This window comes from Caulobacter sp. 05T431, from assembly GCF_056665975.1.
The window spans coordinates 1-110,025 of sequence record NZ_JBFTKU010000003.1 but is presented as its reverse complement, the minus strand read 5'-3'; the positions used below and the strand labels follow the sequence as shown (position 1 = coordinate 110,025).

118 protein-coding genes and 3 pseudogenes are annotated in these 110,025 nt (G+C 69.2%); 68 read left to right on the top strand and 53 right to left on the bottom strand.

What is annotated here, in order from left to right:
• Positions 1 to 46: 46 nt before the first annotated feature.
• Together AC1U89_RS04360 and AC1U89_RS04355 are read right to left on the bottom strand one after the other, a co-directional pair.
• Complete coding sequence (locus AC1U89_RS04360; RefSeq protein WP_479898505.1) at positions 47 to 481, bottom strand: carboxymuconolactone decarboxylase family protein; 435 nt, start codon at positions 479 to 481, stop codon at positions 47 to 49.
• 154 nt (positions 482 to 635) lie between these two features.
• Positions 636 to 1,598, bottom strand: a complete 963-nt coding sequence (locus tag AC1U89_RS04355; RefSeq protein ID WP_479898504.1) for an acetyl-CoA carboxylase carboxyltransferase subunit alpha — start codon at positions 1,596 to 1,598, stop codon at positions 636 to 638.
• 395 nt (positions 1,599 to 1,993) lie between these two features.
• Here AC1U89_RS04355 and AC1U89_RS04350 point away from each other — a divergent pair, with 395 nt between their 5' ends.
• Both AC1U89_RS04350 and AC1U89_RS04345 read left to right on the top strand, forming a co-directional pair.
• The gene (locus tag AC1U89_RS04350; RefSeq protein WP_479898503.1) at positions 1,994 to 2,194 is read left to right on the top strand and encodes a hypothetical protein; all 201 of its coding nucleotides are present in this window, start codon (positions 1,994 to 1,996) and stop codon (positions 2,192 to 2,194) included.
• A gap of 73 nt (positions 2,195 to 2,267) precedes the next feature.
• Positions 2,268 to 2,684, top strand: a complete 417-nt coding sequence (locus tag AC1U89_RS04345; RefSeq protein WP_479898502.1) for an OsmC family protein — start codon at positions 2,268 to 2,270, stop codon at positions 2,682 to 2,684.
• 17 nt (positions 2,685 to 2,701) lie between these two features.
• Here AC1U89_RS04345 and AC1U89_RS04340 read toward each other — a convergent pair whose 3' ends face one another.
• The 6 genes from AC1U89_RS04340 to AC1U89_RS04315 all read right to left on the bottom strand — a co-directional run bounded on the left by AC1U89_RS04340 (position 2,702) and on the right by AC1U89_RS04315 (position 8,519).
• The gene (locus tag AC1U89_RS04340) at positions 2,702 to 3,034 is read right to left on the bottom strand and encodes a hypothetical protein (RefSeq protein WP_479898501.1); all 333 of its coding nucleotides are present in this window, start codon (positions 3,032 to 3,034) and stop codon (positions 2,702 to 2,704) included.
• A gap of 25 nt (positions 3,035 to 3,059) precedes the next feature.
• Positions 3,060 to 4,109 (bottom strand): HpcH/HpaI aldolase/citrate lyase family protein, encoded by a 1,050-nt coding sequence (locus AC1U89_RS04335; protein WP_479898500.1) that lies wholly within the window; start codon positions 4,107 to 4,109, stop codon positions 3,060 to 3,062.
• A gap of 318 nt (positions 4,110 to 4,427) precedes the next feature.
• Positions 4,428 to 5,447, bottom strand: a complete 1,020-nt coding sequence (locus tag AC1U89_RS04330) for a mechanosensitive ion channel family protein (protein ID WP_479898499.1) — start codon at positions 5,445 to 5,447, stop codon at positions 4,428 to 4,430.
• A 173-nt stretch (positions 5,448 to 5,620) separates the two neighbouring features.
• Positions 5,621 to 6,625, bottom strand: coding sequence for an aldo/keto reductase (locus tag AC1U89_RS04325; RefSeq protein ID WP_479898498.1), 1,005 nt, complete (start codon positions 6,623 to 6,625; stop codon positions 5,621 to 5,623).
• A gap of 136 nt (positions 6,626 to 6,761) precedes the next feature.
• Positions 6,762 to 7,364, bottom strand: coding sequence for a glutathione S-transferase family protein (locus tag AC1U89_RS04320; protein ID WP_479898497.1), 603 nt, complete (start codon positions 7,362 to 7,364; stop codon positions 6,762 to 6,764).
• A gap of 15 nt (positions 7,365 to 7,379) precedes the next feature.
• Complete coding sequence (locus AC1U89_RS04315) at positions 7,380 to 8,519, bottom strand: aminotransferase class I/II-fold pyridoxal phosphate-dependent enzyme (RefSeq protein WP_479898496.1); 1,140 nt, start codon at positions 8,517 to 8,519, stop codon at positions 7,380 to 7,382.
• A 100-nt stretch (positions 8,520 to 8,619) separates the two neighbouring features.
• Between AC1U89_RS04315 and AC1U89_RS04310 the strand changes: the two genes are divergently transcribed.
• The 3 genes from AC1U89_RS04310 to AC1U89_RS04300 all read left to right on the top strand — a co-directional run bounded on the left by AC1U89_RS04310 (position 8,620) and on the right by AC1U89_RS04300 (position 10,743).
• Positions 8,620 to 9,291 carry a DUF4328 domain-containing protein gene (locus AC1U89_RS04310; RefSeq protein WP_479898495.1) on the top strand — a complete coding sequence of 224 codons (672 nt, stop codon included), beginning with the start codon at positions 8,620 to 8,622 and terminating at the stop codon, positions 9,289 to 9,291.
• 262 nt (positions 9,292 to 9,553) lie between these two features.
• Positions 9,554 to 10,048, top strand: coding sequence for a VOC family protein (locus AC1U89_RS04305; RefSeq protein WP_479898494.1), 495 nt, complete (start codon positions 9,554 to 9,556; stop codon positions 10,046 to 10,048).
• Between the two features lie 41 nt (positions 10,049 to 10,089).
• A complete protein-coding gene (locus AC1U89_RS04300; protein WP_479898493.1) occupies positions 10,090 to 10,743 on the top strand; it encodes a dihydrofolate reductase family protein in 654 nt (217 codons plus the stop codon).
• Here AC1U89_RS04300 and AC1U89_RS04295 read toward each other — a convergent pair.
• The 3 genes from AC1U89_RS04295 to AC1U89_RS04285 all read right to left on the bottom strand — a co-directional run bounded on the left by AC1U89_RS04295 (position 10,740) and on the right by AC1U89_RS04285 (position 13,476).
• Positions 10,740 to 10,961: an alkylphosphonate utilization protein gene (locus AC1U89_RS04295; protein ID WP_479898492.1), complete on the bottom strand. Its 222-nt coding sequence runs from the start codon at positions 10,959 to 10,961 to the stop codon at positions 10,740 to 10,742. The genes AC1U89_RS04300 and AC1U89_RS04295 overlap by 4 nt on opposite strands.
• 149 nt (positions 10,962 to 11,110) lie before the next feature.
• Entirely contained in the window at positions 11,111 to 12,025 is a 915-nt protein-coding gene (locus AC1U89_RS04290; RefSeq protein ID WP_479898490.1) for a site-specific tyrosine recombinase XerD, read from the bottom strand.
• Complete coding sequence (locus tag AC1U89_RS04285) at positions 12,022 to 13,476, bottom strand: hypothetical protein (protein ID WP_479898488.1); 1,455 nt, start codon at positions 13,474 to 13,476, stop codon at positions 12,022 to 12,024. The genes AC1U89_RS04290 and AC1U89_RS04285 overlap by 4 nt, the downstream gene beginning before the upstream one ends.
• Before the next feature lie 122 nt (positions 13,477 to 13,598).
• Here AC1U89_RS04285 and AC1U89_RS04280 point away from each other — a divergent pair, with 122 nt between their 5' ends.
• A complete protein-coding gene (locus AC1U89_RS04280) occupies positions 13,599 to 14,210 on the top strand; it encodes a shikimate kinase (RefSeq protein WP_479898486.1) in 612 nt (203 codons plus the stop codon).
• A complete protein-coding gene (aroB, locus tag AC1U89_RS04275) occupies positions 14,207 to 15,316 on the top strand; it encodes a 3-dehydroquinate synthase (protein ID WP_479898485.1) in 1,110 nt (369 codons plus the stop codon). The genes AC1U89_RS04280 and aroB overlap by 4 nt, the downstream gene beginning before the upstream one ends.
• Before the next feature lie 69 nt (positions 15,317 to 15,385).
• Here aroB and AC1U89_RS04270 read toward each other — a convergent pair whose 3' ends face one another.
• Positions 15,386 to 16,456 carry a sterol desaturase family protein gene (locus tag AC1U89_RS04270; protein WP_479898483.1) on the bottom strand — a complete coding sequence of 357 codons (1,071 nt, stop codon included), beginning with the start codon at positions 16,454 to 16,456 and terminating at the stop codon, positions 15,386 to 15,388.
• A gap of 282 nt (positions 16,457 to 16,738) precedes the next feature.
• Positions 16,739 to 19,666, bottom strand: coding sequence for a TonB-dependent receptor (locus AC1U89_RS04265; RefSeq protein ID WP_479898481.1), 2,928 nt, complete (start codon positions 19,664 to 19,666; stop codon positions 16,739 to 16,741).
• A 511-nt stretch (positions 19,667 to 20,177) separates the two neighbouring features.
• Between AC1U89_RS04265 and AC1U89_RS04260 the strand changes: the two genes are divergently transcribed.
• Complete coding sequence (locus AC1U89_RS04260; protein WP_479898479.1) at positions 20,178 to 21,158, top strand: VOC family protein; 981 nt, start codon at positions 20,178 to 20,180, stop codon at positions 21,156 to 21,158.
• 336 nt (positions 21,159 to 21,494) lie between these two features.
• On the top strand, positions 21,495 to 22,010 hold the full coding sequence (locus AC1U89_RS04255) for a cupin domain-containing protein (RefSeq protein ID WP_479898477.1): 516 nt from the start codon (positions 21,495 to 21,497) through the stop codon (positions 22,008 to 22,010).
• Between the two features lie 13 nt (positions 22,011 to 22,023).
• Here the strand turns inward: AC1U89_RS04255 and AC1U89_RS04250 are convergent, their stop codons facing one another.
• Entirely contained in the window at positions 22,024 to 22,857 is an 834-nt protein-coding gene (locus AC1U89_RS04250; RefSeq protein ID WP_479898475.1) for a helix-turn-helix domain-containing protein, read from the bottom strand.
• Positions 22,858 to 23,019: 162 nt separating this feature from the next.
• Between AC1U89_RS04250 and AC1U89_RS04245 the strand changes: the two genes are divergently transcribed.
• The 4 genes from AC1U89_RS04245 to AC1U89_RS04230 all read left to right on the top strand — a co-directional run bounded on the left by AC1U89_RS04245 (position 23,020) and on the right by AC1U89_RS04230 (position 27,445).
• The gene (locus tag AC1U89_RS04245) at positions 23,020 to 23,967 is read left to right on the top strand and encodes an alpha/beta fold hydrolase (protein WP_479898473.1); all 948 of its coding nucleotides are present in this window, start codon (positions 23,020 to 23,022) and stop codon (positions 23,965 to 23,967) included.
• A 47-nt stretch (positions 23,968 to 24,014) separates the two neighbouring features.
• Positions 24,015 to 25,298 (top strand): HlyC/CorC family transporter, encoded by a 1,284-nt coding sequence (locus AC1U89_RS04240; RefSeq protein ID WP_479898653.1) that lies wholly within the window; start codon positions 24,015 to 24,017, stop codon positions 25,296 to 25,298.
• A gap of 164 nt (positions 25,299 to 25,462) precedes the next feature.
• Positions 25,463 to 27,073, top strand: coding sequence for a sensor histidine kinase (locus AC1U89_RS04235; RefSeq protein ID WP_479898471.1), 1,611 nt, complete (start codon positions 25,463 to 25,465; stop codon positions 27,071 to 27,073).
• 3 nt (positions 27,074 to 27,076) lie between these two features.
• Positions 27,077 to 27,445, top strand: a complete 369-nt coding sequence (locus tag AC1U89_RS04230) for a response regulator (RefSeq protein ID WP_479898469.1) — start codon at positions 27,077 to 27,079, stop codon at positions 27,443 to 27,445.
• 134 nt (positions 27,446 to 27,579) lie between these two features.
• On the opposite strand, the gene AC1U89_RS04225 is transcribed toward AC1U89_RS04230, so the two are convergent.
• Complete coding sequence (locus tag AC1U89_RS04225; protein WP_479898467.1) at positions 27,580 to 30,450, bottom strand: TonB-dependent receptor domain-containing protein; 2,871 nt, start codon at positions 30,448 to 30,450, stop codon at positions 27,580 to 27,582.
• A 390-nt stretch (positions 30,451 to 30,840) separates the two neighbouring features.
• Between AC1U89_RS04225 and AC1U89_RS04220 the strand changes: the two genes are divergently transcribed.
• On the top strand, positions 30,841 to 32,871 hold the full coding sequence (locus AC1U89_RS04220; protein WP_479898465.1) for an alpha/beta hydrolase family protein: 2,031 nt from the start codon (positions 30,841 to 30,843) through the stop codon (positions 32,869 to 32,871).
• A 72-nt stretch (positions 32,872 to 32,943) separates the two neighbouring features.
• Here the strand turns inward: AC1U89_RS04220 and cdd are convergent, their stop codons facing one another.
• Complete coding sequence (gene cdd, locus AC1U89_RS04215) at positions 32,944 to 33,387, bottom strand: cytidine deaminase (RefSeq protein WP_479898464.1); 444 nt, start codon at positions 33,385 to 33,387, stop codon at positions 32,944 to 32,946.
• Between the two features lie 104 nt (positions 33,388 to 33,491).
• On the bottom strand, positions 33,492 to 33,764 hold the full coding sequence (locus AC1U89_RS04210; protein ID WP_479898463.1) for a BolA family protein: 273 nt from the start codon (positions 33,762 to 33,764) through the stop codon (positions 33,492 to 33,494).
• 59 nt (positions 33,765 to 33,823) lie between these two features.
• Here AC1U89_RS04210 and AC1U89_RS04205 point away from each other — a divergent pair, with 59 nt between their 5' ends.
• The gene (locus tag AC1U89_RS04205; protein WP_479898461.1) at positions 33,824 to 34,480 is read left to right on the top strand and encodes a J domain-containing protein; all 657 of its coding nucleotides are present in this window, start codon (positions 33,824 to 33,826) and stop codon (positions 34,478 to 34,480) included.
• A gap of 1 nt (position 34,481) precedes the next feature.
• Here the strand turns inward: AC1U89_RS04205 and AC1U89_RS04200 are convergent, their stop codons facing one another.
• Positions 34,482 to 35,384 (bottom strand): hypothetical protein, encoded by a 903-nt coding sequence (locus AC1U89_RS04200; RefSeq protein ID WP_479898460.1) that lies wholly within the window; start codon positions 35,382 to 35,384, stop codon positions 34,482 to 34,484.
• Between the two features lie 26 nt (positions 35,385 to 35,410).
• Positions 35,411 to 36,121: a phosphatase PAP2 family protein gene (locus AC1U89_RS04195; protein WP_479898458.1), complete on the bottom strand. Its 711-nt coding sequence runs from the start codon at positions 36,119 to 36,121 to the stop codon at positions 35,411 to 35,413.
• Between the two features lie 233 nt (positions 36,122 to 36,354).
• Between AC1U89_RS04195 and AC1U89_RS04190 the strand changes: the two genes are divergently transcribed.
• The 3 genes from AC1U89_RS04190 (at position 36,355) to AC1U89_RS04180 (ending at position 38,385) form a co-directional block, all read left to right on the top strand.
• Entirely contained in the window at positions 36,355 to 36,732 is a 378-nt protein-coding gene (locus AC1U89_RS04190; protein WP_479898456.1) for an RcnB family protein, read from the top strand.
• A gap of 147 nt (positions 36,733 to 36,879) precedes the next feature.
• Positions 36,880 to 37,887, top strand: coding sequence for a cobaltochelatase subunit CobS (gene cobS, locus AC1U89_RS04185; RefSeq protein ID WP_479898454.1), 1,008 nt, complete (start codon positions 36,880 to 36,882; stop codon positions 37,885 to 37,887).
• A 249-nt stretch (positions 37,888 to 38,136) separates the two neighbouring features.
• Positions 38,137 to 38,385 (top strand): DUF2188 domain-containing protein, encoded by a 249-nt coding sequence (locus tag AC1U89_RS04180; RefSeq protein WP_479898452.1) that lies wholly within the window; start codon positions 38,137 to 38,139, stop codon positions 38,383 to 38,385.
• A gap of 32 nt (positions 38,386 to 38,417) precedes the next feature.
• On the opposite strand, the gene AC1U89_RS04175 is transcribed toward AC1U89_RS04180, so the two are convergent.
• The gene (locus tag AC1U89_RS04175) at positions 38,418 to 38,612 is read right to left on the bottom strand and encodes a hypothetical protein (protein WP_029907117.1); all 195 of its coding nucleotides are present in this window, start codon (positions 38,610 to 38,612) and stop codon (positions 38,418 to 38,420) included.
• Positions 38,613 to 39,628: 1,016 nt separating this feature from the next.
• On the opposite strand from AC1U89_RS04175, the gene ychF reads away from it, so the two are divergent.
• The 6 genes from ychF (at position 39,629) to AC1U89_RS04145 (ending at position 44,203) form a co-directional block, all read left to right on the top strand.
• On the top strand, positions 39,629 to 40,729 hold the full coding sequence (gene ychF / locus AC1U89_RS04170; RefSeq protein ID WP_479898451.1) for a redox-regulated ATPase YchF: 1,101 nt from the start codon (positions 39,629 to 39,631) through the stop codon (positions 40,727 to 40,729).
• Positions 40,730 to 40,794: 65 nt separating this feature from the next.
• Positions 40,795 to 41,475, top strand: a complete 681-nt coding sequence (locus AC1U89_RS04165; protein WP_479898449.1) for a dienelactone hydrolase family protein — start codon at positions 40,795 to 40,797, stop codon at positions 41,473 to 41,475.
• Positions 41,476 to 41,546: 71 nt separating this feature from the next.
• Complete coding sequence (locus tag AC1U89_RS04160) at positions 41,547 to 42,239, top strand: hypothetical protein (RefSeq protein WP_479898448.1); 693 nt, start codon at positions 41,547 to 41,549, stop codon at positions 42,237 to 42,239.
• Positions 42,240 to 42,926, top strand: coding sequence for a dienelactone hydrolase family protein (locus AC1U89_RS04155; RefSeq protein ID WP_479898446.1), 687 nt, complete (start codon positions 42,240 to 42,242; stop codon positions 42,924 to 42,926).
• On the top strand, positions 42,923 to 43,372 hold the full coding sequence (locus AC1U89_RS04150) for a hypothetical protein (RefSeq protein WP_479898444.1): 450 nt from the start codon (positions 42,923 to 42,925) through the stop codon (positions 43,370 to 43,372). Before AC1U89_RS04155 ends, AC1U89_RS04150 begins: the two co-directional genes overlap by 4 nt.
• 54 nt (positions 43,373 to 43,426) lie before the next feature.
• Complete coding sequence (locus tag AC1U89_RS04145; RefSeq protein WP_479898443.1) at positions 43,427 to 44,203, top strand: pepsin/retropepsin-like aspartic protease family protein; 777 nt, start codon at positions 43,427 to 43,429, stop codon at positions 44,201 to 44,203.
• A 66-nt stretch (positions 44,204 to 44,269) separates the two neighbouring features.
• Here AC1U89_RS04145 and AC1U89_RS04140 read toward each other — a convergent pair whose 3' ends face one another.
• Genes AC1U89_RS04140 through petA form a run of 3 tightly spaced genes read right to left on the bottom strand, consistent with a single transcriptional unit; the run spans position 44,270 to position 47,006 of the window.
• The gene (locus AC1U89_RS04140) at positions 44,270 to 45,124 is read right to left on the bottom strand and encodes a cytochrome c1 (RefSeq protein ID WP_479898442.1); all 855 of its coding nucleotides are present in this window, start codon (positions 45,122 to 45,124) and stop codon (positions 44,270 to 44,272) included.
• 5 nt (positions 45,125 to 45,129) lie between these two features.
• Positions 45,130 to 46,449 carry a cytochrome b gene (locus AC1U89_RS04135; RefSeq protein WP_479898441.1) on the bottom strand — a complete coding sequence of 440 codons (1,320 nt, stop codon included), beginning with the start codon at positions 46,447 to 46,449 and terminating at the stop codon, positions 45,130 to 45,132.
• A 5-nt stretch (positions 46,450 to 46,454) separates the two neighbouring features.
• Positions 46,455 to 47,006: a ubiquinol-cytochrome c reductase iron-sulfur subunit gene (petA, locus tag AC1U89_RS04130; protein ID WP_479898440.1), complete on the bottom strand. Its 552-nt coding sequence runs from the start codon at positions 47,004 to 47,006 to the stop codon at positions 46,455 to 46,457.
• 206 nt (positions 47,007 to 47,212) lie between these two features.
• Between petA and AC1U89_RS04125 the strand changes: the two genes are divergently transcribed.
• The 5 genes from AC1U89_RS04125 (at position 47,213) to AC1U89_RS04105 (ending at position 49,679) form a co-directional block, all read left to right on the top strand.
• Positions 47,213 to 47,686, top strand: coding sequence for a tRNA (cytidine(34)-2'-O)-methyltransferase (locus AC1U89_RS04125; protein ID WP_479898439.1), 474 nt, complete (start codon positions 47,213 to 47,215; stop codon positions 47,684 to 47,686).
• Positions 47,683 to 48,069, top strand: coding sequence for a hypothetical protein (locus tag AC1U89_RS04120; RefSeq protein WP_479898438.1), 387 nt, complete (start codon positions 47,683 to 47,685; stop codon positions 48,067 to 48,069). The genes AC1U89_RS04125 and AC1U89_RS04120 overlap by 4 nt, the downstream gene beginning before the upstream one ends.
• A gap of 60 nt (positions 48,070 to 48,129) precedes the next feature.
• Complete coding sequence (gene hemF, locus AC1U89_RS04115; RefSeq protein ID WP_479898437.1) at positions 48,130 to 49,011, top strand: oxygen-dependent coproporphyrinogen oxidase; 882 nt, start codon at positions 48,130 to 48,132, stop codon at positions 49,009 to 49,011.
• 73 nt (positions 49,012 to 49,084) lie between these two features.
• Complete coding sequence (locus tag AC1U89_RS04110; protein WP_479898436.1) at positions 49,085 to 49,288, top strand: AbrB/MazE/SpoVT family DNA-binding domain-containing protein; 204 nt, start codon at positions 49,085 to 49,087, stop codon at positions 49,286 to 49,288.
• The gene (locus AC1U89_RS04105; RefSeq protein WP_479898435.1) at positions 49,281 to 49,679 is read left to right on the top strand and encodes a PIN domain-containing protein; all 399 of its coding nucleotides are present in this window, start codon (positions 49,281 to 49,283) and stop codon (positions 49,677 to 49,679) included. The genes AC1U89_RS04110 and AC1U89_RS04105 overlap by 8 nt, the downstream gene beginning before the upstream one ends.
• A gap of 3 nt (positions 49,680 to 49,682) precedes the next feature.
• Here the strand turns inward: AC1U89_RS04105 and AC1U89_RS04100 are convergent, their stop codons facing one another.
• Both AC1U89_RS04100 and AC1U89_RS04095 read right to left on the bottom strand, forming a co-directional pair.
• Positions 49,683 to 50,330 (bottom strand): Isoquinoline 1-oxidoreductase subunit, encoded by a 648-nt coding sequence (locus AC1U89_RS04100; protein WP_479898434.1) that lies wholly within the window; start codon positions 50,328 to 50,330, stop codon positions 49,683 to 49,685.
• A 59-nt stretch (positions 50,331 to 50,389) separates the two neighbouring features.
• The gene (locus tag AC1U89_RS04095) at positions 50,390 to 51,100 is read right to left on the bottom strand and encodes a glutamine amidotransferase-related protein (RefSeq protein ID WP_479898433.1); all 711 of its coding nucleotides are present in this window, start codon (positions 51,098 to 51,100) and stop codon (positions 50,390 to 50,392) included.
• A 14-nt stretch (positions 51,101 to 51,114) separates the two neighbouring features.
• On the opposite strand from AC1U89_RS04095, the pseudogene AC1U89_RS04090 reads away from it, so the two are divergent.
• Positions 51,115 to 51,258: pseudogene (locus AC1U89_RS04090) on the top strand (hypothetical protein); the annotation flags it as partial.
• A 4-nt stretch (positions 51,259 to 51,262) separates the two neighbouring features.
• On the opposite strand, the gene AC1U89_RS04085 reads toward AC1U89_RS04090, so the two are convergent.
• The 4 genes from AC1U89_RS04085 to AC1U89_RS04070 form a co-directional block, all read right to left on the bottom strand.
• Positions 51,263 to 52,516 carry a CCA tRNA nucleotidyltransferase gene (locus AC1U89_RS04085; protein WP_479898432.1) on the bottom strand — a complete coding sequence of 418 codons (1,254 nt, stop codon included), beginning with the start codon at positions 52,514 to 52,516 and terminating at the stop codon, positions 51,263 to 51,265.
• A gap of 136 nt (positions 52,517 to 52,652) precedes the next feature.
• Positions 52,653 to 53,300, bottom strand: a complete 648-nt coding sequence (locus tag AC1U89_RS04080) for a CoA pyrophosphatase (protein WP_479898652.1) — start codon at positions 53,298 to 53,300, stop codon at positions 52,653 to 52,655.
• 2 nt (positions 53,301 to 53,302) lie between these two features.
• A complete protein-coding gene (locus AC1U89_RS04075) occupies positions 53,303 to 53,878 on the bottom strand; it encodes a DUF1285 domain-containing protein (protein WP_479898651.1) in 576 nt (191 codons plus the stop codon).
• 49 nt (positions 53,879 to 53,927) lie between these two features.
• Positions 53,928 to 54,446, bottom strand: a complete 519-nt coding sequence (locus AC1U89_RS04070; RefSeq protein ID WP_479898430.1) for a GNAT family N-acetyltransferase — start codon at positions 54,444 to 54,446, stop codon at positions 53,928 to 53,930.
• A 257-nt stretch (positions 54,447 to 54,703) separates the two neighbouring features.
• Here AC1U89_RS04070 and AC1U89_RS04065 point away from each other — a divergent pair, with 257 nt between their 5' ends.
• Entirely contained in the window at positions 54,704 to 55,990 is a 1,287-nt protein-coding gene (locus AC1U89_RS04065; protein ID WP_479898429.1) for an MFS transporter, read from the top strand.
• A gap of 151 nt (positions 55,991 to 56,141) precedes the next feature.
• Here the strand turns inward: AC1U89_RS04065 and AC1U89_RS04060 are convergent, their stop codons facing one another.
• The gene (locus AC1U89_RS04060; RefSeq protein WP_479898428.1) at positions 56,142 to 56,621 is read right to left on the bottom strand and encodes an N-acetyltransferase family protein; all 480 of its coding nucleotides are present in this window, start codon (positions 56,619 to 56,621) and stop codon (positions 56,142 to 56,144) included.
• Between AC1U89_RS04060 and AC1U89_RS04055 the strand changes: the two genes are divergently transcribed.
• On the top strand, positions 56,622 to 56,957 hold the full coding sequence (locus tag AC1U89_RS04055; RefSeq protein WP_479898427.1) for a TfoX/Sxy family protein: 336 nt from the start codon (positions 56,622 to 56,624) through the stop codon (positions 56,955 to 56,957).
• Here AC1U89_RS04055 and AC1U89_RS04050 read toward each other — a convergent pair whose 3' ends face one another.
• Genes AC1U89_RS04050 through AC1U89_RS04025 form a run of 6 tightly spaced genes read right to left on the bottom strand, consistent with a single transcriptional unit; the run spans position 56,958 to position 60,961 of the window.
• On the bottom strand, positions 56,958 to 57,818 hold the full coding sequence (locus AC1U89_RS04050) for an SDR family oxidoreductase (protein WP_479898426.1): 861 nt from the start codon (positions 57,816 to 57,818) through the stop codon (positions 56,958 to 56,960).
• Positions 57,815 to 58,333 carry a hypothetical protein gene (locus AC1U89_RS04045; protein WP_479898425.1) on the bottom strand — a complete coding sequence of 173 codons (519 nt, stop codon included), beginning with the start codon at positions 58,331 to 58,333 and terminating at the stop codon, positions 57,815 to 57,817. Before AC1U89_RS04045 ends, AC1U89_RS04050 begins: the two co-directional genes overlap by 4 nt.
• Positions 58,333 to 59,298 (bottom strand): SDR family NAD(P)-dependent oxidoreductase, encoded by a 966-nt coding sequence (locus tag AC1U89_RS04040; RefSeq protein WP_479898424.1) that lies wholly within the window; start codon positions 59,296 to 59,298, stop codon positions 58,333 to 58,335. Before AC1U89_RS04040 ends, AC1U89_RS04045 begins: the two co-directional genes overlap by 1 nt.
• 37 nt (positions 59,299 to 59,335) lie before the next feature.
• Positions 59,336 to 59,749, bottom strand: a complete 414-nt coding sequence (locus AC1U89_RS04035; protein WP_479898423.1) for a DUF3995 domain-containing protein — start codon at positions 59,747 to 59,749, stop codon at positions 59,336 to 59,338.
• A 1-nt stretch (position 59,750) separates the two neighbouring features.
• Positions 59,751 to 60,521 carry an enoyl-CoA hydratase gene (locus AC1U89_RS04030; protein ID WP_479898422.1) on the bottom strand — a complete coding sequence of 257 codons (771 nt, stop codon included), beginning with the start codon at positions 60,519 to 60,521 and terminating at the stop codon, positions 59,751 to 59,753.
• Complete coding sequence (locus AC1U89_RS04025) at positions 60,518 to 60,961, bottom strand: MarR family winged helix-turn-helix transcriptional regulator (RefSeq protein WP_479898421.1); 444 nt, start codon at positions 60,959 to 60,961, stop codon at positions 60,518 to 60,520. The genes AC1U89_RS04030 and AC1U89_RS04025 overlap by 4 nt, the downstream gene beginning before the upstream one ends.
• A 112-nt stretch (positions 60,962 to 61,073) precedes the next feature.
• On the opposite strand from AC1U89_RS04025, the gene AC1U89_RS04020 reads away from it, so the two are divergent.
• The 4 genes from AC1U89_RS04020 to AC1U89_RS04005 all read left to right on the top strand — a co-directional run bounded on the left by AC1U89_RS04020 (position 61,074) and on the right by AC1U89_RS04005 (position 63,062).
• Entirely contained in the window at positions 61,074 to 61,454 is a 381-nt protein-coding gene (locus AC1U89_RS04020; RefSeq protein WP_479898420.1) for an ArsR/SmtB family transcription factor, read from the top strand.
• Positions 61,451 to 61,987 (top strand): SRPBCC family protein, encoded by a 537-nt coding sequence (locus AC1U89_RS04015; protein WP_479898419.1) that lies wholly within the window; start codon positions 61,451 to 61,453, stop codon positions 61,985 to 61,987. The genes AC1U89_RS04020 and AC1U89_RS04015 overlap by 4 nt, the downstream gene beginning before the upstream one ends.
• A gap of 74 nt (positions 61,988 to 62,061) precedes the next feature.
• Positions 62,062 to 62,829: a DUF899 domain-containing protein gene (locus tag AC1U89_RS04010; RefSeq protein ID WP_479898417.1), complete on the top strand. Its 768-nt coding sequence runs from the start codon at positions 62,062 to 62,064 to the stop codon at positions 62,827 to 62,829.
• The gene (locus AC1U89_RS04005) at positions 62,826 to 63,062 is read left to right on the top strand and encodes a hypothetical protein (protein ID WP_479898416.1); all 237 of its coding nucleotides are present in this window, start codon (positions 62,826 to 62,828) and stop codon (positions 63,060 to 63,062) included. The genes AC1U89_RS04010 and AC1U89_RS04005 overlap by 4 nt, the downstream gene beginning before the upstream one ends.
• Positions 63,063 to 63,073: 11 nt before the next feature.
• On the opposite strand, the gene AC1U89_RS04000 is transcribed toward AC1U89_RS04005, so the two are convergent.
• On the bottom strand, positions 63,074 to 64,153 hold the full coding sequence (locus tag AC1U89_RS04000) for an MBL fold metallo-hydrolase (RefSeq protein WP_479898414.1): 1,080 nt from the start codon (positions 64,151 to 64,153) through the stop codon (positions 63,074 to 63,076).
• A gap of 118 nt (positions 64,154 to 64,271) precedes the next feature.
• Here AC1U89_RS04000 and AC1U89_RS03995 point away from each other — a divergent pair, with 118 nt between their 5' ends.
• Complete coding sequence (locus tag AC1U89_RS03995; protein ID WP_479898413.1) at positions 64,272 to 65,612, top strand: hypothetical protein; 1,341 nt, start codon at positions 64,272 to 64,274, stop codon at positions 65,610 to 65,612.
• Positions 65,613 to 65,732: 120 nt separating this feature from the next.
• Here the strand turns inward: AC1U89_RS03995 and AC1U89_RS03990 are convergent, their stop codons facing one another.
• The 4 genes from AC1U89_RS03990 to AC1U89_RS03975 form a co-directional block, all read right to left on the bottom strand.
• Positions 65,733 to 66,275 carry a TetR family transcriptional regulator gene (locus tag AC1U89_RS03990; protein ID WP_479898650.1) on the bottom strand — a complete coding sequence of 181 codons (543 nt, stop codon included), beginning with the start codon at positions 66,273 to 66,275 and terminating at the stop codon, positions 65,733 to 65,735.
• 62 nt (positions 66,276 to 66,337) lie between these two features.
• Complete coding sequence (proC, locus tag AC1U89_RS03985) at positions 66,338 to 67,120, bottom strand: pyrroline-5-carboxylate reductase (protein ID WP_479898412.1); 783 nt, start codon at positions 67,118 to 67,120, stop codon at positions 66,338 to 66,340.
• Positions 67,121 to 67,293: 173 nt separating this feature from the next.
• Positions 67,294 to 67,800: a type III secretion system chaperone family protein gene (locus AC1U89_RS03980; protein ID WP_479898411.1), complete on the bottom strand. Its 507-nt coding sequence runs from the start codon at positions 67,798 to 67,800 to the stop codon at positions 67,294 to 67,296.
• A 126-nt stretch (positions 67,801 to 67,926) separates the two neighbouring features.
• Positions 67,927 to 68,181: an accessory factor UbiK family protein gene (locus tag AC1U89_RS03975; RefSeq protein ID WP_479898409.1), complete on the bottom strand. Its 255-nt coding sequence runs from the start codon at positions 68,179 to 68,181 to the stop codon at positions 67,927 to 67,929.
• 139 nt (positions 68,182 to 68,320) lie between these two features.
• Here AC1U89_RS03975 and lgt point away from each other — a divergent pair, with 139 nt between their 5' ends.
• The 8 genes from lgt to AC1U89_RS03935 all read left to right on the top strand — a co-directional run bounded on the left by lgt (position 68,321) and on the right by AC1U89_RS03935 (position 75,717).
• Complete coding sequence (gene lgt / locus AC1U89_RS03970; protein ID WP_479898407.1) at positions 68,321 to 69,229, top strand: prolipoprotein diacylglyceryl transferase; 909 nt, start codon at positions 68,321 to 68,323, stop codon at positions 69,227 to 69,229.
• Complete coding sequence (locus tag AC1U89_RS03965) at positions 69,216 to 70,325, top strand: class I SAM-dependent methyltransferase (protein WP_479898405.1); 1,110 nt, start codon at positions 69,216 to 69,218, stop codon at positions 70,323 to 70,325. The genes lgt and AC1U89_RS03965 overlap by 14 nt, the downstream gene beginning before the upstream one ends.
• Positions 70,325 to 71,110 (top strand): peptidoglycan editing factor PgeF, encoded by a 786-nt coding sequence (gene pgeF, locus AC1U89_RS03960; protein WP_479898403.1) that lies wholly within the window; start codon positions 70,325 to 70,327, stop codon positions 71,108 to 71,110. Before AC1U89_RS03965 ends, pgeF begins: the two co-directional genes overlap by 1 nt.
• 101 nt (positions 71,111 to 71,211) lie before the next feature.
• Entirely contained in the window at positions 71,212 to 72,150 is a 939-nt protein-coding gene (locus AC1U89_RS03955; protein ID WP_029912072.1) for a ribose-phosphate pyrophosphokinase, read from the top strand.
• A gap of 171 nt (positions 72,151 to 72,321) precedes the next feature.
• Positions 72,322 to 73,428 carry a hypothetical protein gene (locus AC1U89_RS03950; protein WP_479898401.1) on the top strand — a complete coding sequence of 369 codons (1,107 nt, stop codon included), beginning with the start codon at positions 72,322 to 72,324 and terminating at the stop codon, positions 73,426 to 73,428.
• Positions 73,429 to 73,596: 168 nt separating this feature from the next.
• Complete coding sequence (locus AC1U89_RS03945; RefSeq protein WP_479898399.1) at positions 73,597 to 74,199, top strand: 50S ribosomal protein L25/general stress protein Ctc; 603 nt, start codon at positions 73,597 to 73,599, stop codon at positions 74,197 to 74,199.
• A 96-nt stretch (positions 74,200 to 74,295) separates the two neighbouring features.
• Positions 74,296 to 74,916 carry an aminoacyl-tRNA hydrolase gene (gene pth, locus AC1U89_RS03940; RefSeq protein ID WP_479898397.1) on the top strand — a complete coding sequence of 207 codons (621 nt, stop codon included), beginning with the start codon at positions 74,296 to 74,298 and terminating at the stop codon, positions 74,914 to 74,916.
• Between the two features lie 63 nt (positions 74,917 to 74,979).
• Entirely contained in the window at positions 74,980 to 75,717 is a 738-nt protein-coding gene (locus tag AC1U89_RS03935; protein WP_479898396.1) for a tetratricopeptide repeat protein, read from the top strand.
• Here the strand turns inward: AC1U89_RS03935 and AC1U89_RS03930 are convergent, their stop codons facing one another.
• Positions 75,718 to 76,077, bottom strand: coding sequence for a phage holin family protein (locus AC1U89_RS03930; RefSeq protein ID WP_479898395.1), 360 nt, complete (start codon positions 76,075 to 76,077; stop codon positions 75,718 to 75,720).
• Positions 76,078 to 76,236: 159 nt separating this feature from the next.
• On the opposite strand from AC1U89_RS03930, the gene AC1U89_RS03925 reads away from it, so the two are divergent.
• The 4 genes from AC1U89_RS03925 to AC1U89_RS03910 all read left to right on the top strand — a co-directional run bounded on the left by AC1U89_RS03925 (position 76,237) and on the right by AC1U89_RS03910 (position 80,826).
• Positions 76,237 to 76,785, top strand: coding sequence for a biliverdin-producing heme oxygenase (locus AC1U89_RS03925; RefSeq protein ID WP_479898393.1), 549 nt, complete (start codon positions 76,237 to 76,239; stop codon positions 76,783 to 76,785).
• Positions 76,782 to 78,917 (top strand): histidine kinase dimerization/phosphoacceptor domain -containing protein, encoded by a 2,136-nt coding sequence (locus tag AC1U89_RS03920; protein WP_479898392.1) that lies wholly within the window; start codon positions 76,782 to 76,784, stop codon positions 78,915 to 78,917. Before AC1U89_RS03925 ends, AC1U89_RS03920 begins: the two co-directional genes overlap by 4 nt.
• 238 nt (positions 78,918 to 79,155) lie before the next feature.
• Complete coding sequence (gene rpoH / locus AC1U89_RS03915) at positions 79,156 to 80,043, top strand: RNA polymerase sigma factor RpoH (RefSeq protein ID WP_029912055.1); 888 nt, start codon at positions 79,156 to 79,158, stop codon at positions 80,041 to 80,043.
• Between the two features lie 60 nt (positions 80,044 to 80,103).
• On the top strand, positions 80,104 to 80,826 hold the full coding sequence (locus AC1U89_RS03910) for an alpha/beta fold hydrolase (RefSeq protein WP_479898391.1): 723 nt from the start codon (positions 80,104 to 80,106) through the stop codon (positions 80,824 to 80,826).
• Between the two features lie 58 nt (positions 80,827 to 80,884).
• Here the strand turns inward: AC1U89_RS03910 and AC1U89_RS03905 are convergent, their stop codons facing one another.
• From AC1U89_RS03905 to AC1U89_RS03885, 5 genes are all read right to left on the bottom strand, one after another.
• On the bottom strand, positions 80,885 to 83,638 hold the full coding sequence (locus AC1U89_RS03905; RefSeq protein WP_479898390.1) for a TonB-dependent receptor: 2,754 nt from the start codon (positions 83,636 to 83,638) through the stop codon (positions 80,885 to 80,887).
• 146 nt (positions 83,639 to 83,784) lie between these two features.
• Positions 83,785 to 84,582 carry a response regulator transcription factor gene (locus AC1U89_RS03900; RefSeq protein WP_479898389.1) on the bottom strand — a complete coding sequence of 266 codons (798 nt, stop codon included), beginning with the start codon at positions 84,580 to 84,582 and terminating at the stop codon, positions 83,785 to 83,787.
• 97 nt (positions 84,583 to 84,679) lie between these two features.
• Positions 84,680 to 85,804, bottom strand: coding sequence for a hypothetical protein (locus tag AC1U89_RS03895; protein WP_479898388.1), 1,125 nt, complete (start codon positions 85,802 to 85,804; stop codon positions 84,680 to 84,682).
• A gap of 119 nt (positions 85,805 to 85,923) precedes the next feature.
• Complete coding sequence (locus AC1U89_RS03890) at positions 85,924 to 87,210, bottom strand: adenylosuccinate synthase (protein WP_479898387.1); 1,287 nt, start codon at positions 87,208 to 87,210, stop codon at positions 85,924 to 85,926.
• Positions 87,211 to 87,330: 120 nt separating this feature from the next.
• Positions 87,331 to 87,939, bottom strand: coding sequence for an acyloxyacyl hydrolase (locus AC1U89_RS03885; RefSeq protein ID WP_479898386.1), 609 nt, complete (start codon positions 87,937 to 87,939; stop codon positions 87,331 to 87,333).
• 98 nt (positions 87,940 to 88,037) lie between these two features.
• On the opposite strand from AC1U89_RS03885, the gene AC1U89_RS03880 reads away from it, so the two are divergent.
• The 5 genes and pseudogenes from AC1U89_RS03880 to AC1U89_RS03860 all read left to right on the top strand — a co-directional run.
• Positions 88,038 to 89,081: a threonine ammonia-lyase gene (locus AC1U89_RS03880; protein ID WP_479898385.1), complete on the top strand. Its 1,044-nt coding sequence runs from the start codon at positions 88,038 to 88,040 to the stop codon at positions 89,079 to 89,081.
• Positions 89,082 to 89,174: 93 nt separating this feature from the next.
• Positions 89,175 to 90,845: a M28 family metallopeptidase gene (locus AC1U89_RS03875; protein WP_479898384.1), complete on the top strand. Its 1,671-nt coding sequence runs from the start codon at positions 89,175 to 89,177 to the stop codon at positions 90,843 to 90,845.
• Positions 90,846 to 90,980: 135 nt separating this feature from the next.
• Entirely contained in the window at positions 90,981 to 92,369 is a 1,389-nt protein-coding gene (locus AC1U89_RS03870; RefSeq protein ID WP_479898383.1) for an L-serine ammonia-lyase, read from the top strand.
• 61 nt (positions 92,370 to 92,430) lie between these two features.
• Positions 92,431 to 92,730, top strand: coding sequence for a hypothetical protein (locus AC1U89_RS03865; protein WP_479898382.1), 300 nt, complete (start codon positions 92,431 to 92,433; stop codon positions 92,728 to 92,730).
• A gap of 41 nt (positions 92,731 to 92,771) precedes the next feature.
• A pseudogene (locus tag AC1U89_RS03860) lies at positions 92,772 to 93,559 on the top strand (DUF72 domain-containing protein); the annotation flags it as partial.
• A 91-nt stretch (positions 93,560 to 93,650) separates the two neighbouring features.
• Here AC1U89_RS03860 and AC1U89_RS03855 read toward each other — a convergent pair.
• Positions 93,651 to 94,640 (bottom strand): NAD-dependent epimerase/dehydratase family protein, encoded by a 990-nt coding sequence (locus AC1U89_RS03855; protein ID WP_479898381.1) that lies wholly within the window; start codon positions 94,638 to 94,640, stop codon positions 93,651 to 93,653.
• 89 nt (positions 94,641 to 94,729) lie between these two features.
• Between AC1U89_RS03855 and AC1U89_RS03850 the strand changes: the two genes are divergently transcribed.
• From AC1U89_RS03850 to yihA, 12 genes are all read left to right on the top strand, one after another.
• On the top strand, positions 94,730 to 95,623 hold the full coding sequence (locus AC1U89_RS03850; protein ID WP_479898380.1) for a LysR family transcriptional regulator: 894 nt from the start codon (positions 94,730 to 94,732) through the stop codon (positions 95,621 to 95,623).
• Positions 95,624 to 95,698: 75 nt separating this feature from the next.
• Positions 95,699 to 96,226: a hypothetical protein gene (locus AC1U89_RS03845; protein WP_479898379.1), complete on the top strand. Its 528-nt coding sequence runs from the start codon at positions 95,699 to 95,701 to the stop codon at positions 96,224 to 96,226.
• Between the two features lie 60 nt (positions 96,227 to 96,286).
• A complete protein-coding gene (locus AC1U89_RS03840; RefSeq protein WP_479898378.1) occupies positions 96,287 to 96,604 on the top strand; it encodes a hypothetical protein in 318 nt (105 codons plus the stop codon).
• A gap of 107 nt (positions 96,605 to 96,711) precedes the next feature.
• Positions 96,712 to 98,091, top strand: a complete 1,380-nt coding sequence (locus tag AC1U89_RS03835; RefSeq protein WP_479898377.1) for a flavin-containing monooxygenase — start codon at positions 96,712 to 96,714, stop codon at positions 98,089 to 98,091.
• A gap of 51 nt (positions 98,092 to 98,142) precedes the next feature.
• Positions 98,143 to 98,784: a TetR/AcrR family transcriptional regulator gene (locus AC1U89_RS03830; RefSeq protein ID WP_479898376.1), complete on the top strand. Its 642-nt coding sequence runs from the start codon at positions 98,143 to 98,145 to the stop codon at positions 98,782 to 98,784.
• 49 nt (positions 98,785 to 98,833) lie between these two features.
• Positions 98,834 to 99,895: an alpha/beta hydrolase gene (locus AC1U89_RS03825; RefSeq protein WP_479898371.1), complete on the top strand. Its 1,062-nt coding sequence runs from the start codon at positions 98,834 to 98,836 to the stop codon at positions 99,893 to 99,895.
• Between the two features lie 111 nt (positions 99,896 to 100,006).
• Positions 100,007 to 101,014, top strand: coding sequence for an NADPH:quinone oxidoreductase family protein (locus AC1U89_RS03820; protein WP_479898370.1), 1,008 nt, complete (start codon positions 100,007 to 100,009; stop codon positions 101,012 to 101,014).
• On the top strand, positions 101,011 to 101,445 hold the full coding sequence (locus AC1U89_RS03815; protein WP_479898369.1) for a hypothetical protein: 435 nt from the start codon (positions 101,011 to 101,013) through the stop codon (positions 101,443 to 101,445). The genes AC1U89_RS03820 and AC1U89_RS03815 overlap by 4 nt, the downstream gene beginning before the upstream one ends.
• Before the next feature lie 142 nt (positions 101,446 to 101,587).
• Positions 101,588 to 101,722: a 50S ribosomal protein L34 gene (rpmH, locus tag AC1U89_RS03810; RefSeq protein WP_012284717.1), complete on the top strand. Its 135-nt coding sequence runs from the start codon at positions 101,588 to 101,590 to the stop codon at positions 101,720 to 101,722.
• 98 nt (positions 101,723 to 101,820) lie between these two features.
• Complete coding sequence (rnpA, locus tag AC1U89_RS03805) at positions 101,821 to 102,267, top strand: ribonuclease P protein component (protein WP_479898368.1); 447 nt, start codon at positions 101,821 to 101,823, stop codon at positions 102,265 to 102,267.
• 10 nt (positions 102,268 to 102,277) lie between these two features.
• A complete protein-coding gene (yidC, locus tag AC1U89_RS03800; protein WP_479898367.1) occupies positions 102,278 to 104,164 on the top strand; it encodes a membrane protein insertase YidC in 1,887 nt (628 codons plus the stop codon).
• Complete coding sequence (gene yihA, locus AC1U89_RS03795; protein ID WP_029911996.1) at positions 104,164 to 104,805, top strand: ribosome biogenesis GTP-binding protein YihA/YsxC; 642 nt, start codon at positions 104,164 to 104,166, stop codon at positions 104,803 to 104,805. Before yidC ends, yihA begins: the two co-directional genes overlap by 1 nt.
• Before the next feature lie 34 nt (positions 104,806 to 104,839).
• Here yihA and AC1U89_RS03790 read toward each other — a convergent pair whose 3' ends face one another.
• Positions 104,840 to 105,292, bottom strand: coding sequence for a DUF4126 domain-containing protein (locus tag AC1U89_RS03790; protein WP_479898366.1), 453 nt, complete (start codon positions 105,290 to 105,292; stop codon positions 104,840 to 104,842).
• Positions 105,293 to 105,404: 112 nt separating this feature from the next.
• Here AC1U89_RS03790 and AC1U89_RS03785 point away from each other — a divergent pair, with 112 nt between their 5' ends.
• On the top strand, positions 105,405 to 105,902 hold the full coding sequence (locus AC1U89_RS03785) for an ASCH/PUA domain-containing protein (RefSeq protein WP_479898365.1): 498 nt from the start codon (positions 105,405 to 105,407) through the stop codon (positions 105,900 to 105,902).
• Between the two features lie 111 nt (positions 105,903 to 106,013).
• Here the strand turns inward: AC1U89_RS03785 and AC1U89_RS03780 are convergent, their stop codons facing one another.
• The 4 genes from AC1U89_RS03780 to AC1U89_RS03765 form a co-directional block, all read right to left on the bottom strand.
• Complete coding sequence (locus AC1U89_RS03780; RefSeq protein ID WP_029911988.1) at positions 106,014 to 106,466, bottom strand: chemotaxis protein CheW; 453 nt, start codon at positions 106,464 to 106,466, stop codon at positions 106,014 to 106,016.
• A gap of 303 nt (positions 106,467 to 106,769) precedes the next feature.
• Positions 106,770 to 106,889, bottom strand: a complete 120-nt coding sequence (gene cydX, locus AC1U89_RS03775; protein ID WP_029911985.1) for a cytochrome bd-I oxidase subunit CydX — start codon at positions 106,887 to 106,889, stop codon at positions 106,770 to 106,772.
• 12 nt (positions 106,890 to 106,901) lie between these two features.
• Entirely contained in the window at positions 106,902 to 108,047 is a 1,146-nt protein-coding gene (gene cydB, locus AC1U89_RS03770; RefSeq protein WP_479898364.1) for a cytochrome d ubiquinol oxidase subunit II, read from the bottom strand.
• A 12-nt stretch (positions 108,048 to 108,059) separates the two neighbouring features.
• Entirely contained in the window at positions 108,060 to 109,625 is a 1,566-nt protein-coding gene (locus tag AC1U89_RS03765) for a cytochrome ubiquinol oxidase subunit I (protein WP_479898363.1), read from the bottom strand.
• A gap of 123 nt (positions 109,626 to 109,748) precedes the next feature.
• On the opposite strand from AC1U89_RS03765, the pseudogene AC1U89_RS03760 reads away from it, so the two are divergent.
• Positions 109,749 to 110,025 (top strand): annotated as a pseudogene (locus AC1U89_RS03760) (thiol reductant ABC exporter subunit CydD); the annotation flags it as partial.

Sequence of the window (110,025 nt, the reverse complement as noted above, 5' to 3'; positions counted from 1 at the left end):
TTCGGCGACACCTCCCCCACAGGGGGAGGGCCTCGTCGAACTGCCGTTAGTGCACCGACACGCCCAGGCGGTTCCACAGGTTGATCATGGCGATCACCGCCGTGACGGCGCTGGCCTCGGCGTCGGTGTAGTGCTCGCGCAGGGCGGCGCGCAGCGGGGCCAGCTCCTTGTGGGTCGGCAGCTGAGTCAGGGCCTCGGCCCAGGCCAGGACGGCCTTCTCCTTGGCGGTGAAGTCGCTGACGTGCTCCCAGACCACCAGGCGGTCCAGCCGCTCGTTGGTCTCGCCGTCGTCGCGGGCTTCCTTCGAGTGCATCTTCACGCAGAAGGCGCAGCCGTTCAGCTGCGAGACGCGCAGCTTGATCAGGTGCAGCAGGTGCTTGTCGACGCCCGACGCCACCACCGCGTTCTCGGCGGCGATGAAGGCCTTGTAGATCTCGGGAACGTTCAGGTCGTGGCGGAAGGGCGCGGTTTCGGCGGTCATGGTCTTGTCCTCTTGGCGACCCCATCGCGGGGCTTCGAGGACAAGACGAGGTCAGGTGGGGAAACGTGACATGGCTCGCCAGAAATTTTCAGGGACGGGCGCGCCCCTTGATCCGCTCATCCCGGCGAACGCCGGGATGAGCGGTGATCTAGAGTTACTGCAGGCCTTCGCGGCCGATGGCGTAGAAGCGCTCGGCCCGCTGCTTCTTCAGCTCGGCGGGCGACAGGCGCATCAGCTTCTTCAGCTCGTCCTCGACCGCGTCGCCGACGGCTTCGATGGCCGCGGCCGGGTCGGAGTGGGCCCCGCCGGCCGGCTCGTCGACGATGCGGTCGACGATCTTCAGCTGGATCAGGTCCTGGGCGGTGATCTTCATGTTGGTGGCCGCGTCCTTGGCCCGGGCGCCGTCGCGCCACAGGATCGAGGCCGCGCCTTCCGGCGAGATCACCGAATAGATCGAGTGCTCCAGGATCAGAACCTTGTTGGCGCCGGCCAGGGCGATGGCGCCGCCGCTGCCGCCTTCGCCGACGATGGTGGCGACCATCGGGGTCTCCAGCACCAGGCCGCGCTCGGTCGAGCGGGCGATGGCCTCGGCCTGGCCGCGCTCCTCTGCGCCCAGGCCCGGATAGGCGCCGGCGGTGTCGACGAAGGTGATGACTGGCAGGTTGAACCGTTCGGCCATGTCCATCAGGCGCACGGCCTTGCGGTAGCCCTCGGGGCGGGCCATGCCGAAATTGTGCTTCAGGCGGGTGGTGGTGTCGTGGCCCTTCTCGTGGCCCATCACGACCACCGGGACGCCCCGGAAACGGCCCAGGCCGCCGACGATCGCCTGGTCGTCGGCGAACTTGCGGTCGCCGCGCAACTCGACGAACTCGTCGATCAGGCCGGCCACGTAGTCCTTCAGGTGCGGGCGCTCGGGATGGCGGGCGACCATGGTCTTCTGCCAGGCGTCCAGGCCCGCATAAGCTTCCTTGCGGAGTTGCTGGGCGCGGTCGCGCAAGGCCTTGATCTCGGTCTCGAACGCGCCAGGACCGGCCGTCTCGGAGAGCCGCGACAGCTCCTCGATCTTGCTTTCCAGATCGGCGATGGGTCGCTCGAAGTCGAGATAATGCGCGGCCATGGGTCTCTTAACGTCGCCGTTGCGGAAAGGTGGCGAACCTAGAGCGCGATAACCGAAAACGGAACCGCTTTTGGCGGGTCATGGCCGCGAAATCGCCAAACCTCGCCTCGGACGGGACTCAAGCCCGACTCAATGGCGCTCTACGAAGGGTTCGCGAAGCCTGGCCCTGCGACTCGTCGTCGCAGCGACACCATGACTCGCCAGGAACCCTTGCGAGTCTCAGGGATTCGACTTCGTGAGAGTCCTGTGGAGAGTCCTGTATTGAAACCCGGGCGCTCTGGTTAACGGCCGGATTCTCACCTATATCCCTTTGGTCGGCTCAGAAAACAGCCGACGCCCGCGGCCCCGCCCATCGAATATGGACCCGGTCCCGCCTGATGCGAACGGATGTTCCCATGCAGGTGTTCACCTTCTTCTGTGTCGAGTCGGACGGCTCGGTGCCGCGTTTCGACGTCACCCCTTGCCAGGACGATCAGGCCGCCCGCCGTCGCGCCGAACAGCTGGTCGGCGTCCATCGCGGCTGCGACACCGTCGAGGTCTGGCGCGGCGCCACCCGCCTGTTCGAAGTGACCTCGCACCACGTGGCCGCGGCCTAGGGCCGTACGAAGCGACAAGCGTCGCCGTCTCGACGCGCTATAGTCCAGGACTCGCTTCGCCGGAGTCCGCTTCATGACCGACGTCCCCGCCCGCCCCTCCGCSATCGCCGACGACAGCGGCCATGGCGGCGTGCAGATCCTCATCACCGCCGGCCCCGTCCGGTTCATGGGCGACCTGACGCCGGCCGACGGCGGACTGGACCTCGGCCCCAATCCCCACGACCTGGTCGCCGCGGGCCTGGCGGCCTGCACCACCCAGACGCTGCGGCTCTACGCCAAGCGCAAGGCCTGGCCCCTGGGCGCGGTGCATGTCGAGGTCACCTGGCGGCGCGAGCCCGGCTGGCTGCCGGCCGACGTCTTCGACCGCGTGATCACCCTGCACGGCGACCTGGACGACGCCCAGCGCGCCCGGCTGATGGAGATCGCCGAGGCATGCCCCGTGCACAAAATGCTGGTGGCGGGGTCGCGGGTGGTGACGACGGCGGCTTAGCGCCCCTTGGGCGGCGCCTAGTCCTTGATGCTCAAAGGCGGCAACCGGACATAACCCGGCGTCGTCCTTCCCCACAGCAGGATCAGCACCGGATAGATCAGCGCCGTGGCGAGGGCCAGGCCGCTGAACGCGAAGATGACCAGGGTCCAAAGACCGTGCTGGAGGATCGCGCCCGCGTCGGTGCGCCAATAGGCCCAGTAGTTGTCGGCGTGTCGCACGATGACATAGAGCCGCCCGTGCAGCAGGAGCTGGGCGAGATTGAACCCGGTGGGTCCCGCGAACAGCCCGCCGGCGAAGAACAGCCCGAACCATTCGCCGCCTTCGAGCCCGCGCGCATGCAGCCGGCGCAACAGACCCGGGCTCGCTCCATCTCGATCAGAACCCATAGAGCCCCGCGTACTCCGCGTCCTTCGCCGCGATCTGCCGGGCGCAGTCGACCATGACCTTGGCCTGCTTCCAGGTCGCGTCGTCCTGCATCTTGCCGTCCAGCATGGCCACCCCGGTCCCGTCGGGCATGGCCTCCAGGATCCGCTTGGCGAAGGCCACCTCGTCGGGAGCCGGCGAGAACACGCGCTTGGCGATCTCGATCTGGCTGGGGTGCAGGCTCCAGGCCCCGGCGCAGCCCATCAGGAAGGCGTTGCGGAACTGCTGCTCGCAGGCCACCGGGTCGTCGATGGCCCCGAACGGGCCGTAGAACGGCTTGATGCCGTGGGCGGCGCAGGCGTCGACCATCTTGGCGAAGGTGTAGTGCCACAGGTCCTGCTGCACCGAGACGCGGGGGCTCCCGTCGGCGTGCGGGTCCTCGATCACCCGATAACCCGGATGGCCGCCGCCCACGCGGGTGGTCTTCATGGCGCGGCTGGCGGCCAGGTCGGCGGGGCCCAGGCTGATGCCCTGCATGCGCGAGCTGGCCCCGGCGATCTGCTCGACATTCATCACGCCTTCCGCCGTCTCGAGGATGGCGTGCAGCAGGATCGGCCGGGTCACCCCGTGCTTGGCCTCCAGCGAGGCCAGCAGCTGATCCATGTAGAAGATATCCCACGGCCCCTCGACCTTGGGGACCATGATCACGTCGATGCGGTCGCCGGCCTTCTCGACCAGGGTCGCCACCTCGTCCAGGTGCCAGAGCGAGTTCAGGCAGTTGATCCGCACCCACAGGCCCACGCCCAGCGCCTTGAAGTCGGTCTCGCGGGCCATGGCGATCGCCCCGGCCAGGGCCGCGCCCTTGGCGTCGGCGGGGATGGCGTCCTCGAGGTTGGCCAGGATCACGTCGACGGTGGGGGCGATCTCGGGGACCTTGGYGCGCACCTTGTCCAGGTGCGGCGGCACGAAATGGATCATGCGCTCGACGCGGGCCGGCGGCTCGCGCCAGGGCGCGGGGGCCCCGATCGCCAGGGGTTTGAAAAAGCCTCGCGGGGTCTTCATGGCGCGCGTCCCTGGTTCTTTTCTTATTTCGCAGTTGCGAGAAGACTGCGGCGACGCGGAAACGGGGTCAAGTCGCGAAACCCCTCTCTCTTTTGAGAGAGGGAGGGGCCCGCCGCCGCAGGCGGTGGGAGGGTGAGAGGTTTCACCGTTGGCAGGCAAAGCTAGGACTTTTGAGCATCGCAAAGGCGTTCAGACCTCCACCGCGTGCGACCGCCGACAGACCTCGTCTTCGTCTGAGATAGATCCTGAGAAATTGTRACCACTCACCCTCCCACCGCTTCGCGGCGGGCCCCTCTCTCTCTCTATGAGAGAGGGGGATCACTTCGGCGGCGGCCCCTGCGTCGGCAGCGGCGGTTCCTCGGGGTCCTCGCGCTTGAGGTCCTCGGCGGCGTCGTTCTGCGAGGGGGCGGCCTTGGCCTTGGCCTTGCGGCCGGCGCGGGGCTCCAGCCGCAGGGCGGCGCGGGCGTCATCGCCCTCCTCGCMGAACACCCCGCGCAGGCGCAGGTCGCGCTGCGGATAGGGGATCTCGATCCCGGCCCCGCGCAGGGCGTCGTCGATAGCCCAGGTATAGGCCGCGAAGATCGCCGCCGGCCGGCGCACCGAGTCGACCGTGGGCCAGACCACCAGTTCGAACTTCAGCGTCGACTCGCCCCAGCCCACCAGCCAGACCTGGGCCTTGCGCGTGGCGTCGTCCGGCGCGGTGAACGACACCGAATGGGCCGCTTTCAGCACCGCCTCGCGCACCTTCTCCTTGTCGACCCCGAAGGCGGTGACGAACGGCACGCGGATGCGGCGGCTGGTGTGATGCAGGGTCCAGTTGATCACCTGCTCGTTGACCAGCACCGAGTTGGGCACGATCACGTCGGTGCTGTCGTTGGTGCGGATACGGGTCGAGCGGGGCCCGATCTCGTGCACCACGCCGCGCGAACCGTTCTGCAACTCGACGAAGTCGCCCACCGCCACCAGGCGCTCGAACATCAGCGAGATGCCCGAGGCGAAGTCCTTGACCAGCCCCTGCAGGCCCAGGCCCGCGCCCACGCCCAGAGCCCCGGCGAACACCGCCAGTGACGTCAGGTTCACGCCCATCACCGACAGGGCGATCAGCAGGCCGATGATCCGCAGGCCGTAGTTGCTGAGGCGCTCGACGATGTACAGCGACGGCGCCCCGACCACGGACCGCTCGCGCAGCCGACGCAGGCCCGACGCCACGAAGCGCGACAGGTAGACCGACGCCACCACGATCACGATCGCGGCGGCCACCCCGCCCAGGGTGATCGTGGTCTTGCCCAGCTTGACCAGCTCGATCTCGTCGGGGCGGGTGAAGGGGATGGGCGACATGGGGCGGAGTGTGGGGGCGCCGAACGGCGGGGATCAACCCCCTGAAACCCTCGGCTCAGCGGCGGCCCTGGCGGAGCCCGCATGAGCTGGGGACATGCCCTTGCGGCGTGTCCCCAACAGATGCGGCGCGAGACTTGGGGACACGCCACAAGGGCATGTCCCCGGTCGGACTCTTACCGCCCCACCATCGCCAGGCCCGCCGGCGTGTAGCGCTCGCCCTCGACGGCCGTCTCCGGCACGGCCGCGGCGATCCTCGCCAGGTCCTCGCTCGACAGGGCCACGTCCACCGCGCCGACGTTCTCTTCCAGCCGGCCGATCTTGGTCGTGCCGGGGATCGGGGCGATGTCAGGACCCTGGTGGAGGATCCAGGCCAGGGCCAGCTGGGCCGGGGTGACCCCCTTGTCGGCGGCGATCGCCGTCAGGGCCTCGACCAGCGACAGGTTCTTGGCCATGGCCTCGCCCTGGAAGCGCGGCAGGGCGCGGCGGAAGTCGTTGTCGCCCAGCGGCGCGTCGGCCTTGATCGCGCCGGTCAGGAAGCCGCGGCCCAGCGGGCTGTAGGGCACCAGGCCGATCCCCAGCTCGCGCAGCACCGGCAGGGTGTCGGCCTCCAGCTCGCGGAACCACAGCGAATACTCGCTCTGCAGGGCCGCCACCGGCTGGACGGCGTGGGCCCGGCGGATGGTTTCGGGACCGGCCTCGGACAGGCCGAAGTGCTTGACCTTACCCTCGGCGATCAGGTCCTTGACCGTGCCGGCCACGTCCTCGATCGGCACGTTGGGGTCGACGCGGTGCTGGTACAGCAGGTCGATCACCTCGACGCCCAGGCGCTTGAGCGAGGCCTCGGCGACCTCGCGGATGTGCTCGGGACGGCTGTCGGTGCCGCGCATGCGCGAGAAGCCCTCGCCCGAGCCTTCCGGTGCGATGTCGAAGCCGAACTTGGTGGCGATCACCACCTTGCCGCGGAACGGCTTGAGGCCCTCGCCGACCAGCACCTCGTTCAGATAGGGGCCGTAGACCTCGGCGGTGTCGAAGAAGGTCACGCCCAGGTCCACCGCCCGGGCCAGCACCTTGAAGGCGTCGGCCTTGTCCAGCGCCGTGCCGTAGACCTGGCCCATCCCCATGCAGCCGAGACCGATGGCCGAGACTTCCAGCCCGTCGCCGAGTTTGCGCGTCTTCATGAGGAGCTCCTGATCTTGAGTGTCGCGTGGGAAGGCCCGCCTTCCACGGGGGAAGATGGGGACCTCAGGACCCGACGATAAGAGCGCGAAATCGACGACGCAGGAATGGGCAAGAGGTTTGCCGGATCGAGCAAACCTATCCGTCGAACGGCGTCGCCAGGAAGGCCGGCGTGGTCTCGGCCTGCTCCGTCAGCGCCGCGAGGGCCGGGCAGGTCGCCGCGTCGATCGAGCCCGGCAGGGTGCGGATCGCGAAGGTCCAGACCACCGCGCAGGTCACCCAGGCCTGGGAGCCCTCGAAGCCCGGCGGCGGCGCGGCGACCTCTGCCTCCAGCAGGCGCCAGGCTTCCGCCAGCTGCCCGCGCACCCGCTCGACCCACGGCCCGTGCTGCTTGTCTTCGGGACGCAGGTTGAATTCGTAGACCAGCGAGACGGTCTTCTCGCTGGCGGCCAGGGCCAGGCCCAGGATCCGCTGGGCGCGCGCGTGGTCGGCCAGGTCGGCCGGGCCCAGGCTCCGCCCGGCCAGGCGCTCCAGGTGCTCGAGGATCAGGCCGGAGTCCATCAGCACCACGCCGTCGTCGGTCACCAGGGTCGGCGCCTTCACGACGGGATTGATCGCCGCGAAGGTGTCGTAATGGCGGAACACCGACACCGCCTCGTGCTCGAACGGCAGGCCCAGCAGGCGGGCCGAGATGGCCACGCGGCGGACGTACGGCGAGTCCAGCATCCCGATCAGTCGCATGGTCGATCCTCTTCGCTAGGCCGCGGCGCGCGCGGCGAACCAGGGCGTGATCCGCCGCAGCGCCTCCTCCACCTCCGCCGTCGACACCGCGAAGCTGAAGCGGATGAACCGCCGGCCGTCGACCGGGTCGAAGTCGACGCCGGGGGCGGTGGCCACGCCCGTGTCGCGCAGCAGCCGCTCGCAGAAGGCCAGGCTGTCGTCGGTCAGGTGGCCGATGTCGGCGTAGATGTAGAAAGCCCCGTCCGGCGGGGCGATCGAGCCCAGGCCCAGGGCCGGCAGGGCGTCCAGCAGCAGGGCGCGGTTGGCGCGGTAGACGTCCAGGTGGCCTTCCAGCTCGTCCAGGCAGTCCATGGCGACCAGGCCCGCGTGCTGGCTCAGCGAGGGCGGGGTCAGGAAGAGGTTGCCCATGAAGGCCCGGGCCCGCTGGACCTGGTCCGGCGGCACGACCACCCAGCCCAGCCGCCAGGCGGCCATGCTGAAGTACTTGGAGAAGCTGTTGACGATCAGGGCGTTGGGCTCGAAGGCCAGCATCGAGCGGGCCGGCTCGCCGTAGCTGAGGCCGTGATAGATCTCGTCGGAGACCACCCGGATGCCGCGCGCGCGGCAGACCTGCGCGATGGCCTCCAACTCGGCGGCGGGAATGATGGTGCCGGTCGGATTGGCCGGGCTGGCGATGATCACCCCAGCCGGGGCGGGCTCGATGGCGGCCAGGTGGGCGGCGGTCAGCTGGAAGCGGCTCTCGGCCCCGCAGGCGATCTCGACCGGCTCCAGGTTCAGGGCCTTCAGCGTGTTGCGGTAGGCCACATAGCCCGGCCGGGCCAGGGCGACGCGGTCGCCGGGTTGGAAGTTCGAGGCCAGGGCCAGCACCAGGGCCGGCGAGGCGCCGCAGGTCAGGATGATCCGCTCGGGATCGACGCTCACGCCGTCCAGGTCGGCGTAGCGCTTGGCGATCGCCGCCTTCAGCAGCGGGCTCTCCCAATAGCCCATGCCGTCGGTGTCCAGCACGTGGTGGGCCTTGGCGATGGCCGCCTGGGGCGCGCCCGTCGACGGCTGGCCGAACTCCATGTGGATGATCGACCGCCCCTCCGCCTTCATCTGGTGGGCCAGACGGCTGATGGCGATGGCGTGGAAGGGTTCGATGTCGGAAGCGGCCATGCAGCGTAACTAGTGCGCGGCGGCGGGGGCGGCAACGGCGGCGTTGTCGGCGCCGGGCAAATGGTCTAGCTCGGTCGGCCAGGAACCGGGGGGACCGTCCGTGACGAAGAAGAAGATCTACACGTCCAAGAGCCCGACCCGCCGCGCCAAGGGCGCGGCCTTCGGCCTCTGGGTCCACCTGGTCGGCGCGGCCGCCTACGGCGCGACCACCGTCTGGCAGCTGAGCTATCTGCTCGGACTGGATCCGGACGCGAGCCTGCCGGCCGACTATCTGGGCAGCGAGTCGCCCGCCTTCATCCTGAGCTTCGGCCTGTCGGCGATCGTCTATCTGTTCTCGCTGCCGCTCTATCTGGTGCTGTTCCTGATGTGGGTCCACCGCACCAACCGCAACGCCCACGTCCTGGCGCCCAGCTTCGACATGTCGCCCGCCTGGGCCGTCGGTTGGTTCTTCGTGCCCATCGCCTCCCTGGTCAAACCGTTCGAGGGCCTGGAGAAGACCTGGAACATCAGCACCGACCCCACCCGCTGGCGTTCGCGGGATACGCCGGCCCTGCTGCGCGTATGGTGGGGCCTGTTCCTGGCGACCAACTTCGTCGGCCTGGCCAGCGGCGTCGCCGCCAGGACCGAGACCGCCGGCGGCCAGTCGATGGCCGCGTTCCTGACGGTCGGGACCATGGCGACCGTCATCGCCAGTTCGATCACCTCGCTCATGCTGGTGCGCCAGCTGACCCAGCGCCAGATCACGGCCCTGAGCACCGTCGCCTTCGACTAGCCCGCCGGCCTTTACCTCCGAGGTCATCGCCTCCGGACGCTTCCCGCGCGAGGCTCCATCGTCCACGACGAGGAGCCTCGCCATGCCCGCCTACCCCCAGGGCGCCCCGATCCTGGTCCCCGGCTGCGATCCCGACCACAAGGGCGCCGGCCTGCTGGCGGCCGCGTGAGGCCGGCTGTTCGTCGAAAAGCGCGGGCCGATGTCGGAACCGGCGCGCCTTGATCGTCCTTCGCTCGACAACCGTTCAACGGAGGCCAAGCCCGTGCAGAAGATCACCCCGTTCCTGTGGTTCGACACCCAGGCCGAAGAAGCCGCGAACTTCTACGTCTCGCTGTTCCCCAACTCGAAGATCAAGAATATCGCCCGCTATCCCAGCGACTCCCAGCCCCCGGCGGGACCGCCCGGCAAGGTGATGACCGTCGACTTCGAGCTGGACGGCCAGGCCTACACCGCCCTGAACGGCGGCCCGCACTTCACCTTCACCGAGGCGGTGTCGTTCATGGTCCACTGCGCCGACCAGGCCGAGGTCGATCGCTACTGGGACGCCCTGACCGCCGACGGCGGCAAGGAGAGCCAGTGCGGCTGGCTGAAGGACAAGTACGGCCTGTCCTGGCAGATCGTGCCGCAGCAGCTGATGGACCTCTATTCCAGCCCCGACAAGGCGGCCGTCGGCCGGATGTTCGCCGCCATGATGAAGATGGTGAAGCTGGACATGCCCAGGCTGAAGGCCGCTTTTGACGGCGAGACCGCGGCCTGAGGCCGGCGATCGCGGATTTCAATCGATAGAGGAGACTGAGGGTGGGTCGTGTCAGAGTCGCGGGGTTCTCCCTGTCGCTGGATGGGTTCGGAGCGGGCCCGGATCAGAGCCTCGAGGATCCGCTGGGCAAGCGCGGGACCGAGCTCCATTCCTGGTTCTTCGGGACCAAGACCTTCCAGGCCATGTTCGGCCGGGGCGGCGGCTCCGAAGGCGTGGACGAGACGTTCGCCCACCGCTCGATGGACGGCTTCGGGGCCTTCATCCTGGGCCGCAACATGTTCGGTMCCAGTCGCGGGGAATGGCCGGACGACGGCTGGAAGGGCTGGTGGGGCKACAATCCGCCCTATCACGCGCCGACCTTCATCCTGACGCGCCACGCCCGCGAGCCGCTCGTCATGGAGGGCGGCACCACCTTCCACTTCGTGACGGACGGAATCCACGCCGCGCTTGAACGCGCCCGCGAGGCGGCCGGAGACCTCGACGTCAAGATCGGCGGCGGGGTCTCGACCGTCCGCCAGTACCTGCGGGCCGGGCTGATCGACGAGCTGCACCTGGCGATCTCGCCCGTCCTGCTGGGGCGCGGCGAGGCCCTGTTCGAAGGCCTGGACCTGCCCACCCTCGGCTATCGGGTGACGGACTCCGTCGCCACGGAGCTGGCGACGCACGTCGTGATCGGGCGCGAGACGGGCGGCTAGGCCTTCTTCACGAACTCGGTCCGCAGGACCAGGCCTTTCACCTTGTCGATATTGGCCTCGATCTCGTCGGGGTCGCCGGTCAGGCGGATCTTCTTGACCAGGGTCCCGCGCTTCAGCGTCACGCCGCCCGAACCCTTGACCTTGAGGTCCTTGATCAGGGTGACGTTGTCGCCGTCGGCCAGGATCGCGCCGTTGCTGTCGCGGGTTTCGTCCGACATGGGGGTCTCCTGAAAGGTGGGGTGCTTAGCAGGGAGCAGCCCCTCTTGTCATGCCGCGCCTGAAGGTGGGGACACACACTCACCCCACGGCTTCGCCAATCCTGGAACCGACGGGGCCGTGAGTGTGTGGCCCCCGCTTCGCCCGCGACCTACCCCTTCTTGGCCAGCGGATGCTTGGACTTCACCACCTGGGCCAGGTGGTCKCCGGCCACGTGGGTGTAGATCTGGGTGGTGGCGATGTCGGCGTGGCCCAGCAGGGTCTGGATGACGCGCAGGTCGGCGCCGCCTTCCAGCAGATGGGTGGCGAAGGCGTGGCGCAGGACGTGGGGGCTGACGGTCTCGCGGTCGAGGCCGGCGGCGATGGCGGCGTCCTCGAGCAATTGCGAGACCCGCCGCGCGGTCAGCTTTCCGCCCTTGCCGCGCGAGGGGAACATCCAGGGGCTGTCCTTCACGCCCTTTGGCAGGAATTGCGGCCTTGCCTCCAAATAGGCCTTCACCGCCGTGCGGGCGGCGTCGTTCAGCGGGGCCAGCCGCTCCTTGCCGCCCTTGCCCTTGACCATCAGGAAGGCCGGGTCGCGGGCCAGGGCCGCAAGGGGCAGGTTCAGCAGTTCCGAAATCCGCAGGCCCGAGGCGTAGAGCAGCTCGATCATGCAGGCCAGGCGCAGGCCCTGGCCGCCGTCCTTGGCGGCCGCCGCCGCGATCAGGCGCTCGACCGCGTCGCGCGACAGCACCTTGGGCAGGGGCCGGCCGGCCCTGGGGGCCTCGACCCGACGCGAGGGGTCGTCGTCGCGCCAGCCCTCGCCCAGCACGAAACGGTAGAACTGGCGCAGGGCCGAGCGGCGGCGGGCGGCGGTGGCCGGCGACAGGCCGCGCGCGCCCAGGTCGGCGAAATAGGCCTCAACGCCTTCCGCCGTGGCCCCGTCCAGGTCGCCGCGCGAGGCCAGGAACAGGCGGGCGTCGGCCAGGTCCTTCTCGTAGGCGGTCAGGGTGTTGCGGGCGGCCGCGCGCTCGACGGCCATCATCTCGAGGAAGGCGTCGATCCATCCGGATGCGGAAGCGCTCATTTCACCTGCAGCGCCAGCAGCCCCTCCACGGCGAAGGCGCGGGCGTCGGCCTCCAGCCCGGCCTTGAGCAGGGCGCGGACCAGGCGGGCGCGGTCGACCGGACCGGGGCCGGACGGACCAGCGTCGGCGGCGATCGACAGGGCCAGCAGGGCCGCCTCGCCCTGGCGGCCAGCGGTGGCGGCGTCGTCCAGCACGGCCAGCCGCCCGGCCGTGGCGGCGGGCTTGCCGGGATCGAAGGTGGCGAACCGGGCCCGGGCCTCGGCGTCCATCGGCGCGCCGAACGCGGCCAGGATCAGGGCGGCCGGCTGGGCGGGCGACTTGGCGCCGCCCTGGACCCCGCGCTCGACCAGGCCGTCCAGGACCTGGGCGTCCTTCCTGCCCTCGGCCGCGGCCAGGGTCGCGTCCAGCAGGGCCAGGTCCTGGGTCGTCGCGCCGGGGACGGTGTCGCCGGTCAGCTTGGCGCGGAGGGCCTGGGCCGTGGCCAGGTCGCCGGCGGCCAGGGCGGCGCGGGCCAGCAGCACCGGGTCCTCCAGCGGCGCGCCGGCGCCGACCAGGGCGGCGATCGTCGGCTGCGAGACCTTGGCGGCGTCGGTGAAGGCGGCCAGGCCCTTGGCGCCGCGCAGGGCGGCCAGGACCTGGGTCTGGGCGGCGGTCAGGTCGGCCGGGACCTCGACCGGCTTGAGGGCCGGCTTCAGGGCGGGCGCGGCGCTGGCGATCGCGGCGGCCGACGACAGGTCCAGCCCCAGCTTGCGCGACAGGGCGTAGTTGACGCCGTTCCGCAGATTGGCCGCCCCGGCCGGCGAGCCCGACAGGAGGGCGTTCATCAGCCGGACGTAGTCGGCGTCCTTGGTCTGCTGGACGGCCAGGCTGAGGGTCAGCTGGGCGGCGTCGTGCTGATCGCCGATCGCCTGGCAGAAGGCCCGCAGCCGCAGCCAGTAGGGCCCGCCCCGGTCGGCGGTGAGCGCGTCGCCGATCCTGCAGGCCTTTTCGTCGGCGCCGGTCATCAGGGCCGCCTCGGCCGCGGCCATCGACAGCGGGGCGCTGGCGGCCACGCCGGGCGCGCGGTCCAGCACGGCGTCGGCGCCCTTGGCCTCGCCCAGGGCGATCAGGGCCAGGGCCCGGGTCGCGCCCAGTTCGGGATCGTCGCCCATGCCGGCCGGGGCGTTGGCGCCGGTGGACAGCACCCGCCGCGCCAGGCCGGCGGTCGCCGGCGACAGCGGCTTGGCGGCCAGCTTCGGCAGGGCGTCCTGGGCCACGCCCGGCGAGGCGTCCTTCCAGAGGTCGGCCGACAGCCCCGTCTCGGCGGCGGAGGCCGAGAACAGGTCCGGCGCGGCCAGGGACTGGACCTGCACCTGGGACCAGGCGGCCGGGGCCGCGGTCAGGGCCGCCGCCAAACCGAGGGCCAGGGGGGCGAGGGCCGAACAGGTCGTGAGTCGCTTGGAAGGAGCCATGGTTCAACTATGCCGCAGGACAGGGGTTGGCGAAACTTTTCGCCCTGCGGAACACCCTGGGCGCGGCTTTGGTCCAAACCTTGGCGGGAGGCCTCGCCGTCGTGTAAACCGCCAGCAGGCCCATGACCGACGATCCCGCCCCCTCCCGTTCCGACCCGCCGGGTCACGACCCCAAGGCCGCCCTGCGCCGCAAGACGATCGTGCTGGTGGGGCTGATGGGCGTGGGCAAGTCCAGCGTCGGCCGCCGCCTGGCCGCGGCCCTGGACCTGCCGTTCCGCGACGCCGACAACGAGGTCGAGGCCGCCGCCGGCCGCTCGATCCCCGAGATCTTCGCCGAGATGGGCGAGCCGGCCTTCCGCGACGGCGAGCGGCGGGTGATCGCCCGGCTCCTGGACGAGGCGCCGCACGTGCTGGCCACCGGCGGCGGGGCCTTCGTCAACGCCGAGACCCGCGCTCTGATCAAGTCCAAGGCGATCGCTGTCTGGCTGAAGGCCGACCTGGAGCTCTTGACCCGTCGCGTGGGCCGCAAGGAGGGTCGGCCCCTGCTCAAGAACCGCGACCCGATGGAGGTGCTGCGCGAGCACGCCGCCGCCCGCTATCCCGCCTATGGCGAGGCCCACCTGACGGTCGAGACCGGCGACACCGCCCACGGCGTGGCGGTCGAGGCCGTGATCCAGGCCCTCAAAAGCCATTTGGAGGCCCACCTGCAACCGTCCGAAAGTGAAGTCGAGTGATCACCACCATCCCCGTGGGCCTGGGCGCGCGCGCCTATGACGTGGTCGTCGGCACGGGCCTGATCGACCGGGCGGGCAAGCGCATCGCGCCGCTGCTCAAGCGCAAGCGGGTGGCCATCGTCACCGACACCATCGTCGGCGAGCACCACGGCGAGCGCCTGGCCAACGCCCTGGAGCACGCGGGCGTGGCGACCGACGTGATCCTGGTGCCGCCCGGCGAGGAGACCAAGAGCTTCGAGGGCCTGGCCGACCTCTCGGACAAGCTGCTGGCCCTGAACCTGGAGCGCGGCGACATGGTCGTGGCGTTCGGCGGCGGCGTCGTGGGCGACCTGACCGGCTTCGCCGCGGCGATCTACAAGCGCGGCATCGACTTCATCCAGATCCCCACCACCCTGCTGGCCCAGGTGGATTCGTCCGTGGGCGGAAAGACCGCCATCGACACCCCGCGCGGCAAGAACCTGATCGGCGCCTTCCACCAGCCGCGCCTGGTGCTGGCCGACCTGGACATCCTGGCCACCCTGCCCGCCCGCGAGCTGGCCTGCGGCTACGCCGAGATCATCAAGTACGGCCTGCTGGGCGACTTCGCCTTCTTCGAGTGGCTGGAGGCCAACGTCCACGCGGTGCTGGAACGCGACACCTCGGCCCTGGTCCGCGCCGTCGGCCGCTCGGTGGAGATGAAGGCCGAGATCGTCGCCGAGGACGAGAAGGAGGCCGGCCGCCGGGCCTTGCTGAACCTGGGCCACACCTTCGGCCACGCGGTCGAGGGCGAGATGGGCTTCGGCGACGCGCTCAAGCACGGCGAGGCCGTGGGGCTGGGCATGGCCCAGGCCTTCCGCTTCTCGGCGCGCCAGGGCCTGTGCTCCAGCCAGGACGCCGTCCGCGCCGAGGCCGCCATCAAGGCCGCCGGCCTGCCGACCAGGCTGTCGGACATCCGCCCCGAGCCGTTCAGCGCCGACGCCCTGATCGCCCACAGCGCCCAGGACAAGAAGGCCGAGGGCGGGCTGCTGACCTTCATCCTGGTGCGCGGCATCGGCGACGCCTTCGTGGCCAAGGACGTGGACCGCGCGGCGCTGCGGGCGTTCCTGATCGAGGAAGGCGCGGTCTAGGGCGTCTCCGCTACCGCCGATGTCCTCGGCCGCGCCGACAACGGACATCGTGGTCGTCCATTCGGGCGGCTATCGACCTTCCGACGGCGACATGACGCGTCGCGCCAGGTGATTGACCGTCATCGCCTTCAACCCCGTCCAGAACGCGCAATAGTCGCGCCAGATGTCCAGCACGACGCCGGCGCCGTGGCGGTAGGGCGCGGGCGTGCCGATGCGCATGGCCTGCTGCGGCGCGTCGCGCCACGTGTTGAACAAKCGGTCCCAGATCGGCAGGAGGCCCAGGTTGATCGGCATCCGATTGAGGCTGTGATGCAGCCGGTGATGCAGCGGCGACTGCACGATCCAGCGGCCGACCCAGCCGAAGTTGGACTCGATGCGCGAGTGGACCAGCAACCGGATCACGATCACCGCCAGCCCCACATAGGCCAGGGCCTCGGGGTCGCAGGCCAGAAAGACGCCCGGCAGGACGGCGCCGACCACGGCGGTGAACATCGCCGGGTGAATCCGCGCGGCCGTCAGGACCGAGAACGACTCCGCGCTGTGATGGAAGCGGTGCAGCGGCCAGAATATCCTGGAGTGGTCCAACCGATGGCTCCAGTAGTCGAACAGGGTGTAGAGCAGGAACAGCACGACGGCCTGGAACGCCAGGGGCGCGCCGGCGATGCTGAGCTTGAGCCCGGTCGCGTGGGCCAGCACCTGCCTTAGCCCCTCGCCCGACACATAGGCGAAGCCAAGGCTCATGATCGCCGTGACCAGGGTCCAGACCGGAGCCATCTGGAACAGGTAGCAGGCCACGTCCGACCAGCCCGAGGCGGTGCGCTCGACAAGAAGGTGGCGCACCGAGCTCTGGGCCCAGCCGGTGCAGAGATATTCGATGAAGAAGATCGACGGCAGCAGCAGGCTGATCTCGACCGTCCGGTCGATCACGCGCCGATGCACCTCGCTCACGCGGTGGACGTGCCCGAACAGCTTCAGGGTCAGGATGTCGGGAACCAGGTGGTTCAGCGCCCACCAGCCCAGCAGGAGCAACGCCAGATGGGCGGCGACAAGCGACAGGGCGATAGGATGCAGCGCCCTGCGGATCGGCGCGCCGATGGAGTCCGACGCCCTCGCGACGCGGGTTTGCCCTGCCTGATCCACTCGCCTAGCCCCGCCCCAAGCCCTTGACGCCTACATGCCACGACAGGTTGAGCCATTTGGCCTAAGGACAGGTTGACGCGGGGCATGTTGCGCGTTTCGGCCGACGTCGGCGGCGGATCGCCATCGCCAAGCCTTGTCGGCCCGGGGTGACGCCCGCCGTCGCGGCGCCGAGCCGCCCTGACCGCCCGATATCGCAAAAAAGGCGGGTCCGGAGACCCGCCAGGGCGCTCGGGGAACGAGCGTGGCGAGACGGCGAGGCCGAGGGACCTCGCCGTCCTTTGGCTAGAACCTGCCGCGCACGCCCACCATCAGGGTGCGGCCGTCATAGAGGGCGTTGTCGCGGCGCGAGTGGCCGTTGCCGTACTTGCCCGACGGATCGACGAAGTATTCGTATGTGATCGCGTCGGTCAGGTTCAGCGCGTCGAACCGCACCGTGATGTCCTTGGTCACCTGGTAGCTGAACGAGGCGTCCAGGATGCCGCGCCCGATGATCCAGCGCTGCAGGTCCGAACCGTTGTTGCCGGTCTCGAGGATGTTCTTGTCCCGGTAGTTGTAGGACAGGCGGACCGCATAGGGTCCTTTCTCGTAGTAGCCGGTCAGGTTGTAGGAATATTTCGGGACGGTCGACACGTTGTAGAGCGTGCCGTCATTGGCCTTCCAGTTGCTGCCCTGGCTGTCGATGTGGGTGTAGCTGGCCAGGGCCCCCAGGCCGTCGAACGGGGCCGGCAGGAAGTTGAACGACTGCTGATAGGCCACCTCGAAGCCTTTCAGCTCGATGCGCCCGGCGTTGTAGAAGGTGCTGAGCTGGATCGGCAGGTTCGGGTCGACCTTGTGGGTCACCGGATCCTGGAACGTCGGGCCCAAGGCGCTGTCGTCCAGGCCCAGCGAGCTGAACGGCACGGTGGTGGTCTGGGCCGTGGTGGTGTCCTTGAGCACCTTCTTGAAGACGCCGACGGTCAGGATGCCGCCCGTGGCGAAGTACCATTCCACGTCGGTGTCGTACTGATCGGCCGTCTGCGGCAGCAGGTCGGGGTTCCCCGAGGTGGCGACCGGGTTGAAGATGTTGGGGATGACGGTGTTGGCGGCGATGATCCCCAGGCTGGCCCGGGTGATGGCCTTGCCGTAGGACGCCCGCCAGACCAGGTCGGGGCGAAGGTCGTAGGCCGCGCTGATCGACGGCATGGTGTTGCTGTAGCTGCCCTCCTTGAGGTGGGGCACATAGGCGGTCTTGGGCACGCCGGGGCTGTTGTAGACGATGTTGCCCGCCGAATCCTTCACCACCTGCTGGGTGTAGTTGTTGATCGTCGTCTCGGTCTTGGAATGGCGCACGCCGGCGTTGACGCGCAGTTCGCGGTCCAGGACCTGGCCGCTGAAGTCCGACTGGACGAAGACGCTGGTGATCGCCTCCTCGGTCTTGAAGCTGTTGGCGTAGTCGATCGGCGCCGAGCGGTTGGCGCGGCCGGGGTCGAGCAGGTCCATGAAGTCGCGCGAGAACGTCGCCCAGCCCTTCGGGAACAGCGGGTTCTCGCCCGAGGTGTAGCCCTTGAAGCCCAGATAGGGCCGCATGTACGAGGCCACGTTCATGGTGTTGAAGGTCAGGCCGTTCGACAGCAGCTGGGTCGCGCCGATCGACGTGCCGTTCTGCTTGAGGATCTGCTTGGTCGTCTCGACATAGCTGGCGCCGGCCTTCAGGTGGCCATCCACGCCCAGCAGCCGGTACTTGTAGTCGGCCACCAGCTTGGCGGTCTTCTCCCAGTCGGTTTCCTGGCTGTAGGCGTACTGCAGGGACGGGTCCTTGTAGGCCGTCGGGTCGGTGAAGCTGGCGTTCGAGGTGATCTGCGGGAACACCGGGTCCTTGGACGAATCCAGGGTGGTGGTGACGCCGTACAGGTTCTCGACGACGCGGTTGGCGTTGTAGACCGACTTGCTCTTGCTGGAGGTGACCTGGCCGGTCAGCCGGAGGTCCTCGGTCAGCTGGTACTTGGCGTTCAGGCCGTAGTTCATGAACTTGGTGTCGGCGTCGTAGAAGTAGTTCTCGTTGAAATACGAGGTGTTGCCGAACGTGCCCTGCAGGTTGTTGTTGGCGTCGATGAAGATGTTGATCGGCACGAAGCCGTTGTGACCGGGCGCGCCGGGCGGGGCGTTGACGTTGGTGGTCCGCGAGTTGCGGATGGCCAGGCCGAAGGTGTTCTCGTCGCGGGTGTCGGTCAGGTGTGAGAACAGGGTGTCGAGGCTGACGTCCAGCTTGTMGTTGGGCTGGTACTGCAGCGAGGCGGTCACCCCGTCGCGCTTGCGGGTGTTCTCCATGGCGTAGGCGCGGGCGAAGCGCGGCAGGAAGGCGTTCTGCACCTGGGCCTGGGTCAGTCCGCCGAGATTGGCGCGCGGGTCGGCGTAGTCCAGGTAAACGACGAACGGCGAGGGGCCGGGAATCTGGCCCGAGCCGTGGGCCGGCGTGTTCCAGCTGCCGGTCGACTGAAAGCCCTGGCGCCGGTTCAGGTTCTCGGAGTGGGCGTAGCTGATCAGCAGGCCGAAGTCCCCGAACGTGTCGCTCACCAGCGCCGTGACCCGCGGATTGAACTTCTCGGCGTTGGTGTTGTAGGTCGCCAGGCCGGCGTAGCGGACCACCAGGCCGGGCTTGTCGAACGGCTTGGGGGTCTGCAGGTCGATGACCCCGCCGATGCCGCCCTCCTCCAGTTCGGCCAGCGGCGTCTTGTAGAAGTCCACGCGGCCGAACAGCTCCGACGCGAAGACGTCGAAATTGAAGTCGCGGCCGGCCCCGCCGATGTTGCCCGACGAGGTGGCGTGGATCGGCGCGCCGTTCAGGGTGGTCACCGAATATTGCGAGCCCAGGCCCCGGATGCTGATCCGGCTGCCTTCGTTGCTGGCGCCGTCGCGGGTCAGATAGACGCCCGGGATGCGCTGCAGCGCCTCGGCGACGTTCAGCTCCGGGAACTTGCCGATATCCTCGGCGACGATCGAGTCGCGCACCGCGATGGCGCTGCGCTTCAGGGTCAGCGCCTTCTCGAGGCTGGACCGGAAGCCGGTGACGACGACGGTTTCGACGGTGTCGATGTCGGCCTTGGTCTTGTCGTCGCTAGCGGGCGGAGTCTGGGCGGGCGGAGTCTGGGCGGGCGGCGCGGTCTGCGCCATGGCCGGCAAGGCCAGCCCCACGGACAGCGCCGTGGTGGCCAGCAGGATCGTCTTCTTCATTGGGTTCCCCACTGTCTTGATCATGTCGTTGACGCCGACGCGCGAAGGCGGACGGCGTTTCGGCAGGATCGACGACAGGGGATGGGATCGCGGGCGTCGTGGTCTTCTCGCGTGACGCTGCGGACGTCGGTTTGCGAGCGAGCACCCGTTCCATGTTTCCCCCTTCGACTTGGCGCGAGCTCTTACGGCTCATGCGTCGATCGGCGATGACCTTATCAAGTGGCCAGGCCACTTGCAAGATAGTCCTCTGGCCTTTTTAGCGGTCACATGACAATGGTCTCTGAATTTTCCAATGAATACAGGTTGAAAGGTCAGCCAATTGTCGAGTTTCGGTGACGCTTCGCGGCCACCGTCAAGGATCGGCCGAAAATGGCCAGGCCACTTCCGGCGCTGATCGCACAGTTCGGTCCTGACCTTCCACCGCCTGAACCCATGACCTCCGGGGTCATGGTTCCGCTGACGGCGGCGTGCCAGCTTGCGCCGCCCGCTCAAGCTCACGGAGCCCTCCGCCTTGCGTCCTCTTCCCGCCCTCGCCGCCCTCGCCCTTTCGCTGGGCCTCGCGCTTCCCGCCCAGGCCGCCATGCCCGCTCCGTCCGACAAGCTGGACCACGTGCTGCTGTGGGGTCGCGACATCGACCAGGTCTCGGCCGTGCTGGCGGTGAAGCTGGGCTTCCAGGTGCGGCCCGGACGCAATCCCGGCGGCGTCGCCAACCGCTACATCCGCCTGGCTGACCAAGGCTATATGGAGCTCTTGGGCATCACCCGGCCCGACGCCGAGATGGACCCCGGCATGCAGGCCGACCAGGCCTCGTTGCACGGCGGGGCCGGATCGCGGACGTTCGGCCTGCACTCGGCCGCGCTGGACCAGGTCCAGGCCGCGATGAAGGCCCAGGGCCTGCCGGTGACGCCGATCTTCACCGCCGGCGCCAACGACCCCGACGGCCAGGGCCCGGGCAAGCCGCCACGCTGGCGGCTGTTCGCCTTCGAGCGGCCGGTGCTGTCCAGCAACCTGTTCCTGATCGACTACGCCGCGCCGAAGTCCGACCCGGCCAGCGTCGCCGACGACAAGACCGCCCGCCAGCATCCGAACGGGGCACGGTCGCTGTCGGCCTTCTGGCTGCTGTCGGCCGACGCGGCGGCCGACAAGGCGAGCCTGGAAAAGCTGGGCGTGAGCGGCGCCGTCCCCGTGCGGGTCCCCCAGGTCGGGGCCAAGGGCTACTGCGTGGCGGTCGGGCCGAACGCCCTGCTGGCCCTGGAGCCGGACGGCCCGGGCGTCGCCGCCGACGCCCTGCGCGAAGGCGGTCCGCAGGTGCTGGCCGTCAGCCTGGGCGTCGCCGACCTGGACGCGGCCAAGCGCCGGGTCGAGCGGGGGTATGAGACGACCCTGGCGGGGTATCAGGGCCTATCGGGAGCCTCGTTCCTGGCCCCGACGCGAGGGGACCTGGGCATGCTGATCGAGTTCCACGCGGAGACGGGCAAGGGGCCTTGTTAGAACCCCTCTCTCTTTGAGAGAGGGAGGGGCCCGCCGCCGACAGGCGGTGGGAGGGTGAGTGGTTTCACCGCCCGCCGGCAAACCCCGAGACGTCCGCCTCGCATTCAGAGGCGCCGGAGAAAGTGCACCACGCCTGCCGTCGGGGATCCGACGATCAACCGAAGGCCCACCGAACGACCGCGTTTCATTCGGTGAGAGTGTAACCACTCACCCTCCCATGGCTTCGCCATGGGCCCCTCCCTCTCTCTTAGAGAGGGGTTTGGTGACCGAGGTGGCCCGGCGGCCCAAAGGCGGCTAGCGTCGGCGGCGACGGTTCGCGCCCAGGGGAGATCCGCGATGAAGACGATGGCCAAGGCCTTCACGATCTGCGCGACGGCATGGCTGCTGGCCGTCTCGTCAGGCGTCGTCGCCGCCTCCGCTCAGACGAGCCCTGCTCAAGCCGCCGACCCGACCGCTTTCGCGAGCGGCGCGGATGTCCAGGCCCAGGTCCGCGACATGCTGGCGGCGATGAAGCCCGACCAGGGGTTCATGTGGCGGCCGCTGGTCCGCGACGGCGCCACGGTGGCGGCGATCGAGATCTGGAAGACGCCCGGCCGCCCCGCCGTCCACCCCGCCGAAGCCGAATACGCGATCGTGCTGGACGGCGCCGGCACGCTGGTGTCGGGCGGGACCATGGCCGATCAAAAGACCACCAACCCCAATCTGATCGAGGGGAGCCGGATCGAGGGCGGCGCGACACGGACGCTGGGCCCCGGCGACGTCATCCTGGTGCCCGCCGGCGTGCCCCACTGGTTCGGGATCACCGGCGAGCGACTGGTCCTGCTGGGGATCAAGCTGCCCCAGGCCAAATAGCCGCCCCCGCGCCCTACGCCCCCTCCGCCAGCGCTTCGCACACCGCCGCGGTGTGGTCGTCCGCCGGAAAGGCGCATTCGATGCGCATCTCGTCCAAGGTCACGTCGCGCGGCAGGGCGAAGGTGGTGATGGTCTCGAAGAACCGCAGCTCGCCCAGAGGGCTGCGGAACCGCATGGTCTGGATCGGCGACGGGGCCTTGTCGACGTCGCGGAAGCGCCAGCGGGTGGGCACCTCGGGATAGCGCAGCACCTCGTCCAGCAGCTGCTGGGGGCGCGGGTCGGTGGGCGAGGCCGCGATCTCGTGGTGCAGATGGCCGATGAAGCCCTCGGCCACCTCCTGCCAGTTGACGATCACCGGGCGGAAGTCGTCGGGGTCGAACACCTGGTGCAGCAGGTTCTTGTGCCGGCTCTGGCGGCCCATGGTCAGCTGGTCGATGCGCGCGGTGGCCTTGTTGACCTGCAGCACGTCGAAGTGCCGGTTGATCACGAAGGCGGGGTACGGCTCCTGCTTGGCCAGGATCAGGTCGATGGCCTTCTGCATCCTCTCCAGCTCGGGCGTGTCGAGCGTGGTCTCGGGATATTTCGGGGCGTAGCCGGCGGCGGTCAGCAGGGCGTTGCGCTCGCGCAGCGGCATGGCCAGGGCGTCGGCCAGGCGGGTCAGGACCTCGCGGCTGGCCTGGGCCTTGCCGGTTTCGATGCAGCTGAGGTGCCGGGTCGAGACGCCCGCCTCCATCGCCAGGTCCATCTGGCTGAACCGCAGCGCCGCCCGCCATTCGCGCAGGAGCCGGCCGATCGGCGGCTGGGCGGCGGCGGCCGGGGTGCGCGACGCGGCGGACGAAACGCTCATTCTGACCCTATCAAGCGAGGAGAAGCGAAGGCTTGGCGAGCAGGTGGTGGTCCGGCCCATGACCTCCAAGGTCATGACGCCATGATTTGCAGCGTAGTTGAGAAGGCCGAGGCGATCTCCTTACATCGCCTTCATCTGCAATGTCGGGCGCGAGGCGTTGGAATGCTGAGACGTGAACTTCTGGCGGGCGGACTGGCCGTCGTGGCGACCAGCTCGGCCTGGGCGAAGACGGCCTCGCCGTCGGAATGGACCCCCGCCCAGTTCCACGCCGCCCGGCGCTTCGTCGACCTGGACGTCGGCCGGATCGCCTATGTCGAGCGCGGCTCGGGGCCGGCGGCGATCTTCCTGCACGGCTATCCGCTGAACGGCTTCCAGTGGCGCGGCGCCATGGCCCGACTGGAGGGCCATCGGCGCTGCATCGCCGTCGACCTGATGGGCCTGGGCTACAGCGACGTGGCGGCGGACGCCGATCTGTCGCCCGCGGCCCAGGCGGCGATGGTGGTGGCGGTGATGGACAAGCTGGACCTGCGCGAGGCCGACCTCGTCTCCAACGACAGCGCCACGGGCGTGGCCCAGCTGATCGCGGCCGGCCATCCGGAGCGCGTGCGGTCGCTGCTGCTGACCAACGGCGACGTCGACACCAACAGCCCGCCCGCCCCGTTCATGGGCGCGATCGAGGCGGCGCGGAACGACCAACTGGTCGGCTGGTTCGACAGGCAGCTGGCCGACAACGCCTTCGTCCGCTCGCACGACGGCATAGGACGCGGTTACAGCCATCCCGACCAGGTGCTGACCCAGGACATCGTCGACACCTATCTGCGGCCGCTGACGGGACCGGACAAACGCCGCCGCCAGGGCCAGGGCTACGCCATCGCCATGCTGCCCAACCCCCTGCCCGCCGCCGCGCCGGCCCTGCGCCGCTTCGACAAGCCGGTGCGGATGGTCTGGGCGCGCAACAACGAACTGTTCGGCGACGAATGGGCGACCTGGCTGGACCACGCCTTCCCGAAGTCGCGCGGCGTGCGCTTCGTCGAGGACGCCAACCTGTTCTTCCCCGAGGAGCGTCCCGACCTGATCGCCGAGGAGGCCCGCAAGCTCTGGGGCGTCTGACGCCCCACCTCCCGCATTGCCGGGACGTGGCGTAAGAAGGATCCATGATCCTGACCGCCATCCTCGGCCTCGCGCCGATCATCATCGTCCTGCTGGCCATCTCGGCGCTGTTCTCGGCCGCCGAGACCTCGCTGACCGCCGCCTCGCGCGCTCGCATGCACCAGCTGGAACGCGAGGGCGACCGGCCGGCCAAGCGGGTCAACACCCTGCTGGCGGACCAGGAGACGATGATCGGGGCGGTGCTGCTGGGCAACAACCTGATCAACATCCTGGCCTCGGCCCTGACTACACAGGTGCTGACGGCCGCCATCCCCGGTCCGTGGGGCGTGGCGGCGGCGACCGGGGCGATGACCGTGCTGGTCCTGGTGTTCGCCGAGGTGCTGCCCAAGACCCTGGCCATCCTGAAGTCCGACGACGTGGCCCGCTTCCTGTCGGCCCCCACCCTGCTGGTGGTCCGCCTGTTCGGCCCGATCATCTACGCCATCCAGTGGATCGTGCGGCGCACCCTGCGGCTGTTCGGCGTCAAGCTGGACATGGCGGTGGACGTGCTGGCCGCCCACGAGGAGATCCGCGGCGCGGTCGAGTACCACCATTCCGAAGGCGGCGTGGAGAGCGGCGACCGGCGGATGCTGGGCGGGGTGCTGGACCTGTCGGACATGGACGTCTCGGAGATCATGGTCCACCGCAAGTCGATCACCCTGATCGACGCCGACCTGCCGATCCGCGAGCTGGTGGCCGAGGCCCTGGAGGCCCAGCACACCCGCATCCCGCTCTATCGCGAGAACCCCGACAACATCGTCGGCGTGCTGCATGCCCGCGACCTGCTGCGGGCCCTGGCCGCCGCCAACGGGGCGATCGACGACATCGACGTGGCGGCCATCCAGCGCGAGCCGTGGTTCATCCCCGACACCACCAACCTGAAGGATCAGCTGAACGCCTTCCTCAAGCGGCGCAGCCACTTCGCCCTGGTGGTCGACGAGTACGGCGCCCTGCAGGGCCTGGTGACCCTGGAGGACATCCTCGAGGAGATCGTCGGCGAGATCGAGGACGAGCACGACGCCAAGGTCGAGGGCCTGCGGCCCCAGCCCGACGGCTCGGTCCATGTCGACGGCCATGTCACCGTGCGCGACCTGAACCGAGCCATGGACTGGCGCCTGCCGGAAGGCGACGCGGTGACCATCGCCGGCCTGGTGATCCACGAGGCCCAGACCATTCCCGAGCCCGGCCAGATCTTCATCTTCCACCACCACCGCTTCCAGGTGTTGCGCCGCCAGCGCAACCAGGTCACCGGCCTGCGGATCAGCGGCCGCCTGGACGAGGGGGCGCGCTAGATGCTGCGTCGGAAACCCGACGCAACCGCTTGATTTTCGCGGATTTCGCTCGATGACGCTTCCAAGGCTCAACCACTGGGCGCAGGATGGCGCAGGCTTGGAACCATCACCGTAACAGCGCGTTGGTGAGCACGCCCGCGAATGGGCGCAGGGGGATCAAGGGCTTGGCAAGGGCGATAGGCCGCGCCGAAGAGGACGAGTTCGAGGGTCTTCTGGCGCGCCTCGGCGCCGCCGAGGAGGCCCTGGCCGAAGAGGTGCGCCGGTCGCGGGCCCTCAACCGCATCGCCGAGGCCATCGGAGCCGGCCACGACGCCGAGACCCTGGTCCAGACGGTGGTCGACGGCGGAGTCGAGCTGACGGGCGCCCAGTTCGGGGCGTTCTTCTACAACATCGTGGCCCCGGACGGCGAAAGCTACACCCTCTACAGCCTGTCGGGCGCGCCGCGCTCGGCCTTCGAAAACTTCCCGATGCCGCGCAACACGGCCGTCTTCGCCCCCACCTTCAACGGCGAGGGCGTGGTGCGGTCGGACGACATCACCCAGGACCCGCGCTATGGCCGCAACACGCCGCGCCGGGGCATGCCCGAGGGTCACCTGCCGGTGCGCAGCTATCTGGCCGTGCCGGTGATCACCCGCGAGGGCGCGGTGCTGGGCGGACTGTTCTTCGGCCATCCCCAGGTCGGCCGCTTCGGCGCGCGGGCCGAGAGCCTGCTGGTCGGCCTGGCCGCCCAGGCGGCGGTGGCCATCGACTCGGTGCGCGCCCGCGAGGCCGCCCACGCCGAGCTGGCCCAGCGCCGCGACGCCGAGGAGCGCCTGAAGTTCGCCCTGGATTCCGGCCGGCTGGGCTCGTGGGAGCTGGACGTCGAGACCCGCGCCTACCTGGCCTCGGACATCTGCAAGGCCAATTACGGCCGCCGGCCCGACGAGGACTTCACCTTCGCCGACCTGGTGGCCTCGGTGCATCCCGGCGACCGCGACCGGATGACCGCCGCCATCGAGGACGCCATCCGGCACGGCGCCGAATACGACATCGAGTACCGGGTGCGCGCCCCGGGCGGCGAGACCCGTTGGGTGCATGCCCGCGGCCGCGCCGCCCAGACCGCCGACCACGGCGGCGCCCGGCGCATGGCCGGGGTGTCGCTGGACGTCACCGAGCGCAAGCGCGCCGAGGAGCGCCAGAAGCTTCTGGTCAACGAGCTGAACCACCGGGTGAAGAACACCCTGGTCTCGGTGCAGTCGATCGCCAGCCAGACCCTGCGCACCACCGAGACGCCCGAGGCCTTCCGCGACGCCTTCGAGGGCCGGATCATGGCCCTGTCGCACACCCACGACCTGCTGACCGAGCAGAACTGGGAAGGCGCCAGCCTGCGCGAGATCTTCGATTTCGAGCTGGAGGCCTTCGCGGCCCGCGATCGCATCGGCTTCGACTATGACCGCGACCTGCAGCTCAGCCCCAAGGCCACGGTGGCCCTGGGCATGGCCGTGCACGAACTGGCGACCAACGCGCTGAAATACGGCGCCCTGTCGGTCCCCGGCGGCGACGTGCGGGTGGTCTGGGCGCTGGAGCCCGACGAAACCGACGGGACCCCGTCCCTGCGCCTGACCTGGACCGAGCGGGGCGGCCCGCCGGTGGTCGCGCCGACGCGCCACGGCTTCGGCGTGCGCCTTCTCGAAAAGGGCCTGGCGGGCGAACTGTCCGCACAGGTCAGCCTAGCCTATGATAGCCTCGGCCTCGCCTGCACCATGAGGTTGCCGATCCGTGCTTTGGAGCCCTGAACAATGAAGACCCTCGCCGCCCTCAAGGTCCTGGTGGTCGAAGACGAAGCCTTGGTCTCCATGTTGGTGGAGGACATGCTCAGCGACCTGGGTTGCGTCGTGGTCGGTCCCGCGGCCGAGCTGGAAGAGGCGCTGCGCCTGGCCGGCTCCGCCGACATCGACGCGGCCCTGCTGGACGTCAATCTGGGCGGACGCCCCATCTTCCCGGTCGCCGACGCCCTGAAGGAGCGCGGCGTGCCGTTCGCCTTCGCCAGCGGCTACGGCGAGGCCGGCCTGTCGGAGGGCCACAAGGGCGCGACCGTGCTGCAGAAGCCGTTCCGCGAAGCCGACCTGCGCAAGGTGCTGGAAGGCCTGGCCGCCCAGGTGGCCTGACGCCCCTCCGACCGGACCCGATCGGACAAAGAAAAAGAGCGGCGGGAGCCTCCCGCCGCTCTTTCCTTTTGTCGTGGATCCTGGATCCCGCCGACGCCGCCGGCCCGTGAGGGTCGGCGGCGGGGCTGACGGGACTACCAGCGCTTGTTGATCTCGAACACGAACCGGCGACCGCGCAGGTCGTAGGCGTTCAGCGCCGAGACGCCGATCCGGAACTGGCCGGCCGACTGGGCCGGGGGCAGTTCGTCGAAGACGTTCAGCACGCCCAGCTGGACCGACAGGTTGTCGAACTTCTTGCGCACGGTCAGCGAGTGGTACGCCGTGAACTCGGTGTACTGCTTGGAGTACAGGTTCTTGTTGTACCGGGTGCTGGAGTGGATATCGCCACCGTCGATCAGCTCGGTGTCCGAGGCCTTGCCGTACATGTCGACCGCCCAGTTGACCGTCCAGTCGTTGTGGTCGAACCGGGTGTTGATCACGCCGGTGAAGTCCGGCTCGGTGGTCTCGCCGTTGTGGTCGTCCGGCTCGCCGCCTTCCAGCAGGTTGGTGACGTCCTCGAACTGCCAGGTGAACTGACCGTCGATGGTCAGCTTGCCGGCGGTGAACTCGTGCTGGTAGCGCGAGTTGAAGTCCAGGCCGCGGTTCTTCTGGCTGGCCACGTTCAGGTAGTTGTCGTTGATGATCGTGACGTCGTGGCTGACCGGGTCACGGTTGAACAGCGAGCAGAAGTCGTTCGGGTAGTTGTTGCCGCCGTAGCAGGCGTTGAGGATGTTGCCGGCCCCGAAGTTGGCGACTTCGTTGTTCACCTCGATGTCGAAGTAGTCCAGCGCCAGGCTCAGGTCCATGAAGCTGGGGGTCCAGATCACGCCGAAGGTGGCGGCCTTGGAGGTTTCGGCCTTCAGGCGGCCCACGCCGCCGCCGGTGCTGACCAGCGGGGTCGAGGATTCCACGTAGTCGTCGGGGATGCCGGCGGCCGCGCAGTTCTGCTGCAGGCGGGTGTTGGTCGATTCACCCCAGCGACGGCAGGGGTCGACGCCGTTGAAGAACGAGGTCTGGTCGGCCAGGTACAGCTCGTACAGCGCCGGGGCGCGGAACGAGGTGCCGTACGACGAGCGGATGCGGAAGGCCGACGACAGCTGCCAGTTCAAGCCGACCTTGTAGGTCTCGTCCGAACCGTAGCTCTTGTAGTCGGTGTAGCGGCCCGACAGGCTCAGATCCAGCTTCTCGATCGCCGGCAGGTCCTTGAAGATCGGGATGGCCAGTTCGCCGTAGATTTCCTTCACGTCGTCGCTGCCGGCCGTGCGGCCCGCGGTGCTGTAGCCCCAGTAGTTGGCGTTCTGGGCGTTGTAGCCGGGGGTGTCGTCCAACTTGTCCTTGCGGTAGGTCGCGCCGAACGCCGCGCCGACCGGGCCGGCCGGCAKGGTGAACAGGTCACCGCTGATCGAGCCTTCGAACGAGTACTGGGTGTACTTGGTCGTGCCGGTTTCCTGACCGATCAGGAAGGCGCGCTGGGCCGGGGTGAAGTTGCCGGCCAGCACGTTCGGATTGAAGTAGTCGATGTTCATGCACGAGCCGCCGGAGATCGTGATCGCGGACGGATCGCAGCCCAGGCCGCTGCCGCCGGTCGTGGCGTACACGCGGTCGGCGTAGATGAAGTCGCTGGTGTATTTGGCGTCGGACTTGCCGTACTGGCCGTAGACGTCCCAGTCCCAGTTGTTCAGGAAGCCGGCGCCGTTGATGGTGCCGCGCAGGCCGCCGACGACCCGGCCGTAGTCGATCGTCTCGCGCTGGAAGTGCGGCAGCAGGATCAGCGGGATGGCGTCGCCCGACGCGCCGCCGGCCTGCAGGCCGGGGGCGACCGAGTTGTTGGGGTTGTCGCCCGACACGGTCTCGAACAGGTACATGATGCTGGTGCCCGACGACTTGCGGCGGTTCAGCAGCACTTCGGTGTAGGCCTCGACGTTCGGCGTGATGTCGTAGCTGCCCGTCAGGTAGATCGTGCCGCGCTTGACCGGCGAGATCGCGTCCGAGTTCTGGTAGGCCGCGTTGTCGTAGTTGGCGTACGGATAGGTGGCCGGCTGGCCGGCGCGGGCGGCGCGCACCCAGTCGGGCAGGAAGCCGCGCGTGGTCAGGCCCGCCGCCGGATAGCCGCCGGGAGGGGCCTTGGACAGGGTCGGGTCGTACTGGAAGATGCCGCCGTAGACGTCGGCCGCCTGCCAGGCGTTGTTGACCGCGTTGTAGCACTTGTAGTGGCCGGTCGCCGGATCGATGAAGTCGACGCGCGCGCCGGTCACGGCGTCGAAGCGGTAGTCTTCGGCGCAGGAGGTGTACTTGCGGTCCTTGACCTTCAGCGCCTTCTGCTCGTTGTAGTCGGCGGTGAGGTTGATGTAGCCCTTGTCGAACACCTTACCGGCGGTGCCCGAGATCCGGTAGGTCTCGCCTTCGCCGCGGGTCGGGACCGAGCCGTAGACGTTCAGCTCGACGCCGTCGAAGTCCTTCTTGGTCATGATGTTGACGACGCCGGCCACGGCGTCGGAGCCGTAGATCGACGAGGCGCCGTCCTTCAGGATTTCGGTGCGGTCGATGATCGACGACGGCAGGACGTTCAGGTCGACCGGGCCGACGGTGCCGCCCTGGCCGGCCGGCGCCAGGCGGCGGCCGTTCAGCAGGACCAGGGTGCGGTTGGCGCCCAGGCCGCGCAGCGAGATGCTGCTGATGTTCTCACCGCCGGTGATCACATAGCCGGTCAGCAGGTTGTTCGACTGGAACGAACCGCTGGCGGCCGACGACTTCTGCAGGATGTCGCCCGTGTCGGCCAGGCCTTGCAGGGTCGATTGCTCGGAGGTGATCACCTGGATCGGCGAGGCGCTGGTGTACTCGTTCCGCTTGATGCGCGAACCGGTGACGATCAGGGCTTCGACTTCGCTGTCGGACGTCGCGGCCGGCGCGGTCGTCGTCTGGGCGAAGGCCGCCGGGACCGCCGAAAGGGCGATGGCGCCAGCCAAGATTGAACTTGTGAGCAGTAACTTGCGGTCGAGCATAGGAACCCCTGCAGTTAAGCATGCCGGGGCACGACTAAAAAATTGCGTCACCCCCGATTGCAGAGAACGCTATTCACCTTCACCGCGTCGCTCAACGATAAGAAGCGCACGAGCAAACTTCCGCCGAACAGCGTTACAATCTGGTCACAGTCCCGCCACGAACACGCCATGGCGCCGCTTTGTGCGGCGTTACACCGGTAATCGGTGGGTTGGAGACCGATGCAATCTGGATAGATTACCCTAGGCGGGGGTCTTTCGCCGGTCGCGGCGCGTGTCGGAAAAGGGACCGACGCTAAGTAAGATCACGCTTACAAAACGGAATCTTTTTCCAATCCGAGGACTTTGGGCAGCATCATGCGTTCATACAATTTAGGATTGCTCGTCGGCGCCGCGTTCTGTCTGGCGACGGCGCCCCTGGCGGTTCAGGCCCAGGCGCCAGCGGCGCCGCCCGTGGCCAAGGACTTCGCCCGCTACGCCCAGATCGACAACGTCAGCATCTCGCCCGACGGCCAGCACATCGCCGGCCTGGTCTCGCAGGACGGCGAGAACAAGGTCATCGCCATCTGGGAAACCGCCAATCCCGACAAGGCGCCCGCCATCCTGGGTTCGGCCAAGATGCAGCTGATGGGGATGGACTTCGTCAAGAACGACCGCCTGGCGGTCCTGGCCCAGCAGACCTGGACCTACGGCGCGACCAAGACCCACCTGCAGAAGCTCTACATCACCGACCTGAAGGGCTCGGACTGGAAGCCGGCCCTGCCCGAGAACCGGGGCAAGACCGAGGACGAGGAGTTCGCCCAGGCCGTCAGCAACCCCTCGATCCTGAGCCGGATGCCCAACGATCCGCGCCACATCCTGGTGCTGAACACCAACTTCACCGGCTCCGGCGACGTCTACAAGGTCGACCTGTACGACGGCTCGGCCGACCGCGTGACCCGGGGTTCCGACCATTTCGGCGGCCTGCAGGCCGACCACAAGGGCGAGCTGCGCGCCCGCCAGAAAGTCGATTTCGACGCCGGCAAGGTCTATATCGGCCAGCAGATCCGCGATCCGAAGACCGGCGAATGGGTGGAGCACTGGCGCTCGTACGCCAAGGACCGCAACCTGATGACCGTGGTCGGCTTCAGCGACGATCCCAACATCATCTATGTCAACGTCCGCCAGGGCGACGCCGACAAGACCGGGATCTACGAATACGACATCGCGCAGAAGAAGATCACCGAGCCGGCTTTCGAAATTAAGCTCTTCGACGCCGACAGCCCGATCCTCGACGACGACGGCAAGCTGCTGGGCTTCAGCTACGCCGCCGAGAACCGGCGGGACTACTGGGTCGACCCCACCCTGGCGGCCATCGCCAAGAACGCGCCCGGCGCCCTGGGGGTCAAGACCGTCAGCCTGGCCTGGACCGATCCGGGCGGCGCGCCCACCGCCAAGTTCAGCTATCCCGACGGGGCCGGCGCCGAGATCACCGACTGGTCCAAGGACAAGAAGTACGTCCTGATCCGCAAGTCGGGTCCGAACCTGCCGCCGGAATACTACCTGCTGACCGACGGGACCAAGCTGACCCTGCTGGGCAAGTCGCGTCCGCAGCTGGCCGCCGCCAAGCTGGGCGAGTCCCGCCTGGTGGAATACAAGGCCCGCGACGGCCTGATGATCCCGGCCTTCCTGCACACCCCGCCCAAGGACGTCTACGGCGAGGGGCCCTTCCCCGCCATCGTCCTGCCGCACGGCGGCCCCTCGGCCCGCGACGAGCTGGACTGGGACGTCTCGGGCTGGACCAAGTACTTCACCTCGCGCGGCTATGTGGTGATCCAGCCCCAGTTCCGCGGCTCGGAAGGCTGGGGCTCCAAGCTGGCCCGGGCCGGCGACGCCCAGTGGGGCAAGACCATGCAGGACGACAACGACGACGCGGCCAAGTACCTGATCGACCAGAAGCTGGCCGCGCCCGACCGCATCGCCCTGTTCGGCTATTCCTACGGCGGCTATGCGGCCTACGCCGCCGCCATCCGGCCCAACGGCCTCTACCAGTGCTCGATCGCCGGGGCGGGCGTGGCCGAGATCAAGCGCTTCCAGGGCGAGACCTACAACGAGCGCTTCCTGCGGGAATACCAGCGCCCGACCATCGACGGCCTGGACCCGCTGCCCAACGCCAAGAACGTCTCGATCCCGATCTTCATCTATCACGGCGATCGCGACCAGACGGTCGAGGTCGAGGAATCCCGCCGCTTCGTCGGCGCCCTGAAGGCGGCCGGCAAGACCTACAAGTACCTCGAGATCAAGGACATGGGTCACCAGTACAACTTCATGACCCCGGCCATGCTGGAGACCCAGCTGACCGAGATCGAGAACTACCTGAAGACCGGCTGCGGCCCCGGCGGCCTCTGATCGGCCCCAGGGCGGACGAACGAAGGGGCGGCCTCCGGGCCGCCCCTTTTTCGTGGCCGCTGGACCCGTCCCCTAATCCAGGTCCTTGGGACCGAACGAGTMGGGCAGCAGGCTCCAGAACGGCGTGCGGCGCGTGGCCTTGCCGGCCTGGACCGAGACGATCTCGCAGGTGTCGGCCGCGAACTCGGCGATGCGCTGGCGGCAGGCGCCGCAAGGCTGGACCACGGCGTCGGAGCCGGCGGCGATCAGCACCTTGGCGATCTTGCGCCCGCCGGCCGTGACCATCGCCCCGATCGCCGTCTGCTCGGCGCAGGTGCCCGACGGATAGGCGGCGTTCTCGACATTGACCCCCAGGTGGGCGCGGCCGTCGGCGTCGATCACCGCGGCGGCGACCGTGAAGTTGGAATAGCGGGCGTAGGACCGCGCCAGCAGGGCCGGCAGGGCGGCGGCCAGGGCGGCCTCGCTGTCCTCGTCCAGGAAGATGGGGATCGGGGTGGTGGTGTCTGTCGCGCTCATGCCGGCCTCGTCGCCGGCGGAACCCGCGTCGTTGCGGGATCGCGCCGGGCGCAGAGGCAATCAGTCGCGGGCCGCCCTGGCAAGCCCGTTTTCACGCGAAAGGGTCAAGCTTCGCCCGGCGCCTTGGCCACGATCGACAGGGCGTGCACGGGGCCCGCCATCTCCTCGGCCAGGGCCTGGAAGATCAGGCGCTGACGCTGCACGCGGGCCTTGCCCGCAAAGGCCTCGGCCTCGATCAGCAGGTTGAAGTGGCTCTCCCCGCCCTCGCGGTGCCCGGCATGGCCGTGATGGCGGTGGCTGTCGTCGACGACCTCCAGCCGGGTGGGCGAAAACGCGTGGTTCAGTTTGGCGGTGATGGCATCGGCGACGGCGCCCATGATCGCTTCCTTGCTTGTCAATCCTTGAACGCAAATAGCTGCGGCTTACTCTAAGCGCCATGAGCGCCGACTTCGAATATCGCCCCAAGTTTTTCGACATCCGTGTCCGCCCCCCGAAATCGCCGGAGGAAGCGGCGCGGGAGAACGACGTCTACGCCTTGAAACCGGGCGAAGTGCGCTGCGATCACCCCGAATGCCGCTMGGCCGCCACGGCCAAGGCGCCCAAGTCGCGCGACATGCCGGGGGTCTACTACAATTTCTGCCAGCGCCACGCGGCCGAGTACAACAAGAACTGGAACTTCTACGCCGGCATGAGCGAGGGCCAGATCCGCGCCCAGCAGGAGCAGGAGAAGATGACCGGCGGCCGGCCGACCTGGTCGATGAAGGCCGACTCGCGCTCGCGCGAGGCCGCCGCCGCCGCCGCGCGCGACGCCCGCCACCTGAACGACCCCTTCGGCCTGTTCCGCGCCGAGAAGCGCCGGGCCGAATCGGCGGCCTCGGCGGCCGGACGCGCCCTGGGCAAGCTCGAGCGCCAGGCCCTGGCCGACCTTGACCTGGAGGCCGGCGCCGACGGCGCGGCGATCCGCGCCCGCTACAAGGACCTGCTCAAGCGCTGCCACCCCGACATGAACGGCGGCGACCGCAGCGCCGAGCACAAGCTCCAGCGGGTGATCAAGGCGTACAAGACGCTGCAGAAGTCCGGGCTGGCGAAGTAGCTCAGCTCTGGGGCGCGGCTATCGCCGGCGCCAGCTTGCGATAGCCCTTGCCGATCTCGTAGGCCGCGCCGACATCGCCGACCTTGTCGTCCACGGCGGGGATGGCGATCTCGGTCAGCGGAGCCATCGGCTTGGCCAGGACGTGCTTTCGCGTCGCGTCCAGCTCGGCCGTCTGCACCACGCGCCAGCCGGCCTGATCGCGGACCAGCCGGGCCCTGACCCACCGATAATCCTTCTCGGCCGCGAGCGAACAGGTCAGGGACAGGCCCTCGGCCGTCCATTTGCCCGGCTCGCATCCCAGGTCGCCGTCCCCGCTGTCGGCGACCCGGACCGGCCCCTGCGGCCGAACCTCGAAGATCGTCATGCCGCCGCCCATGTCGCCCTCGTCGAACGTCACGACCAGCCAGCGCCGGTCCGGCGAGACGGCCGGCTGGCCCGCCGCGCCGATCAGGTCGCCGCCCGGCGTGACCAGGTAGGCGATATCCGAGCCTTCCCCTTGGAACAGGGTCAGCCAGGGATAGGCCTTGCCGCCCAGGGTCATGACGCCCTGGAACCGCCAGTGGCTGCACTGGTCGAAGCCATCGCAATAGCCCCCGTCGGTGAAGCTGGCCAAGTCGCGGCCACCGGCGGCGATCGTCAGGACATCGCCCTCGCGTCGCGCCACGCCGGGCCACTGGGCCAGCGGCGCGGCCTCCGCCTCGCGTCCCTCCTTCAGGTTCTCGCGCAGCTCGTCGGCCGTCGGGCCGCCCGGTTCGGGGGTATCGGCCGGGATCGCGCCGTTCGTCAGGGGCGGCAACGGAAAGATCGGCGGCGGCTGGCGGGCCAGGCGGACGCTCAGCGCCACGGCCACGGCCAGCGCTCCGGCAAGGACCGCGAGTCCCAGCTTTCCGAATTTCCCGATCATGCACCCCCGCCCGATGTGGCGGAAAGCTAGACCTTGCGCGACTTCCGGTCGAGCCCGCACTCCGCCCTCCGCTCCCACCACCACGCCGCCACCCAGCAGGCCATGGCCCAGGCCGCGCCCAGGCTCCAGCCGGCCAGGACGTCGCTGGTCCAGTGGACGCCCAGATAGATCCGCGACGCCCCGACCAGCAGGCTCAGCAGCACCGCCGCCCCCAGGGCCAGGGCCTTGACCCGCTTGAGGGTGGCGAACCGCGCCGCCAGGGCGCCCAGGGTCAGGAACACCACGGCCGACAGCATGGCGTGGCCGGACGGGAAGCTGGGATTGGCCGCCTCGACCGCGCGATAGACCAGGTCCGGCCGCTCGCGCCCGAACAACTGCTTGAGGCCCTGGCTGATCGCCACCCCGCCGCCGGCCCCGACCAGCACCACCAGGGCCTCGCTCCAGCGCCGGAGGCTCAGCATCAGGGCCAGGGCCAGGGTCACCACCAGGCTCAGCACCGTGATCGAGCCCAGGGCCGTGACGTCGGCCGCGGCCACGTGCAGCCACTTGGGCCCGATCAGGCTGTTGGGATCGCCGGGCAGGCGCAGGGCCTTGAGGATCGCCAGGTCAAAGGCCGCCGTGTCGCCCTCGGCCACGTCCTCGGACAGGTCCAGGAAGGCCAGGGCGCCGCCCGCCAGCACGAGCAAGGCGGCCACCGCGCCCAGCTCGCCGCGCGCCGCCGCGAACAGTCGCGGCAAATCCCGGCGAGGTTGAAAGGAGGGAAAACGCATCATGTGCAAGTGAACGCACAAAGCTGGATTTCGCGCCCTCCAGTATTCTAGCCGATCATCGAAATGTTTCGCCCACGAAACATGATGAACCATTCCTGACCCGCGCCGTTCATCCCCGGTCCAAACCACTCTCGCTAGTGTCGGACTATCGAAGAGGTTCGGCAGTGTCGGACTGCCACGCAACAGGAAAGGACCTCGTTATGAAGCGTCTGATCATCACCACCCTGGCCGCCACCCTGCTGGCCGGGACCGCCCTGTCGGGGACGGCCATGGCCGCCGGCCAATACCGCGACGACCATCGCTACGACCAACGGCATGACAGCCGCTACGACCGTCATGACGACCGTCGCGACCATCGCTACGACCGCCGCGACGAGCGCCGCGACTACCGTCGCTGGCAGCGCGGCCAGCGCCTGGACGCCCGCTATCGCGGCAACGGCTACTATGTGAGCGACTATCGCCGCCACGGCCTGCGCGCCCCGCCCCGCGGCTACCGCTGGCAGCGCGTGGACGACCAGTACGTCCTGGCGGCCATCGCCACCGGCCTGATCGCCTCGGTGATCATCGCCAACAACTAGGCTTCCTCGAGCCTTTCCAAGACCTGTAGCGAGCGCCCCGGACGGTCCAACCGTCCGGGGCGTTTGCGTTCGCGCGGTGTTTTTTCCATGCAGGACTGGCCTTCGCCCTTCCCTCCCCCCACGTCAAAGCGGTAAGCGAAAAGCATCATGCCCGACCTGACCGACAGCCACGCCGCCGATCCCCTGATCACCCTGGCCCCCGACAAGTGGGTAACGCTCCGCGACGCGTTCGGCGTCGACAGCGACATGAAGGTGCCTGCCTTCAGCCACAAGGACAGCCACGTCCCGGACATCGACACGGCCTACAAGTTCGATCCGCAGACGACCAAGGCCATCTGCGCCGGCTTCGCCAACGACCGCCGCGTGATGGTCCAGGGCTATCACGGCACCGGCAAGTCGACCCACATCGAGCAGATCGCCGCCCGGCTGAACTGGCCGCTGGTGCGCGTGAACCTCGACAGCCACGTGTCGCGGATCGACCTGGTCGGCAAGGACGCCATCGTCCTGAAGGACGGCAAGCAGGTCACCGAGTTCCGCGAAGGCATCCTGCCCTGGGCCTTGCAGCGCCCGATCGCCCTGGTGTTCGACGAATACGACGCCGGCCGGCCGGACGTGATGTTCGTCATCCAGCGCGTGCTGGAAGCCGGCGGCAAGCTGACCCTGCTGGACCAGAACCGGGTGATCCGCGCCAATCCGTATTTCCGCCTGTTCTCGACGACCAACACCATCGGTCTGGGCGACACCACCGGCCTCTATCACGGCACCCAGCAGATCAACCAAGGCCAGATGGACCGCTGGTCGATCGTCACGACGCTGAACTACCTCGACCACGACGTCGAGGCCGGCATCGTCCTGGCCAAGAACCCGTCCTACGACACGCCGGACGGCAAGCGCGCGATCGCCGCCATGGTCCGCGTGGCCGACATGACCCGCAACGCCTTCATGAACGGCGACATCTCCACCGTCATGAGCCCGCGCACGGTGATCACCTGGGCCCAGAACGCCGAGATCTTCGACAAGGACATCGGCCTGGCCTTCCGCCTGACCTTCCTGAACAAGTGCGACGAGCTGGAACGGCCGACCGTGGCCGAGTTCTTCCAGCGCGCGTTCGGTACCGACCTGCCCGAGAGCGCGGCGCGGGTGAAGGTGGCCTAGGAACTTCCCTCTCCCCTTGCGGGAGAGGGTGGCCCCACGAAGTGGGGTCGAGGAACAGAACCGCCGCGATCAGCCCTAAGGCCGGTCGCGGCGGTTTTCGTTTGAGAGCCCCTCATCCGTCGGTCTTCGACCGACACCTTCTCCCGCAAGGGGAGAAGGACGACAGCCGCTCCGTTCAAGACTTCCCCCTTGGAACCGTGGCCATCGAGGCGCAGTTTCAAAAACGAGCCTTCAAACGGAGCCAGGCCCATGACCGAGATCACCTACATCATCGTCGAGCACGACGGCGGCTGGGCCTACAAGGTGGGCGACGTGTTCTCCGAGACCTTCAAGACCCACGACGCGGCCCTGCACGCGGCCCAGCGCGCGGCCRGCGAGCAGCGGATCGCCGGCGAGGAGACGGGCATCTCCTACGAGGACGACCGCGGTCGCTGGCACGACGAGCTGTCGGCCGGCGACGACCGTCCGACCACCCACGTGGTCGACGGTAAGAAATAGGTCCCCAAAACAGGCCCTAGGGACGCGAGGACTCAGGCGGGGTCGCGCCCCACCTCGAACAGGCGGACCACGCCGTCCCAGACCTCGATCCGCGCGCAGCTGCGATGCTCGGCCAGCAGCTCGCGCGCATGGACCGCCGGGTCCTCGCCGTTCTCGAAGACGCGGACGTCGAGGAACGGCGAGCGGCCGTCCGCCGTCAAGGCCACGAAGGTGTAGGTCTGCCCCAAGTCGCCAGCCCCTCGGCGCGCTCCTGATCAGAGCCCAGGCTAGGCAGGTTCCGCGCCCCGCGTCCGTCGGACGGCCGACAGAGCGATACCCCCTCTCCCAGAGGGAGAGGGAGGGGCCCGCGCCGCAGGCGTGGGAGGGTGAGGGGTTTCACCGTGCCAGTTTCGTTCGGACCGCCCTGCCGGCTCTCCGGCTGGCGTCGTAACCCCTCACCCTGCCCTCTCCCTCTGGGAGAGGGTTCCGTGTGGGCGACCTATGCTCGGCGGATAGCGAACGAACCCCAGTAATTTCAACGCCCTGAACTTTTTCGACCAAACTTATGCTCCCCCTCCCCGACGCCCGTATCCTGTTCCCACCTCGACGCGGGAAAGGGCGCATGGCCAGCGACCGATGCGGCGGCGGGGGCGATCGAGCGGGAAGCTCTGTCGGATCCGGTCCGCGTTCGGTAGGGACCGGAACAACCTCACGGCTCTGGTGCCGGTCGGGCGTGGTCCACAGATACGACGTGACGTGAGGGTCGAGAGAGCAGCAGGCGGGCGGTGAGACGCTCGCGGTCCGGGACTGGGGATCGTTGATCCAGCCCGCCCGTCGGAGGCTTCAAGGCGGCGAGGTCCGAACAGGGCTCAGCGCCGCCGCGCTTCCGGATAACGACCGCGCGGAGCGATCGGGCTTCGTCGAAACGGTATTCTCTAATTTCTTCCGGACGATGTMCGGCGCTCCGCGTCCCTTTCCAACGACTCAGCGGTCTTCCGCGTGAGAGCGCGAAGCCGCGCCACCAAAGTCCCTCCCACTGTGGGGGAGGTGGCCGAAGGCCGGAGGGGGGAGCGATCGGTCGATGGCCACAACCCGGACCGACGATCCCAAAACTCCCCCCACCGATCGCTGCGCGATCACCTCCCCCACAGGGGGAGGGGCGCGGTCCGTAGGGGGCAAGTGCGCGCAGGCGCGGCTCGCACCAAACAGGACTTCCCCGCCGATCCATGCTAAGCGCGCGCCAACGAAATCCACCGAGAGTTCCATGGCCCTTAAAGTCGCCATCGTCGGCCTGCCCAATGTCGGCAAGTCCACCCTGTTCAACGCGCTGACGCAGACCGCCGCCGCCCAGGCCGCGAACTATCCCTTCTGCACGATCGAGCCCAACACCGGCGACGTGGCCGTGCCCGAGCCGCGCCTGGACGCCCTGGCCAAGATCGCCGGCTCCAAGGAGATCATCCCGGCCCGGATCACCTTCGTCGACATCGCCGGCCTGGTGCGCGGCGCGTCCAAGGGCGAAGGCCTGGGCAACCAGTTCCTGGCCAACATCCGCGACTGCGACGCCGTGGCCTTCGTGGCCCGCTGTTTCGAGGACGACGACATCACCCACGTCGAAGGCCGCATCGACCCGCTCAGCGATCTCGAGATCATCGAGATGGAGCTGATGCTGGCCGACCTGGAGAGCCTGGAGAAGCGCGTCCCGGCCATTGAGAAGAAGGCCAAGACCGGCGGCGACAAGGACGCCGCCAACACCCTGCGCCTGATCAACCTGGCCCTGGCCCAGCTGCGCGAAGGCCGCCCCGCCCGCTCGGCCAAGGTGGACCCGGACGACGAGAAGGCCTGGCACATGCTGCAGCTGCTGACCTCGCTGCCGGCCCTCTATGTCTGCAACGTCGAGGAAGGCAGCGCCGACAAGGGCAACAAGTACAGCGACCTGGTCGCCGAGCGCGCCGCCAAGGACAACGCCAAGGCCGTGGTCATCTCGGCCCAGATCGAGAGCGAGATCGCCCTGCTCGACGCCGACGAACGCAGCGAATTCCTCGAGACCCTGGGCCTGGAAGAGCCGGGCCTGAACCGCCTGATCCGCGAGGCCTACAACCTCCTGGGCCTGCAGACCTATTTCACGGTCGGCCCCAAGGAGGCCCGCGCCTGGACCATCCACGTGGGCGACACCGGCCCRCAGGCGGCCGGCGTGATCCACACCGACTTCGAGAAGGGCTACATCCGCGCCGAGACCATCGCCTATGACGACTTCGTCAAGCTGGGCGGCGAAAGCGGCGCCAAGGAAGCCGGCAAGATGCGGGCCGAGGGCAAGGACTACGTCGTCAAGGACGGCGACGTGATGCACTTCCGGTTCAACGTCTAGAACCTCGAACGGCCGGGCTCATCCCCGGCCGTTTTCGTTTCCACACCCCGTTCCGAGCGCCTCGCATGACCGACACCGTCACCCTCACCTCCGCCATCGACGGCTTCCCGTTCACCGCCGCCCACGCCCAGCCCCAGGGGGCTCGCAAGGGCGGGATCGTGGTGGTGCAGGAGATCTTCGGCCTGGACCAATACGTCCACGCGGACGTCGCCCGCTGGTCGGCCCTGGGGTTCGAGGTGCTGGCCCCGTCGATCTTCGACCGCGTGACGCCCGGCTACGTGGCCGAGCATGACCCGCAGGGCTTCCAGACCGGCGTCGCCAATGTCGGCGCGGTGGGGCTGGACGCCATGCTGTCCGACATCCAGGCCTGCATCGACGAGCTGGCCCAGCGCGGACCGGTGTTCGCGGTCGGCTACTGCCTGGGCGGCTCGCTGGTCTGGCTGGCGGCGAGCAAGCTGAAGGGCCTGGCGGCCGGGGCGGCCTATTACGGCAGCATGATCGCCGCCAACGCCGCGCTGCCGCTGAACGCGCCGGTCGTCGTCCACCTGGGGCGCAAGGACGGCCACATCCCCGCCGACGACGTGAAGGCCAAGCTCGCCCAGGCGCATCCCGACGTGCCGGTCCACATCTACGAGAACAGCGGCCACGGCTTCAACAACGACGGCCGTCCGGACTCCGACCTCGACGACGCCAAGCTGGCCCGCCAGCGGTCCTTGGCCCTGTTCCAGGCCCACGGCGCCGGCTAGCGTCGCCGGGGCTTGCGGCCCGGAGCAAGCCGATACAACCTAGGGCTCAGTCAATCCGTCGGGGGGTTCCCATGCTGAAGATCGGCCGCCTATTCGTCCTGACCGCCGCCCTGGCGGGGCTCGCGGGGAGCGCATTCGCCCAAGGGCCGCCGCCGCCGCCCGTCGCGCCTACAGGCGTCCAGCAATACAACATGAGGGAGTACAGCTCGGTGAATCGTCCGACGGCGCGCCTGAGTCCGCGCACGCCGGGCAATCCGATGCAGGTTCGGGCGGCCGCCAAGCTCGCCGCCGACCTGCACGCGCCGTGCGAGGTGATCGACGCCGCGCCCCTGTCGGCCCGTCCCAGCAGCAAGCCCGAGTACGAGATCGCCTGCAAGGACGCCCTGGGCTGGATCATCAGCACCGGACCCGACGGCAAGCCGCAGCTGAACGACTGCCTGGCCCTGGACACCGGGGCCCTGGCCGCCGGCAAGTCCTGGCCCAAGGGCATGGTCTGCGGCCTGCCGGGCAACGCCGCCCCCGTCGCGGGCCTCAAGCCCCTGGCCGCCAAGGCCTCGCCCAGCTGCGTGGTGGCCGACGGGACCTTCCTGGGCGGCGGCGGGAGCCCGCCGATCCTGCGCTACGAGATCGCCTGCAAGAGCGGCGGCGGCTACATCGTCGACGCCCCGGCGCCGGGCTCGACCGCCGTCCAGTCGTCGCTGACCTGCGACGAGGCCAAGGCGGCCGGCGCGGCCTGCACCCTGGCCGACAAGAAGAAGGGCTAGATGGGCGAGCAGATCACCCTGACGACGGCCGACGGCGAGCCCGTCTCGGCCTATCACGCCCCGCCCGGCGATGCGCGGCGGGGCGGGCTGGTGATCCTGCACGCCATCTGGGGGGTGACGCCGCACATCCGCGCCCTGTCCGACAGCCTGGCCGACCAGGGCTACGAGGTGATCGCGCCCAGCCTGCTGGACGCCGCGGACGCCCCCTTCCCGACCGCCGACCTCGACCCGCCGAACCTGGACGCCCGGATGACCCTGGGCCTGGCCAGCGGCTGGGGGGCGGCGGCCCTGCCCCGCGTGCAGGCGGCGATCGACGCCCTCGCGGAGAAGGGTGAAAAAGTCTTCGCCATGGGCTTCTGCTTCGGCGGAACCACGGCCTGGCTGGCCTCGGCCCGCTGCACGGGGCTGACGGCCGTCTCGTGCTTCTACGGCGGCGACATCGCCAGCTATGTCGACGAGCAGCCCAAGGTCCCGACCATCCTGCACTTCGGCCGCACGGACCCGATGATCCAGCTGGCCGACGTCGAGAAAATCTCCGCCGCCCATCCGGACCTGCCGGTCTGGCTCTACGACGCCGGCCACGCCTTCGTGGCGCCCAACGGCTATCACGCCGACAGCGCCAGCCTGGCCATGCTGCGCACCCTGCAGCTGTTCCAGCGGTCGGGCGGCGGCCGGGGCGAGGCATGATCGCCCTGATCCTCGCCGCCGCCGTCGTCGCTCCGGCGCCCACGGTCGACGCCTGCGCCGTGGCGGCCGCGCCGCGCGACTATGTCGGCCGCAAGTTCGCGATCCGGACGACGCTGACCATGGGTCGGCACGACTCGCTGCTGAACTATCCGTCCGACTGCGCCGCGATCCGGTATCGAACCCTGCCGGACAGCCAGGCCCGCCAGGCGCTCGACCACATATTGGAGGTGATGATCGGCGTGGACTACGGGCGGCGCTTCAAGACCCGGACGCCGTTGACCTTAACGTCTCTCCAAGGCCTCACCGTCACCGCCACGGGGACGATGTTCTGCCCCTCCGTCACGGGTCGCTGCGAAATGCAGGTGACCGGCCTTGAACAGGTGGTCTACCCGGCCAACTTCCCCAAGGCGATGGTCCCGCCCGACGCGGGCTGGGCAGGCCCCTGATCGCGCCGCCGAGAGCGGTCGCCGACGGTCGAAACCTTGGCTAGGATCGGGCCCATGCGTCGCGCCGCCTCCCTGCTGATCCTGAGCCTGCTGGCGGCGCATGGCGGTCCGGCCATGGCCGGCGAGACGGCCTGCTGGTTCGAGAACGGCGCGGTCGTCGCCCCGGCCGCGATCGGCGGGATCGCCGGCGATTACGTCATCGACCTGTCGGCGCCCCGCACCCTGCTGCACGTCGACATCGCCCAGCGCGCGGGCTTCACCGACACCGCCCTGACCCTGCCGGTGCGCCTGGCCGGCCGGACCGTCGAGGCGGCGCCGATCGCCGTCCAGAGCCTGGACTATCGCGCCGTCGGCTTCTCCACGCCGATCGCCGGGGTGATCGGGGCCGACATCCTGGACCGCTACGCGATCACCCTGGACTTCTCGCCCTGCCGCCTGCGCCTGGAGCGCCCGGGAAGCGCCCCTGGAGGCCGGAAAGCGGGGCGGAAGGGCGGCTTGCCGGTCACAGTGGTCGGCGGCGTGCCCACGGTCCTCGCKGCGGCCTCGGACGGCCTTAAGGGCATGGCCGGTCCCTTCGCCCTGGACACCGCCTCCAACGGCGGCGTGCGGGCCCGGGGAGCCGCCGACGGGCCGCGCCAGAAGCCGGCTGGAACCCTGCGGGCGCTGTCGCTGGACGGGACCCTGCGGGAGAACCTGCCGGCCGTGCGGGCCGGCGACCTGCCCGACGGCGTGGTGGGGGCGCTCGGCGTCCAGKTGCTGGCCGGCTATCGCCTGCGGCTGGACCCGGAGGCCCGGCGCCYGTGGCTGACCCCCGTCCCGGCCGAGCGCTGACCGGCCAAGAAAAAGGGCCCGGCGTCGCCGCCGGGCCCTGATGTCTCAAGCCTTGGAACGGGCCGCTCAGTGCGACTCGTTCTTCCAGACCTGGCGGTAGCTGGCGTAGAGCAGGCCAGCGAAGATCAGCAGGTAAACCAGCACGACGACGCCGGTCTGCTTGCGCTCTTCCAGCTTGGGCTCGGCGGCCCACATCAGGAAGGCCGCGACGTCCTTGGCTTCCTGGTCCAGCGTCGACGGCGTGCCGTCGTCGAAGGTCACCTGGCCGGCCTTGATCGGCGGGGCCATCGCGATGAAGCCGCCCGGCGGAACGTGTTCCTTCGGGCCCGACCAGTACGACGACAGGTCGCCCGTCATGTACTGGTTGTAGTGCTGGGTCGGATCCATCTTCAGGCCGGGCGGCGGAGCCGCGTAGCCGGTGATGATCGAGTAGATGTGGTTCGGACCCTCTTCTCGGGCCTTGGCCAGCAGCGACATGTCCGGCGGCAGGGCGCCGCCGTTGCTGGCGCGGGCCGCGGCCTCGTTCGGGAACGGCGACGGGAAGCGGTCGGCCGGGGTGGCCGGACGCTTGATCGCGTCGCCGGTCTCGTTGTCGATGTCGGCGACCTCGTAGTCCTTGGCGATCGCCTTGACGTACGGGTTGTCGTTCGAGTTCGGGTACTTCTTGTCGTAGAACGGACCGCCCTTGTCGCCGAGGTTGCGGAACGACACCAGGCTCATCGAGTGGCAGGCCGAGCAGACCTCCCGATAGACCTTGTAGCCGCGCTGCAGCTGGGCCTGGTCGAACTTGCCGAGCGGGCCGTCGAACGACCAGTGGACTTCCTTGGCCGGCAGGGCGCCGTGGGCGGCCAGGGCCGGACCGGCGGCGCCGGCCGCCAGGAGACCCGCGACCGCTGCGATGACGGAGAGTTTGCGCAGCATCGGGATCAGCCCTTCATTTCAGGCGCGGCGGTCGCTTCGGCCGGCGCGGCGGCCGGGTGCGACAGGGCGGGGGAAGCGATGGAGTCCGGCACCGGCAGGGTCTTTTCGGTCAGGCCCAGCATCGGCAGGATCACCAGGAAGAAAGCGAAGTAGTACAGGGCGGCCACGCGGCTGAGCCAGACGAAGCTGTTCAGGTCCGAAGCCATCAGCTGGAAGGTGGTGACGCCCGGGATGACCTGGTCGTCCGGCAGCTTGGCGCYGCAGACGCCCAGGATGCAGCACGCCACCACGAAGATGAAGAAGTGGACCTTCGCGGTCGGGCGGTAGCGCATCGAGCGCACCTTCGAGGTGTCCAGCCACGGCAGGGCGAACAGGCAGGCGATGGCGCCGAACATGGCCAGCACGCCCATCAGCTTGTCCGKGACGGCGCGCAGGATCGCGTAGAACGGCAGGAAGTACCACTCCGGAACGATGTGCGACGGCGTCACCAGCGGGTTGGCCGGGATGTAGTTGTCGGCGTGGCCCAGGGCGTTGGGCATGAAGAAGACGAACCAGGCGAAGAGGATCAGGAAGACGCTCATCGCGAACCCGTCCTTCACCGTCGCGTACGGGGTGAAGGGCACGGTGTCGGCCTTCGACTTGGGCTCGACGCCGGTCGGGTTGTTCTGGCCCACCACGTGCAGCGCCCAGATGTGCAGGATCACGACGCCCGCGATCATGAAGGGCAGCAGGTAGTGCAGCGAGAAGAAGCGGTTCAGGGTGGGGTTGTCGACGGCGAAGCCGCCCCACAGCCAGGTGGTGATGCTCTCGCCCACGACCGGCAGGGCGCCGAACAGGTTGGTGATCACGACCGCGCCGTGGAAGGACATCTGGCCCCAGGGCAGGACGTAGCCCATGAAGGCGGTGGCCATCATCAGCAGGTAGATCACGCAGCCCAGCAGCCACAGCACTTCGCGCGGCGCCTTGTACGAGCCGTAGTAGAGGCCGCGGAGCATGTGGATGTAGACGGCGATGAAGAACATCGACGCGCCGTTGGCGTGCATGTAGCGGATCAGCCAGCCGTAGTTCACGTCGCGCATGATGTGCTCGACGCTGGCGAAGGCGTGGTCGGCGCTGGGCGTGTAGTGCATCACCAGGATGATGCCGGTGATCAGCTGCGAGGCCAGGCACAGCGACAGGATGCCGCCGAAGGTCCACCAGTAGTTCAGGTTACGCGGCGTGGGGTAGTCGACGAAGCTGTCGTAGCCCAGGCGCACGATCGGCAGACGGGCGTCGAGCCAGCGCTCGAAACCGGTCTTGGGTTCGTAGGTCGAATGTCCGCTCATCTCGCTTAACCGATCTTGACCTTGGTGTCGGACAGGAAGGCGTACTCCGGAACGATCAGGTTCTTGGGAGCCGGACCCTTACGAATACGACCCGAGGTGTCGTAGACCGAGCCGTGGCACGGGCAGAACCAGCCGCCGTACTCGCCGCCGCCGAAGGTCGGGACGCAGCCGAGGTGGGTGCAGTTGCCGCCGACGATCAGCCACTGGGCCTTGCCCGGCTTCACGCGATCGGCGTCCTTCTGCGGATCCTTCATCGACGCGCCGTCGTCCGCGACCGCCTTGGCGATCTCGGCCTTGGTCCGGTTGCGCACGAACAGCGGCTTGCCGCGCCATTTGACGACGACCTGCTGGCCTTCGCCGACCTTGGTCACGTCGAACTCGATCGACGCCAGGGCCCGCGTATCGGCCGAGGGGTTCATCTGGTCGATGAACGGCCACGCCAACGCGACCGCGCCGCCGGCGGCGACCGTCATCGATGCGATGTAGATGAAATCCCGACGGCTGGGGTCTTCCCCATGCGCCGGATCAGTTTTTGCGCCCACGGCGGTGTCGGCCACCCAAGTCACCCTTCGATGCCGCCGCGCCGCCCTTGAGACGGCCCGGCCTGGAAAACGCCTGTCGGCGCATACTGTCTGGACCCGCGAACGGGTCTTCGCCACAACAGGCAAAAGCGGATCGTCCTATCGGACGCGCGGACGAAGTCCGCAAGCCCTTTCGATTCGCAGCAAATGCCCCTGCTGGCTCTATGGTTGGTTCGCTTAGAATGCGGCTCGCGCTTTTTCAACCCGGCATTCCTCAGAACGTGGGCGCCGCCATCCGTTTGGGCGCCTGTCTGGGGGTGGGTCTGGACATCATCGAGCCCTGCAGTTTCCCCTTGGACGACAAGAGCTTGAAGCGCGCGGCCCTCGACTATGGTCCGTTGACGCACATGATCCGCCACGCGTCGTGGGAGGCGTTTCTCGCCGCGCCGGAACGCCGCGAGGGCCGATTGCTGCTGTTCACCACCAAGGCGACGGCGCCGTTCCACAAGTTCGATTTCCAGGCGGGCGACACCCTGTTGTTCGGCAACGAGAGCCGCGGCGCGCCACCTGAGGTTCATGAGACCGCCTTTTCGCGCCTGACGATCCCTTTGCGCCCCGAGGCCCGGTCGATGAACCTGGCGACGACGGCGGCCATGGCCCTGGGCGAGGCCCTGCGGCAGACCGACGGGTTCCCGGGGATGGGGGACAACACATGACCGAAGCGATCGCGCCGCGTCCCAAGGCGTCCGGCGGCGCCCGAGCGCTCGCCGTGCTTTTCAGCCTCATCAACGCCGTAGCCGCGCTGTTGATGTCGCTCAGCCTCGCCGCCTTCCTGATGGACTATGACGGCGAGGATGTCGTGGGCCCGGCCCTGACCAGCGGCCTGGGCCTGGCGATCATCGCCCTGATCCTCGCAACCACGATCTTCGGCTGGCGCGGCCTGGGTCGACGCCCCTGGCGGGCCTTGCTGGTCATGGGCGCGCCCGGCGCGCTGATCGCGTCGTTGATGATCGTCGGCCTGGTCTCCGCCGGGCGCGAAATCGGTCGGATGCAGGCTGAGATGGAACGCACCGGCTGGCCTCCGACCATTGGACCGTAATGGCGCTTACGGATCGCTGCGTATTTGCGCCCCGCCCGACGAACGCTTAATCCGCTGCCCATGAGCACGCCCACCGACGCCCTGACCCTCGACCAGAAGAAAGCCACGGCCCGCGCCTGGTTCGAAAGCCTGCGCGACCAGATCTGCGCGGAATTCGAACGGCTGGAGGACCAGGCCCCCGCAGATCTCTATACCGGCGAGGCTGGGCGGTTCGTCCGCAAGCCCTGGGACCGCGAGGCCGGCGGCGGCGGCGTCATGTCGATGATGCATGGCCGCCTGTTCGAGAAGGTCGGCGTGCACGTCTCCACCGTGTTCGGAACCTTCACGCCGGAGATGGCGAAGAACATGCCCGGCGCGGCCGAGGACCCGCGCTTCTTCGCCACCGGGATCAGCCTGATCGCCCACATGCGCAATCCGCGCGTGCCGGCTGTGCACATGAACACCCGCTTCATCGCCACGACCAAGAGCTGGTTCGGCGGCGGCGGCGATCTGACGCCCCTGCTCGGCTACCAGCGCCGGCAGGACTTCCCCGACGCGATCGACTTCCACGCCGCCTACCAGCGCGCCTGCGACGCCCACGACCCGGCCTGGTACGCCAAGTACAAGGCCTGGTGCGACGAGTACTTCTTCCTACCGCACCGGAACGAGCCGCGCGGCATCGGCGGTATCTTCTACGACCACCACGACAGCGGCGACTGGTCCAAGGACTTCGCCTTCACCCAGGACGTCGGCAAGGCGTTCCTGGAGATCTATCCCGAGCTGGTCCGCCGCCGCATGGGCGAGGCCTGGACGCCGGACGAGCGCGAGCAGCAGCTGGTGCAGCGCGGCCGCTATGTGGAGTTCAACCTGCTCTACGACCGCGGCACGATGTTCGGCCTGAAGACCGGCGGCAACGTCGAGTCGATCCTCAGCTCGATGCCGCCCGAGGTGAAGTGGCCGTAAAAGCCGCCTCGTGCTAGGCTGGACTTTGTCGAACAAGGAGTTCGCCGTGCACGTGACGAGATTGGGAGACGGCTTGGCCGTTCGTCTATCGGCGGACGAGGTCGAACGGCTTGGCCTCAAGGAAGGCGACGAAGTCGAGGTGGCGCCCGTAGCTCATGCCGCGGCCGGCAGCACCTATGCCTCACGCCTCGAAGCCCTGAAGAGCATTCGGCAATTCCGAGGCAGTCTGCCGGCGGATTTCAAGTTCGATCGCGACGAAGCCAACAGGCGTGACTAGGGCGTTCTTCGACAGCAACGTCATCCTCTATCTGATCTCGGGCGACGCCGACAAAGCCGCCAAGTCCGAGGCGCTGGTCGCCGAGGGCGGCGTCATCAGCGTCCAGGTGCTCAACGAATTCACGTCCGTTGCCCTCCGAAAATATGGACTGCCCTGGTCGAGGATACGCGGCGCGCTCGATCCCATCCGGTATGTTTGCCAGGTCGAGATCGTCAGCTCCGAGACCTATGATCGCGCAACCTTGCTCAGCGAGCGCTACGGCTATGGCTTCTACGACGCCCTGATCCTCGCMGCTGCGCTGATCGCCGGATGTACGGTMCTCTACTCGGAAGACATGCAGAACGGTCAGGTCATCGACGGGCGGCTGACCATCCGCAATCCCTACCTCTGAACGTCATGCCTTCGGGCACTTGGCCCCCGTATCGATCCAGGCCTGCACCAGCTGGCCGAACTGCGCCTGGGTGCCCGGCGCCGGCTTGCGGCCCTCGCCTGGGTTCCAGGCCCAGCCGACCAGGTGGTCCTCGGCCATGTGATGATGCAGCTCGGCCAGCGAGCGACCGCCGTTCCTGGCCGGGTTCTTGATCTGGGCGCAGATCGCGCCCAGCGACTTGCCCTGCCAGGCCATCTCGACCGGGGCCAGGGCCCATTTCGGATCGCCGGGGATCGACTTGATGTCCTGGCCCCAGGTCGCGACGTTGGCCGGGCCGTGGCACGACGAACAGGGCAGGCCGACGGGCCCGTGGCCGGCCTGGCCGCCCACCATCGGCGGATTGTGCGGATGGCGGTCGTCGCCCTGGGTCGGGGCGCGCTGGACCGGGTGGCAGTTCATGCAGCGCGGGCTCTCGATCACCTTGCCGACCTCGGCGAACAGGGCCAGCGAGCGGGCGGCCGGGTCCTGGATCGAGGTGAAGTCGGACACGCTCTTCAGCGTCTCTGGCGGCGCGGCGGCGGGCGGCGCGGGCGCGGCGGCCCCGACGCTGGACAGCAGCGCGCCCCCGACCATCAACGAACCGGCGGCGAGCACGACGGCGACGGCTTTCATGATCCTGGTCTCCCGCGTTTCAGCCGGAACGGCCGGCGTGCGGTCCAGGTTGCCAGAAATCAGACCGTCTGGGCCAGAAAGGCCTGAATCCAGTCGCCCACCCGCGCCCGGTCGTTGGCCTGGTCGAGGCTGGCGACCGCCGCGTCGGCCTCGGCGTCGGTGAAGCGGCTGCCGCGCCGGGACTCGATCAGGGCCCGCGCATAGGCCGGGTCGAACTCGGGGTGGAACTGCATCGAGATGGCCGGCCGGTCGTCATAGACCAGGACGCCGGCGGGGGTGAATGCGCTGCCGGCCACGGCGCGGGCGGTCGGCGGGATGACGATCACCTGGTCCTGGTGCGAGGCCGGGACGGCGACGCGGGCCGGGTCCCGGTCCAGGTCCAGGTCCATCCATGGCTGGGGCTCGGCCACGTCGTATTTGTGCAGGCCCACGCCCCAGCCCTTGTCGGACTTCACGACCTTGCCGCCGAACGCCTCGGCCATGACCTGGTGGCCGAAACAGACCCCGACCAAGGGCTGCCGGCTAGCCTCGACCAGGAAGGCCTTCAGCGGTTCGATCCACGGCAGGTCGTCATAGACCCCMGCCGACGAGCCGGTGACCACATAGGCGTCGCACTCGGCCGGATCGGCGGGCAGGACGCCGGCCTGGACGTCGTAGACGACGTAGTCGTGCCCGGGCCCGAGCAAATCCTGGAACATCGCGGCGTAGCGCCCGAACGCGGGCTGCAGGGCTTCCGGCGGTTCACCGGTTTCGAGCAGGCCGATCTTCATGGGGGTCTCCGTCGATATGCTCCCTCTMCCAGAGGGAGAGGGTTGGGGTGAGGGGTTACGGCGTCCGACGGAGCGCCGGCACGCCGTCGAACCTCGTAACCCCTCACCCTCCCACCGCTTCGCGGCGGGTCCCTCCCTCTCCCTCTGGGAGAGGGATCAAAACTAGAACACCATCCCCTGCGCCACGGCCTTCAGCCGTTCGATGGCCGAGAACTTGTCCTCGATGAAGTCCTGGTCGATCCACCAGATCTCGACCTCGCGCATCACCTCGCCAACCATCGGACCCTTGGGCACGCCGGCCTTGAGGATCTCCTCGCCGGTCAGCGGGAAGGCCGGCGGGGTCCAGCTTTCGCCCAGGGCCAGCAGGCCGCGCCACTGGGCCGTGGTGGCCGAGCGGCTGGCGCCGGCCCAGGCCAGCTTCACCCGGTCGCTGAAGGTCTTCAGGCCCAGGGCGTAGACAGCCCGGCGGGTCTCGCGCGGGCTCATCCAGCTGACGATGCGCGGCGACTTGCCCACCGCCTCGACCAGCCGCTCCTTCAGGGCGTTGGACAGCCGCAGGCGCTCGGCCATCTGCTCGGCGATCTTGGGGTCGTCGGGGATCAGGGCCGCCAGGCGCAGCTCGGGATCGTTCTCGAACAGCTGCTCGGTCTCGATCGCCATCAGCCCCTCGAACCGGGCCAGCGACTTCACGAACGGCAGGATGGCCGGCAGCACGCCGGTGGCGGCCATCAGGCGCAGGGCGGCGCGCGGATCGTCGGCCGCCAGCAGCTTCAGCAGCTCCTTCTGGGTGCGCTCGGCGGCGCGGCCCTCGACCATGCCCTTCAGCGCCTTACAGGCGGCCAGAGCCTTCTGGTCGGCGTCGCCCTTGCCGTACCAGGCGTGGAAGCGGAAGAAGCGCAGGATGCGCAGATAGTCCTCGCGGATGCGGGTCATCGGATCGCCGACGAACACCACCCGGCCCTCGCGGGCGTCGTTCACGCCCTCGCCGGTGGGATCGTACAGGCGGCCGTGGATGTCGGCGTAGAGGGCGTTGAAGCGGAAGTCGCGGCGCTCGGCGTCCTGGTCCCAGTCCTGGGTGAACGACACCACCGCCCGACGGCCGTCGGTCGACACGTCGCGGCGCAGGGTGGTKATCTCGTAGGAGCGGCCGTTGGAGAGGGCCGTGACCGTGCCGTGGTCGACGCCGGTGGGGATCGAGCGCAGGCCCGCCTCGCCCAGGGCTTCGATCACCTGGTCGGGGGTCAGGGTGGTGGCGATGTCGATGTCGTCGATGGGCTTGCCCATCAGGGTGTTGCGCACACAGCCGCCGACGAAGCGCGCACAGCCGGGGAAGCCGCGCTTCTCGAGCGCGGCGATCACGGCCTGGGTCTCCGGCAGCGCCATCCACGGCGCCACGCCTATCGTCTCGGTGCTCACGCTACTCCCCCGCGGTACGCAACACGCCCCCGCACGCGGGGCGAGGCATTTCAGACGATTATCGCCCGCCGACAAGCCCGTTGATAAACTTAACCATAGATTCTTCCGTGGTTTACGTCGGGGCCGCCTGGGCGGGTTACGGGGCGTCCGGCGTTTCTTCCGGCCCGTGCAGGCGCTCGTACAGGCCCCGCAGCATGCCCGCCGTCGCGCCCCAGATGAACCGCTCGTTCCAGGGCATGGCGTAGAAGAACCGCCGCTCGCCGTCGGGCAGGTCGCGGTGCTGGCGCTGGTGGTTGCCCGGGTCCATCAGGAAGGCGAACGGGGTCTCGAAGACGTCGGCCACCTCGTCGGGACTGGGCTCGAAGGTGGCGGCCGGATCGATGAAGCCGACCACCGGGGTGACGTGGAAGCCGGTCACCGTGCGGTAGCCGTGCAGCAGGCCGGCCAGGGTCACGAACTTCGGGTCGAGGTGGATCTCCTCCTGGGCCTCGCGCAGCGCCGTTTCCCAGGGCGTCTCGCCGGGATCGCAGCGGCCGCCGGGAAAGGCGATCTGGCCGGTGTGGCTGCGCAGGGTGTCGGCCCGGCGGGTCAGCAGCACGGTCCAGCCTTCCTCATGCTCGACCAGCCCGACCAGCACGGCGGCCGGACGCAGGGCGTGGGGATTGTCGGGCCGCAGGCCGGGATTGAGGTCGAAGTCCGAGCGCGCCGCATCCAGGCTGGGATCGTAGGCCTCGATCGGGTCCAGCTTGCTGGTGATCCACGCTCGCCGTTCGTCTCGGGTCAGGGTCATCCGCGATGGACCCCGGCCGGCGCGATCGGGAACCAGGCGCCGTTCGAGGCCACGCCCAGGCGCGGCCCGTCGGGCGTGTCGCGCTCGGCGGCCAGCTCGGCCAGCTCGTAGAACACCGGCCGGGCGATCAGGGCCTCCAGGCCGCGCCGCACGTGCAGATAGGGCCTGGGCTCGCCGGTGGTCGGATCGGTCTCGACGCGGATGGCGTTGTCCGGACCCGCCTCCACCACGTCGCCGACATTGGTCTCGAACCTGAGGGCGTCGCCGACCTGATCGACACGCGTGGCGATGAACGGCGCGTCCTCGACCTGGATCTTCAGCTTCTCGACCGGCGTGACCAGGTGATAGCCGTCCGGGTCCAGGCGCAGCACGGTCGAGAACAGGCGCACCAGCGCCTCGCGGCCGATCGGCGTGCCCTCATGGAACCAGACCCCGTCCCTGCGGATGCGGATGTCGATGTCGCCGCAATGCTCGGGATGCCACAGGTGCACGGGCGGCAGGCCGCGCTGGCCCGCTTCCTTGGCGGCGGCGGTGACGCCTGCGAGGCCGGAAGGGGTGGGATCGACGGTCATGGGTTTCAGGTAGGGCAAGCCGGTGTCCGGCTCAAGCGCGGGCTTCCCCTCACCCGATGCGGATCGGACCCACCAGGCCGGCGTCCCCGCCCTCGACCAGCGCCTTGACCAACACGCGGCGCTGGTCCGCCGGACCCGGCATGATCGCTTGCGAAGCCGGCTCGGCCGCGAAGCCGACGCGGCCGAAATAGGGGGCGTCGCCCACCAGCAGCACCGCGGCCCAGCCGGCCTTTGCGGCGGCGTCGCAGGCGGCCTCGACCAGGGCCTGGCCCAGGCCGTGCTTGCGCTCGTCGGCGTCGACCGCCAGCGGGCCGAGGAAGGCTAAGGGCTTGCCGCCCACGGTCACCGGCCACAGGCGCACGCTGCCGATCACGCGCCCTTCATGCAGGGCCACGAACGAGCAGTCGTCCAGCTTGTGGTTACCCTCGCGAAGGCGCTCGGACGACTTGGCGAAGCGACCCGGACCGAAGGCGCGATCGACCAGCACCTCGACGGCGCGGGCGTGCTCGGGCCGTTCGACGAGGATGGCGGGGGGAAGCGGCGAAGGGGCGACGGCGGAAGACGACATGGGCGCTTAAACGATCCGGAACACGAAAAGGGGACATAGCCCCGGATCGTGACGCGGCCGAGACGGCCGCTTCCGGGGCGTTAGTGGCGGACTCCGGTCCGCGCGGCGCAGGTTCGTCGCAGGCGTCGCATGGCGGCGCTTTCCTTCCGTTGGAGCGCGCGGAATAGGGCCTGGTGCGCCTGGCGTCAATGAATTCAACTGTCGCATCAAACAAACTCGATTGCGGTGACGCTCGGTCGGGGACATGGTCCGCCGCCATGACCGACCTCCCCCCCGATCCCGACTCCGTCCCCTCGGCCATCGAAGCGACGGACACGTCCATGCGCGCCCTGCTCAAGCAGACCGACTTCGTGTTCTTCTGGGCCGCGCGCTTCGCCGCCACCCTGGCGGTGCAGATCCAGGGCGTGACGATCGGCTGGCAGGTCTACACCCTGGCCCGCGAGACCGGACACAACGAGGGCCAGGGCGCCTTCCTGCTGGGGATGGTGGGCCTGGCCCAGTTCATCCCGCTGTTCTTCCTGACCCTGACCGCCGGCGAGACCGCCGACCGCCACGATCGCCGGGCGATCATGACCGCCGCGATCGGCGTCGACATCCTGTGCGCCGCCGGCCTGGGCCTGCTGGCCTGGTCGGGTCATACCGCCCTGTGGCCGATCTTCGCCATCGCCGTGCTGTTCGGCGCCGGCCGCGCCTTCCTGTCGCCCGCCTCCAGCGCCATGGGCCCGATGCTGGTGCCGCGTCCGCTGCTGCCGCGCGCCATCGCCTGGAACTCGCTGTCCTGGCAGAGCGCCTCGATCATCGGTCCGGCCCTGAGCGGTCTGCTCTGCGCCGTCTCGCCGGCCACGGCGTTCGCGACCTCGGCGGGCCTGTTCCTGCTGGGCGGCCTTCTGCTGGCCTTCATCCGCCAGTCGACCCGGCCGGTCGTGCAGCCCGGTTCGCGCTGGACCCTGATCAAGGAGGGCCTGGCCTACACCTGGGACAACAAGATCGTCTTCGGCTCGATCTCGCTGGACCTGTTCGCCGTGCTTCTGGGCGGCGCCACCGCCCTGCTGCCGGTGTTCGCCCGCGACGTGCTGCATGTCGGGGCCGAGGGCTTCGGCGTCCTGCGCGCCGCCCCGGCCGTGGGCGCCACCCTGGTGGCGATCTTCCTGGCCAGCCACCAGATCCGCCGCCGCGCGGGCCTGCTGATGTTCGGCGCCGTCGCCGTGTTCGGCGCGGCGACGGTGGTCTTCGGCCTGTCGAAGTGGACCTGGCTGTCGGTCGGCGCCCTGGCGATCCTGGGCGGGGCCGACATGGTCTCGGTCTATATCCGCCAGACCCTGGTGCAGCTGGTCACGCCCGACCCCATGCGCGGTCGCGTGGCCGCCGTCTCGGGCCTGTTCATCAGCGCCTCCAACGAGCTGGGCGAGTTCGAGAGCGGCGTCGCGGCGCGGTTCCTGGGTCCGGTCGGCGCGGCGGTGTTCGGCGGCGTCGGGGCGCTGGTGGTGACCGGCGCCTGGGCCAAGATGTTCCCGGCGCTGCGCAAGGCCGACCGGCTGGAATAGCTTTCCAACTCCGCTCATCCCGGCGAATGCCGGGACCCAGATGGAATGGCTGTGTGGTTGACGCCAAGGGTTCTGAGCTCTTCCAACCCTCCACCCAGCTATAGGATCTGGGTCCCGGCATTCGCCGGGATGAGCGGTTGAAGGGAAGGACCTAGGCCCCCGCCAGCTTCCGCAACGGCTCGCCGGTCATCCGCCGGACGATCCACTCGTCCATCGCCGCGGCGCCCAGGCTGTCGTAGAAGGCGATGGACGGGGCGTTCCAGTCCAGCACCGCCCATTCCAGCCGGCCCAGATTCTCGTCCAGGCAGCGCCGCGCCAKATTGGCCAGCAGGGCCTTGCCCGCGCCCGATCCGCGCGCCTCGGGCCGCACGAACAGGTCCTCGAGATAGATCCCGTGCCGGCCGACGAAGGTCGAGAAATTGTAGAACCACAGGGCGAAGCCCACCGGTTCGCCGTCGATCTCGGCGATGTCGCAGAAGGCCTTGGGGTTTTCGCCGAACAGCGCCACCGTGACGTGGTCCTGCGTCGCCTCCACCGCGTCGAGCAGCTTCTCGTACTCGGCCAGGTCGCGGATGAACCGCAGGATCAGGGCGCTGTCCCCCGGGACGGCCGGGCGAATGGTGACGGGCATATGGCGGTCTCTTCGGACTATCTGGATTTCGTGCTGGAGCAGTTGGCCCCGGTCGGGCCGCTGACCTTCCGCAAGATGTTCGGCGGAGTCGGGCTCTACGCCCAAGGCCTGTTCTTCGCCCTGATCGACGACGACACCCTGTACCTCAAGGGCGACGAAACCCTGCGCGCCGATTTCGAGGCGGTCGGCAGCACCCAGTTCGCGCCGTTCGGCATGAGCCCCATGGCCTACTGGACCGCACCGGCCGAGGCGCTGGACGATCCGGACCTGATGATCGACTGGGCGCGCCGGTCCATCGCCGTGGCGGCGGCGCGCAAGGACAGGCCTCGGAAATAGCTAGCCGATCACCACGCCCGGTGGCGGGACGCTGTCCTCGGGCACGAAGAAGTCCGGCATCAGGGTGGCGGTCGGGTCCACGCGGTACTTGTCGAAGTCGCGTTCGCCCTCGCCGTAAAGGAACGTGTCGTCGATCACGAACTGGCCGGTGAATTCGCGCGAGGGCTTGAGGAAGATGGCGTGGGCGGCGTCGGCCATGATCTCGACCGTGCGGCAGTGCTTGAGGCCTTCCTCGCCGGTCAGGGCGAACTGGATGGCGGCGGTGGCGATGGCGGTGCGCGGCCACAGGGCGTTGCAGGCCACGCCGTCGGCGCGGAACTCCTCAGCCATGCCCAGCATGCACAGGCTCATGTTGTACTTGGCCATCGAATAGGCGACGTGCGGCGCGAACCAGCGGGGCTTGATGTCCAGCGGCGGCGACAAGGCCAGGATGTGCGGATTGGCGGCCTTCCTCAGGTGCGGCAGGCAGATCTTCGAGGTCAGGAACGTGCCGCGCCCGTTGATCTGGTGCATCAGGTCGTAGCGCTTCATGTCGGTCGACAGCGTGCCCGTGAGCGAGATCGCCGAGGCGTTGTTCACGCAGATGTCGATGCCGCCGAACGTCTCGACCGCCTTGTCGACCGCGGCCTGGACGCTGGCCTCCTCGCGCACGTCGACCACCAGCGGCAAGGCCTTGCCGCCGGCCGCCTCGATGTCGGCGGCGGCGGTGTAGATCGTGCCGGGCAGCTTAGGGTGGGCCTCGGCGGTCTTGGCGGCGATGACGATGTTGGCCCCGTCGCGGGCCGCGCGCAGGGCGATGGCCAGACCGATGCCGCGCGAGGCGCCGGTGATGAAAAGGGTCTTGCCAGCTAGGCTGCTCATGCTTCTGCTCTCGATGCGGTTCTGGCCAGGATGACGCCGGCGGCGATGAAGCCCAGGGCGAAGCACCAGCCGGCCAGGCGGTGGGCCAGACCCTGATCCTTCAGGGCCAGCCCGGCAAGGCCGATGACGAAGGCGGCGATCCACAGGGCCGAGGCGGCGCGAAACGGTCCCTTGCGGGCCAGCAGGGTCGCCCCGACCACGACCATGCCGATCGACCAGACCGCCGAGGCCACGGTGTAGGACGCCGCGCCCCAGATCCCGGCCGCGGAGGTGCGCACCAGCAGGACGCCGCTCACCGCCATCACGAAGCCGGCCAGCCCCGGCCACCCCATCAGCCGGCCCGCCACCGACTGCACGCCCAACATGCCGAACAGCAGCAGGAGGTCGATCAGCACATAGGTCGACAGCCGCGCGGGATCGGTCAGGTGCGGATAGGCCAACGGTCCCAGCAGGTCGATCAGTCCCCCCAGGACGGCGGCCACGCCGGCCAGCCGCCAGATCGTCTGCCGCCGCATCAGGCCCCCGCGCCCGTGGTCTCCACCGACAGGGCCCAGAGGCGGTCAGCCGCCTCGGGGTCCAGGGCGTAGGGCATGACGCCGCTCCACGGATGCTCCGGGCTCCAGGGAACGGCCTCGGCCAGGTCCTCCAGATAGAGACCGCCCGCGTCGTCCAGCTCGGCGCCGACGGCGGCCCAGACACTGGTCGAGGCGCCCTGCTGGGGCGTCTTGAAGCCGTCGCGCACCTTGCCGTCGTCGTCGATCCAGCCCATCGCCTTCTGCTCCTCGAGCGGCAGGTGGCGCTGCAGCGGGGTCATGATGCCGCCCGGCATCACGGCGAAGGCGCGCACGCCCTGGTCCTTGAACCGCTTGTCGAAGCCCACGGCGAACAGGGCGTTGGCGGTCTTGGCCTGACCGTAGGCCTCCCACTTGTCGTAGGCACGATCGCGGAAGTTCGGGTCGTCGAAGTTCACCGGCGCGCGGCGGTGGCCGATCGACGACAGCGACACCAGCCGCGAGGTCCAGCCCGACCTGGCGCCCGCCACCAGGTTCGGAGCCAGCAGCACCGACAGCAGGAAATGGCCGAAGTGGTTGGTGCCGATCTGCATCTCCAGCCCGTCCTCGGTATAGGCGAGCGGGCAGGCCATGACCCCGGCGTTGTTGATCAGCAGGTTCAGCGGCCGGTCGCCCCAGCGCTCGGCGAAGGCGCGGATCGACTTGAAGCTGGAGAGGTCCAGCATCGACCAGCTGACTTTACCCTTGGCGGTCTTGGCGATGTCGGCGACGGCGGCCTCGGCCAGGTCGGGCTTGCGGACGGCGATCACCACCTCGGCTCCGGCCTCGGCCAGGGCGCGGGCGGTCTCGATCCCGATGCCGGTGGCGCCGCCGGTGACGATGGCGACCACGCCGGTCAGGTCCTGGCCGGCGACCACGTCGCGGGCGTCGGTATAGGCCCCGAAAGGGGACTTGATGCGGTCGGCCATGTTTCGCTCCCTTTTGATCTTTTCGTTGTGACGAACGCTACAGCTGCAGAACCAGAATCCCCAAGGCGATCGCCAGGCACAGCGGCCCGTAGGCGCGGCGGTTGAGCGTCGCGAACGGCGTGCCCTCGGCATAGCGGAAGACGGGCGGGACATAGGTCGCCAGGCCGCGCCCGGCGAACACCGCGAACAGCCCCCAGCGCGCGGCCTGGAACAGCGGGTCCCAGGGCGTGCGGGTCAGGGTCGCCAGGATCAGGGCCCCGCCGGCCGCCAGGGCCAGGGCGACCCCGGTCGAGGCCAGCAAGCCCGGCGCGCGCATGCCGCGGGTGCGGCCCACCACGTGCTCGACCATCGAGGCCTCGTCATGGCCCGGCCAGCGACCGCCCAGGCCCCAATAGAGGTGGATCGCCGACAGGGCGAACAACGCCGCCGCCAGCACCACCGCCAAGGCCATCTCAGCCGACCTTGCTGAAGTCGGGCGCCCGGCGCTCGGCGAAGGCCATGAAGGCTTCCCGCGCCTCGGCGGTCTGCAGCCGCTGGCCGAACAGTTCGCCCTCCTTGTCCATCAGCGCCGCGATGGCCTCCGCGTCGCGCATCAGGCTCTTGGTGACCGTCAGGGCGCCCAGCGGACGCTTGGCCAGCTGGTCGGCGGCGGCGCGGGCCTTGGCCCGCAGGTCTTCCAGCGGCACGCAGGCGTTGGCGATGCCCCAGGCCGCGGCCGTCTCGCCGCTGACCGCCTCGCCCAAGGCGAACATGGCGTAGGCGCGGGCGTGGCCGATGCGGGCCGGCAGCAGCAGGCTGGAGGCGGCCTCCGGCACCAGGGCCAGGTTGACGAACGGCACGGTCAGCTTGGCGTCCGGGCTGGTGAACACCAGGTCGCAGTGCAGCAGCATGGTCGTGCCCACGCCCACGGCCTGGCCCTGGACGGCGGCGACCAGCGGCCGCGTGGCCTTGGCCAGGTTCTTGAGGAACCGCATCACGTGCCGCTCGCCGGTGAAGGCGCCCGTGGCCTGGGCGGCGAAGTCCTGCAGGTCGTTGCCCGAGCTGAAGCTGTCGCCGTCGGCCTGGAACACCACCACCCGCACGGCCGGATCGCTCTCGGCTTGCTCCAGGCTGTCGGCCAGCACGCCGTACATGGCGTTGCTGAGGGCGTTCTTCTTGTCCGGACGGGCCAGGGTGATGGTCATCACGCCGGCGTCGACGACGACCTGAACATGGTCGCTCATTGGGGGTCTCCTTTGGGGAACTTCGTTTGCAGGCTGGTCAGCCAGCGCGACACCACGGCGATCTCGTCATCCGTGAAGCCTTCGGTGAGATGGGCGTTCAGACCTTCGACCCCGGCCTTGGCCTCCTCGCGGGCGGTCTCGCCGTGGGGGGTCAGGTGCAGGCGGAAGGCGCGGCCGTCGTTGGGGTCGGGCCGGCGTTCGACCAGCTCGGCGCGGACCATGCGGTCGACCAGGCCGGTCATGGCCGAGGGCGCCAGGTCCAGCGCCTCGGCGGCCTCGCCGATCAGGGCGCCGTCCTTCTGGCCCAGCACGAACAGCGCCCCGGACTGGGCGGCGGTCAGCCCGCCCTTGGCGGCCATCTTGGCCTCGACATAGCGCTGCACCCGGCGGTGCGCGACATTGAGCAGAAAGACGAGGCGACGGTCGGGCGGCGTGGTCATGGCGCGAGATTATAGTTCGCGCACGAAATATCAAACGAATGTTTTGGCCGATGTCGAAAATCATTCAACCGATCGGTTGACTCTTTGAAGGCCACCCCACACATTCAACCACATGGTTGAATTAAACACCGCCCTTTCGGCCCCTCAGCTGGACGCCGTCTTCCACGCCCTCGGCGACGCCACCCGTCGCCGGATGCTGCGCGAGCTGGCGGGCGGCGAGCGGACGGTGGGCCAGCTGGCCGAGCCGTTCTCGATCTCGCTGGCCGCCGCCTCCAAGCACATCAAGGCGCTGGAGAGCGCCGGCCTGATCCAGCGCGAGGTCCGCGGCCGCACCCACCTGTGCCGCCTGGAGCCCGGCCCGCTGGCCACGGCCCAGGAGTGGCTGAGCTTCTACGAGCACTTCTGGACCAGCCGTCTCGACGTGCTGGACCGGCTCCTCCGCGAGGAGGACGCCCGCAAGACCCCGCCCTCGAACAAAGGAAACGACCAATGAGCGAAGCCGCCACGCTGGACGCCTATGGCGAAGTGATCGAGCCCCTGACCCTGAAGATCCAGCGCCTGCTGCCGGGCCCGATCGACCGCGTCTGGGCCTATCTCACCGAGAGCAAGCTGCGCCGCCAGTGGCTGGCCTCGGGCGCGATGGAGATGAAGGCCGGCGCGCCGTTCACCTTCACCTGGCGCAACAACGAGCTGAGCGATCCGCCCGGCCAGCTTCCCGAGGGCTTCAGCGCCGAGCACAGCCTGGAAAGCCGCATCCTCGACTTCGTCCCGGGCCGCAAGCTGGCCATCGCCTGGAACCAGGGCGAGGTGTCGTTCGAACTGGAGCCCGCAGGCGACAAGGTGCTGCTGACGATCATCCACCGCCGCGCGCCGGACCGCACCACCCTGCTCAATGTCAGCGCCGGCTGGCACGCCCACCTCGACGTCCTGGCCACCCGGCTCAGCGGCAAGCCGCAGACGGCGTCGTTCTGGGACGGCTGGAAGCGGCTCAAGGCCGAGTACGAAAAGCGCCTGCCCGCCGCCTGAACGCTCCCGACCGGAGGCTCCGCCGTTTGGTCGGCGGAGCCACGGAACCTCCCCCAAAATCAGACAGGTTGACCATGATCCACCCCGTTGTTTCACGGGCCGAGTGGCTGAAGGCCCGACTCGCCCTGCTGGCTGAGGAAAAGGCGCTGACCCGGCGCAGCGATCAATTGGCCCTGCAGCGCCAGGCCCTGCCCTGGGTGAAGATCGATAAGCCCTACCGGTTCGAGACCGTGAACGGGCCCGCCTCGCTGGAGGACCTGTTCGACGGCCGCTCGCAGCTGATGGTCTATCACTTCATGTTCGGCCCGGACTACGAGGCCGGCTGCCCGTCCTGCTCGGCCATCGCCGACGGCTTCGACGCCTCGGTCGTGCACCTGGCCAATCACGATGTCACCCTGACGGCGGTGTCGCGCGCCCCGCTGGCAAAGCTGCAAGCCTACCAGCGACGGATGGGCTGGTCGTTCCCCTGGGCGTCGTCCGGGGGGAGCGACTTCAATTTCGACTTCAACGTCTCGTTCTCCGAGGCCCAGCAGCGCACCGGGACCGTGGACTACAACTACGAGATCGCCGGCCACGCCCTGGACATCAAGCCGGCGCCCCCGCCGGTCCTTGAGTTCGCGGCGATGTGCGGCACGAACGCCGAAACCTATGCGCTGGATCGGCCCGGCCTGAGCACCTTCGTGCTGGAGGACGGCGTCGTCTATCACACCTACTCGACCTACACGCGGGGCGTGGACGGGCTGTGGGGCATGTACCAGTGGCTGGATCGCGCGCCCAAGGGCCGCAACGAACAGGACCTGTGGTTCCGCCGCCACGACGAGTATCCGAGGGCGGCCGAGTGACCGTGGATACGTCGCCCTCGCCGGCGCTGGCCGCGTCCGGCTGGCTGAGCCTGGCGGCCACCCCGACCTTCGCCGCCATGGCGTTGGTCACCGGCCTGACGGGCGGACCGATGGGCGGGCTGTGCGCCGTCCGGCCGCCCTTCGACGGCATGGCGGCGATGTACGCCCTGATGGCCGTGTTCCACGCCGCGCMGTGGATCCGGCTGGCCGCCAGGCGGCGTGCGTCCGCCTAGGCCCTGAAGGGCTAGACGGCTCGGTACCAGTTCACCGCGTCGGCGTCCTTCTCGCGCGCGGCCAGACCCCGCCCGATCAGGCAGTTGAGGTGGGCCAGGGCCTCGCCGGTGGCCATGCCCAGGATGTCCGGCCCGATCGGCCGCGCGAACAGCGCCCCGAACACGTCGACCACCCGCTTGGGCTCGGCCAGCTTGCCCGCCAGGCGCGTCAGGGCCCGCTCGTGCCCCGAGATCAGGCCGTCGATGCGGGCGTGCAACCCCCGGAACGGATCGTTGTGGGCCGGCAGCACCAGCACCGAGTCGGGCACGGCCGCCTTCACCTTGGCCAGCGAGGTGATCCAGTCGGTCAGGGGATCGGCGTCCGGCTCGGTCGGATGCACCGAGACGTTGGACGAGATGCGCGGCAGCACCTGGTCGCCGGAGATCAGCACGTCCAGCTCGGGGCACCACAGGCAGGCGTGGTCGGGCGAGTGCCCCTGGCCGGTCACCACCCGCCAGTCATGGTCGCCGATGCGGAAGGTCTCGCCGTCACTCAGGCGGCGATAGCTGTCGGGCATCTGATAGATCGCCTTGCCGAACCCGCCGAACCGGGCCTTGTAGTTGTCGATCGCCTCGTCGTCCCAGCCCGCCGCGTGGAAGAACCGCACCCCGTCCTCCGGGGCCTCGCGGCCGGTGTCGGCCACCAGCATCCGGCACTGGAAGTATTCCAGCCGGGTCATCCAGAGGCGGACGTCGAACTTGCGGACGATCCAGCCGGCCAGGCCCACATGGTCGGGATGCAGGTGGGTGACGATCACCCGGGTGACGGGCAGGCCGCCCAGGGCGCCGGCGAAGGCCACCCGCCAGGCCTGCGAGGTCTCCTTGGTCTGCAGGCCGGTGTCGACCACCGCCCAGCCCTCGCCGTCGCGGATGGCCCAGACATTGATGAAGCCCAGCGAGCCGCCCAGCGGCTGGCGCAGCCACAGCACGCCCGGCGCGACCTCGACCGCCTGGCCCGACCCCGTCTCCGGCGCCGTTTCGAACGGATAGACCAGGCGCGGCTTGCGCGGTTCGACCGTTTCGGACGCCTCTTCCTCGATCCCGTCTCGCATCTGCGTCCTCCGGTCACAGCCACCGTCATGATTGCGCCCCCGTCGGACGACATCTTGACCCTTGATGCAAGCGGGCCTTAAGTCCGCCGCGAGGAATTTACCCCAGGAGATACACCCTATGAGGCCCATCGCGATCGGCCTGACGGCCGCCCTCGCGCTCGCCGCGCTCATTCCGGCCGCCGTGATCTCGGCGCCGAAGGAGAAAGCCGCCGCCCCCGCCGTCGACGCCAAGGCCCGCGAGGCCGGCATGAAGGCGGCGCCGGACCTGATCAAGACCGCCGGCGTCTCATGCACGGTCACCGACGCCCGCCTGATCGGCAACGACAAGAAGACGGCCACCGACTACTACGAAGTCGCCTGCCAGCAGGGCCTGGGCTTCGCGGTCCTGGCCAAGAAGGACTCGCCTCCGCAGACCTACAGCTGCCTGGAAACCGCAGCCGCCGGCGCCGACGGCAAGCCCAGCGCCCTGGCCTGCGTGCTGCCCGGCAACGCCGACCCCAAGGCCGGCCTGGTTCCGTACCTGGCCAAGGCGGGCGCGACCTGCGACATCCAGAACGCCCGCGCCATCGGCGCCGGCGCTCACAACGCCTATTTCGAAGTCGCCTGTAAGGGCGGCGCCGGCTACATCGTCCAGACCGCGTCGCCGGTGAACGTCGACCAGGACGTCACCGTCAACAGCTGCCTGCTGTACGAAGAAGGCGGCAACGTCAGCTGCAAGCTGACCGACCGGGCCACCCAGCTGGCCGTCGTCGACACCCTGAACGGCGCGGCCGGCAAGAACTGCGCCATCAAGGACAAGCGCTACGTCCTCAGCACCAAGACCGACAACTACTTCGAAGTCGCGTGTCAGGACGGCAAGGGCTACGTCTACCAGCAGGCCTCGGCCACCGGCGCCTTCGTCCGCTCGATCGACTGCGCCCAGGCCAGCTTCGTCGGCGGCGGCTGCACCCTGAGCGACGCCGTKGCCGCCCAGACCGAACAGGCCGGCCTCTATACCAAGCTGGCCACCAAGGCCGGCTTCGACTGCAAGGTCGAGAAGTACGGCATGCTGCCCAGCCCCGATCCCCGCAAGGAGATCGTCGAACTGAAGTGCTCGAACCGTCCTGACGGCGGCATCGGCATCTTCACCGCCACCAGCAACACCGTCTACGACTGCGTCACTTCGGAAATGAACGGCTACCGCTGCAGCTTCACCAAGCCGGACGAGGCGTTCCCGCGCCTGACGGCCGACCTGAAGGGCCTGGGCAAGAGCAGCTGCACCGTCTCCGGCGCCCGCGTCATCGGCCAGACCGCCACCGACGGCTACGTCGAAGTGGCCTGCTCGGACGGCCTGCCGGGCTGGGTGATGGCCTATCCGCTGAACACCACCGCCCCGCACGCCAAGGAAGTCCTGTCCTGCGTGCAGGCCAAGGGCGTCGGCGGCGGCTGCAAGCTGCCGACCAACAAGACCAAGAGCTGATCGGGCGCACAGCCTGAACGAAAGAAGCCCGCCGGGAGCGATCCCGGCGGGCTTTTTCTTTGCTTCAGCCAAGGGCCGAAACCCGTTGGCGCGAGGGGTTTTCCCGAAAGGGATTGCGGCTTAGAGCCCCGCCCCGATCTTCTCCAGGCTCTGGGCCATCTGCTTCAGGCGCTTGTCGAGCTCGGCCATGGTGCGGTTCAAGGCGCCCTCGTCGTCGCGCCAGACCTGCAGGGTGCGGCCCCACACCGCCGACATCGCCGTCAGCCGGGCCGGGGTGGCGTCGACGCCGGCGGCTTCCAGGATCGCCCGGGCGGTCCGGGGGAAGCGCAGGGCCGAGATCACCACGCTTTCCGAGCGGCTGATGGCGATCAGGGCGGCGCGGTGGGGCTCCATGGCCTCGAGCCGGGCCATGGCGGCGTCGAACAGCCGGTCGTGGGTCGAGGCGTCCTCGGCCGTGACCGTGGCCAGGGCGGCGCGGTCGAAGCGGGCGGCCAGGTGGTTCAGCACCGCGCCCTTGCCGTCGGCCCGGGCGTAGAGCTCGGCGAACGGGACCTCGGCCTTCAGAGCGATGTCGCGCAGGCTGATCTGGGTCCACGGCCGATCGGCGGCCAGGGACAGGGCCGCGGCGGCGGCGCGATCGAGGATGTCTTCGGCGGCGGTCATGGCTGCTGAAATGGCGGGTCGGCGGGCGCGAAGCAAGGACCCTCTCCCAGGGGGAGAGAGCTCTAGCCCCCCAGTTCCACCGATCGCTTCACCGCCGCGTCCAGCGCGCGGGGCAGCAGGTCGCCGAAACCGCCCTCGCCCATCAGCACGCCCAGGGCCGCGGCCGTGGTGCCGCCGGGCGAGGTGACCTGCCTGCGCAGCTCGGCCSGCTCCTCGCCGCCCTGGCCCAGCAGAGCCGCGGCGCCGACGATCGTGGCCCGCGCCAGCCGGGCCGAGGCGGCCGGGTCCAGCCCCTGGCCCGCGCCAGCCGCCTCCAGCGCCTCGATGAAGGCGTAGAGATAGGCCGGGGCCGAGCCGGATACGGCGGTGGCGGCRTGCATCAGCGCTTCGTCGTCGAGATCGACCGTGGTCGCCACAGGGTCCAGCAGGGCGTGGGCCCGGTGGCGGGCCTCGGCGGTCTCGGCGTAGATCGACGCCGTGCCCAGGCCGATGGCGACGGCGGTGGTCGGCATCACCCGGGCCACGGCGCGGCCGCCGAACGCCTGGGCGATGTCGGCGGCCCGCACCCCGGCGGCTATGGAAACGATCACGGCGTCGGGCGCCAGGTGCGGGACGACATCGGCCACGGCCTCGCGCCAGATCTGCGGCTTGACGGCCAGCAGCACGGTCTTGGCGGCGGACAGGGCTTCCAGCGGCGGATTGACGGTCGAGCCCGGGAAGGCGGCGGCGTCGACGTTCGGGTCGCGGACGATCAGGTCGGCGGCGGCGAAGGCGTCCACCTTGCTCCAGCCCTCGATCAGGGCCCCGCCCATGCGTCCGGCGCCGAGGAGGAGGATGGGGGTCATGAAGGGGCTCCCGAAACATCGTCCTTCTCCCCTTGCGGGAGAAGGTGGCCTGCGTAGCAGGTCGGATGAGGGGTCGCACCTGCCTATCCGATGGGGAACGCGGAAGCGTCTATCAACCCCTCATCCATCGGCTTCGCCGACACCTTCTCCCGCAAGGGGAGAAGGATCTGGGATCAAGCCTGACCCACCGTTTCGAACATGCAGGCGGCCATGGCCTCGTCCGGGGTCTTGGCGCCGTGCAGCAGGAAGTCGAAGGCGGGATAGAAGCGGTCGGCGGCTTCCACGGCGGCGTCGATCATCGAGGCGGCCTGGGCCATGGTCGGGCGCTCGCCGGCCGGCAGGGCCAGGGCGTGGCGGAAGACGACCTCGCCGTCCTCGGTCCAGACCTCGAAATGGCCCAACCAGACGCGCTGGTTGATCATCGACAGCAGCTGGTAGGCGGCGGGGCGCTTGGTCTTGGAAGCGCGCAGATCCAGCGACAGGCACAGCTGCAGGCAGTCGGCCTCGGGCCGCCAGGCAAACCACAGCTCGTAGTCCTTCCAGTCGCCGGTCAGGGCGAAGGCCAGGTCACCGTCTTCGGTGCGGTCGAACGTCAGGTTCTCGGCCGCGAGCACGTGCTCGACGACCTCGAGGGGGTCCATCGCCAGCAGGACGTCGTCTTCTTCCGGTTGGGTGTCCATAAGAACCTTTGGCCCCCGGGGAGGGACAGGCCGTTGGGCCCGTCCAAATCACCCACTTGAGGGAGTCTAATCTGCTTCGCGGGCGGCGTCACAACCGCCTTCACGTCGAACGGGAACGAAACTCGCCTATTCGGCCGCGTTACCGGTCTTCTTGGCGGGCGTCTTTTTGGCCTTCAGCTCGGCGACTTCGGCGCGCAGGGCGGCCACCTCGGCCTTCAGCGCCTCGAAATCGTCGCGCCGGATCAGGTCGAACTCGGCGGCCAGCCGGTCGGCCTGGGCCCGCATCGCGGTCTTGGCTTCCTCGCCGGCGGTCTGGGCGATGCCCATGGCGGCCTGGGTCAGCTTGGCGAATTCGTCGAGGAAGGGGTTTTGGCTGTGCATGGGTTTCCCAAAGGGAAGAAGAGGGGCGGGCGCGGTTCGTCCCAAATCAGGGCGAGCCCTTATATGGGAAAGGAAGGGTGAAAGCGAAGAAGAAGCACGCTACAGGTGCGACGTTCAGTCTCGCCAGGAGCCGTTCGGCGTGATCTTCCCCGACATCGACCCCATCGTCCACATCGGCCCCTGGGCCCTGCAATGGGGCCCGCTGGCCTTGCGCTGGTACGCCCTGGCCTATGTCGCCGGCATCCTGCTGGGCTGGCAGTACGCGATCCGGCTGGTCCGCACCGACGCCCTGTGGGGCGGCCAGAAGCCGACCGCCAACTCGGTGCAGATCGACGACCTGGTGCTGTGGATCACCCTGGGCATCATCCTGGGCGGCCGGATAGGCTACGTGCTGTTCTACATGATGCTGAACGCCGACCAGCGGGCGGGCCTCGCGGCCAATCCGCTGACCGTCTTCAAGATCTGGGAGGGCGGCATGTCCTTCCACGGCGGCTTCCTGGGCGTGTGCGCGGCCATCGCCCTGTTCGCTCGCCAGCAGAAGATCGACATGCTGAAGCTGGGCGACCTGGTCGCGCCGGTCGTGCCGATCGGCCTGTTCTTCGGCCGCTGCGCCAACTTCATCAACGGCGAACTGTGGGGCCGGGTCACCGACCACCCGTTCGGCATGATCTTCTGCAACGACACGATCCGCGCCGCCAACGGTGGCCGCTGCCCCGCCGGTCCCGAGCCGCGCCATCCCAGCCAGCTGTACGAGGCGGCGCTGGAGGGCGTGGTGCTGTTCCTGATCCTCAACTTCGCCGCTTACCGCCTCAAGTGGCTGCAGCGCCGAGGTGCGCTCGTGGCGACCTTCCTGATCTGCTACGGCCTGTTCCGCGCCGCCCTGGAGAACGTGCGCAATCCCGACCACGGCATGCCCGACTTCCCGTTCGGCCTGACCATGGGGATGATCCTGTCGATCCCCATGCTGCTGGTCGGCGCCTGGCTGCTGTGGCGGGCCCTGCGCGAGCCCGTTCCCGCTCCCGTCGCGGAAACCCATGAGCCTGCTTGACCGCCTGCGGGCGCAGATCGCCCAGGACGGCCCGATCAGCGTCGCCGAGTACTTCACCCGCTGCCTGCACGACCCCCGCGACGGCTACTACGCCAACCGCCCAGCCCTGGGCGAGGGCGGCGACTTCCTGACCGCCCCGGGCGTCAGCCAGATGTTCGGCGAGCTGATCGGCCTTTGGCTGCTGGAGACCTGGACCCGCATGGGCCGGCCCTCGCCGATGCGGCTGGTCGAGATGGGGCCGGGCGACGGGACCCTGATCGCCGACATCCTGCGCGCCGCGCGCCTGCTGCCCGACTTCCTGGCCGCCGCCGACCTGTGGCTGGTCGAGGTGTCGCCACCCCTGCGCCAGGCCCAGGCCGCCCGGCTGGCCGACGCGCCCCTGACGCCCCGCTGGGCCGACCGCCTGGAGGCCGTGCCCGCCGGCGCGCCGCTGCTGCTGATCGCCAACGAGGTGCTGGATTGCCTGCCCGCGCACCAGTTCGTGCGGACCGACGGCGGTTGGGCCGAGCGGATGGTGGGGCTGGATGACGCGGGAAACCTGGCGTTCGGGCTGAGGGCGCTCACCCCTCAGGCCGGCAAACGCCCCCCTCCGTCGCCAGCGGCGACACCTCCCCCACGGGGAGAGGACCTGCCGCCCGGAACCGTCGTCGAATCCTCGCCCGCCCAGGCCGCCCTGGGTTCGGAGATCGGCCACCGCGTCGCCCGCGACGGCGGGGCCGCCCTGCTGATCGACTACGGCCGCGACGCACCGGGCGGGGGCGACACGCTGCAGGCCCTTAAAGGCCACGCGAAGGTCCCGCCCCTGGCCGAGCCGGGCCAGGCCGACCTGACCGTCTGGGCCGACTTCCCCGCCGTGCTCGCCGCCGGCCGCGAGGCGGGAGCCGGGACGGGACCCATCCTGACCCAGGGCGCGTTCCTGCAAGGCCTGGGGATCGAGGCCCGCGCCCAGGCGCTGGCCGCCGCGCGCCCCGACCAGGCGGAAAAGCTGGCCCGGCAGCTTGATCGCCTGATCGGAGCGGCGCAGATGGGCGACCTGTTCAAGGTCGTCTGCCTGTCGGCGCCCGGCCTTTCTCCTCCGMTTTTTGAGGACGCGTGATGACCGCTGAAGACCTGCCCACCGTCCAGTCGCCGCTGCTGGCCGCCGTCGCCGGGGTCAGGCACGCCTTCTTCACCCGCCAGGGCGGGGTCTCGACCGGCCTCTATTCCAGCCTCAACGTCGGGCGCGGCAGCAAGGACGACCCGGCCGACGTGGCCGAGAACCGCGCCCGGGCCGCCGCCTGGTTCGGGGCCGCGCCGGAAGACCTCAACACCTGCTTCCAGATCCACTCGACCATCGCCATCGTCGCCGACGGCTCGTGGGGCGACGTCCGGCCCGAGGGCGACGCGGTGGTCACCAAGACCCCGGGCGTGGTCTGCGGGGCCCTGCACGCCGACTGCGCGCCGGTGCTGATCGCCGACCCGGCCGCCCGCGTGGTCGCCGCCGCCCACGCCGGCTGGCGCGGGGCCCTGGACGGGGTGGTGCAGTCGGCCGTCGACCAGATGGTCGCCCTGGGCGCCCAGCCTGCGCGCATGGTCGCCGCCGTCGGCCCCTGTATCGGGCCCCAGTCGTACGAGGTGGGGCTGGAGTTCCTGCACCGCTTCGAGGCCGACAGCCCCGGCTCGGGCCGATTCTTCGCGCCCGGCCAGAGCGACGACAAGCGCCTGTTCGACCTGCCGGCCTTCGTGCTGGATCGTCTGGACACGGCGGGCGTCGGCCAAAGCGAATGGGTCGGCCGCGACACCCGGACCGAGGGCGACTTGTTCTTTTCGAACCGCAGGGCCTTCCTGGCCGGGGAGTCCGACTACGGACGGCTTCTCTCGGCGATCGCGTTGGAAGCGTGAGTACGCCGAATAACGACACTCAGTGGAAACACGGGGTTGTTCCCACGCCCGAGGCTGCTAGAAGCCCCCGCAACGGCGACACCCCTTCCCGAGACAAAACCATGAAGCTGCTGTCCGGCAATTCGAACCGCACCCTGGCCCAGTCCATCGCGGAATATCTCGACATGCCGCTGACCCGCGCCCAGGTGCGCCGGTTCGCCGACCTGGAGGTGTTCGTCACCATCGACGAGAACGTCCGCGGCGAGGACGTCTTCGTCATCCAGTCGACCAGCTATCCGGCCAACGACAACCTGATGGAGCTGCTGATCTGCATCGACGCGCTGAAGCGCGCGTCGGGCAAGCGGATCACGGCCGTGCTGCCCTACTTCGGCTACGCCCGCCAGGACCGCAAGACCGGCGGCCGCACCCCGATCTCGGCCAAGCTGGTGGCCAACCTGATCACCCGCTCGGGCGCCGACCGCGTCCTGACCATGGACCTGCACGCCGGCCAGATCCAAGGCTTCTTCGACATCCCGACCGACAACCTGCTGCCCTCGCGTCTGCTCGCCGACGACATCCACAAGCGCTACAAGATGGGCTCGGACCTGATGGTCGTCTCGCCCGACGTCGGCGGCGTGGTGCGGGCCCGCGCCCTGGCCAAGCGCCTGGACGACGCCGACCTGGCCATCGTCGACAAGCGCCGCTCGGCCCCGGGCGAGAGCGAGGTCATGAACATCATCGGCGACGTGAAGGACCGTCGCTGCATCCTGTTCGACGACATCGTCGATTCGGCCGGCACCCTGTGCAACGCCGCCGCGGCCCTGATGGCCCAGGGCGCCAAGTCGGTCTCGGCCTATGTCACCCACGGCGTCCTGTCGGGCGCGGCCGCCGAGCGCGTGGCCAATTCGGTTCTGACCGAGCTGGTGGTCACCGACTCGATCGAGGCCTCGGACACGGTCAAGGCCTGCAAGAAGATCCGCTACGTCTCGTGCGCGCCGCTGATCGGCGAGGCCATCCGCCGGATCGCCAACGAGGAATCGGTCTCCAAGCTGTTCGACTAGGGCGCTCCCGGCGCCCCCTCGACAGCACGCCTCTGGCGGGAACCGTCACGGCTTCGCACGCCTTTTCGACGGCTCCGCTTGTCAACAGAGGGTTAACGGGCTGACTGTCACAATCTCGCCCGCGCGCCAGTGCTATGGCGGGCGCTCTATGTCATTGGGGATGTTCTCGGGATGCTTTCCACCACGCGTACGCGCGCCGCGCTGACGGCCATCGCCGTGGTCGCCGCCACCTTGCTGGCCAGCTGCGAGACGCCGCCCCCGCCGCCGCCGCCCGTCGTGGCCGCCCCGCCCGCTCCGCCGCCGATCACCCTGTCGTCGAGCATCGTCGAGAAGGCCAGCGCCTTCCGCGGCTACATGCAGCGCGCCGGCGCGATCGGCTCCCACTTCGACAACGGCGACCAGATCCAGGCCTCGCTGAAGGTCGGCGTCGCCTACGAGCCCAAGCAGTTCCTGTCGGGCGCCACGGCCTACGCCGCCGTCCTGGCCCTGCAGGACCCGACCTTCGTGGCCTCGGTGCGCAGCTTCGCCGCCGACCCGACCCAGCGCCAGCAGGTCATCAACCAGATCATCGCCGACCCGGCCTACGCCGTCGGCTTCAAGGGCAGCGACACCGCCGCCGGCCGGATCATCGACACCCTGGGCGGCGACGGCCTGCGGCTCTACGCGGCCGGCAAGGCCGTGAAGCAGGCGGCCTACGACGTCCAGAAGGCCAAGTGGTCGACCCTGCCGGTCCTGGACCGCGACGGTCGCCTGGCCTACGCCAAGACCATGTCGGCGACGCCGGCCCTGGCCGACAGCGCCGACGTGGCGGCCCTGCGCGAAGCCTCGCTGAGCGGCCTGTCGTCGGCGTCCGCCCCGCCCGCCATCCCCGTGGTCGACGCGCCCGCCGCCCCGGCCGCCGCCGGTCCGCGTTCCGCTCCGCCGCCCTACAAGCCGCTGGTGATCCGCGGCCTGGCCGTGGCCGCCCTGGCCGCGCTGGGCGCGGCCGGCGACGACAAGCTGGCCCTGATCGACGCGGTCATGGCCGAGCCGGCCAGCGCCATGTGCCTGAACATGGGCAAGCTGAACCTCTACCAGTGCCTGGCCGTGGCCAAGCCGCACTACGAGGACGTCTTCTGCCTGGGCCAGCACGTGATGATCGACACCGGCGCCTGCGTGATCAAGGCGAGCGGCGCCGAGATGCCCTACGAGCCCCCGCCCCCGCCCAAGCCCGAGCCGGCGGTCAAGAAGAAGGTGGTCCCCGCCAAGAAGGGCGCCACGACCAAGAAGAAGAGCTAAACGGCTCTACGGCCTGCTCTTTCGTCGCACTTCGAACGGCCGCCCGTTGCATCGGGCGGCCGTTCTGTGTATGGAGCGCGACCCAAAAACGCCGACCGGGCGAGACAATCCAGTCTTGTGCGGCGGTTTCGCATTTCGAGAGCACGGGGCTCTCCAGAGAGACAAGACATGGCCGAGATCATTCTCAACGTTGAACTTCGCGACCGCGCCGGCACCGGCGGTTCGCGCGAAACCCGCCGCCAGGGCAAGGTCCCCGGCGTGCTGTACGGCGGCAACAAGGCCCCGGTGAACATCGCCGTGAAGGGCAACGAATTCCGCAAGGCGCTCTACACCGGCAAGCTGCTGGGCCACCTGGTGACCCTGCAACACGGCGACGAGAAGCAATCGGTCATCGCCAAGGCCGTGCAGTTCCACCCCGTCACCGACGAGCCGATGCACTTCGACCTGTACCGCGTCGACGAGCACCAGCTGATCAAGATCGAAGTGCCGGTGCACTTCAAGAACCACGACATCTCGGTCGGCCTGAAGAAGGGCGGCACGCTGGAAGTCATCCGCCACACCGTCGAGCTGGCCTGCCCGGCCGACAAGATCCCCGAAGAGCTGGTCATCGACCTGGCCTCGCACGACATCGGCGACGTCATCCGCATCTCGGAAGTGAAGCTGCCGGAAGGCGTGCGTCCGGCCATGGACCGCGACTTCGTGATCGCCAACCTGAAGGCCTCGGCCGCTTCGCAATCGAACGAAGGCGACACGACGACCGCCGAAGCCTAAGGGCTTCACGGTCGGGTCTCCGATCCGATATCGAGAACGGGCGGGCTTCACGGCCCGCCCGTTTTTGTTTGGGCGCTCACCCAGGACCATCAAGCGATGCTGATCCTCGCCGGCCTCGGCAATCCCGAGCCGAAATACGAGAAGAACCGCCACAACGTGGGCTTCATGGCGGTCGACGCCCTGGCCCGCAAATGGGGCACGGCTCCGTGGCGCGCCCGCTTCCAGGGGCTGGCCTGCGAAGGCCAGGTCGACACGCCGAACGGTCCCGTCAAGCTGCTGCTGCTCAAGCCCAAGACCTACTACAACGAAAGCGGCCGCGCCGTGGGCGAGGCCATGAAGTTCTTCAAGCTGAAGCCCGCCGACGTGATCGTCTTCCACGACGAGATCGACATGGCCCCCGGCCGCTTCCGGATGAAGGCCGGCGGCGGGGCGGCGGGCAACAACGGCGTCCGCTCGACCACCAGCCAGATCGGCGACGGCTTCCGTCGCGGCCGGATCGGCGTGGGCCATCCGGGCCACAAGGATGCGGTGATGCACTACGTGCTGGGCGACTTCCACAAGGTCGACCACCAGTGGCTGGACCCGATGCTGGACGCCCTGGCCGACGCCCTGCCCTTCGCGGCGGCCGGCGACGACGAGCGCTACCAGGCCGAGGTGCTGCGCCTGGCCCCCGCGCCCAAGGCCGATCCCAAGAAGGCCGCTCGCCAGGTCGACTAGACCGGAGATTGACGTTCGCTCGCCCAGGGGACAAAGACCCAAGGCAGAGCTTGGAGCCGCAAGATGTTTCCCGCCATCGGCCTGTCGCTGATCTTCTCGATCGCCCTGTGCGTCCACGTGGTGCGCACCCATCAGCAGATGTACTGGCTGTGGATCATCCTGGCGTTCCAGCCGCTGGGCGGGCTGGTCTACCTGCTGGCGGTCATCGCGCCCGAGTTCCTGGGCGGGGCCAAGGCGCGCCGGGTCGGCCAGGCCGCGCGCGACATCCTCGATCCCCAGCGCGAATACCGGGCCGCGACGCAGGCGGTCGACGACGCGCCCACCGTGGCGAACCGCGCCCGCCTGGCCGCCGCCGCCTCGGGCCTGGGCAAGCACGCCGAGGCCGAGCGGCTGTACGCCGAGGCGCTGCAGGGCATGTACGCCGACGATCCGCAGCTGCTGCTGGGCCGCGCCACCGCCCTGATCGAACTGGACCGCGCGGCCGAGGCCCTGCCGCTGCTGGAGGGCCTGAGCGCCCAATCGCCGGCCGCCCGGACGCCGAACGTCGCCCTGGCCATGGGCCGAGCCTACCAGGCCCTGGGTCGCCAGTCCGAGGCCGACACCGCCCTGCGCTGGGCGGCCGCCCATCTGCCGGGCTTCGAGGGCATGGCGCGCTACGCGGTGTTCCTGGCCCAGACCGGCCGCAAGGACGAGGCCCGCGAGGCCCTGGCCGAGATCGACAAGCGCCTGGCCAAGACCCACTCGCACTTCCGCAAGGAAGCCCGCGACTGGCGCGACCTGGCGGCCAGCGCGGTGGGGTGACTACTCCCGTTCGCGCCCGTCGCCGATCAGCATGTGGCCCAGCCAGCTGACGACGCCGACCACGAGCGAGCCGAAGACCCCGGCCCACAGGCCGTCGACCACGAAGCCCTTCAGCATCCAGCCGACCAGGCCCAGCATGGCTGCGTTCACCACCAGCAGGAACAGGCCCAGGGTCACGACGGTGATCGGCAGGGTCAGCACGAAGACCACGGGCCGGACGATGGCGTTGACCACGCCCAGCAGCACCGCCGCGATCGCCAGGCTGGTCCAGCCGCCCGGCACGGCGATGCCCGGCACGATCTCGGACGCCAGCCACAGGCCCAGGGCGGCGATCAGGGCACGGATGATGAAGCGCGTCACAGGCTGCCTCCTTGGCGTCAAGCGCGACCATTAGATGTACATTGGGTTCGTCTCGGCAAGACTTGGCGAGACGTAGAGTCGCCTACTCGACAATGAACACGTTCGATGAAAGCTATGGTCGCTTCAATCGGCCTTGGCCACGGGATTGCTTTTCACCTGATGACGACGCCGATCCTCGATCACCTGCGCCTGACCACCCGCGATCTGCACGACGGCCTGGAAGCCCGGCTTGACGTGTTCACGCGCGTCGCCGATCCCCGGCGCCGCCGCGACATGGTGGGCCGCTTCCTGGCCTTCTACCGCCCCGCCGAGGCCGCTCTGGCGCGGCTGCTGGGCGATGAGCCGGACCTGGAATTCGACGCCCGCCGCAAGGTCCCGGCCCTGGAGCGCGACGCCGCGACCCTGCGGGCCGCCGCCCCGGCCGACGCCCCGTTGGCCCTGCCGAGCGACCGCGCCGAGGCCCTGGGCTTCCTCTACGTGCTGGAGGGCTCGACCCTGGGCGGGCGGGTCATCGACAAGCAGCTGCGCGTCCGGGGCCTGTCGCCCGAGGGGCTGAGCTTCTTCCAGGGCTACGGCGAGGCCACCGGGGCGCGGTGGAAGGCGTTCTGCGCCGTGCTCGAGCGCGCCGACGACAAGACCGCCGCCGCCCGCGGCGCGCGCTCGGCCTTCGTCCAGATGGAAGCCTGGATGTGCGGGGTCCCGGCATGAGCGCTTCCGGCCCCACCCCCGAGCAGATCGCGTCCTGCGACCGCGAGCCGATCCACATCCCCGGCGCGATCCAGCCGCACGGCGTCCTGCTGGTGCTGGACCGCGACAGCCTGGAGATCCGCCACGCGGCCGGCGACGTGGCCGGGTTGCTGGGCGCGGAAACCTGGATCGGCGTCGCCGCCGGCGCCGTGCTGGGCGACACCCTCGCCCAGCGCATCGCCGCCGTGACCGCCTCGGGAAGCGGCGGCTTCGTCGGCGCCCTGCGGGTCGCCGGGCGGGCCTTCGACGTCAGCGCCACCTTCCAGGCTGACAAGGTCCTGGTCGAGATCGAACCGGGCCTGGACCAGGCCCTGACCGGCGCCCAAATCCTGGCCCAGCTGGAAGCGGCCGCCGCCGCCTTCGAGCGCTGCCCCGGCCTGAAGACGCTGTACGACCGCGCCGCGACCGAGTTCCGCCGCCTGACGGGCTACGACCGGGTGATGATCTACCGCTTCGGCGAGGACGACGCCGGCGAGGTGGTGGCCGAGAGCCGCGCGGCCCACGTCCAGGCCTTCCTCAACCACCGCTTCCCGGCCAGCGACATCCCCAAGCAGGCGCGGGCCCTGTACGTGCGCAACCTGGTGCGAGCCATCCCCGACGMGACCTACGTCCCCGCGCCCCTGCTGCCGCCGCCGGAGGCCCAGCTCGACATGAGCGACTGCGCCCTGCGCAGCGTCTCGCCGGTGCATCTGCAGTACCTGCGCAACATGGGCGTCACGGCTTCGGCCTCGGTGTCGATCGTCAAGGACGGGCGGCTGTGGGGGCTGGTGGCCTGCCATCACGAAACGCCGCGCCTGCTGCCCTACGACATCCGCGCCGCCTGCCGCGCCCTGGCCGGCGGCCTGGCCCGCCAGATCAAGGCCAAGGAGGAGGCAGAGACCTATCACGAGCGCCTGCGGCTGCGGTCTCTGGGCGACGACGTGGTCCACGCCTTGTCGCGCKCCGACAACGGCGACATGGCTCTGGAGGAACACCTGCGCGACCTGCAGCGCCTGGCCGACGCCGACGGCGTGGTGGTGTTCCGCGACGACCGGATCGAGGTGGGGGGCAAGGTGCCGCCGCACCTGGCGCTGGCGATGCTGCGCGACTGGCTGCTGGAAACGACCAAGGAAGGGGCCGGCGACGGCGCCGCCGCCACCGACGAGGCCTCGGCCGACATCCCCGACGCCGTGGCGTTCCGCGCGCTGGCCTCGGGCCTGATGGGCGTGGTGGTCGAGCGCTCGCCGCTGCTGGCGATCCTGTGGACCCGGGCCGAGCAGGTCGAGACCGTGCGCTGGGCGGGCGAGCCGGTGAAGGCGACGACGCCGGACGGGGTCCTGACCCCGCGCGCCTCGTTCGACGCCTGGACCCAGACCGTTCGCGGCCGCTCGCGCCCGTGGACCGCCGGCCAGACCGGCGCGGCCCTGCGCCTGCGCGACGACCTGATCGACCTGCGCCGCAGCCGTCGCACGGCCGAGCTGAACGCCCATCTGCGCGCCACCCTGCAGGACAAGGACGACCTGCTGCGCCAGAAGGACTTCCTGCTGCGCGAGGTGAACCACCGGGTGCAGAACAGCCTGGCCCTGGCCGCCAGCTTCCTGACCATCCAGATGAAGAGCATCGATGACCCGGTGGCGCGCGGCCCGCTGGAGGAGGCCAGCCGCCGCCTGACCGCCGTGGGCCTGGTCCACCGCCGGCTCTATCGCGGCGACCAGCTGGAGACGGTGGCGCTGGACCGCTACCTGACCGAACTGGCCGAGGAGATGGTCGGCACCCTGGACGAGGCCTGGTCCCGCCAGCTGCGGGTGGACGCCGCGCCGGTGACCGTGCCCACCGACAAGGCGGTGATCATCGGCCTGGTCGTCACCGAGCTGTTCATCAACGCGGTGAAATACGCCTATCGCGGCCAGCCCGGCCGGCTGGATATCGGCCTGGTCGAGGACGGCGACCGCCTGCTGCTGACCGTCGCCGACCAGGGCGGCGGCAAGCAGGGTCCGCGCGTGGGCTTCGGCAGCAAGATGATGGACGCCTTGGTGCGCCAGATGGGCGGGGTGCTGACCTATCACGACAACGCCCCGGGCGTGCGGGCGGAGCTGTCGGTGGGTCGTTTTTGAGGACCTTCGCCAAGGCCTTTTAGGGTGACGTCGCGTCGCGCGGCATTTTGCGCTTGTAAAAGTGAGAATGAACGTTCATTCTCACTTCCGTAGCGCCAATACCCGAGTCCGGGTGTCGGACATTACAAATCCGTTACCGCCCTTAACTTCGCCGCAACGCCTCCCTATCTGACCCATTCTGGTGGGGGTGATGGCGCGCGAAACGACGGGCGGATCCGCACCAAGGGGATAGTTTTCCATGGCCGTGAATTCTCTATCGGTGATGTCGCCGGACGGCGGCCTGTCGCGTTACCTCACCGAAATCCGCAAGTTCCCGATGCTGGCCAAGGACGAGGAGTTCATGCTCGCCCAACGCTGGAAAGAGCATCAGGACAGTGAAGCCGCCCACAAGATGGTCACCAGCCACCTGCGTCTCGTGGCCAAGATCGCCATGGGCTATCGCGGCTACGGCCTGCCGATCGGCGAGGTGATCTCCGAGGGCAATGTGGGCCTGATGCAGGCCGTCAAGAAGTTCGAGCCCGACAAGGGCTTCCGCCTGGCCACCTACGCCATGTGGTGGATCCGCGCCTCGATCCAGGAATACATCCTGCGCTCGTGGTCGCTGGTGAAGATGGGCACGACCGCCGCGCAGAAGAAGCTGTTCTTCAACCTGCGCAAGGCCAAGAGCCAGATCAGCGCCTTCGAGGACGGTGATCTGCGCCCCGAGCAGGTCAGCGCCATCGCCACCAAGCTGGGCGTGCTGGACAGCGAGGTCATCTCGATGAACCGCCGCCTGTCGGGCCCCGACGCCTCGCTGAACGCGCCGCTGCGCGCCGACGGCGAGAGCGAGTGGCAGGACTGGCTGGCCGACGACGACCAGGTCTCGCAAGAGACCGTCGTCGCCGAGAACGAAGAGAAGTCCCTGCGGATGTCTCTGCTCGAGGAGGCGATGGTCGAGCTCACCGATCGTGAGCGCCACATCCTCACCGAGCGGCGCCTGAAGGACGACCCGACCACCCTGGAAGACCTGGCCTCGCAATACGGCGTCAGCCGCGAACGGGTCCGCCAGATCGAGGTCCGCGCGTTCGAGAAGCTGCAGAAGTCGATGCGCGAAGCCGCCATCGCCAAGAACATGGTCGAGGCCTAAAAGCTTCCGACCTTTCCAAGACTGGAGCGCCCCGGATCGAAAGGTCCGGGGCGTTTTTCAATGACGGATACCGCCGCCTTGGCCCTTCCCCAGCTGATCCTGCTGCCCGGCCTGTTGAACGACGCCGAGCTGTGGCGCGACCAGATCAGCGGCCTGGCCGACGTCGCCCGCTGCCGGGTCGCCGACCTGACGCGGGGCGAGAGCCTGCGCGAGTTGGCCGAGCAGGTGCTGGCKATCGCCGAACCGACCTTCGCCCTGGCCGGCTTCTCGATGGGCGGCTACGTGGCCCAGGAGATCGCCCGGATCGCGCCGGAACGCATCGAGCGGCTGGCCCTGATCGACACCGCCATCCGCGTCGACACGCCGGAACGGGCCGCCCAGCGCCAGGCGACCAACGCCGCCGCCCGGCGGCCGGGCGCCTTCCTGGGCATCGCCGACCGGTTGATGGCCGCCTATGTCGATCCCACGCGTCTGTCGGACAGGGACCTGACCGGCCGGATCCAGGCCATGACCCAGCGGCTGGGCCGCGACGTCTTCCTGCGCCAGAACGCCCTGCCCCGCGAGGACGGCGAAGCGGCGCTGCGGGCCCTGCGCCGCCCGGTCGTCATCATCTGCGGCGAGCACGACGCCATCACCCCGCTGGCCGGCCAGCACGAGATGGCCCACGCCATCGGCTGCACGCACATGGTGATCATCCCGAACGCCGGACACATGACGCCGATGGAAGCCCCCGACGCCGTCAACGCCGCCCTGCGCCGCTGGCTGGCGCGCACCGACCGCTAGCCCAAAAAGAAAACGCCCCGCTTTCGCGGGGCGTCCAGTTCGAGGGTGATCGGAAAGTCTAGAAGCTGAGCTGCACGCCCGTCCGGAAGGTCCGGCCGTAGCGCTCGTTCTCGCCCAGGCGGCGGTCGCTGCCCACGAAGGTGCGCCACGGCTCGTCGTTGAGGTTCGAGCCCTCGACGAAGATGCTGGCGCTCTTGCTGAAGGCGTAGGCGACGCGGGCGTCCAATTGGCCGTGGTCGTCCCACCACACGTCCGAGCCCTGGTCGGCGCCGACCGTGTAGAGGAACTTCGAGCGGTAGGAATAGGCCACCCGGGCCGAGAGACCGTACTTCTCGTAGAACAGCTGGGCGGTGGCCACGCTCTTGGATTGCTGGGGCAGCGGCAGGCTGCCGTTGCGGCCGGGCACGCCACGCATCGTCGAGTCGATCAGGGCGAGGTTCACCCCCACGCCGATGCCGTTCAGGACGTCCGGCAGGAAGGTCAGCTGCGACTGGAAGTTCAGCTCCACGCCGGTCACGCTGGCCTTGCTGCCGTTCAGCGGGGTGGTCACGGCAGCGCCGGTCAGGGCCACGCCGCCGAAGGTCCCGTTCTGGTTCAGCAGGGTCTGGGTGAAGATCGGGTCCTGGATGTCCTTGACGAACACCGCGGCCGACAGCACCCCCTGGCCGGGCAGGTAGTATTCGATCCCGGCGTCCAGGTTGGTCGAGGTCAGCGGCTTCAGGTCCGGATTGCCCTGCACCACCGTGTCGGCGGTGGCGTCGACGGTGATGGCCGGGGCCAGCGACACGTAGTCGGGACGGCCGATGGCCGTGGTCGCCGCGGCGCGCAGCACCAGGCGGTCGGTGACGTCCATCTTGGCGTTCAGGCTGGGGAACCAGTTGGTGTACTTGTTCGAACCCGTGGTGTCGGCGCCGCGCGTGCCGCTGACGTTGTTGAAGGTCTTGGCCGTGTAGTCGCCGTCGGTGGTCTCGACCCGCAGGCCGGGCGTCAGGGTCACCCGGCCCAGCTTCAGCGTCGCCATGGCGTAGCCGGCGTAGATCTTCTCCGACACGTCGTAGTCGCTGAGCAGCGAGGTCGAGAGCGACTTGGCGGCGTTCAGCTTCAGCGTGGTCGGGTTGGCGGTGACATAGGCCTGGGCGGCCTCGTAATTGACCGTCGGGCCGAACTTATAGCGGCCGTCATAGGTCGAATCCAAGGTCGGCGGGTTCAGGGCCGCCAGGGTGAAAACCGTCGTCCCCGGGTCGTAGGTCGTGTACTCGCGGTCGTTGGTCTTGGAGCGGTCGATCAGCTTGGCGCCGACCTTCAGCGTGCTGTCTTCGCCAATCATGGCCAGCGGGAAGCTGTAGTCGGCGCGCGCCTGCTTCAGCTCCTCGACGGCCTCGCGGTGGTCGTAGTTCGTGCTCTTGAAGATGTACTGGGCCGGGTCGTAGGCCGTGGCGGTCGGGGTTACCTGGAACAAGACCTCGGTCAGGTCGTAGGTCCCGGCCATGGTCTTGCCGGTGGCGAACTGGAACTCGCTGCGCAGCGGGTCGGTCTTCTCGGCGCGGCTATAGGCGGCGTCGACGTCCAGGTGGCCGACCGGCAGGTTGAAGCGGCCGCCGGCCGAGACGGTCTTGGTGTTGTCGTCCTCGTCGCGGCGACGCACGTAGCGCGTGCCCGTGGCCTTGGTGAACGAGCCGGTCGTGGCCGAGGTCGAGACGATCGTGCCGGCGATCGGCAGACGGAAGCGGTCGCGGTTCTCGTGGTCGGTGAACTTCGAGTACGAGCTGCGCAGGTACAGCTGGACGTCGTCGGTCGGACGCCAGTCGAAATTGCCGACGAAACCCGTGCGCTCGCGCGTCAGGTTGTAGTCGCGGGTGTCGAAGTCGGCCGGGATCGGATTGCCGTTAGCCGTGGTCCAGGAGGCGCCGGCCACGTTCTGCGACTCGACCGGACGCTTGGAGTAGTTGGCCGAGACCACCGCCCCGAACTGGCCGTCCGGACCGAAGGTGCCGCCCAGCGAGCCGTCCACCTCGTAGGGGTTCTTGTCGTTCAGGTCGAAGCGGCCGTAGGCGGCGCGGGCGCTGCCGAAGGCGCCGTGACGGTCGAAGGCGCTGAGCGTGACGATGTCGACCTGGCCGGCGATGGCGCTGGCGTCGAGGTCGGCGGTCAGGCTCTTGATCACCTTGACCGAGGCGATCATCGCCGAGGGGATGTCGTCCAGCTTGACCTGGCGGCTGTCGGGCTCGGGCGCGGCGGCGGTCTGGCCGTTGACGGTGACGTTGACGTAGCGGGGATCCACGCCGCGGATGATCACGTAGCGGCCTTCGCCCTGGTCGTTCGCCACCGACAGGCCCGGCAGGCGGCGCAGGGCCTCGGCGACGTTCTGGTCGGGCAGCTTGCCCACGTCGTTGGCGTAGAGGGCCTCCACGAAGTTGTCGGCCACCTTCTTGACCTGCAGCGAGCGGCGTTCGGCGGCGCGGGCGCTGCTGACGACGATTTCCGACACCTCGTCGAGGGGCTTCAGCGTCAGCAGAATCTCGTTGCCGCCGTCCAACACGGTGACCGGCAGGGTCGAGGCGCTGTAGCCGACATAGGCCACCGTCACGTCGGCGGCGCCCGGCGCCACGCCGGTCAGCACGAAGCGGCCGTCGGGACCGGCCGTGGTCGAGCGGGCGCCCACCTGGACGAAGGCTCCCGGCAGCGGCGCGCCGGCCCCATCCACGACCTTGCCGCGCAGGTCGGCGGCCAGGGCCGGCCCGGCCAGGGCCAACGAAACCAGCGCCACGGCGCTGACGCGGCGCAGCAGGGCGCCCTTGGTGGTGGTGATCATCGGATAGCCCCCAGAGTCGCCGCGCAGGTTCACGCGGTCTGTTGAGCGGGGCTGTAGACGGGCCGTGTTTCCGTCCCGCGACGCCACGAAGACGAAGCCGTGTAGGTTTTAAGTCATATGAATGACGCCCCAGGCGTCAGGGAGCGTCAGGCCGCGCCGCGGCCGCCCTTGTCGTCCTCGACCAGGAAGCCCATCAGACCGTCGATGCGCTTGAGCAACTCGGCCCGGCCCATGCCGCCCGCGGTGACGGACTCCAGGGCGGTGGCGGCCTGGACCAGGCGGTCGTCCTTGACCGTCTCGCCGACCTTCTTGAGCTCGACCGCCTGGGCGGCCAGGGCGCGCCGGGCCTGAGCGGGATCGGTGTCCAGGGCCTGGGCGGCCGACTTGACGATGCGCAGGGCCTGGGACAGGCGCGCGGCGGGCGTGCCGCTGGCGTCGGCCTTGCGCTTGCGCGGACCGGTGTATTCGGCCGAGTTGAAGCGGCGGCGGTCGGGTCCGACGTACTGCACGGCCTCGACCCAGTCGCGGGGCTTCAGCGCCACCGCCTCGAGCCTGCGCTCCAGGTCCTTGATCGTGAACGGCTTGCGCATGAATTCGTGGATGCCCGCGTCGCGGGCCCCGAAGATCGCCTCGGCCGTCGCCTCGGCGGTGCACATGATGATCGGGTTCTCGCGGCAGGCCAGGTCGCTGCGGCGGATCTTCTTGGCCAGCGCCAGGCCGTCGCAGCCGCTGGAGGCGTGCTCGACGAAGATCAGCATCGGATCGACCGTGCGGGCCATGCCCCAGCCGGCCTCGATGCTGGCGGCGTGGAAGATCTGGATATGGCCGACGTGGCGCAGCTGGTCGGCGAGCAGGCGCACGGCCGCGGTGTTCGGGTCGACGATCAGCACGCGCTGCATCTTCGCCGCGATACGCTGCAAGGTGCGGGGGTTGCCGTCGAACACGAGACCCAGAAGCTCCAAAGGTATTTCGACCGCACACTAGGCGGTCGATGGTAAAAATCCGCTTGATAGGCGCCTATTGCGACAGAAAGACCCTGGCTCAGGCGGCCAGGCTGACGCTGAGGCTGGCGTCGAAATCTTGCAACAGATCGATCGCGTCGTCGATATCGGCGACCAGGGGCATGCCGGCCGGGAAGCGATAGCGCCAGAAGCTGGCGATGTGGGCGATGGCCCCGACCTTCTCGCCCAGCGACAGGAACATGTCCGGCGCCCGCAGCAGGAACTCGCGGAACGCGTTGGGCTTGCCGTTGTCGATCAGGTCGTCGAAGGCCCGGTCATAGACGTCCAGCGCCCGCAGGATCGCCTTGCGCTMGGCCAGGATGCCCTGCCGCAGGCGCTTGCGGACGTCGTCGAGGAAGCGCTGGGTCTCGGCGTCGCGATTGCCGGTGATGGTCAGGCGGGCGATCTCGCCGCCCACCGTCTCCAGCTCGGTCCACAGTCGGGTCAGCATCCACTTATAGTAGAGGAAGCCCTTCCAGCTGAAGACGCCTTCCTTGAAGCTCTCGCCGTCCATGACCAGGGTTTCGCGCAGCGGCTCCAGCCGCTCGTCGACATGGGTCGACAGCAGGGCCTCGACCAGGCGGGCGGCGTGGGCGCCGGGCGTGACCCGGCCGGTGTCGCGATAGGCCAGGTTGATCAGGTGCGAGATCTGCACCGACACGAAGCTGTGCATCTGCTCCATGTCGGCGCTGGACAGCGAGAAATAGGCCGACGACACCGACAGGCCGTGGCGGCGCAGGTGCTCGCGCAGCAGGAACGGGTCAAGGGACGGGAGCTTGTCGATCAGGCGCAGGGTCGCGACGTCGCGCGCCATGTCGGTGTGCTCGTTGCACGCCTCGCGCAGCAGATCGACCCAGCCGCGCTGGCCCACGAAGAACGACTGGCCGCCCAGGCCCAGGTCGCTGCGTTCGAACGGGATGATGATCTTGGTGGCGTTCGGCCGGATCTCGTCGAACAGGAAGATGTCGTCGGTCCGCAGGCGGTGCTTGACCACCAGGGCGGTGTTGAGGATGCGGTTGCGGAACAGCGGCGCTTCGGCGTGCTCCGGCCGGTGGCCGCTGCGGCTCTCGATGGCCAGCAGGTTCAGGACACGGCTGGTCGACGCCTCGCGGTCAAGCGCCCGCAGGCTGCGCGTCAGCCGATCCGCCTTGTTGGCGGACTTCATTAAACGACGCGCGACGGCCAATGACGGCGAACCTCCGTGGGGAAGCCGCCGTCATAAGGCCTGGCCTGCTAAGCAATCGTAACTGGGCCTTAGAAAAAGCGCTGCCCGCCCCGACCGGGTCAGCCCTGGAAGGGATCGCGCATCAGGATGGTGTCGTCCCGCTCGGGGCTGGTCGACAGCAGGGCCACCGGGGCGCCGATCAGCTCCTCGACGCGGCGCACGTACTTGATGGCGTTGGCGTTGAGGTCCTTGAACGAGCGGGCGCCGGCGGTGCTTTCGCTCCAGCCTTCCATTTCCTCGTAGATCGGCACGGCCGCGGCCTGGTCGCGCATGCCGRCCGGCAGGTAGTCGACGGTCTTGTCGCCGATCCGGTAGCCGACGCAGATCTTCAGGGTCTTCAGGCCGTCCAGCACGTCCAGCTTGGTCAGGGCGATGCCGTCGATGCCGTTGATCGCGACCGATTGGCGCACCAGCACCGCGTCGWACCAGCCGCAGCGGCGSGGACGGCCGGTGTTGACGCCGACCTCGCGGCCCACCGTCGACAGGTGCTTGCCGACCTCGTCGTCCAGCTCGCAGGCGAACGGGCCTKCGCCSACGCGGGTGGTGTAGGCCTTGAYGATGCCCAGCACGTAGCCCGGGCCCTTGGGACCCATGCCCGAGCCGGCGGCGGCCTGGCCGGCGACGGTGTTGGACGAGGTGACGAACGGATAGGTGCCGTGGTCGACGTCCAGCAGGGCGCCTTGCGCGCCCTCGAACAGGATGCGCTTGCCGGCCTTGTGGGCCTGGTCCAGCAGGCGCCAGGCCGGCTGGGCGTAGCCGAGGATCTTCGGCGCGATCTCCATCAGCTGGTCGAACAGCGCCTGGCCGTCGGCCTCGGGCAGGCCCAGGCCCCGGCGCAGGGCGCCGTGGTGGCTGAGCAGGCGCGCGATCTTCGGCTTCAGGGCTTCCGGATCGGCCAGGTCGGCGACGCGGATGGCGCGGCGGCCGACCTTGTCCTCATAGGCCGGGCCGATGCCGCGGCCGGTGGTGCCGATCTTCTGGGTCGAGGCGGCCTCGCGCGCCTGGTCCAAATCCTTGTCCAGCGGCAGGATCAGGCAGGCGTTGTCGGCCAGGACCAGCAGGTCGGGGGTGATGTCCACGCCCTGGTCGACGATCTTGCCGATCTCGGTCAGCAGGTGCCAGGGATCGACCACCACGCCGTTGCCGATGACCGACAGCTTGCCCTGCACCACGCCCGAGGGCAGCAGGGCCAGCTTGTAGACCTTGCCGTCGACCACCAGGGTGTGGCCRGCGTTGTGGCCGCCCTGGAAGCGGACGACGACGTCCGCCCGGTTCGACAGCCAGTCGACGATCTTGCCCTTGCCCTCGTCGCCCCACTGGGCGCCGACAACGGTCACGTTGGCCATGTTCAGATATGCCTTATCACCTGCCGAAAGGCGCCCGCGGCCCTTCGACAGGACTCGGCGGCGGACGTTTCATCTCTTGTGATCGGCGTGACGGCCCGGCTGAAAAGCGGGCCGCCCGGTTCAGAACTTGTAGACCAGCCGGACCCCGGCGTCGTCAAGCCCCTGGTTCTTGCCCTGGTGGAAGATCTGGCCGTTCGAGAGGTGGACGTAGCTGAGCTCGCCCGACCAGCGGTCGTTGAACTGGTAGCCCAGGGCCAGTTCCGGCTCGAACAGCACCTTCGAGCCGAAGTCGATGCGGGTGTTGTAGAGCTTCAGGCGGCGATCGATCTCGGCCTGGGTCAGGCCGGGCTCGTTGACCGGCGGCAGGCCGGTCTCGCCGTCCGTATAGGCCAGGCCCATGCCCGGACGCAGGTAGAAGCCGCCCGGCTGGCCCAGTTCGATATGCCAGTCGAAACCGGCGGCCACGAAGTTGGAGGTGTTCTCGCTGTTGATCGAGATCATCGCGTGGACCTGCGGCTTGCCCAGGAAGCGCAGGCTCTCGATCTTGTTGGTGCGGTAGCCCAGATGGACGTCGACGCCGTCCTCGCGACCCGCGGCGCCCAGGCCGACGGCGTTCCCGACGAACGTGACGTCGTGCTTGTAGACGCCGACAAAGACTTCGCCGGCGAAGGCGGGCGCGGCGGCGGCCACGGCGGCGCAGGCCGCGGCGGCGAACAAGGCTTTCTTCACGGAAGGCTCCCCAGCGAAATCGTGTGTCCTCTTATCCTCGGAACGGCGCCGCTCGCAAAGGGTTTCGGCGCCGCTTGGAGGGCGATAGAGGTTCCTGCATGAGCATCGCCCTGTCCGACATCCAAGCCGCCGCCGCCCGCCTCGAGGGCCTGGCCGTCCGCACGCCCCTGATCGAGAGCCCGGCGCTGAACGAGCGCCTGGGCGGCCGGGTGCTGATCAAGCCCGAGACCCTGCAGCGGGCCGGGGCCTTCAAGTTCCGCGGCGCCTACAACCGACTGTCCCAGCTGACCGACGCGGAACGCAAGCGCGGGGTGGTGGCCTTCTCGTCCGGCAACCACGCCCAGGGCGTGGCCCTGGCGGCCCAGCTGCTGGGCTGCCCGGCCTTGATCGTCATGCCGTCCGACTCCCCGGCCGTGAAGGTCGAGGGCACGCGCGGCTTCGGGGCCGAGATCCGCTTCTACGACCGCTTCACCGAGGACCGCGTCGCCATCGCCGACCAGATCGCCGCCGAGCGCGGCTGCGTGGTGGTGCCCTCGTACGACGACCCGCACATCATCGCCGGCCAGGGCACGGCGGGGCTGGAGATCGTCGAGCAGGCCAAGGCCCTGGGCCTCACGCTGGACAAGGTGCTCAGCCCCGTCGGCGGCGGCGGGCTGATCGCCGGCATCTCCACGGCCGTGAAGGCGCTGTCGCCGGCCACCGAGGTCTGGGGCGCCGAACCCGCCGGCTTCGACGAGACCCGCCGCTCGCTGGAAAGCGGCAAGCGCGAGACCATCGACCCCGACGCCCGCTCATTCTGCGACGCCCTGCTGACCCCGATCCCCGGCGAACTGACCTGGCCGATCAACAGCCGCAACCTGTCGGGGATCGTGGCGGTCACCGACGCCGAGGTCGCCGAGGCCATGCGCTACGCCTTCTCGGTGCTGAAGCTGGTGGTCGAGCCCGGCGGCTGCGTGGCCCTGACCGCAGCCCTGACGGGCAAGATCGACCTGAAGGGCCAGACCGCCGTGATCGTTTGCTCGGGCGGCAATGTCGACCCGGCGCTCTATGCGCGGGTGCTGAACGAGGAGGCTGGGGCCGGGGACATGAGCTTGCGCGTGTCCCCTCCGAAGGCGGGCGGTCGGCCGACCGAGGCGATGTGATGCGCGAGCGGGCGAGGGTATGGCTAGCCGCCGCGCGACAGTCCCGCTAGGGTCCGCGCCAACGATCAAGATCTGCTCCAAAAGAGAGACCCGATGAAACGCCTGCTGCTCGCGACCGCCCTGATCGTCGTTCCCATGCTCGCGCACGCGGCGGACGCGCCGAAGATCGACCCCGGCAAGTTGTCGGCCCACATCAAGGTGCTGTCGTCCGATGCGTTCGAGGGCCGCGGCCCGGCCACGGCGGGCGAGACCAAGTCGGTCGACTACATCGTGAGCCAGATGAAGGCCATCGGCCTGGAGCCCGCCGGCGACTTGCTTGAGAAGAATGGGCAGAAGGACGGGACCCGCGCCTGGACCCAGGACGTGCCGCTGGCCAAGTTCGACATCAAGGGCGACATGCACGCCCACTTCATGATCAACGGCGAGCACGCCCACCTCGCGCAAGGCGACGAGATCGCCGTGCGCGCGGCCATGACCAATGTCGACAGCGTCGCCATCAAGGACGCGCCCCTGGTCTTCGTCGGCTATGGGGTCAAGGCTCCGGAACGGAACTGGGACGACTTCAAGGGCATGGACCTGAAGGGCAAGGTCCTGGTGGTGCTGATCAACGATCCCGACTTCGAGACGGGATCCGGCGACTTCGGCGGCAAGGCCATGACCTATTACGGCCGCTGGACCTACAAGTTCGAGGAGGCGGCCCGCCAGGGCGCGGCCGGGGTGCTGATCGTCCACGAGAGCGCGCCGGCCTCCTACGGCTGGGCCACGGTCAAGAACTCCAACACCAACACGATGTTCGACATCGTCCGCAAGGACCCGACCAAGAGCCATCCGAACCTGGAGGCCTGGATCCAGCGCGACGTGGCCGTCAACCTGTTCAAGGCCTCGGGCCTGGACTTCGACGCGCTCAAGAAGCAGGCCCAGGGCCGCGATTTCAAGCCGGTGGAACTGAAGGGCGCGACCTTCTCGGCCGAATACGCCGTCAACCACTCGGTGATCGTGTCCAAGAACGTCGCCGGCCGGATCAAGGGCTCGGCCCGGCCCGACGAGACCATCATCTACAGCGCCCACTGGGACCACCTGGGCGTGGGCCAGCCGGACGCCAAGGGCGACAAGATCTACAACGGCGCGATCGACAACGCCGACGGGATCGCCGCCATCCTGGAGCTGGCCCGCGCCTTCAAGAGCCAGCCGGCCCCGCAACGCTCGATCCTGTTCCTGGCGGTCACCGCCGAGGAGCGCGGCCTGCTGGGCTCGGAATACTACGCGGCCAACCCGCTGTACCCGATCTCCAAGACCGTGGCCGACCTGAACATCGACGCCCTGTCGGCGGCCGGTCCGGCCAAGGACATCACCACCTCGGGCGACGGCAAGGTCGACCTGCAGGACCTGCTGGTGGCCAAGGCCAAGGCCCACGGCCGCTACTTCACGCCCGACCCGTCGCCCCAGGCCGGCCACTTCTACCGCTCGGACCACTTCCCGTTCGCCAAGCGCGGCGTGCCGGCCATCTCGGTCGGCTCCGGCGAGGACCTGGTCAAGGGCGGCAAGGAAGCCGGCCAGAAGGCGGAAGAGGACTATACCGCCAACCGCTACCACCAGCCGGCCGACGAATGGTCGGCGGACTGGGACCTGAGCGGCCAGGCCCAGGACATCGGCCTGTTCTACGAGGTCGGCGCGGACCTGGCCAATTCCAAGACCTGGCCGGAATGGCAGGCGGGGTCCGAGTTCAAGGCGCTGCGGGACACGACGAAAGCGGACCGGAAGTAGTTCAGCGCCGTCCGGGATGAAGGCGGGGACACACACTCACCCTGGGCGTTGGAGACTATCCGCGCCGTTTCGGGGTGAGTGTGTGTCCCCCAATCCGTTCACGGGCCGCCAGACGCGTTTTGTGAAATCTAGAAAATGACAGCCTCCGTCTTCGACCTGTTCAAGCTGGGCGTCGGCCCATCGAGCAGCCACACCATGGGGCCGATGACGGCCGCCGGCCTGTTTGTCGGGCGGCTGCGCGACGCCGGGAAGCTGTCCCAGGTCGTTCGGGTCGAGACGCGGCTCTACGCCTCCCTGGCCCTGACCGGGCGCGGCCACGCCACCGACCGGGCGGTGATCCTGGGCCTGATGGGTTTCGTTCCCGCCGAGCTGGACCCCGACGCCGGCGAGGCGGCGCTGCTGGAAACCCAGGCGACCCAGTCCCTGCCCCTGGGCGGCGACCATCCCATCGCCTTCGACGAGGCGCGCGACATCGTCTGGGCCGGCCACGAGCGCCTGCCCCAGCATCCCAACGGGCTTACCTTTACGGCTTTCGACGCCGCTGGCGTCGTGCTGGCCGAGCGCACCTATTTCTCGATCGGCGGCGGCTTCGTGCGCGACGAGAGCGAGATGGGCCGCAACACCCCGCCCGATCCCGGTCCCGAGGTCCCCCACCCCTTCGAGAGCGGCGCCGATCTGCTGCAGCGCGCCGCCGACGCGGGCCTGTCGATCGCCGGGGTGATGGGCGCCAACGAGCTGGCGCGGATGGACCAGCCGCAGCTCGACGCCGGCCTGGATCGCATCTTCCAGGCCATGGAGGCCTGCATCGACCGGGGCATGCGCGAGACCGGCACGCTTCCCGGCGGACTGGCGGTCAAGCGCCGGGCCCGCCAGATCCACCAGACGATCCAGGGCCGCATGGAGCGCCAGATCAGCGACCCGCTGGCGGCCATGGACTTCGTCAACCTGTGGGCCATGGCGGTCAACGAGGAGAACGCGGCCGGCGGACGCGTGGTCACCGCCCCGACCAACGGCGCGGCCGGCCTGATCCCGGCGGTGCTGCGCTTCTACCACCGCTTCCACAACGGCACGCCGCAGGGGGTGCGGGTGTTCCTGCTGACGGCGGCGGCCATCGGCGCGCTGTACAAGCGCAACGCCTCGATCAGCGGGGCCGAGGTGGGCTGCCAGGGCGAGGTCGGCGTGGCCTGCTCGATGGCGGCGGCGGGGCTCTGCGCCGCGCTGGGTGGGACCAACGACCAGATCGAGAACGCCGCCGAGATCGGCATGGAGCACAACCTCGGCCTGACCTGCGACCCGATCGGCGGCCTGGTCCAGATCCCCTGCATCGAGCGCAACGCCATGGGCGCGATCAAGGCCATCGACGCCGCCCGCCTGGCCCTGCTKGGCGACGGCCAGCATTCGGTGAGCCTCGACAAGGTGATCGCCACGATGAAGCGCACCGGCGAGGACATGAACGAAATCTACAAGGAGACCTCGCTGGGCGGGCTGGCGGTGGGGCTTTCCGTCAATCGTGTGGAATGCTGAGAACGCAACCCACCGTCACATCCGACCGTTGAGCCTCGCCATTCCACCGTCGGAGTTCCCCATGCGCCTCGTCCTCGCCGCCGCCCTTGTCGCCTTGACCGCTTCCGCCGCCCAGGCCTCGACGCCGGGCTCCTGGAACGACCTGCGCGTCCGCTCCGACAAGGCCTGCATCGCCGCCGCCCAGGAGCTGCGCAACGTCCGCGTCACCGCCTATGGCGACACTTTCCAGTCAGTGACCGTCTCCAGCCTCGAAGGCGTCTACAAGCCCAGGCACATGAAGGGCGCGCGCGGCAAGGCCACCTGCGTGTTCGACAAGCGCAGCGGTCGCGCCGAGGTGCAGGAACTGCAGGTCCGCCGCTAGCGACCAGCGTTTTCCCGCTTGCCTGTTCTCGCCCGCCTCGCCTAGGGTGCGCGCCGAGAACAGGAAGGGAACACTCATGTCCGGCATCATTCGCACCGGCATCGGCGGCTGGACGTTCGAACCCTGGCGGGGAACCTTCTATCCCGACGATCTCAAGCAGAAGGACGAGCTGAAATACGCCTCGTCCAAGCTGACCAGCATCGAGATCAACGGCACCTACTATTCCACCTTCAAGCCCAACAGCTGGCGGAAGTGGCGCGACGAAACGCCGGACGACTTTGTGTTCTCGGTCAAGGCCAGCCGCTTCTGCACCAACCGCCGGGTGCTGTCCGAGAACAACGACTCCCTGGAGAAGTTCCTATCCCAGGGGCTGGAGGAGCTGGGGCCGAAGCTGGGTCCCATCAACTGGCAGTTCATGGCCACCAAGAAGTTCGACCCGGTCGACTTCGAGGGCTTCCTCAAGCTGCTGCCCAAGGAGATCGGCGGCCGGCCGGCGCGCCACGCCCTGGAGGTCCGCAGCCCGACCTTCGCCACCCAGGAATTCTACGACCTGGCCGCCAAGTATGGCGCGGCCATCGTCTACGCCGTCGACGACGAGGAGCCGACCTGGCCCTGCATCGACGAACCGACGGCGAACTTCACCTATGCCCGCCTGATGTCCAGCAAGCCGGACGAACCCACCGGCATGAGCTCTGACGAGCTGGACGCCATCGCCAAGCAGACCCAGGGCTGKGCCCAGCGCGGCGACGTCTTCGCCTACTTCATCGCCGGGGCGAAGGTGCGCAACCCGTCGGCAGCCATGGCGCTGATCGAGAAGTTGAAGAAGTAGCGCCGAGCCAGAAACGGGGGACACACATTCACCCGAAGGCCTCTGCCGACCCGGTGAGGCTTCGCCGTGAGTGTGTGTCCCCTTCGTCGCCCTAGGCCCGCACCGGCTCGCCCACGAGCCCGGTCGGGTGTTCCAAGCACCCCAGCGCCCGCAGGCTCGCCGCCACCGCCGCGTCCAGCGGCGTGTGCGGCACGTCCCCCAGGAACGCTCGGAGCTTGCGGTCGTCCAGCACCAGCGGTTCGCGCCACAGGTAGCGCATCTCGGCCATCTCGCGGAACAGCGGCACGACCGGCGACAGGGCCGCGACCAGCCACCAGGGGAAGCCCATCACCGGCAGGTTCGGCCGGCCGGTCACCCGCCGCACCGAGGCCGCCATCTCGCCCCAGCCCAGCAGGTGGCCGCCGAAGTGGAACACCTCGAACGCCCCCAGGCGCTCGGAGCGGTCCAGGATGCGGGCCATGGTCTCGGCCAGGTCGGGCAGATAGGCCCAGGCGTGGGCGACACCCCGCGTCGCCGGCTCGGTCACGGACTTCACCGGCTGGCCCGGCTTGATCACCATCTGGCCGAACCAGTTGTTGCCGGCGTGCGGGCCGAAGAAGTCGCCGGCCCGGACGATCAGCACCGGCGTCCCTTCCGCCGAGGCCGCCTTCAGCCGCCGCTCCATCTCGACCCGGATCCTGCCCTTGCGGGTGGTCGGGGCCTGGGGCGCGGTCTCGTCGACCAGGGGGAAGGTCTCCAGGCCGAAATTGTAGACCGTGCCCGGCAGCAGGACCCGCGCGCCCTCGGCCTTGGCCGCGGCCAGGGTGTTGTCCAGCATCGGCAGCACCAGCTTGCCCCAGTTCTTGTAGCCCGGCGGGTTGGCGGCGTGGACGATCAACCGGGCGCCCTGGGCGGCGCGGGCCACGTCGGCGGCGACCATGGCGTCGCCGGACACCCATTCCAGCCCCGGCCGGGCGGGCATGGGACGGCGGGTCAGGCCCCGCACGGTCCAGCCGTGCCGGGCCAGGGCGGCGGCGACCTCGCCCCCGATACCGCCGGCCGCGCCGACCACCAGGGCGATGCAGTGCTGGTTCGAATTCATGTCCGTCTCCCGTTCTGGTGACCGGAAGATCGCTCGCGGGGCTCCAAACGAGAATTGACGAACACTCTTGATCTGCCATGCATTAATGCATGAGCGATCCCGACTGGAGCCTGTACCGCGCCTTCCTGGCGGTGATGACCGAGGGCAGCCTATCGGCCGCCGCGCGGGCCCTGGGCCTGACACAGCCGACCCTGGGCCGCCAGGTCGCCGAGCTGGAGCGCGGCCTGGGCGTGGCCCTGTTCACCCGCTCGCCCCAGGGCTTGAAACCCACGGATGCTGCGCTGGATCTCCAGCCCCACGCCCAGGCCATGGCCACGGCGGCCGGGGCCCTGGTCCGCGCGGCGTCGGGGGCCGGCGACACGGGGCGCGGGGTGGTCCGCGTCACCGCCAGCGAGATCATCGGCGCCGAGGCCCTGCCGCCGATCCTGGCCGACTTCCGCCCCAGGCATCCAGGCGTCGCCGTCGAGCTGTCGCTGGACAACCAGCAGCAGGACCTGCTGCGCGGCGCGGCCGACATCGCCGTGCGCATGGTCCGCCCCACCCAGGACGCCCTGGTCGCCCGCCGCCTGGCCGACACCCATCTGGGCCTCTACGCCCACCGGCGCTATCTCGAGGCCGAAGGCGTTCCGGCCAGCGTGCACGACCTGAAGGGCCACGCCCTGGTCGGCTTCGACCGCGAGACGCCGTTCCTGCGCGGCCTGATGCAGCGCCTGCCGATCAGCCGCGACGACTTCACCCTGCGGGCCGACAACGACCTGGCCCAGCTGGCCGCCATCCGCGCCGGCTGCGGGGTGGGCTTCATCCAGCACGGCATCGCCCGCCGCGACCCAGCCCTGGTCCCGGTCTGCCCCGGCCAGATCGGTTTCCGCCTGGAGGTCTGGCTGGTCATGCACGAGGACCTGCGCGCCACCCCGCGCATGCGCGCCCTGTTCGACCACCTGGCCGAGGGCCTGGCGGCCTTCCTGGCGACGTCGCAACCCTAGGCGGGGACTGGCGTCGGACCGCCGAGTCGGTCCAGTTGGCGTCGGCGCCAAGGGGGCGGCGGCAAGGGGAATGACATGAAAGTTTCGAGCGTGATCGCGGCGTCCGTGGCCCTGACGGCGGGGCCGGCCCTGGCCCAGGACGCGCCGTCGGCGCCGCTGCCCGTCCAGGTGAAGGCGCTGGAAGGCTGCTGGCGCGGAACGGGCGAGGTGATGGGCAAGCCGGTGACGCTGGACCTGTCGGCCAAGCCGGCGGCCCTGGGCGCGTTGTTCGTGATCGAGTCCTCAAGCCAGGCCAAGGCCGATCCCAAGGACCGCTACGCCGCCCACCTGGTGATCGGCGCCAAGGCGCCCAAGGGCGCCCTCCCCGCGATGCTGACCGGCTACTGGGCCGACAGCTTCGGCGGCGACTACACGGCCACCGGGGCCGGCGCGGTCCGCGAGGACGGCTTCGAGCTCTCCTACAGCTATCCGCCCTCCAGCTTCCTGAACCGCTGGACCCTGAAGGGCGACACGCTGGCCTGGACGATCACCGCCCGCGACGGCGACAAGACCCAGGCCTTCGCCAGCTACCAGGCGACGCGCACGGCGTGCCCGGTCCCCTAAGGACGGCGGCGGAAAACATGGTTAACCGAACCTCAATACCGGCCCGCTAGAACCGGCGGCATGCGCCGCGTCCTCGCCCTCCTGCTGATCGCCGCCGCCCTGACGGGATCGGCCACGGCCCAGACCGCCAAGCCGACGCGCGTGGTCGCCCAGACGTCCGAGGCCGCCCCGGTCCAAGGCGACAGCCCGGCCCTGCCGCCGCCGCTGATCCCGCTGACCGGCGCGTCCCAGGGCCGCGATCCGGACCAGTGCCGCTCGGCCTGCAACCGCACCTACTTCTTCTGCCGCGCCAACGGCGACGACGACGCCTGCCCGACCCAGTGGATGCAGTGCAAGACGCGCTGCACGGCCACTTACTCGCCGCGCGCCGTCAACTAGCGCCTTGGGGCGGCTGAGCGCGGCTGACGCCCTGCCGCAACGGCAGTTTGACGCCCCGCATAACGCTGATACGCTCATCTGAACAACGATAAGTCAGGGAGCAGGCGATGACCTCGGCATTGCCACGAGTCTGCATCATCGGCGCGGGCTGCAGCGGCTTCACCACCGCCAAGCGGCTGAAGGACGCCGGCGTCCCCTATGACTGCTTCGAGGCCTCCGACGACATCGGCGGCAACTGGTACTACAAGAACCCCAACGGTCTGTCGGCCTGCTACGAGAGCCTGCACATCGACACCAGCAAATGGCGCCTGGCCTTCGAGGATTTCCCGGTCCCAGCCGACTGGCCCGACTTCCCCCACCACAGCCAGGTCTTCCAGTACTTCAAGGACTACGTCGCGCATTTCGGCCTGCGCGAGACCATCACCTTCAACACCAAGGTGCTGCGGGCCGAGCGCGCCCAGAACGGCCTGTGGTCGGTGACCCTGTCGACCGGCGAGACCCGGCTCTACGACGTGCTGGTCGTCGCCAACGGCCACCACTGGGACCCGCGCGTGCCGGAATATCCGGGCGCCTTCGACGGCCCCGCCTTCCACGCCCACGCCTACAGCGACCCGTTCGACCCGGTCGACATGCGCGGCAAGACCGTCGTCGTCGTCGGCATGGGCAATTCGGCCATGGATATCGCCAGCGAACTGGCCCAGCGCCCGATCGCCGGCAAGCTGATCGTCTCGGCCCGGCGCGGGGTGTGGGTGTTCCCGAAATACCTGAACGGCAAGCCGTCCGATAAATCGGCCATGCCGCCGTGGATGCCGCGCAAGCTGGGCCTGAAGATCGTCCGCTCGCTGATCCGCAAGCACGTGGGCCGGATGGAGGACTACGGCCTGCCCAAGCCCGACCACGAGCCGCTGGAGGCCCACCCCTCGGTCAGCGGCGAGTTCCTGACGCGGGCCGGCTGCGGCGACATCACCTTCAAGCCGGCGATCAAGGCGCTGGAAGGCCGTAACGTCCGCTTCGCCGACGACAGCGTCGAGCCCGTGGACGTCATCCTGTTCGCCACCGGCTACAAGATAAGCTTCCCGTTCCTGGCCGATCCGGCCCTGGTCCCCGACGCGGATCACAAGCTGCCGCTGTTCAAGCGGATGATGAAGCCGGGCGTGCCCGACCTCTTCTACATGGGCCTGGCCCAGGCCCTGCCGACCCTGGTCAATTTCGCCGAGCAGCAATCCAAGCTGGTGGCCGAATACCTGACCGGCCGCTACGCCCTGCCGTCGACGGCCGAGATGCAGCGCATCACCGCCAAGGACGAGGAACGCCACACCGGCCAGTACTACGCCTCGGCCCGCCACACGATCCAGGTCGACTTCGGGGTCTATTGCGCCGACCTCAAGAAGGAGATCGCGGCCGGCGAGAAACGGGCCCGTTCGACCGGCGGCGCGCTGCCGGTCCCGGCGCGCGCGTCGGAATCCTTGCCACTGGCGGCGGAATGAGGCTGAGATCATGACGGGGCGTCATCTGGGCCTCGCCACGAGTCGCGTCCGATGTCGAACATCGCCTATTTCCCCGCCCGCGCCCCCGCCGAGGACAACCGCCCCGGCAAGCGCGAGCGCACCAAGGTCGCCAACCGCCAGTCGATCCTCGACGCGGCGCGGGCGGTGTTCGGCGAGCTGGGCTACGAGGCCGCCACGGTGCGCGACATCATCCGCCGCACGGGCTTGGCCTCGGGCACCTTCTACAACTACTACAAGTCCAAGGAAGAAGTGTTCGACGCCCTGGCCGACGACGGCGCGCGGCGCTTCCGGCCGATCCTGCGGGCCGAGTCCGACAAGGCGGCCGACTTCGAAAGCTTCCTGCGCGGCGCCGTGCGGGCCTATTTCGAGTTCCTGGAGGGCGAGCACGAGAGCTGGCGAGTCAACCGGCCGGCCGGCGAGGTCTTCCCCCACGCCCGCGCCACGCCCGAGATCCAGGCGGTGTTCGACGAGGTCCACGCGGCCCTGGCCAAGGTGCTGGAGCACGACCACGCCCCGGCCGTCGACCTCGACTACTTCGCCGCCGCCTGCATCGCCGTGGCGCGCGAGATCGGCGACAAGATGCTGGAGCGCCGGCCCATCGACGTCGACGGGGCCGCCGACTTCGCCGTCCGGATGATCCTGGGCGGCCTGCCCGCCCTGCCTCGCCCCTAGAGGCCCCGCCCCTCGAAACACCCCCGCCAAGATATAAGAAAGAGCCCGAATGGCCGATCCCGCCGTCCAGAAGTTCATCCTCAAGGCGATGATGTCCCTGCCCAGCCCGATCCTGCGGGCGATGTCGGGCGGCGGAACGGTCTATCGGGGCGGGCGGACCCTGGACCCGCGCTTCCAGTTCCTGGCCGCGGCCGCCGCCAAGATGCCGTCCATGACCACCCTGTCGCCGGACGAGGCCCGCGCCGCCAGCGCCCGGGGCCTGGCCGCCATGAGCGGTCCGCCCGAGCCGGGCGTGCGCAACGAGAGCCTGTCGATCGACGGCCCGAACGGCTCGATCAAGCTGCGCGCCTACCGTCCCGCCGACCAGGACAGCAGCGCCCCGCTGATCGTCTTCGCCCACTTCGGCGGCGGGGTGATCGGGGATCTCGAGACCTGCCATGCCTTCTGCGGGATCCTGGCGCGGGTGGCGCGCACGGCGGTGCTGTCGGTCGACTATCGCCTGGCGCCGGACCACCGCTTCCCCACCGGGCTGGACGACGTTCTGGCCGCCTTCCGCTGGGGCCGCGACAACGCCGCGCGGTTCGGGGCCCTGCCCGGGACGGCGGCGATCGGCGGCGACTCGATGGGCGGCAACTTCTCGGCCATCGTCGCCCAGGAGATGAAGCGCCTGGGCGAGGCCCAGCCGGCCCTGCAGCTCTTGATCTACCCCGCCGTCGACGTGGCCAGCGAGACGCCCTCCATGACCACCTACGGCGACGCCTATCCGCTGAGCCGGCCGATCATGGACTGGTTCATGGGCCACTATATGGGCCCCGACGCGAACCCGGCCGATCCGCGCCTGTCGCCGGACAAGACCGAAGACCTGTCGGGCCTGGCCCCGGCCGTGGTGGTCACCGCCGGCTTCGACCCGCTGGTCGACCAGGGCGAGGCCTACGCCAAGCGCCTGGTCGCGGCCGGCGTGCCGGTCACCTACCGCTGCTACGACAGCCTGGCCCACGGCTTCACCGCCTTCACCGGCGCGGTGCCGGCGGCCGATGCGGCGTGCCGCGAGATCGCGCGGCTGGTGCGGACGGCGTTCGATTCTTCATCTCCGTTGTCATCCCGGGCGTAGCGAAGCGAAGACCCGGGACCCAGGTGAACCGCATCGCTGTTGCCCAGTCCCCTGGGTCCCGGACAGCCTCTGCGAGGCTTCCGGGATGACAACCTTCATGCGGATGGATTGATGCGCGCCCTCGTCGTCGAAGACCTGGCCCCCGACTTCGCCGGTTGCGCGGTCCGCGAGGTCCCCACGCCGACGCCCGGCCCCGGCGAGGTGCTGGTCCGGGTCAGGGCCGCCAGCGTCAACTTCCCCGACCTGCTGATGACCCGGGGCGAGTACCAGTTCAAGCCGCCCCTGCCCTTCACCCCGGGCCTGGACCTGGCTGGAGAGGTCGCCGTCCTTGGAGAAGGTGCTGGGGGAGACGGCGGGACCGGTTGGAAGATCGGCGACGCCGTGGTCGGCGGGGCGCGGCTGGGCGGGTTCGCGGAATACGCCGTGCTGTCGGCGAGCGCCCTCAAGCCCAAGCCCGCGCGGCTGTCGTTCGCCGAGGCCGCCGCCTACGGCGCGGCCTATCTCACCGCCTATGTCGCCCTGGTCCGCCGCGCGCGACTGGAGCCGGGCGAGTGGGTGCTGGTGCACGGCGCGGCCGGCGGGGTGGGGCTGGCGGCGGTGGACCTGGCCAAGGCCCTGGGCGCGCGGGTGATCGCCGCTTCGGCCTCCGACGCCAAGCTGGCCGAGGTCCAGCGCCTCTACGCCCCCGACGCCGTGGTCAACGTGACCGGCGGCTTCAGGGACAGGGTGAAGGCGATCACCGGCGGCCACGGCGCCGACGTGATCTACGACCCGGTGGGCGGCGACGTCTTCGACGAGAGCGTGCGCTGCATCGCCTTCGACGGCCGGCTGCTGGTGATCGGCTTCACCTCGGGCCGCATCCCGAACGTCTCGGTCAACATGCCGCTGATCAAGGGCTTCTCGGTGATGGGCGTGCGGGCCGGCGAGTACGGTCGGCAATTCCCCGACAAGGGCCGCGAGAACGCCGAGGCGATCTGGACGATGGCCGACCGGGGCGTGATCCGACCGCACGTGCACGCCGAGTTCGACCTCGACCACTGGCGCCATGCCTTCGACCTGCTGGCGGACCGGAAGGTGGTMGGCAAGGCGGTGATCACGCCGACGGAGCCCCAAGCGTGAAGCGCCTGGCCGCCGTCGCCCTGCTCGCGTCGCTGTCGGCCGCCGGGGCCGAGGCCGCCGACAATCCGCCCCACTGGCAGATCGTCGCGGGCGGCCTGTCGTACATGCCCGACGAGAGCGACTTCAGCCTCATGGACCTGGAATGCGCGGGCGGGCGGGTCGTCGTCTCTGTCCCTCCGCCGGACAAGCCGGGCGCCGTGGTCTTCGGCAGCGTCGCGGTGAACGCCGGCGCGGTCGCCCGCCGCTACCCGGCCAAGGTCCTGGGGGACGAGTCGGGGACCCGGCTGGAGTTCCGGGCCTCGCCGCGCGATCCCGCCCTGCTGGCCTTCCGCGTCACCGGCCGGATTTCCGTGGACGGCGAACCCGACCTGGCCGCCCGGAACGACGACGAGCGCGCCGCGATCGTCCGGTTCTTCGCGGCGTGTCGCTGAGACGGCGGACCCAAGCCCCTGATCCGACTCGTGTTCGTGTCGGACTCAGGTTGACAGCGTCCGCCCGTTCCCTTATCCACCGCCCCTCACTCGCGGAGGCCCTGCGGCCCTCGCGTCCCACTATTGTATTCGGAGCCACCTCGTGAAGCGGACATTCCAGCCGTCGAAGCTCGTGCGAGCCCGCCGTCACGGCTACCGCGCGCGTATGGCCACCAAGAACGGCCAGAAGATCGTCGCGCGTCGCCGCGCCAAGGGCCGTAAGCGCCTGACGGCCTAACAGCCTTCTCCCGCTCACGGCGGGATAAAGACCATGATGGAAGCCGCCCTTTCCTCGAACCAGGCTCTGCGCCTGCGCCGGAAAGGGCGGCTTTTTTCATGACCGGAACCCCGCTTCCGCCGTCGCCCCCCTCGGGTCCGAAGATCGAGCGCCTGAAGAAGCGCCCGGACTTCCTGAAGGCCGCCAAGGCGCCCAACCTGGCGCGCGGCGCGGTGTTCCTGCAGATGCGTCCCCGCCACGACGACGACCCGCTGATCCGGGCCGGTTTCACCGCCACCAAGAAGATCGGCGGCTCGGTCGAGCGGAATCGCGCAAAAAGACGCCTGCGAGAGGCCGCCCGACTGCTTCTCCCCCTTCATGGCCGCCCGTCTTGCGACTATGTGTTCATCGCCCGCGGCGGAACCGGCCAGCGGCCATGGGGGCGTTTGCTTGACGACGTTAAAACCGCGCTGATAAGCCTCGCCGCCGACCTCGATCGCGCGGGCCCGGGCCAGCCGCCCGCTCCGCACGCCCCCGCCGCGTCCGATTCCTCCGTTTCTGGTTAAGTCCCAACCCATGCAGAACGACACCAACAACAAGAACACGCTGCTGTTTCTCGTCTGCGCGTTCGCCATCCTGATCGGCTACCAGTTCTTCGTGATGGGCCCGCAGCAGAAGCAGCGCGAGGCCGAGCTTCGCGCCAAGAAGGCCGCCGCGGCCCAGGCCGCCGCCCAGCCCGGCATGACGATCGGCGCCGACGGCCTGCCCCAGCCGCTGAAGCTGTCGCGCGACGCCGCCAAGGCCCAGAGCCCGCGCATCAATGTCGACACCCCAGCCCTGTCGGGCTCGATCGCCCTGAAGGGCGCGCGTATCGATGACCTCTGGCTCAAGCGCTACACCCAGACGGCCGACAAGAATTCGCCGCCGGTCGAGCTGTTCCGCCCCGAGGGCGCCGAGAACGCCTGGTTCGCCGACTTCGGCTGGGCCGGCATCGCGGGCATGACCGGCCTGCCCACGCCCAACACCGTGTGGACCGCCGCGCCCGGCCAGGTCCTGCGCCCCAGCACCCCGGTCGTMCTGACCTACGACAACGGCCAGGGCCTGGTGTTCACCCGCACCATCTCGGTCGACGCCGACGCCATGTTCACCGTGGCCGACAGCGTCCGCAACCAGGGCGGCGCGGCCGTGGCCCTGGCCCCCTACGCCTCGGTCCAGCGCCAGGGCATCCCCACCGACGGCCCCCACGGCCTGGGCAAGACCCAGATCGTCTACGAAGGCGGCATCGGCGTGCTGGGCGGCATCGACGGCGTCGAGGGCGGCAAGTACATCCTGCAGGACAAGGCCAAGTACCCGAAGTGGAAGAAGGACCGTCCCGTCCAGCAGGGCTTGAAGTCCAAGGGCGGCTGGATCGGCACCACCGACAAGTACTGGCTGGCCGCGCTGATCCCCGAGCAGTCCGAGATGATCGACGGCCGCTTCATGGTCACCCAGTCGAACGGCGTCGACATCTATGAATCGGCCTTCACCGGCGCGCCGCGCTCGCTGGCGGCCGGCGCGACCCTGACCAACTCCACCCGCCTGTTCGCCGGCGCCAAGACCGTGCCGCTGCTGACCCGCTACGAGTACGGCGGCAAGCCGGTGGTCTGGTGGCAGTTCTGGAATCGTCCGACCAGCGTCATCCCCAGCTTCGACAAGGCGGTGGACTGGGGGATGTTCTCGGTCATCACCCGGCCGATCTTCAACATCCTGGAGATCTTCTTCAAGCTGGTGGGCAACTTCGGCGTGGCCATCATGCTGCTGACCGTGGCCCTGAAGCTGATCCTCTTCCCGCTGGCCGACAAGAGCTACGAGTCGATGGCGAAGATGAAGAAGATCGCCCCCGAGGTCGAGAAGCTGAAGGCCAAGTTCAAGGACGATCCGGCCAAGCAGCAGCAGGAGATGATGGGCCTGTACGCCAAGGAGAAGATCAACCCGATGATGGGCTGCATCCCGATGCTGATCCAGATTCCGGTCTTCTACTCGCTGTACAAGGTGCTGACGGTGACCATCGAGATGCGGCACGCGCCGTTCTTCGGCTGGATCGTCGACCTGTCGGCGCCGGAACCCACCACCCTGTTCAACCTGTTCGGTGCGATCCACTGGGATCCGGCCACCCTGCCGTTCCTGGGCGCCTCGATCGCCCACCTGGGCATCTGGCCGCTGCTGTACGGCTTCACCATGTGGCTGACCACGTCGATGAACCCGCCGGCCGGCGACCCCGTCSAGCAGAAGATCTTCCAGTTCTTCCCGATCATCTTCACCTTCACCCTGTCGGGCATGGCCGTGGGCCTGGTGATCTACTGGTGCTGGAGCAACGTGCTGACGATCATCCAGCAGTACATCATCATGCACCGCTACAAGGTCGAGAACCCGATCGACAAGTTCATCGCCCGCCTGCGCGGCAAGGCCGTCGAGGCCACCTGATGGATGAACTCGCCTATACCGACGAGGAGATCGAGGCCGCCCGCGTGCTGTTCGCCCAACCGGCGACCTTCATGATGGGCGCGGTCAAGATGGACGGCATGCCGGCCCCCAGCCTGCCGGAAGTGGCCTTCGCCGGCCGCTCCAACGTCGGCAAGTCCAGCCTGATCAACGGGCTGGTCGGGCAGAACCACCTGGCGCGCGCCTCGAACTCGCCGGGGCGCACGCGGGAGGTCAACTTCTTCGTGCTGGCCGAGAAGCTGCGCCTGGTCGACCTGCCGGGCTACGGCTTCGCGCGGGTGTCCAAGAGCATCGCCGACAAGTTCCAGGACCTGGGCCGCGCCTATCTGCGCGGCCGAGTGAACCTCAAGCGCGTCTACCTGCTGATCGACGCCCGCCATGGGCTGAAGGCGGTGGACGCCGAGGCCCTGGACGCGCTCGACATCGCGGCGGTCTCGTACCAGATCGTCCTGACCAAGGCCGACAAGATCAAGCAGGCCGAACTGGACGCCACCGTCGAGAAGACCCTGAAGGCCATCGCCAAGCGTCCGGCGGCCTTCCCGAAGGTCATGGCCACCTCGTCGGAGAAGGGCTACGGCCTGCCCGAACTGCGCGCCGAGATCGCCCGCACCTGCCTGAGCTGATTGGCCTGAGCTGATTGGCCTGAGCTGACCCGGCCTAGCGGCGCGCCGAGGCCACCACCCAGCGCGCCGCGCCGACCGTGATCGCGTCCTCGACCAGGCCCGTCGGCGTCTGGCCGAAACGGCGCATGGCCCGCATCCGCAGATMGAAGGTGACGAAGGCGGCGACGATGGCCGCGCCCGCGCCCAGGGCCGCGCCGGCCAGCGCCTGCTTGCGCGGGGCCAGGGCGGCTCCGGCCAGGCCGGCGGTGACCACCCGCGCCAGGAGCCCCGCCGGCACGATGCGGTCGGGGGCGGAGTGCAGCTTGTCGCCCCACAGCTCGCCGCCCGCCAGGAGCTTGGAGCCGGCCGAGACCAGTGGATCGCCCAGCCACGACGGCGCGCCGTTGTCGTGGGGCAGTTCGCCCCGTCTGGCCGCCTCGCTGACGGCCGCGAAAGGGGTGATGGAGCGCGCGCCGGCGACCAGCCCGATGAGGAAGGAGTGGATCATGCCTCCTCAACCCCTCGGCCGCCGGTTCGATCCCGCTGCGCGCGCCCTCTCCGATTGCTATAGAGTCCGACGCAGGCTAAGAGCCCGCCCCTTTCCCCCCGAAGAACCGCTCATGACCCGTCACGAACTGAAGACCTGGCCCCAGTATTTCGCCGCCGTGCGCTCGGGCAAGAAGCGCTTCGAGATCCGCCGCAACGACCGCGAGTTCGCCGTGGGCGACGTGTTGGTCCTCCGCGAGTTCGATCCTGAGCAGGACGTCTATACCGGCCAGGTCGAGGAGCGGCAGATCACGTTCCTGCTGTCGGAAGAGGACTACGGCGTGATCCACGGCTTMGTGGCCATCGGCTTCGGCGAGGTGGTGCATCACGGCGACCTGCCCGCCGACGGGGCCCTGACCGCCGGCCAGCTGGCCCACTGGCACGAGACGGCCTCGAACAACGCCGCCCTGCGCGCCCAAGACGCCCGCCGGGTGGCCCAGAGCTACGCCGCCCCCACCACCGGCCGCGCGGCCATGCCGGTCGCCGCCGACCGCCACACCGCCGTGGCCGACGCCGCCGAGGCCGAAGCCGTCTTCCACGCGGCCGCCGCGAAGATCGTCAGCGGAAAGTAGTCGATATCGGTTGGGGACAGGCGCATGCGTCTGCCCCAACCGGGGTGCTGAATCAAAAAGGGGCGGACCTCGCGGTCCGCCCCTTTTGTCGTTCCGGCCGTGAGGTCGGAATTACGCCGCCTGGCTGACCTGGGCCGGGAAGACGTCGTCCATGCGCAGATAGGTGATCAGGCGGCTGTCCAGCGAGATGATCGCCTGGATGAAGCGCAGCTCGTCGGTGCCGAGGTCCGGGGTCGGCTGCAGGTGGTCGCGCGACACGGTGAAGGTCTCGCTGACCGCGTCGACCAGGATGCCGGCCAGGCGGTCCTGGCACTCGACCACGACGATGACGTGGCGGGTCTCGGGGACGGTGACGCCCAGGCCCAGGCGGTTGCGCAGGTCGATGACCGGCATGATCGCGCCGCGCAGGTTGATCACGCCCTTCAGGAAGGCGGGGGCGTGCGGGATCGGCGTGGCCGGGGTCCAGCCGCGGATCTCGCGGACCGTCTTCACGTCGATGCAGAACTCCTGCTCGCCGATGCAGAACGAGATCAGCTCCAGGGCGGGTTCGGCGTGGTCGGTCATGGTCGGGTCCCGAGGCTCGAAAGGTCTTGCGGCGAAGGCCGAAAGCCGGTTTCGCGTCATCTGCCACAAGAGCCTGGCCGCCGTTTAATAACGGTTAATGCAAAGCTTACCGGTCGGCGTCGAATTGTCGCGGAGGGGCAGGAACCGGTCGGGGCAAGCACATCCAATCCGCTCATCCCGGCGAATGCCGGGACCCAGATGGAATGGCGGTGTGGCCGACGCCATGGAGCGCTGAGCCTGTCCAACCAGCCTCTCAGCTTTAGGATCTGGGTCCCGGCATTCGCCGGGATGAGCGGAGTTTTATCAGGGCTCCGAGGCCCCGATATCCCCCTCGTCGGTCAGGTTGAACTCGTACCAGACGCCGTTCAGCACCCCGAAGGCCAGCGCCAGGCCCAGGCCGAGGATCCAGGTGAAGTACCACATCGTCAGGTCTCCTCAGTACAGAGCCGGGTCGGTCTTGAGCGCCGCCGTGCTGGTCCGGCCCCACAGCACCTTGAACACCCAGGCGGTGTAGAGCAGCACGACCGGCAGCAGCACGATCACCACCAGCAGCATGATGAACAGGGTCGAAGGGCTGGACGAGGCGTTCCAGACCGTCAGGCTGGAATGGGCGTCGATCGTGCTGGGCAGGATGAACGGGAACATCGACAGGCCGACCGTGGCCACGATCCCCGCCGCCGAGGCCGACGAGCCGCCGAACGCCAGGGGCGCKGACCGCCGCCACAGGCCCAGCAGCGCCAGCAGCGCCCCGCCGAAGCCCATCACCGGCGCGACCATCATCCAGGGATGGCGGCCGAAATTGTCGAACCAGGCGCCGGGTGAGGCCACCGAGGTCGTGCGCAGCGGATTGGACGGCCCGGCGGGGTCGAACGCCCCCTCGATCCGGAAGCCCAGCCGCATGGCCAGGAGGCCCCCGACCAGGAACAGCAGCAGGCTGGCGATCGCCGCCCCGGTCCCGAAGCGGCGCGCACGGTCCTGCACCACGCCGCCGTCCTCGGCCTTCACCCCCAGCCAAGCCGCGCCGTGCAGCACCAGCATGCTCACCGACAGCAGGCCGCAGACCAGGGTGAAGGGCGTGAACAGGCCGAAGAAGGCGCCGTGGTAGGAGGCGCGCAGATCGCCGTCCAACTTGAACGGCGCGCCCTGCAGCACGTTGCCCACGGCCACGCCGAACACCAGCACCGGCACGAAGCTGCCGGTGAACAGCGCCCAGTCCCAGGCCGAGCGCCAGCGCGGGTCCGGCCGCTTGGACCGGTACTTGAAGCCCACCGGCCGCAGGATCATCGCCACCAGCACCAGGAAGATGGCCAGGTAGAAGCCCGAGAAGCTGACGCCGTAGACCAGCGGCCAGGCCGCGAAGATCGCGGCCCCGCCGGTGATGAACCACACCTGGTTGCCTTCCCAGGTGGCGCCGACGGTGTTGATCACCATGCGGCGTTCCTCGTCGGTGCGGGCGACGAACGGCAGCAGCGCGCCCACGCCCATGTCGAAGCCGTCGGTCAGGGCGAAGGCGATCAGCAGCACGCCCAGCAGACCCCACCAGATCAGGCGGAGGGTCGGATAGTCGATAGGCAGTTCCATGATCCGATCTCCTTAGGCGACGGCTTCGCCGGCGGGGGCGGCATGTCCAGAAGGGAAGGCTTCCTGCTCGGCGAAGGGGCCCTTCCTGATGGTCTTCAAGATCAGCCCGACCTCGACCACCGCCAGGCCGCCGTACAGCAGGGTGAACACCACGATGCTGGTCAGCAGCTGGGGCACGGTCAGGGTGGACGGGGCCAGGAAGGTGGGCAGCACGCCTTCCACCGCCCAGGGCTGGCGCCCCACCTCGGCCAGCACCCAGCCCAGCTCGGTCGAGATCCACGGCAGCGGGATGGCCGCCACCGCGATCATCAGGAACCAGCGGGTGTTCTGCCTGCGCAAGGACACCAGGACGAAGGCCGTGGCGAACAGGGCGATCATCAGGAAGCCGATGCCGGCCATGATGCGGAACGACCAGAACATCACCGGCACGTTGGGCACGGTCTCCCAGGCGGTCTTCTGGATCAGCGCCTTGTCGGCCGTGCGCGGGTCGGCCACGTGGCGCTTGAGCAGCAAGGCGTAGCCCAGGTCGCGGCGGTGGGTCTCGAAGACGCCGCGCGCCGCCAGGTCGGTCGGGTTGGCCTTCAGGGTCTCCAGCGCATTGTAGGCGACCAGGCCGCTTTCGATCCGCGTCTCGGCCTGGGCCACCAGCTCGAAGATGCCGGCCACGGGGCGGTCGATGCTGCGGGTCGAGATCAGGCCCAGCACATACGGGATCTTGATCTCGGCGTGGGTCTTGCGTTCCTTCAGGTCCGGGATGCCGAAGGCGGTCAGGCCGGCCGGGGCGGGCTCGGTCTCCCACATGGCCTCCAGCGCCGCCAGCTTCATTTTCTGGTTGTCGGTCAGGGCGTAGCCGCTCTCGTCGCCCAGCACGACCACCGACAGCGACGAGGCCAGGCCGAAGGCGGCGGCCACGGTCAGCGACCGCTTGGCGACGCTGACGAACCGACCCCTCAGCAGGTAGTAGGCGCTGATCCCCAGCACGAAGACCGCGGCGATGGTGTAGCCGGCGCTGACCGTGTGCACGAACTTGGCCTGGGCCACCGGGTTGAAGACCACCGCCCGGAAGTCGACCACCTCCATGCGCATGGTGTCGGGATTGAAGGCCGCGCCGACCGGGTTCTGCATCCAGCCGTTGGCGATCAGGATCCACAGGGCCGACAGGTTGGTGCCCAGGGCCACCAGGAAGGTGACCAGCAGGTGCTGCACCGGCTTGAGCTTGTCCCAGCCGAAGAACATCAGCCCCACGAACGTGGCCTCCAGGAAGAAGGCCATCAGCCCCTCGATCGCCAGCGGGGCGCCGAAGATGTCGCCGACATAGTGCGAGTAGTAGGACCAGTTCATGCCGAACTGGAATTCCATGGTCAGGCCGGTGGCGACGCCGAGCACGAAATTGATGCCGAACAGCGTGCCCCAGAACCGCGTGGTCGTGCGCCAGATCGGGCGCTTGGTCATCACATAGACGCTCTCCATGATCACCAGCATGAAGGAGAGGCCCAGGGTCAGGGGCACGAACAGGAAATGGTACAGCGCCGTCAGGGCGAACTGCAGGCGGGAAAGGTCGACGACGGCGGGGTCCATGCAGCGCTCCGTTTGTCGTTGGCGATCGATCGCGCCAGGACTTTCCACCCCTAGACGCGTTCTGGCTAGAACGCTTTGATCAGGATCAAGGACGTTCCCGTTCCCTGTTCCTAACAACGGCCCATGCCCGCCAGTTTCACCGCCGACCTCGACGCCGTCGCGCGACCCTGGCTAAGGACCTTGGGCAAGGGCGGCGGGCGCGCGGCCAAGGCCGCACCGCTGTGGCTGCTGGCCGATGTTCCCGCCGCGATCGCCTTCGCCGCCGGACTGGCCCTGGGCGTCGACGCCCTGCCGCGCGGCCTGCTCGCCGMCGCMCCCTGGTTAATCCTGATCGCCCTGGCCGCCGCCGCGCGCGGCCTGCTGGCCCGCCTCGCCGCCCAGGCCGGCGCCAGGCCGGCGC

What these genes read in the sequence shown, in the direction of transcription:
- AC1U89_RS04360 (WP_479898505.1), bottom strand. Translation starts at nt 481, where the DNA reads ATGACCGCCGAAACCGCGCCCTTCCGCCACGACCTGAACGTTCCCGAG.
- AC1U89_RS04355 (WP_479898504.1), bottom strand. Translation starts at nt 1,598, where the DNA reads ATGGCCGCGCATTATCTCGACTTCGAGCGACCCATCGCCGATCTGGAA.
- AC1U89_RS04350 (WP_479898503.1), top strand. Translation starts at nt 1,994, where the DNA reads ATGCAGGTGTTCACCTTCTTCTGTGTCGAGTCGGACGGCTCGGTGCCG.
- AC1U89_RS04325 (WP_479898498.1), bottom strand. Translation starts at nt 6,625, where the DNA reads ATGAAGACGCGCAAACTCGGCGACGGGCTGGAAGTCTCGGCCATCGGT.
- AC1U89_RS04320 (WP_479898497.1), bottom strand. Translation starts at nt 7,364, where the DNA reads ATGCGACTGATCGGGATGCTGGACTCGCCGTACGTCCGCCGCGTGGCC.
- AC1U89_RS04315 (WP_479898496.1), bottom strand. Translation starts at nt 8,519, where the DNA reads ATGGCCGCTTCCGACATCGAACCCTTCCACGCCATCGCCATCAGCCGT.
- AC1U89_RS04295 (WP_479898492.1), bottom strand. Translation starts at nt 10,961, where the DNA reads ATGTCGGACGAAACCCGCGACAGCAACGGCGCGATCCTGGCCGACGGC.
- AC1U89_RS04285 (WP_479898488.1), bottom strand. Translation starts at nt 13,476, where the DNA reads ATGGCTCCTTCCAAGCGACTCACGACCTGTTCGGCCCTCGCCCCCCTG.
- AC1U89_RS04280 (WP_479898486.1), top strand. Translation starts at nt 13,599, where the DNA reads ATGACCGACGATCCCGCCCCCTCCCGTTCCGACCCGCCGGGTCACGAC.
- AC1U89_RS04255 (WP_479898477.1), top strand. Translation starts at nt 21,495, where the DNA reads ATGAAGACGATGGCCAAGGCCTTCACGATCTGCGCGACGGCATGGCTG.
- AC1U89_RS04250 (WP_479898475.1), bottom strand. Translation starts at nt 22,857, where the DNA reads ATGAGCGTTTCGTCCGCCGCGTCGCGCACCCCGGCCGCCGCCGCCCAG.
- AC1U89_RS04245 (WP_479898473.1), top strand. Translation starts at nt 23,020, where the DNA reads ATGCTGAGACGTGAACTTCTGGCGGGCGGACTGGCCGTCGTGGCGACC.
- AC1U89_RS04230 (WP_479898469.1), top strand. Translation starts at nt 27,077, where the DNA reads ATGAAGACCCTCGCCGCCCTCAAGGTCCTGGTGGTCGAAGACGAAGCC.
- AC1U89_RS04220 (WP_479898465.1), top strand. Translation starts at nt 30,841, where the DNA reads ATGCGTTCATACAATTTAGGATTGCTCGTCGGCGCCGCGTTCTGTCTG.
- AC1U89_RS04210 (WP_479898463.1), bottom strand. Translation starts at nt 33,764, where the DNA reads ATGGGCGCCGTCGCCGATGCCATCACCGCCAAACTGAACCACGCGTTT.
- AC1U89_RS04200 (WP_479898460.1), bottom strand. Translation starts at nt 35,384, where the DNA reads ATGATCGGGAAATTCGGAAAGCTGGGACTCGCGGTCCTTGCCGGAGCG.
- AC1U89_RS04190 (WP_479898456.1), top strand. Translation starts at nt 36,355, where the DNA reads ATGAAGCGTCTGATCATCACCACCCTGGCCGCCACCCTGCTGGCCGGG.
- cobS (WP_479898454.1), top strand. Translation starts at nt 36,880, where the DNA reads ATGCCCGACCTGACCGACAGCCACGCCGCCGATCCCCTGATCACCCTG.
- AC1U89_RS04165 (WP_479898449.1), top strand. Translation starts at nt 40,795, where the DNA reads ATGACCGACACCGTCACCCTCACCTCCGCCATCGACGGCTTCCCGTTC.
- AC1U89_RS04160 (WP_479898448.1), top strand. Translation starts at nt 41,547, where the DNA reads ATGCTGAAGATCGGCCGCCTATTCGTCCTGACCGCCGCCCTGGCGGGG.
- AC1U89_RS04155 (WP_479898446.1), top strand. Translation starts at nt 42,240, where the DNA reads ATGGGCGAGCAGATCACCCTGACGACGGCCGACGGCGAGCCCGTCTCG.
- AC1U89_RS04150 (WP_479898444.1), top strand. Translation starts at nt 42,923, where the DNA reads ATGATCGCCCTGATCCTCGCCGCCGCCGTCGTCGCTCCGGCGCCCACG.
- AC1U89_RS04140 (WP_479898442.1), bottom strand. Translation starts at nt 45,124, where the DNA reads ATGCTGCGCAAACTCTCCGTCATCGCAGCGGTCGCGGGTCTCCTGGCG.
- AC1U89_RS04125 (WP_479898439.1), top strand. Translation starts at nt 47,213, where the DNA reads ATGCGGCTCGCGCTTTTTCAACCCGGCATTCCTCAGAACGTGGGCGCC.
- AC1U89_RS04120 (WP_479898438.1), top strand. Translation starts at nt 47,683, where the DNA reads ATGACCGAAGCGATCGCGCCGCGTCCCAAGGCGTCCGGCGGCGCCCGA.
- hemF (WP_479898437.1), top strand. Translation starts at nt 48,130, where the DNA reads ATGAGCACGCCCACCGACGCCCTGACCCTCGACCAGAAGAAAGCCACG.
- AC1U89_RS04100 (WP_479898434.1), bottom strand. Translation starts at nt 50,330, where the DNA reads ATGAAAGCCGTCGCCGTCGTGCTCGCCGCCGGTTCGTTGATGGTCGGG.
- AC1U89_RS04075 (WP_479898651.1), bottom strand. Translation starts at nt 53,878, where the DNA reads ATGACCGTCGATCCCACCCCTTCCGGCCTCGCAGGCGTCACCGCCGCC.
- AC1U89_RS04070 (WP_479898430.1), bottom strand. Translation starts at nt 54,446, where the DNA reads ATGTCGTCTTCCGCCGTCGCCCCTTCGCCGCTTCCCCCCGCCATCCTC.
- AC1U89_RS04065 (WP_479898429.1), top strand. Translation starts at nt 54,704, where the DNA reads ATGACCGACCTCCCCCCCGATCCCGACTCCGTCCCCTCGGCCATCGAA.
- AC1U89_RS04055 (WP_479898427.1), top strand. Translation starts at nt 56,622, where the DNA reads ATGGCGGTCTCTTCGGACTATCTGGATTTCGTGCTGGAGCAGTTGGCC.
- AC1U89_RS04050 (WP_479898426.1), bottom strand. Translation starts at nt 57,818, where the DNA reads ATGAGCAGCCTAGCTGGCAAGACCCTTTTCATCACCGGCGCCTCGCGC.
- AC1U89_RS04045 (WP_479898425.1), bottom strand. Translation starts at nt 58,333, where the DNA reads ATGCGGCGGCAGACGATCTGGCGGCTGGCCGGCGTGGCCGCCGTCCTG.
- AC1U89_RS04040 (WP_479898424.1), bottom strand. Translation starts at nt 59,298, where the DNA reads ATGGCCGACCGCATCAAGTCCCCTTTCGGGGCCTATACCGACGCCCGC.
- AC1U89_RS04035 (WP_479898423.1), bottom strand. Translation starts at nt 59,749, where the DNA reads ATGGCCTTGGCGGTGGTGCTGGCGGCGGCGTTGTTCGCCCTGTCGGCG.
- AC1U89_RS04030 (WP_479898422.1), bottom strand. Translation starts at nt 60,521, where the DNA reads ATGAGCGACCATGTTCAGGTCGTCGTCGACGCCGGCGTGATGACCATC.
- AC1U89_RS04025 (WP_479898421.1), bottom strand. Translation starts at nt 60,961, where the DNA reads ATGACCACGCCGCCCGACCGTCGCCTCGTCTTTCTGCTCAATGTCGCG.
- AC1U89_RS04020 (WP_479898420.1), top strand. Translation starts at nt 61,074, where the DNA reads ATGGTTGAATTAAACACCGCCCTTTCGGCCCCTCAGCTGGACGCCGTC.
- AC1U89_RS04015 (WP_479898419.1), top strand. Translation starts at nt 61,451, where the DNA reads ATGAGCGAAGCCGCCACGCTGGACGCCTATGGCGAAGTGATCGAGCCC.
- AC1U89_RS04010 (WP_479898417.1), top strand. Translation starts at nt 62,062, where the DNA reads ATGATCCACCCCGTTGTTTCACGGGCCGAGTGGCTGAAGGCCCGACTC.
- AC1U89_RS04000 (WP_479898414.1), bottom strand. Translation starts at nt 64,153, where the DNA reads ATGCGAGACGGGATCGAGGAAGAGGCGTCCGAAACGGTCGAACCGCGC.
- AC1U89_RS03990 (WP_479898650.1), bottom strand. Translation starts at nt 66,275, where the DNA reads ATGACCGCCGCCGAAGACATCCTCGATCGCGCCGCCGCCGCGGCCCTG.
- AC1U89_RS03980 (WP_479898411.1), bottom strand. Translation starts at nt 67,800, where the DNA reads ATGGACACCCAACCGGAAGAAGACGACGTCCTGCTGGCGATGGACCCC.
- AC1U89_RS03975 (WP_479898409.1), bottom strand. Translation starts at nt 68,181, where the DNA reads ATGCACAGCCAAAACCCCTTCCTCGACGAATTCGCCAAGCTGACCCAG.
- pgeF (WP_479898403.1), top strand. Translation starts at nt 70,325, where the DNA reads ATGACCGCTGAAGACCTGCCCACCGTCCAGTCGCCGCTGCTGGCCGCC.
- AC1U89_RS03955 (WP_029912072.1), top strand. Translation starts at nt 71,212, where the DNA reads ATGAAGCTGCTGTCCGGCAATTCGAACCGCACCCTGGCCCAGTCCATC.
- AC1U89_RS03950 (WP_479898401.1), top strand. Translation starts at nt 72,322, where the DNA reads ATGCTTTCCACCACGCGTACGCGCGCCGCGCTGACGGCCATCGCCGTG.
- AC1U89_RS03945 (WP_479898399.1), top strand. Translation starts at nt 73,597, where the DNA reads ATGGCCGAGATCATTCTCAACGTTGAACTTCGCGACCGCGCCGGCACC.
- pth (WP_479898397.1), top strand. Translation starts at nt 74,296, where the DNA reads ATGCTGATCCTCGCCGGCCTCGGCAATCCCGAGCCGAAATACGAGAAG.
- AC1U89_RS03935 (WP_479898396.1), top strand. Translation starts at nt 74,980, where the DNA reads ATGTTTCCCGCCATCGGCCTGTCGCTGATCTTCTCGATCGCCCTGTGC.
- AC1U89_RS03925 (WP_479898393.1), top strand. Translation starts at nt 76,237, where the DNA reads ATGACGACGCCGATCCTCGATCACCTGCGCCTGACCACCCGCGATCTG.
- rpoH (WP_029912055.1), top strand. Translation starts at nt 79,156, where the DNA reads ATGGCCGTGAATTCTCTATCGGTGATGTCGCCGGACGGCGGCCTGTCG.
- AC1U89_RS03905 (WP_479898390.1), bottom strand. Translation starts at nt 83,638, where the DNA reads ATGATCACCACCACCAAGGGCGCCCTGCTGCGCCGCGTCAGCGCCGTG.
- AC1U89_RS03880 (WP_479898385.1), top strand. Translation starts at nt 88,038, where the DNA reads ATGAGCATCGCCCTGTCCGACATCCAAGCCGCCGCCGCCCGCCTCGAG.
- AC1U89_RS03875 (WP_479898384.1), top strand. Translation starts at nt 89,175, where the DNA reads ATGAAACGCCTGCTGCTCGCGACCGCCCTGATCGTCGTTCCCATGCTC.
- AC1U89_RS03865 (WP_479898382.1), top strand. Translation starts at nt 92,431, where the DNA reads ATGCGCCTCGTCCTCGCCGCCGCCCTTGTCGCCTTGACCGCTTCCGCC.
- AC1U89_RS03855 (WP_479898381.1), bottom strand. Translation starts at nt 94,640, where the DNA reads ATGAATTCGAACCAGCACTGCATCGCCCTGGTGGTCGGCGCGGCCGGC.
- AC1U89_RS03850 (WP_479898380.1), top strand. Translation starts at nt 94,730, where the DNA reads ATGAGCGATCCCGACTGGAGCCTGTACCGCGCCTTCCTGGCGGTGATG.
- AC1U89_RS03845 (WP_479898379.1), top strand. Translation starts at nt 95,699, where the DNA reads ATGAAAGTTTCGAGCGTGATCGCGGCGTCCGTGGCCCTGACGGCGGGG.
- AC1U89_RS03840 (WP_479898378.1), top strand. Translation starts at nt 96,287, where the DNA reads ATGCGCCGCGTCCTCGCCCTCCTGCTGATCGCCGCCGCCCTGACGGGA.
- AC1U89_RS03835 (WP_479898377.1), top strand. Translation starts at nt 96,712, where the DNA reads ATGACCTCGGCATTGCCACGAGTCTGCATCATCGGCGCGGGCTGCAGC.
- AC1U89_RS03830 (WP_479898376.1), top strand. Translation starts at nt 98,143, where the DNA reads ATGTCGAACATCGCCTATTTCCCCGCCCGCGCCCCCGCCGAGGACAAC.
- AC1U89_RS03825 (WP_479898371.1), top strand. Translation starts at nt 98,834, where the DNA reads ATGGCCGATCCCGCCGTCCAGAAGTTCATCCTCAAGGCGATGATGTCC.
- rnpA (WP_479898368.1), top strand. Translation starts at nt 101,821, where the DNA reads ATGACCGGAACCCCGCTTCCGCCGTCGCCCCCCTCGGGTCCGAAGATC.
- yihA (WP_029911996.1), top strand. Translation starts at nt 104,164, where the DNA reads ATGGATGAACTCGCCTATACCGACGAGGAGATCGAGGCCGCCCGCGTG.
- AC1U89_RS03780 (WP_029911988.1), bottom strand. Translation starts at nt 106,466, where the DNA reads ATGACCGACCACGCCGAACCCGCCCTGGAGCTGATCTCGTTCTGCATC.
- cydX (WP_029911985.1), bottom strand. Translation starts at nt 106,889, where the DNA reads ATGTGGTACTTCACCTGGATCCTCGGCCTGGGCCTGGCGCTGGCCTTC.
- AC1U89_RS03765 (WP_479898363.1), bottom strand. Translation starts at nt 109,625, where the DNA reads ATGGACCCCGCCGTCGTCGACCTTTCCCGCCTGCAGTTCGCCCTGACG.